Annotated in this window: 93 protein-coding genes and 3 pseudogenes (2 of these 96 running past the window's edge); 65 read left to right on the top strand and 31 right to left on the bottom strand. The window is 58.2% G+C overall.

From position 1 onward, the window contains the following. The 6 genes from Thiofri_RS17935 to Thiofri_RS17910 form a co-directional block, all read left to right on the top strand. Window positions 1-750, top strand: the end of a protein-coding gene (locus Thiofri_RS17935; RefSeq protein ID WP_009147511.1) for a LuxR C-terminal-related transcriptional regulator. 924 nt of this gene lie to the left of the window's left edge; only the last 750 of its 1674 coding nucleotides appear in the window; its start codon lies beyond the left edge, outside the window; it ends in the stop codon at window positions 748-750. 52 nt (window positions 751-802) lie between these two features. Beyond that, a complete protein-coding gene (locus Thiofri_RS17930; protein WP_009147512.1) occupies window positions 803-4708 on the top strand; it encodes a peptidase domain-containing ABC transporter in 3906 nt (1301 codons plus the stop codon). Continuing rightward, a complete protein-coding gene (locus tag Thiofri_RS17925; RefSeq protein ID WP_009147513.1) occupies window positions 4708-6072 on the top strand; it encodes an HlyD family type I secretion periplasmic adaptor subunit in 1365 nt (454 codons plus the stop codon). The genes Thiofri_RS17930 and Thiofri_RS17925 overlap by 1 nt, the downstream gene beginning before the upstream one ends. A gap of 108 nt (window positions 6073-6180) precedes the next feature. Then, window positions 6181-10821, top strand: coding sequence for a hypothetical protein (locus Thiofri_RS17920; protein ID WP_190275773.1), 4641 nt, complete (start codon window positions 6181-6183; stop codon window positions 10819-10821). Window positions 10822-11050: 229 nt separating this feature from the next. Continuing rightward, window positions 11051-12832 (top strand): O-linked N-acetylglucosamine transferase, SPINDLY family protein, encoded by a 1782-nt coding sequence (locus Thiofri_RS17915; protein ID WP_009147515.1) that lies wholly within the window; start codon window positions 11051-11053, stop codon window positions 12830-12832. A gap of 69 nt (window positions 12833-12901) precedes the next feature. Continuing rightward, window positions 12902-13141 carry a hypothetical protein gene (locus Thiofri_RS17910; RefSeq protein WP_009147516.1) on the top strand — a complete coding sequence of 80 codons (240 nt, stop codon included), beginning with the start codon at window positions 12902-12904 and terminating at the stop codon, window positions 13139-13141. A gap of 96 nt (window positions 13142-13237) precedes the next feature. Here Thiofri_RS17910 and Thiofri_RS17905 read toward each other — a convergent pair whose 3' ends face one another. Next, the gene (locus Thiofri_RS17905) at window positions 13238-13903 is read right to left on the bottom strand and encodes a VPLPA-CTERM sorting domain-containing protein (protein ID WP_009147517.1); all 666 of its coding nucleotides are present in this window, start codon (window positions 13901-13903) and stop codon (window positions 13238-13240) included. Between the two features lie 230 nt (window positions 13904-14133). Then, complete coding sequence (locus Thiofri_RS17900) at window positions 14134-14823, bottom strand: hypothetical protein (protein WP_009147518.1); 690 nt, start codon at window positions 14821-14823, stop codon at window positions 14134-14136. A gap of 863 nt (window positions 14824-15686) precedes the next feature. On the opposite strand from Thiofri_RS17900, the gene Thiofri_RS17895 reads away from it, so the two are divergent. The 16 genes from Thiofri_RS17895 to Thiofri_RS17820 all read left to right on the top strand — a co-directional run bounded on the left by Thiofri_RS17895 (window position 15687) and on the right by Thiofri_RS17820 (window position 36993). Further along, complete coding sequence (locus tag Thiofri_RS17895) at window positions 15687-16706, top strand: pyridoxal-phosphate-dependent aminotransferase family protein (RefSeq protein WP_040854698.1); 1020 nt, start codon at window positions 15687-15689, stop codon at window positions 16704-16706. 21 nt (window positions 16707-16727) lie between these two features. Then, window positions 16728-17468, top strand: a complete 741-nt coding sequence (locus Thiofri_RS17890; RefSeq protein ID WP_009147520.1) for a phosphocholine cytidylyltransferase family protein — start codon at window positions 16728-16730, stop codon at window positions 17466-17468. A 152-nt stretch (window positions 17469-17620) separates the two neighbouring features. Next, the gene (locus Thiofri_RS17885; protein WP_190275774.1) at window positions 17621-18709 is read left to right on the top strand and encodes a hypothetical protein; all 1089 of its coding nucleotides are present in this window, start codon (window positions 17621-17623) and stop codon (window positions 18707-18709) included. Between the two features lie 3 nt (window positions 18710-18712). Then, a complete protein-coding gene (locus Thiofri_RS17880; protein ID WP_009147522.1) occupies window positions 18713-21871 on the top strand; it encodes a Mur ligase family protein in 3159 nt (1052 codons plus the stop codon). 7 nt (window positions 21872-21878) lie between these two features. Further along, window positions 21879-24689 (top strand): leucine-rich repeat domain-containing protein, encoded by a 2811-nt coding sequence (locus tag Thiofri_RS17875; RefSeq protein WP_009147523.1) that lies wholly within the window; start codon window positions 21879-21881, stop codon window positions 24687-24689. A gap of 383 nt (window positions 24690-25072) precedes the next feature. Beyond that, the gene (locus tag Thiofri_RS17870) at window positions 25073-26068 is read left to right on the top strand and encodes an Rpn family recombination-promoting nuclease/putative transposase (RefSeq protein ID WP_009147524.1); all 996 of its coding nucleotides are present in this window, start codon (window positions 25073-25075) and stop codon (window positions 26066-26068) included. 171 nt (window positions 26069-26239) lie between these two features. Continuing rightward, on the top strand, window positions 26240-26458 hold the full coding sequence (locus Thiofri_RS17865) for a DUF2887 domain-containing protein (RefSeq protein WP_009147525.1): 219 nt from the start codon (window positions 26240-26242) through the stop codon (window positions 26456-26458). Window positions 26459-26908: 450 nt separating this feature from the next. Further along, a complete protein-coding gene (locus Thiofri_RS17860) occupies window positions 26909-27466 on the top strand; it encodes a polysaccharide biosynthesis/export family protein (RefSeq protein WP_143741800.1) in 558 nt (185 codons plus the stop codon). 235 nt (window positions 27467-27701) lie between these two features. Beyond that, entirely contained in the window at window positions 27702-28409 is a 708-nt protein-coding gene (locus Thiofri_RS17855) for a hypothetical protein (protein WP_040854707.1), read from the top strand. Between the two features lie 647 nt (window positions 28410-29056). Then, on the top strand, window positions 29057-30331 hold the full coding sequence (ltrA, locus tag Thiofri_RS17850; protein ID WP_009147486.1) for a group II intron reverse transcriptase/maturase: 1275 nt from the start codon (window positions 29057-29059) through the stop codon (window positions 30329-30331). A 121-nt stretch (window positions 30332-30452) separates the two neighbouring features. Further along, window positions 30453-30908 carry a hypothetical protein gene (locus Thiofri_RS17845; RefSeq protein WP_040854709.1) on the top strand — a complete coding sequence of 152 codons (456 nt, stop codon included), beginning with the start codon at window positions 30453-30455 and terminating at the stop codon, window positions 30906-30908. Between the two features lie 157 nt (window positions 30909-31065). Further along, window positions 31066-32844, top strand: coding sequence for a Wzz/FepE/Etk N-terminal domain-containing protein (locus Thiofri_RS17840; RefSeq protein ID WP_009147527.1), 1779 nt, complete (start codon window positions 31066-31068; stop codon window positions 32842-32844). An 8-nt stretch (window positions 32845-32852) separates the two neighbouring features. After that, window positions 32853-33692 carry a CpsD/CapB family tyrosine-protein kinase gene (locus tag Thiofri_RS17835; RefSeq protein ID WP_009147528.1) on the top strand — a complete coding sequence of 280 codons (840 nt, stop codon included), beginning with the start codon at window positions 32853-32855 and terminating at the stop codon, window positions 33690-33692. Between the two features lie 57 nt (window positions 33693-33749). Then, entirely contained in the window at window positions 33750-34565 is an 816-nt protein-coding gene (locus Thiofri_RS17830; RefSeq protein ID WP_009147529.1) for an ExeA family protein, read from the top strand. Window positions 34566-34965: 400 nt separating this feature from the next. Beyond that, window positions 34966-35622, top strand: coding sequence for a hypothetical protein (locus Thiofri_RS17825; protein WP_009147531.1), 657 nt, complete (start codon window positions 34966-34968; stop codon window positions 35620-35622). Window positions 35623-35694: 72 nt separating this feature from the next. Then, complete coding sequence (locus tag Thiofri_RS17820) at window positions 35695-36993, top strand: TIGR03790 family protein (RefSeq protein ID WP_009147532.1); 1299 nt, start codon at window positions 35695-35697, stop codon at window positions 36991-36993. A 104-nt stretch (window positions 36994-37097) separates the two neighbouring features. Here the strand turns inward: Thiofri_RS17820 and Thiofri_RS17815 are convergent, their stop codons facing one another. After that, on the bottom strand, window positions 37098-39518 hold the full coding sequence (locus Thiofri_RS17815; RefSeq protein ID WP_009147533.1) for a tetratricopeptide repeat protein: 2421 nt from the start codon (window positions 39516-39518) through the stop codon (window positions 37098-37100). A gap of 434 nt (window positions 39519-39952) precedes the next feature. On the opposite strand from Thiofri_RS17815, the gene Thiofri_RS17810 reads away from it, so the two are divergent. Next, window positions 39953-41377 carry an undecaprenyl-phosphate glucose phosphotransferase gene (locus Thiofri_RS17810; RefSeq protein WP_009147534.1) on the top strand — a complete coding sequence of 475 codons (1425 nt, stop codon included), beginning with the start codon at window positions 39953-39955 and terminating at the stop codon, window positions 41375-41377. Window positions 41378-41606: 229 nt separating this feature from the next. On the opposite strand, the gene Thiofri_RS17805 is transcribed toward Thiofri_RS17810, so the two are convergent. Then, window positions 41607-42182, bottom strand: coding sequence for a hypothetical protein (locus tag Thiofri_RS17805; RefSeq protein ID WP_009147535.1), 576 nt, complete (start codon window positions 42180-42182; stop codon window positions 41607-41609). A 232-nt stretch (window positions 42183-42414) separates the two neighbouring features. On the opposite strand from Thiofri_RS17805, the gene Thiofri_RS17800 reads away from it, so the two are divergent. The 3 genes and pseudogenes from Thiofri_RS17800 (at window position 42415) to Thiofri_RS17790 (ending at window position 45372) form a co-directional block, all read left to right on the top strand. Beyond that, entirely contained in the window at window positions 42415-42726 is a 312-nt protein-coding gene (locus Thiofri_RS17800; protein ID WP_009147536.1) for a Uma2 family endonuclease, read from the top strand. Between the two features lie 189 nt (window positions 42727-42915). Beyond that, a pseudogene (locus tag Thiofri_RS17795) lies at window positions 42916-43734 on the top strand (GDP-mannose 4,6-dehydratase). 567 nt (window positions 43735-44301) lie between these two features. Then, window positions 44302-45372, top strand: coding sequence for an IS110 family RNA-guided transposase (locus Thiofri_RS17790; RefSeq protein WP_009147537.1), 1071 nt, complete (start codon window positions 44302-44304; stop codon window positions 45370-45372). A 329-nt stretch (window positions 45373-45701) separates the two neighbouring features. Here the strand turns inward: Thiofri_RS17790 and Thiofri_RS24870 are convergent, their stop codons facing one another. Further along, a complete protein-coding gene (locus tag Thiofri_RS24870) occupies window positions 45702-45848 on the bottom strand; it encodes a hypothetical protein (protein WP_407702949.1) in 147 nt (48 codons plus the stop codon). 421 nt (window positions 45849-46269) lie between these two features. Between Thiofri_RS24870 and Thiofri_RS17785 the strand changes: the two genes are divergently transcribed. The 24 genes and pseudogenes from Thiofri_RS17785 (at window position 46270) to Thiofri_RS17680 (ending at window position 68513) form a co-directional block, all read left to right on the top strand. Continuing rightward, window positions 46270-47241, top strand: a complete 972-nt coding sequence (locus Thiofri_RS17785) for a sulfotransferase family protein (protein WP_009147538.1) — start codon at window positions 46270-46272, stop codon at window positions 47239-47241. A gap of 30 nt (window positions 47242-47271) precedes the next feature. After that, window positions 47272-48078 carry a sulfotransferase domain-containing protein gene (locus tag Thiofri_RS17780; RefSeq protein ID WP_009147539.1) on the top strand — a complete coding sequence of 269 codons (807 nt, stop codon included), beginning with the start codon at window positions 47272-47274 and terminating at the stop codon, window positions 48076-48078. Window position 48079: 1 nt separating this feature from the next. Beyond that, window positions 48080-49498 carry an O-antigen ligase family protein gene (locus tag Thiofri_RS17775; protein WP_009147540.1) on the top strand — a complete coding sequence of 473 codons (1419 nt, stop codon included), beginning with the start codon at window positions 48080-48082 and terminating at the stop codon, window positions 49496-49498. Then, window positions 49473-50411 carry a glycosyltransferase family 2 protein gene (locus tag Thiofri_RS17770; protein ID WP_323705519.1) on the top strand — a complete coding sequence of 313 codons (939 nt, stop codon included), beginning with the start codon at window positions 49473-49475 and terminating at the stop codon, window positions 50409-50411. Before Thiofri_RS17775 ends, Thiofri_RS17770 begins: the two co-directional genes overlap by 26 nt. A gap of 35 nt (window positions 50412-50446) precedes the next feature. Beyond that, window positions 50447-51235 carry a polysaccharide deacetylase family protein gene (locus Thiofri_RS17765; RefSeq protein ID WP_009147542.1) on the top strand — a complete coding sequence of 263 codons (789 nt, stop codon included), beginning with the start codon at window positions 50447-50449 and terminating at the stop codon, window positions 51233-51235. Window position 51236: 1 nt separating this feature from the next. After that, window positions 51237-52424, top strand: a complete 1188-nt coding sequence (locus Thiofri_RS17760; protein ID WP_009147543.1) for a glycosyltransferase — start codon at window positions 51237-51239, stop codon at window positions 52422-52424. Beyond that, the gene (locus Thiofri_RS17755; protein WP_009147544.1) at window positions 52424-53833 is read left to right on the top strand and encodes a phenylacetate--CoA ligase family protein; all 1410 of its coding nucleotides are present in this window, start codon (window positions 52424-52426) and stop codon (window positions 53831-53833) included. The genes Thiofri_RS17760 and Thiofri_RS17755 overlap by 1 nt, the downstream gene beginning before the upstream one ends. A 488-nt stretch (window positions 53834-54321) precedes the next feature. Beyond that, window positions 54322-55866, top strand: coding sequence for a hypothetical protein (locus Thiofri_RS17750; protein WP_009147545.1), 1545 nt, complete (start codon window positions 54322-54324; stop codon window positions 55864-55866). A gap of 382 nt (window positions 55867-56248) precedes the next feature. Continuing rightward, window positions 56249-56443, top strand: a complete 195-nt coding sequence (locus Thiofri_RS24865) for a transposase family protein (protein WP_190275776.1) — start codon at window positions 56249-56251, stop codon at window positions 56441-56443. A 59-nt stretch (window positions 56444-56502) separates the two neighbouring features. Then, entirely contained in the window at window positions 56503-56649 is a 147-nt protein-coding gene (locus tag Thiofri_RS17745; protein WP_190275777.1) for a hypothetical protein, read from the top strand. Between the two features lie 2 nt (window positions 56650-56651). Continuing rightward, entirely contained in the window at window positions 56652-56957 is a 306-nt protein-coding gene (locus Thiofri_RS17740; protein ID WP_009147546.1) for a hypothetical protein, read from the top strand. Window positions 56958-57241: 284 nt separating this feature from the next. Continuing rightward, window positions 57242-58588 (top strand): lipopolysaccharide biosynthesis protein, encoded by a 1347-nt coding sequence (locus Thiofri_RS17735; protein ID WP_083848415.1) that lies wholly within the window; start codon window positions 57242-57244, stop codon window positions 58586-58588. 19 nt (window positions 58589-58607) lie between these two features. Then, window positions 58608-59444 carry a sulfotransferase domain-containing protein gene (locus Thiofri_RS17730; RefSeq protein ID WP_009147548.1) on the top strand — a complete coding sequence of 279 codons (837 nt, stop codon included), beginning with the start codon at window positions 58608-58610 and terminating at the stop codon, window positions 59442-59444. Window positions 59445-59459: 15 nt separating this feature from the next. After that, on the top strand, window positions 59460-59654 hold the full coding sequence (locus tag Thiofri_RS17725) for a hypothetical protein (protein ID WP_009147549.1): 195 nt from the start codon (window positions 59460-59462) through the stop codon (window positions 59652-59654). A gap of 164 nt (window positions 59655-59818) precedes the next feature. Continuing rightward, window positions 59819-60361, top strand: a pseudogene (locus Thiofri_RS24860) (transposase); the annotation flags it as partial. Window positions 60362-60420: 59 nt separating this feature from the next. Continuing rightward, window positions 60421-60570: pseudogene (locus Thiofri_RS24855) on the top strand (IS4 family transposase); the annotation flags it as partial. A gap of 30 nt (window positions 60571-60600) precedes the next feature. Continuing rightward, the gene (locus tag Thiofri_RS17715; protein WP_040854739.1) at window positions 60601-60912 is read left to right on the top strand and encodes a hypothetical protein; all 312 of its coding nucleotides are present in this window, start codon (window positions 60601-60603) and stop codon (window positions 60910-60912) included. Window positions 60913-61032: 120 nt separating this feature from the next. After that, complete coding sequence (locus Thiofri_RS17710; protein ID WP_009147551.1) at window positions 61033-62907, top strand: heparinase II/III family protein; 1875 nt, start codon at window positions 61033-61035, stop codon at window positions 62905-62907. A gap of 45 nt (window positions 62908-62952) precedes the next feature. Then, a complete protein-coding gene (locus tag Thiofri_RS17705) occupies window positions 62953-64266 on the top strand; it encodes a nucleotide sugar dehydrogenase (RefSeq protein WP_009147552.1) in 1314 nt (437 codons plus the stop codon). Window positions 64267-64304: 38 nt separating this feature from the next. Further along, window positions 64305-65522, top strand: a complete 1218-nt coding sequence (locus Thiofri_RS17700) for a glycosyltransferase family 4 protein (RefSeq protein ID WP_009147553.1) — start codon at window positions 64305-64307, stop codon at window positions 65520-65522. A gap of 58 nt (window positions 65523-65580) precedes the next feature. Next, window positions 65581-67149 carry a VPLPA-CTERM-specific exosortase XrtD gene (gene xrtD / locus Thiofri_RS17695; RefSeq protein ID WP_009147554.1) on the top strand — a complete coding sequence of 523 codons (1569 nt, stop codon included), beginning with the start codon at window positions 65581-65583 and terminating at the stop codon, window positions 67147-67149. Between the two features lie 119 nt (window positions 67150-67268). Beyond that, complete coding sequence (locus Thiofri_RS17690; protein WP_009147555.1) at window positions 67269-67556, top strand: type II toxin-antitoxin system TacA family antitoxin; 288 nt, start codon at window positions 67269-67271, stop codon at window positions 67554-67556. 2 nt (window positions 67557-67558) lie between these two features. Then, window positions 67559-68053 (top strand): GNAT family N-acetyltransferase, encoded by a 495-nt coding sequence (locus Thiofri_RS17685; protein WP_223296680.1) that lies wholly within the window; start codon window positions 67559-67561, stop codon window positions 68051-68053. A 148-nt stretch (window positions 68054-68201) separates the two neighbouring features. Next, window positions 68202-68513, top strand: a complete 312-nt coding sequence (locus tag Thiofri_RS17680) for an exosortase C-terminal domain/associated protein EpsI (protein ID WP_223296681.1) — start codon at window positions 68202-68204, stop codon at window positions 68511-68513. A gap of 55 nt (window positions 68514-68568) precedes the next feature. Here Thiofri_RS17680 and Thiofri_RS17675 read toward each other — a convergent pair whose 3' ends face one another. The 5 genes from Thiofri_RS17675 to Thiofri_RS17655 all read right to left on the bottom strand — a co-directional run bounded on the left by Thiofri_RS17675 (window position 68569) and on the right by Thiofri_RS17655 (window position 73787). Then, window positions 68569-69999, bottom strand: coding sequence for a hypothetical protein (locus Thiofri_RS17675; protein ID WP_143741803.1), 1431 nt, complete (start codon window positions 69997-69999; stop codon window positions 68569-68571). Window positions 70000-70661: 662 nt separating this feature from the next. Next, a complete protein-coding gene (locus Thiofri_RS17670) occupies window positions 70662-71801 on the bottom strand; it encodes a Fic family protein (RefSeq protein WP_009147559.1) in 1140 nt (379 codons plus the stop codon). Window positions 71802-72036: 235 nt separating this feature from the next. Continuing rightward, window positions 72037-72384, bottom strand: a complete 348-nt coding sequence (locus Thiofri_RS17665; RefSeq protein ID WP_009147560.1) for a NifB/NifX family molybdenum-iron cluster-binding protein — start codon at window positions 72382-72384, stop codon at window positions 72037-72039. Beyond that, a complete protein-coding gene (locus tag Thiofri_RS17660; RefSeq protein WP_009147561.1) occupies window positions 72384-72809 on the bottom strand; it encodes a DUF6858 family protein in 426 nt (141 codons plus the stop codon). Before Thiofri_RS17660 ends, Thiofri_RS17665 begins: the two co-directional genes overlap by 1 nt. Window positions 72810-73079: 270 nt before the next feature. Continuing rightward, a complete protein-coding gene (locus tag Thiofri_RS17655; RefSeq protein WP_040854750.1) occupies window positions 73080-73787 on the bottom strand; it encodes a Crp/Fnr family transcriptional regulator in 708 nt (235 codons plus the stop codon). Between the two features lie 280 nt (window positions 73788-74067). Here Thiofri_RS17655 and Thiofri_RS17650 point away from each other — a divergent pair, with 280 nt between their 5' ends. The 5 genes from Thiofri_RS17650 to Thiofri_RS17630 all read left to right on the top strand — a co-directional run bounded on the left by Thiofri_RS17650 (window position 74068) and on the right by Thiofri_RS17630 (window position 79836). Further along, window positions 74068-75984 (top strand): ATP-binding cassette domain-containing protein, encoded by a 1917-nt coding sequence (locus Thiofri_RS17650; protein ID WP_009147563.1) that lies wholly within the window; start codon window positions 74068-74070, stop codon window positions 75982-75984. Window positions 75985-76041: 57 nt separating this feature from the next. Further along, window positions 76042-76923 (top strand): hypothetical protein, encoded by an 882-nt coding sequence (locus Thiofri_RS17645; protein ID WP_009147564.1) that lies wholly within the window; start codon window positions 76042-76044, stop codon window positions 76921-76923. Between the two features lie 11 nt (window positions 76924-76934). Then, entirely contained in the window at window positions 76935-78005 is a 1071-nt protein-coding gene (metA, locus tag Thiofri_RS17640; protein ID WP_009147565.1) for a homoserine O-succinyltransferase MetA, read from the top strand. Window positions 78006-78516: 511 nt separating this feature from the next. Then, window positions 78517-78771: a hypothetical protein gene (locus tag Thiofri_RS17635; protein ID WP_009147566.1), complete on the top strand. Its 255-nt coding sequence runs from the start codon at window positions 78517-78519 to the stop codon at window positions 78769-78771. Window positions 78772-79152: 381 nt separating this feature from the next. After that, window positions 79153-79836, top strand: coding sequence for a PilZ domain-containing protein (locus Thiofri_RS17630; RefSeq protein WP_009147567.1), 684 nt, complete (start codon window positions 79153-79155; stop codon window positions 79834-79836). Between the two features lie 92 nt (window positions 79837-79928). Here Thiofri_RS17630 and Thiofri_RS17625 read toward each other — a convergent pair whose 3' ends face one another. From Thiofri_RS17625 to Thiofri_RS17610, 4 genes are all read right to left on the bottom strand, one after another. Then, the gene (locus Thiofri_RS17625) at window positions 79929-81170 is read right to left on the bottom strand and encodes an HD-GYP domain-containing protein (protein WP_009147568.1); all 1242 of its coding nucleotides are present in this window, start codon (window positions 81168-81170) and stop codon (window positions 79929-79931) included. A gap of 292 nt (window positions 81171-81462) precedes the next feature. Continuing rightward, window positions 81463-83394, bottom strand: a complete 1932-nt coding sequence (locus Thiofri_RS17620; protein WP_143741804.1) for a hypothetical protein — start codon at window positions 83392-83394, stop codon at window positions 81463-81465. A 143-nt stretch (window positions 83395-83537) separates the two neighbouring features. After that, a complete protein-coding gene (gene clpB / locus Thiofri_RS17615; protein ID WP_009147570.1) occupies window positions 83538-86141 on the bottom strand; it encodes an ATP-dependent chaperone ClpB in 2604 nt (867 codons plus the stop codon). Between the two features lie 108 nt (window positions 86142-86249). After that, window positions 86250-87359 (bottom strand): EAL domain-containing protein, encoded by a 1110-nt coding sequence (locus Thiofri_RS17610; RefSeq protein ID WP_009147571.1) that lies wholly within the window; start codon window positions 87357-87359, stop codon window positions 86250-86252. Between the two features lie 305 nt (window positions 87360-87664). Between Thiofri_RS17610 and Thiofri_RS17605 the strand changes: the two genes are divergently transcribed. After that, on the top strand, window positions 87665-88228 hold the full coding sequence (locus Thiofri_RS17605) for an FHA domain-containing protein (protein ID WP_009147572.1): 564 nt from the start codon (window positions 87665-87667) through the stop codon (window positions 88226-88228). 50 nt (window positions 88229-88278) lie between these two features. On the opposite strand, the gene purD is transcribed toward Thiofri_RS17605, so the two are convergent. The 12 genes from purD to cutA form a co-directional block, all read right to left on the bottom strand. Further along, window positions 88279-89580: a phosphoribosylamine--glycine ligase gene (gene purD, locus Thiofri_RS17600; RefSeq protein WP_009147573.1), complete on the bottom strand. Its 1302-nt coding sequence runs from the start codon at window positions 89578-89580 to the stop codon at window positions 88279-88281. A gap of 109 nt (window positions 89581-89689) precedes the next feature. Next, window positions 89690-90487: an acyl-ACP--UDP-N-acetylglucosamine O-acyltransferase gene (gene lpxA, locus Thiofri_RS17595; protein WP_009147574.1), complete on the bottom strand. Its 798-nt coding sequence runs from the start codon at window positions 90485-90487 to the stop codon at window positions 89690-89692. A 48-nt stretch (window positions 90488-90535) separates the two neighbouring features. Beyond that, window positions 90536-92134, bottom strand: a complete 1599-nt coding sequence (gene purH / locus Thiofri_RS17590; protein WP_009147575.1) for a bifunctional phosphoribosylaminoimidazolecarboxamide formyltransferase/IMP cyclohydrolase — start codon at window positions 92132-92134, stop codon at window positions 90536-90538. Between the two features lie 102 nt (window positions 92135-92236). Beyond that, window positions 92237-92590 (bottom strand): helix-turn-helix domain-containing protein, encoded by a 354-nt coding sequence (locus Thiofri_RS17585; RefSeq protein WP_009147576.1) that lies wholly within the window; start codon window positions 92588-92590, stop codon window positions 92237-92239. Continuing rightward, complete coding sequence (gene dusB / locus Thiofri_RS17580; protein ID WP_009147577.1) at window positions 92587-93645, bottom strand: tRNA dihydrouridine synthase DusB; 1059 nt, start codon at window positions 93643-93645, stop codon at window positions 92587-92589. Before dusB ends, Thiofri_RS17585 begins: the two co-directional genes overlap by 4 nt. Window positions 93646-93821: 176 nt before the next feature. Then, entirely contained in the window at window positions 93822-94772 is a 951-nt protein-coding gene (gene prmA / locus Thiofri_RS17575) for a 50S ribosomal protein L11 methyltransferase (RefSeq protein WP_009147578.1), read from the bottom strand. 39 nt (window positions 94773-94811) lie between these two features. Beyond that, the gene (accC, locus tag Thiofri_RS17570) at window positions 94812-96152 is read right to left on the bottom strand and encodes an acetyl-CoA carboxylase biotin carboxylase subunit (RefSeq protein WP_009147579.1); all 1341 of its coding nucleotides are present in this window, start codon (window positions 96150-96152) and stop codon (window positions 94812-94814) included. After that, complete coding sequence (accB, locus tag Thiofri_RS17565) at window positions 96149-96610, bottom strand: acetyl-CoA carboxylase biotin carboxyl carrier protein (protein ID WP_009147580.1); 462 nt, start codon at window positions 96608-96610, stop codon at window positions 96149-96151. The genes accC and accB overlap by 4 nt, the downstream gene beginning before the upstream one ends. A gap of 169 nt (window positions 96611-96779) precedes the next feature. Further along, entirely contained in the window at window positions 96780-97253 is a 474-nt protein-coding gene (gene aroQ, locus Thiofri_RS17560) for a type II 3-dehydroquinate dehydratase (RefSeq protein ID WP_009147581.1), read from the bottom strand. A 185-nt stretch (window positions 97254-97438) separates the two neighbouring features. Further along, the gene (locus Thiofri_RS17555; protein WP_009147582.1) at window positions 97439-98068 is read right to left on the bottom strand and encodes a TlpA family protein disulfide reductase; all 630 of its coding nucleotides are present in this window, start codon (window positions 98066-98068) and stop codon (window positions 97439-97441) included. A gap of 10 nt (window positions 98069-98078) precedes the next feature. Next, window positions 98079-100487 (bottom strand): protein-disulfide reductase DsbD, encoded by a 2409-nt coding sequence (gene dsbD / locus Thiofri_RS17550; RefSeq protein WP_009147583.1) that lies wholly within the window; start codon window positions 100485-100487, stop codon window positions 98079-98081. Continuing rightward, on the bottom strand, window positions 100469-100795 hold the full coding sequence (cutA, locus tag Thiofri_RS17545; RefSeq protein WP_009147584.1) for a divalent-cation tolerance protein CutA: 327 nt from the start codon (window positions 100793-100795) through the stop codon (window positions 100469-100471). Before cutA ends, dsbD begins: the two co-directional genes overlap by 19 nt. Window positions 100796-101000: 205 nt before the next feature. On the opposite strand from cutA, the gene Thiofri_RS17540 reads away from it, so the two are divergent. Then, window positions 101001-101423 carry an FxsA family protein gene (locus Thiofri_RS17540; protein ID WP_009147585.1) on the top strand — a complete coding sequence of 141 codons (423 nt, stop codon included), beginning with the start codon at window positions 101001-101003 and terminating at the stop codon, window positions 101421-101423. Here Thiofri_RS17540 and Thiofri_RS17535 read toward each other — a convergent pair. Then, window positions 101402-102562, bottom strand: a complete 1161-nt coding sequence (locus tag Thiofri_RS17535) for a glycosyltransferase (RefSeq protein ID WP_009147586.1) — start codon at window positions 102560-102562, stop codon at window positions 101402-101404. The genes Thiofri_RS17540 and Thiofri_RS17535 overlap by 22 nt on opposite strands. Before the next feature lie 7 nt (window positions 102563-102569). Beyond that, on the bottom strand, window positions 102570-104144 hold the full coding sequence (locus tag Thiofri_RS17530; RefSeq protein WP_009147587.1) for a Do family serine endopeptidase: 1575 nt from the start codon (window positions 104142-104144) through the stop codon (window positions 102570-102572). Between the two features lie 144 nt (window positions 104145-104288). Between Thiofri_RS17530 and Thiofri_RS17525 the strand changes: the two genes are divergently transcribed. After that, a complete protein-coding gene (locus tag Thiofri_RS17525) occupies window positions 104289-104477 on the top strand; it encodes a hypothetical protein (protein ID WP_009147588.1) in 189 nt (62 codons plus the stop codon). 213 nt (window positions 104478-104690) lie between these two features. Continuing rightward, a complete protein-coding gene (locus Thiofri_RS17520; protein WP_190275778.1) occupies window positions 104691-105860 on the top strand; it encodes a L,D-transpeptidase in 1170 nt (389 codons plus the stop codon). Here the strand turns inward: Thiofri_RS17520 and uvrB are convergent. Continuing rightward, window positions 105835-107850: an excinuclease ABC subunit UvrB gene (gene uvrB, locus Thiofri_RS17515; protein ID WP_009147590.1), complete on the bottom strand. Its 2016-nt coding sequence runs from the start codon at window positions 107848-107850 to the stop codon at window positions 105835-105837. The two genes, Thiofri_RS17520 and uvrB, sit on opposite strands and share 26 nt — an antisense overlap. Window positions 107851-108036: 186 nt before the next feature. Here uvrB and Thiofri_RS17510 point away from each other — a divergent pair, with 186 nt between their 5' ends. From Thiofri_RS17510 to Thiofri_RS17485, 6 genes are all read left to right on the top strand, one after another. Then, the gene (locus Thiofri_RS17510; protein WP_323705512.1) at window positions 108037-108162 is read left to right on the top strand and encodes a hypothetical protein; all 126 of its coding nucleotides are present in this window, start codon (window positions 108037-108039) and stop codon (window positions 108160-108162) included. 5 nt (window positions 108163-108167) lie between these two features. After that, window positions 108168-109412 carry a Bcr/CflA family multidrug efflux MFS transporter gene (locus Thiofri_RS17505; RefSeq protein WP_009147591.1) on the top strand — a complete coding sequence of 415 codons (1245 nt, stop codon included), beginning with the start codon at window positions 108168-108170 and terminating at the stop codon, window positions 109410-109412. 164 nt (window positions 109413-109576) lie between these two features. After that, window positions 109577-111091, top strand: coding sequence for a rhomboid family intramembrane serine protease (locus Thiofri_RS17500; RefSeq protein ID WP_323705511.1), 1515 nt, complete (start codon window positions 109577-109579; stop codon window positions 111089-111091). 183 nt (window positions 111092-111274) lie between these two features. Further along, window positions 111275-111688 carry a hypothetical protein gene (locus Thiofri_RS17495; RefSeq protein ID WP_009147593.1) on the top strand — a complete coding sequence of 138 codons (414 nt, stop codon included), beginning with the start codon at window positions 111275-111277 and terminating at the stop codon, window positions 111686-111688. A 230-nt stretch (window positions 111689-111918) separates the two neighbouring features. Beyond that, window positions 111919-112536: a gluconate 2-dehydrogenase subunit 3 family protein gene (locus Thiofri_RS17490; protein WP_009147594.1), complete on the top strand. Its 618-nt coding sequence runs from the start codon at window positions 111919-111921 to the stop codon at window positions 112534-112536. Next, window positions 112533-114233 carry a GMC family oxidoreductase gene (locus Thiofri_RS17485; protein WP_009147595.1) on the top strand — a complete coding sequence of 567 codons (1701 nt, stop codon included), beginning with the start codon at window positions 112533-112535 and terminating at the stop codon, window positions 114231-114233. The genes Thiofri_RS17490 and Thiofri_RS17485 overlap by 4 nt, the downstream gene beginning before the upstream one ends. Before the next feature lie 78 nt (window positions 114234-114311). On the opposite strand, the gene Thiofri_RS17480 is transcribed toward Thiofri_RS17485, so the two are convergent. Both Thiofri_RS17480 and Thiofri_RS17475 read right to left on the bottom strand, forming a co-directional pair. Further along, on the bottom strand, window positions 114312-115097 hold the full coding sequence (locus Thiofri_RS17480) for a cold shock and DUF1294 domain-containing protein (RefSeq protein WP_009147596.1): 786 nt from the start codon (window positions 115095-115097) through the stop codon (window positions 114312-114314). Between the two features lie 165 nt (window positions 115098-115262). Continuing rightward, window positions 115263-115343, bottom strand: the final stretch of a protein-coding gene (locus tag Thiofri_RS17475) for a TMEM43 family protein (RefSeq protein WP_009147597.1). 1380 nt of this gene lie beyond the right edge of the window; 81 of the gene's 1461 nt are visible here — the last part of the coding sequence; the start codon falls outside the window, past its right edge; the stop codon is at window positions 115263-115265.

Here is a 115343-nt window from a genome sequence, read left to right as displayed (position 1 = left end):
CTGGTCGCCCGCGCCCGGATGCAGGGGCGCCTTACCCGGTATTTGCGGCTGATGCCCGCTGCGCCCGCAGCAGGTTTCTGGGATGCCGATACCGGCAGGCCGGTCTCAGTCGAAGATGCCATTCAGGCCCTGGATGCCCCCCCGGGACCGGGGCTAAATATCTTGGTGATCGACGACATTGACCTGCTTGACTCGCAGGAAGCGCGACAAGACTTGATGGATCGATTGCAGCCCGCCTTGGCCCAAGGCTGTCTGGTAATCCTTACAGCGCGTACCCAAATTCTCAAAGATGCCGAGTCCATCAGGGTGCAAGGCATCGACTCGGATGATCTGGAAGGGTTCTTGTTATCATGCAGACCGCACCTGGGTGGGGATGAAAACAACACGGCCTCTCGCGCAGAGAATCAGGATCATACTGTCTTGCTGGAGCTTACCGAGGGGCTTCCGCTATTCTTGCTGGAGCTGAGTAAAAACTCTCATCACAGCATCACATTACCGGTGTTGCTCGCCATTGCCACCGAGCTGGACCAGCATCCCCTGGACTGGCGAGTATTGCGAATTTTGGTGCAATCGACCGAAGAGCCGACGCCGAGCCGCATTCAGAGCCTCACTGGCCTGCCGCTAACGGATGTTGATCAGAGCGTGCGAGTGGCGGTTGACGCGGGTCTACTGCATCTTGCAGGAACCGATCAACTTATCCGCTTCTCAAAGCCTCTTATGCAGCGAGGGATTGCTTCGATCTTGATCTGATCGCACGCGGCCAGCTTGGCGGATTATTTAAGGACTTAACAAGGAAGCAACTATGAACGGGACGACTTCTGTCGCAGAAAGCCTCCCCCCAGAGCCGCGCCAGTCGAAGGCGGGCCAGGGCAAAGCGAGCCAGGGCAAAGCGAACCAGCCGACGCCGCTGAAAATGGTGCTGCAGAATCCGGAGTTACGTCGCGTTCTGCCCGGCCTGGCGGTCAGTTCATTCCTCTCCAATTTGCTTGCCCTGGCCTTGCCCCTGGCTATTTTGCAGATTCTCGATCGCGTCATCGTCAATCATGCGTTCTCCACGCTGGCCTTTCTCACCATTGGCCTGATTGCCGCCATAGTGCTGGAGCAAACACTTCGGCTCGCCAATGGCGTCATTACCGGTTGGTTGACCGCGCGTCGGGAGCACCAGCTCACCATGAGCCTGGCCGACCATTTATGTCGCGTGCCCCTGCGGGTCTATCAACGCGAAGAGCCTAGCGCCTATGCCGAAAAACTCCGCAACGCCAATCGTGTCGCCCGTTTTTATTCCGGCGAGGCGGTTCTGGGGCTGCTGGACTTACCCTTCGTTGCGATCTTTCTGCTGCTGATCGGCTTCATTGGTGGCCCCGTTGTTGGTGTTCCACTCGCGATCATTGTTGTTTTCCTGATCGTCATGGCCCGCTATGGCCACGATGGCAGCCGCTTGAGCGAGGGCCGCGATGGACAGGAAGAACGCCGTTCCGGCTTTTTGTTCGAGGTGTTCACTGGTATCCATTCCGTCAAAGCCATGATGATGGAGGATCTGATGCTGCGCCGTTATGAGCGTTTGCAGCGATCTTCTTCCGAAGCTGGTGAGAAGTCCGCCGAACTCTCCAACCGCCTCGACCGCGTCGGCCACTACCTCTCGCAGCTCATGGTGGTTGGTGTGATTTTTGTCGGTTCTCTGTTCGTGATTCGCGGCCAGATGACGCCGGGAGGGCTTGCCGCCTGCCTGATTTTGTCAGTGCGGCTCATGCGCCCGCTGCGTCGCAGCTTGAACGTTCGCAATCAGATCGACGACTTTGAACGCGCCAATGCGCGACTTCAGTCGCTGTTTGACCTGCCGGCGACAGAAGAACGTGGCAAGCCGTCGCTTCCGCCGATCAGCCAGGGAATCGAGCTGCGGGATGTGCAAGTCCTTTTTCGCGAGACCCGGTTATTCGAGGGTGTCAATCTATCGCTGCCCAAGGGCGCCTTTATCGCCATCCAAAGCGACAGTGGATCTGGCAAGTCCACACTGCTCAACCTGATGAGTGGTGCTGAGCAGCCGGATGGCGGAGACGTGCTGGTCGACGGTCGTCCGCTCTCGGACTATGCCGCCAGCTCGGTGCCCGAGCACATTGCTTTGCTGCCGCAGGCAGGGGCTGTGGTCGCGGGGACCATCCTCGAAAACCTGACCATGTTCGATGATCAGCTAAACGAGCGGGCGCTTGCCATCGCGCACGAGTTGGGCCTCGAGCATTTCGTTGCCAGCATGAAATTCGGCTACGAGACCCGGCTTGGTGAGACGGCCAATGAGATGCTGTCTGGCGGAACCCTTCAGTTGATCAGTATCGTTCGGGCGCTGGTGCGCGAGCCGGAGGTCATCCTGTTTGATGAAGCAAACGGCTTTCTTGACATGGAGACCGACCAGACCGTCCGGCGTTATCTCGAGAAGTGCCGACGCCAGCGCACGGTTGTGATGGTCACCCAGCGTCCCTCCTATCTGGCGCTGGCCGACAAGATTTATCACTTCGAGAATGGCGCACTCGTTGAAGGCGCTTTACAGCAGGCGCTGGCGCCAGAGACCATCGCGCCGGCCCTGCAAAGGCCGGAGTCGGTATCCGACTCCGCCGTTATCGTCGCTGATCGTTTCAGTGAGCCAAACGACCTGTCGCGCTGCCTACTGCCCTTGCTCGGCGCGCTGGGGTGGCATGGGCGCCAGCGTGAGCTTTCAGAGGCACTTCCGCATTTCGATCAACGGCTCGATCTATCAGGTTTCTTTGCCGTGTTGGTGGAGCTGGGGTATTGGCCCGCCGCCATAGGGAAACTCAGGCAGGTTCCTGATGACCGGCTCTTGCCGTGCCTCTTGTTACCCGAGAAATCGGCCGGGTGCGTTATCCTGGGGCGGGAACCGGATGGGCGCCTGCGGTTACTCAACGGCGACACCGGCACCGAGACCTTGGTCGATGAAATCCGCCAGCCCGCAGAGTACTATTCCTTCGCGGCCGAGCAAGAAAAGGCAGCCGAGCAGCCTGGAGACAAACAATGGGTTGCGCAGATTACAAAACGTTTCAGGCATCATCGCCGGATCATCCTGTTTGCCACCATTGTGGCGACGGTTCTGAGTCTGTCGCCACCCTTGTTTGTGCGCGCCACTTGGGATTTCGTCATCCCGGCGCGAGATTTTTCGGTTGCTGTCAACCTTGTCGTTGGCGTGTTGATCGCTATCCTGCTCGGCTGGATCGTCAGTTTGACCAGAGGGCGTCTGCTCGCCTACATCGGCGGGCGAGCCGACTACATCCTCGGCGTTAATCTGACCAAGCGGCTCCTCTGCCTGCCTTCGGCCGCTCTGGACAAGATTCCGGTGGCCCGGCAGGTCCGGCGTGTGCGCGGACTTGGCCGCTTGCGCCAGTATTTTGTTGGCCCGATGGCACGCTTGGTATTCGACCTGCCGGCCACGCTGATTATTGTGCTGGCTCTGGTGGTCATCAATCCCTGGATGAGCATCGTGTTGCTGGTTTCGGTGATCGCTTTCGCGCTGGCGGGCTGGCTGAGCGTCAGCAAGAGCCGGGACCTTCTGACCAGGACATCAAGACAGACTGGCATGCGCGCGGAATTTCTCGATGAGGTACTCGGCTCTATGCGGGTCATCCGTCGCGCCGGCGCCCAGAATCTGTGGCTACAGCGTCTGCGGGAAACGAGTGGCAGTGGCGCCTTTTCGGGCGCTCAGGAGAACCGCTTCAATCATTACATTCGCACTCTCGGCCAGATCATCGCCAGCTTGACTGGCCTCTCGGCGCTGGTGGCCTCCGCAGTGCTAGCGGTCAGAGGTGATATTACTAACGGCACGCTCATTGCCACCCAAATCCTGATTTGGCGCACCACCGGTCCCCTGCAGAACGTCTTTGTCTCAGCCACTGCTTCGGTGCGCGTCAAGGAAAACGTGCGCCAGCTAGAGAACTTGATGCGGCTGCCGACCGAGGACGAGCGCGGCGTGCGACAAACCCTGCGACCAGAAAGCCCCGGCGGTCTCACGGTCTCGCGGGTGTCCTTCCGCTATTCCAATGATGCCGATCCCTCCTTGCTTGGGGTGGATTTCCAGATCAAGCCGCACCAATTTGTCGCGCTTTCAGGGGCAAGCGGCTCGGGCAAATCCACCATTCTGAAAATGTTCTTAGGGATGTATACCCCGCAGGCGGGCAGTATCCTGATTGACGACATTGATATTCGCCAACTCACTGTCGCCGACCTGCGCGGTCGCATCAGCTATATGCCGCAGAACTGCGATATTTTCTACGGCAGCATCTTCCAGAACCTGATGCTGGTCCATCCTGGGGCGACGCGCGCAGAAGTCTACTGGGCCGCAGAGATGGCTGGACTCATGTCTGATGCGGATGGCTTTCCAGAAGGGCTGCAAACCCGCATTTCCGGTACTCAAATCAGTCAGATATCTGGCGGTTTCCGCCAGCGCCTGTCGCTGGCGCGCGCGATGCTCAAGCCCGCCTCCATAGTCCTGATGGACGAGCCCGGCAACGGCATGGATCAAAACGGCGAAGCCGCACTGCTGCGTTGTCTGCAATGGCTGCGTGGACGGTCAACCCTGGTCGTCGCGACGATGCGGCCCAGTCACCTGAAACTCGCCGATGTCGTTGTCACCATGCGCACAGGGCGCGTCGAGTCCATCGGTTCTTATAAAACGCAAGTTGCCGGTAGCAAGGCAGGAAAAGGTTGATGAACAAAGGGACAGACATTGCAAAAAAACAGGCAGCCTCCGACAAAGCCCAGCGCAGCGGACGGGAACGTCGGCTGCTGTCGGAAACCGTAAGGATCGAGGAAGAACTGGTCCCCGAGTTCTTCCGCCCGGTGCTCTACGTCATCTCGGCCGTGGTGGTCGTCTTTCTGCTCTGGGCTGGAACCACTCATTTGAGCGAGGTCGCCATCGCTCCCGGTCGTATCATCCCAGCGGGAAAAATCAAGACCGTTCAGCACCTCGACGGGGGTGTCGTGGATTCCATCAACGTCGAGGAGCGCCAGCGCGTCAAGGCGGGGGAGGTTCTGTTGCAAATTGACGGCTCCCAAGCTGAGGCGGATATGTTGCAGATGCGCGCGCGCCTCGTCGCGCTTCGCCTCAAGGCTGAACGGCTGCAAGCCTTTATGAATCAAACCGAACCGGATTTCTCTGCCTATGCCGAAAGCTACCCAGGCTTGGTTGCCGATCAGCGGGCTATCTTCCTCAACCAGACCGCGACGCGCGATTCCACCCTGGAGATTCTCAAGCGCCAGGTTGAACAACGCGAGCGGCGTATCGACCAACTCAAAGACGCGCTCGCTACCGCCAAGGAGCACCAGAAACTGACCGGTGAACTCGTCGCCATGCGCGAGGATCTCGGCAATCGCAAGCTCGTCGATCGAACGACCGTGCTCGAGACCCGCCGCGCGCAGGTTACCGCCATTGGAGAGGTTGCCCGCCTGACCGAGGAAATCGATCTGGTCCTGCAAGAACTGGCGGAAACCGAGACCCGTCTGCTCGATACCGCAAATCAACTCAAGCGCGATGCCGCAAGCGAGCTTGGCAACGTGCGCGCGGAAATCGCGGAAGTGCAGGAAACCCTTCAGCGCCTTGATGCCCGAGTCGAGCGCCTCGACGTAGTTGCTCCGATCCACGGAAACGTTCTTGAGCTCAAGGTCCAGACCATCGGCCAGGTGATTCAGCCCGGCGAGATCCTGATGCAAATCGTCCCCGATGATGTCCCCCTCGAAGCCGAAGTGCGCATCCAGCCGCGCGACATCGGCTACGTCAAGCCTGGTCTGGATGTCAACCTCCGTGTGAGTGCCTACGATTTCTCCCGCTACGGCTTCGCGCACGGCGCGCTCAAGCGTGTCTCAGCATCAAGCGTCGTGGCCGAAGATGGTCAGTCTTACTTTCTCGGCTGGGTCACCCTCGATAAGCCCTACGTTGGCGAAGACCCCGAGAAAAACCCTTTGCGGGTCGGTATGGCCGTTGACGGTGAGATTATTACCGGAAAGAAGACGCTGCTTGGCTATCTTGCTAAACCTGTTGTCAACGGAATGTCTCGTGCGTTCAGAGAGCGGTAAGATTCAAGGGCGGGTCCAGCCCGCTTATAACCTTCGGCCAGCTAGTCAGGGGTGACAGGGCACCCTATCCTTACTAGCAGTTAGGAATCTTTTCAAGGCAGGGCAGTCATGGCCGAGCAAACCAATTCCCAAGCGGATCAAACACCCGAAAATCCAGCTAGCGGTAATGATCGCGTTACCTTGGATCAATTGACCGTATTGCAGGATGTTTCGGACTACGAGTCCGACAACCCTGAGGAATTGGCTGCTCCCCCAGAACGCGCCCAGGGCGAGGGCAACGAAAACGTCGTCGTCGGCAAACGCGAGGATCAAAACTCCGACTCCGAGGATCTAGGCGAGTTCGCGACCGACACAGAAGTCCCGCCGACAGAATCCAGCGGCGATGTCTCTCCAGATCCTGACCCCACGACCTCCGCTGGTGAACAAGATCCTGCCCCCCCTGTTGGCTTTCCCATTCCAGCAGGCGGCGTCGGCTTCCCATCCGGTTCCCCGGATGCCCCAGAGGAGCCAGAACCGCTCGACTTCCCGGTCGTAGATCCAATCGGTGGCGGAGAAGACGACGGTGCAGAGCCAACTGACGCCGTAGACTCTGATACCGACACCGACACCGACACGGATACCGACACGGATACCGATACCGATACCGATACGGACACCGATACCGATACGGATACCGACACGGATACCGATACCGATACGGATACCGACACGGATACCGATACCGATACGGATACCGATACGGACACCGATACCGATACGGATACGGATACGGATACGGATACCGATACCGACACCGATACCGACACGGACACCGATACCGATACCGATACGGATACCGATACCGATACCGATACCGATACCGATACGGACACCGATACGGACACCGATACCGACACGGATACGGATACGGATACCGACACCGACACGGATACCGACACGGATACCGATACCGACACGGACACCGATACCGATACCGACACCGATACCGACACCGATACCGACACGGATACCGACACGGATACCGACACGGATACCGACACGGATACCGATACCGACACGGACACCGATACGGACACCGATACGGATACGGACACCGATACCGATACGGATACCGATACCGACACGGACACCGACACGGATACGGATACGGATACCGACACCGACACGGATACCGACACGGACACCGATACCGACACGGATACCGACACGGATACCGACACGGATACCGACACGGATACGGATACGGATACCGACACCGACACGGATACCGACACGGATACCGACACGGATACCGACACCGACACGGACACCGATACCGATACCGACACGGATACGGATACGGATACCGATACCGATACCGACTCGGACACTGATACGGATACCGACACGGATACGGATACCGATACGGACACCGACACGGATACCGATACCGATACCGATACCGATACCGATACCGATACCGACACGGATACAGATACCGACACGGATACAGACACCGACACGGATACCGATACGGATACGGATACGGATACTGATACCGACACGGATACCGACACCGATACCGACACGGATACGGATACGGATACGGATACGGATACGGATACAGACACCGACACGGATACGGATACGGACACCGATACGGATACCGACACGGATACCGACACGGATACGGATACCGATACGGACACGGATACCGACACCGATACCGATACCGACTCGGATACGGATACCGATACGGATACTGACACCGACACGGATACAGATACGGATACCGATACGGATACCGATACGGATACCGATACCGATACCGATACTGATACGGATACCGACACGGATACCGATACGGATACCGATACGGATACCGATACGGATACCGACTCGGATACCGACACGGATACGGATACCGATACCGACTCGGACACTGATACGGATACCGACACGGATACGGATACCGATACGGATACCGATACGGACACCGACACGGATACCGATACGGACACCGACACGGATACCGATACCGATACCGATACCGATACCGACACGGATACCGACACGGATACCGATACGGATACCGATACGGATACCGATACCGACACGGATACAGATACGGATACAGACACCGACACGGATACCGATACCGATACCGACACGGATACCGATACCGACACGGATACAGATACCGACACGGATACAGATACGGATACAGACACCGACACGGATACCGATACGGATACGGATACGGATACGGACACGGATACTGATACCGACACGGATACCGACACCGATACCGACTCGGATACGGATACCGACACCGATACGGACACGGATACTGATACCGACACGGATACGGACACGGATACTGATACCGACACGGATACCGATACGGACACCGATACCGATACGGATACGGATACCGACTCGGACACGGATACGGATACGGATACCGACACGGATACGGATACGGATACCGATACGGATACCGATACCGACTCGGATACGGATACCGATACGGATACGGACACCGATACGGATACCGATACCGATACCGATACCGACTCGGATACGGATACCGATACGGATACCGATACCGATACGGATACCGATACGGATACCGATACGGATACCGACACGGATACCGACACGGATACCGATACGGATACCGACACGGATACCGACACGGATACCGACACGGATACCGATACCGATACCGATACCGATACCGATACCGATACCGATACCGATACCGATACCGATACCGATACCGATACCGATACCGATACGGACACCGATTCGGACAGCGATACCGATACGGACACCGACACCGACACGGATACGGATACGGATACGGATACGGATACGGATACGGATACCGATACGGACACCGACACCGATTCGGACTCCGACACCGATTCGGACAGCGATACCGATACGGACACCGACACCGACACGGATACGGATACCGATACCGACACGGACAGCGACTCGGACAGCGACTCCGATGACGATACCGGAGAACCCCCAATCGCGGATCCAGTTAGCACCACTGCGGACTTGGGCAGTCCGGACGAATTACCAGATGGCGTGGTGTTCTATAAGGAGATCAAAGTCGGCGGGGGAGTAGACGACGAAGAGGAAGGTAAACAAGCGCCGACAGTCGATGAAGATCGAGCGACAATGGGCGGTGAAGACATCGACGAGGATGGAAACGTTGGTACTACTGAGGAGAACCTCGTTTTTAATCTGACAAACTTGCCGAGTTACGGGAGTTTGTACCGAATGGAGGACGGCACTGCCACTAAGATCGGAAGCACCGATGATCCGCAAGCAGAATTCGACACGACAAGCGAATTTTACTGGGCGGTTACAAAGCAAGAACTCAGCGACCTTGACGACCAAGGCTTCGAGGATGCTGGTTTTGTAACGCAAACCATTGGTGGCGCAGGAGCAGTCCGTTCTGATTGGGAGCAACATGGAGCAGAAATACACGCCTACGACATGGATGGCGTGAAGATCGATGATTTCACGTTTGACGGAGATGGAATGGGCGTCGGTGGAGACGCTGATCACGACCAAGTGCCAAACCAATTGGCCTACCGCGGCGGTAATTCAGAAGAACTAATTATCGATTTCGATAAACCATCGACAGAAGCCAACATAACCGTCAGCCGCTTGGTCGAGAAGGGAGAAATTGGCCAAGTCGAGGCGTATTTGGATGGCGTCTCGGTCGGCTCATGGACCTTCAGTGATAACAGCGGCCTAACACTGGATGGCCAGGATGTTGATTATGTAATCGATACCAGCGAGGGTGTTGGTAGCGGAAGTGGTCAGTTTACATTGGAGGGTGTGGTCTTCGACCAACTACGGTTCACGGCGACGGAGTATGCTGACGGCGAACCAGGTAATGGAGGTACCGATAGCAGCGACTATTACGTCCAAGAGATCGAATTCAAGGAATTGCCTGACGCGTTATACACATACGAGACAACCGACGAGCAAGGTAACGTCAGTCCGGATGTCGAGGTTGTGATTGACATGCATACGGATACCCCCGTCCCTTCGGGCCAAACTGATAATTCCGATACGGATACCGACACGGATACCGACACGGATACCGACACGGATACCGATACGGACGACGATTTAAACCACGGTATCTCGAACGTGCGGTACTATGCCGAGAATGATTCTGGAGAGTCCAAGATCGTCAAGGTTGATAACTGGACAGGTGATATAAAAACTTCCCAAGCTGCAGATGACCTGGCAGGTTTTGCGGAACATGTTGCCGGGGAGCAGTTTGGCGGTTCTTGGACAGTTGTCGGTTACACCATCAAGGGTGGTCAGGATTACACAACAGTTGGCGACGTGCCTGATGGGGTGGATACTGATGCGCATGATGTATCGGACGTTGGGATTAACTACCCTGGCGAGTATGACACTCACAACGTCAACGCTGATGATAACCTACAAGGTAGCGCGGGGATTGACAAATTTGTTGTGGATCAGGGCTTCTCGGGTCATGCGACAGTTGACGGCGGAGATGGGGATGATCTTACGGATCATGACATCATTGAGATGTCTCGCGATGATTGGACTTTGGCAGTTGATGGAGACGCGCAGACCTATAATCCCGAGGATGTCGATGGTCTAGATTTAGACGGAAAAACAGGCGTTATCACCCTTGATGATGATAGTGACATCAGTTTCGAGGATATCGAGGCAATCGAATGGGATGGAGGCGATGAGGTCTAATGCGCTAGCTCGTCTGATTGGTTCGCCAAGATTGACTTTTTGGGCACTGCGTCCACGCATGACCGTGCGGAGACTAAACCTGGCCACCCGTGACGTAACTGGTCTTTTCACGCCGGTGGTTTTCAATGCCACGAAGAAGTCAAAACCTGCTCTGGAACAAGGCTGTTTTGCTCATATCTGATGCGGGCTCGGGAAGGTTCCTTGGTGTCTCGCGGAATTGGCGGGTCGAATGACTGTCAATCCCGCGAGTTTCGCGCGGGAGACGCAGCCGAAGGCGCTTGACCCCGTTGCCGATGCCCTGAGCTTTTTGTTGTCGGCTGGCCAGTTGTCCTCGGGCTCCATGAGCCCAAGGGTTCTGAGCGTCCTCGATCAGTTGCGCGGTCAAGCGTCATCGGTCGCGGGTGCGCGGGGAGTGGTGACCGGCCTGCTCTCCTTAACCGGTAAAGAGGGTAGCGCGACGCCAAGAGAGATCCTCGCGACCTTGGCGCAAGCGGGGGATGGGTCGGCCAATCAACAGGGGCGGGTTTCCTCTGCGCCAAATACCCCAAGCGCGGCCGTTCTTTGGGGCCATTTCGGGCTCGCCCTATTCGACGAAGATCGGCTGGACGATGCAATCTGGGCATTGCGGCAGAGCCTGGATTGTCAGACGGAAGACGCGCGGATCTGGCGGGTTCTCGGCAATGCGCTCAGACTGCGGGGCGAGATTGACGAGGCCATCAGTGTCTACCAAGCGTTGTTGTCGCGCCGGCCCGACCAAGCAACCCACCGCCGCCTCCTGCTGGCGATGAACTCAAGCGCTAGCCTTTCTCCCGAGGAGGTCGCCGAAGAACACCGGCGCTGGGCCGACTTGTACGCGGCTCCCGCCGAGAATGCGGCGGCTAACCCGCGAGCAGCGAACCCCGACAAGTCGCCGCTTACTGTCGGCTATGTGTCGCCTGACTTTCGATCGCACCCGGTTGCCTATTTTTTTCTCCCCGTGGTGGAAGGGCACCGGCGCGATCACGTGCGGGTCGTTGCCTATGCAACAACCAAGGCGAGCGATAGCGTGCGCAGACGAATTCGCGCCGCCGCCGACCAATGGCGCGAGGTGGCAGGCTGGTCGCGGGACCGGCTCCTGCGGCAAATTCGCGCGGACGGCGTGGATATCTTGGTGGACTTGGCTGGCCATTTCACCGGAAATCGTTTGGATGTCTTCGCCTGCCGGGCGGCGCCGGTGCAAGTGACATATCTTGGGTATCCCAACACCACCGGCCTGCGCGCCATGGATTACCGATTGGTCGACCCCGTCAGCGATCCTCCGGGGCGAGCGGATGCCCTGGCCACCGAAGAGCTTATTCGTCTGGCGCCCGGGTTTCTTGCTTTCGAGCCACCATCGGACGCCCCGGCGGTAGCCGAAAGCCCGGCCGTGGCGCGTGGTTATATCACCTTCGGGTCATTCAACCGGATCGCCAAACTGTCCCCTCCGACCATCGAGACCTGGGCGGCCTTGCTGGAATCCGTGGCAAACGCGCGTCTGCTGCTGAAAAGCAACGGATTGACCACCGAAGGGAGTCGGGAGCGCTTGCGCATGGCGTTCTCGAACGCGGGCCTGCACGATCTCAGCCGACTGGATCTGCGCAACTATGTACCCTCACGGCGCGCCCATCTAGCGCTTTACGGGGAGCTGGACATCGCGCTCGACCCCTTCCCATACAATGGCACCACCACCACCTGCCAGGCGCTGTGGATGGGCGTGCCCGTGGTTGCCCTTGAGGGCGCTGCCCATGTATCCCGAATGGGCATGAGCTTGCTACAGCAAGTTGGACTGTCAGCCCATATCGCCAAGGATCGGGAAGCGTACGTGCGCATCGCCGCCAATCTTGCTAGCCAGGTCGAGCAGCTTAACGCCTTGCGACATTGTCTGCGCCCAATGATGGCATCCTCGCCCTTGCTTGATCACGTGGGCTTTGTCCGGCAACTTGAACATGCCTATCGCACACTTTGGCGGCGCGCCTGTGGGAGCCGTTCTTGATAGGGTTGATTTGGGGTTTTCGCAGGCGCCAGATGGTAGTTTGTTGGTGTATAAAGCGCTACGCACGGAATGGATGTGGGGCGCATCCAAGAAGAAACCTTCGCGGTGAGAATGCTTGGCGCTGAAGTCAAGCGCGGTATTTTACAGACCCTCTATACCGAGCGCCTCTTTAGAGACGATTGCAAGGCGCCGAGTCAAAGCGTCACCTCAAGGTTGGAGCACGCCTTCGCTAAATCGGTGGGAAGCCGCTATTTCGTCGCCGTCAATTCCTTGGTTGATCAGGTACGTTTTCAATCCGAATTTGCGTAGAGAACTGGTTGTTTAAAAAAATGAATGGGCATTTTTCGCCCAAACAAAAACGGCCCCAATTGGGGCCGTGGATTGTGCCTGTAGGAAGGAGACGGCTCAGGCGTTACGACGGCGGCGATAACCAACAAACCCCAGGCCGGCCAAAGCGGACGCAAACAGCGGCAGCGCGGCGGGAATTGGGACAGCCGATACTTGAACGGCGGCCAGCGCGGCATCGCCGATACCGCTTGTGTCATTTCCGTCTAGGTAACTGAAAACCAAGCGATCAATGCCGTTGAAAGCGGTTGTTCCGCTGAAATACCCGGTTCCAGCGGCTTCGAAGACATTTCCGGTAAATGTCTCGCTGTGGAGCTGATTCTCCCCTTTGAAGGCTGTCACCAAAATGCTCTCGGCACCACCGGTTTTCTTGAATAAGTCAAGAAAGTCGATTCGTGACACATTGACAGAGGAGTTGAAGGTGATCGTAAGTTGTTCAGTGTCTCCGATCTCGTCGTCTTGGATTCCGATTCCGTCCCATGCATCAGAGCTATCATGGGCGTACAGATCGCTACTTACGTCATCGGACGTGCCATCGAAAGGGGTGAAATTGAGACTTCCGCCATCGGCAGTGAGTTTTCCTGAAATTTCGCCAACATCGAAAGTGGGGGAGCTTTTTGAAATCCACCCGGTGCTATCCGTGAAATCCAGCAGTGCGGCATGCGCCGCACCAACGGCGGAAATACTCAGGAAGGCTGCGGTGATCGCTGTTTGGAAGCTTTTCATCTTGCACCTCGATTTTCTCGGCACCCTTGGGCGCTTCGCTTAATCTTAATGGCTAGGGTAGGCAGCAGCACCAAGGTTGGCGGTGCTTCACATAACGTATTTAGCTAGCGCGAGCGGGCTTGGTGCAACGGCGTCACTGAGTCAACTGCGCTGTTTTTGTTGCTTGCGCAACGCGAAACGGCCCCAGTTGGGGCCGTTTCGCTCGCGCGCTTCTAGGAACTCATCGGAAATCAAGCTTTGCGGCGTCGGAAGCCGACGAAGCCAAGGCCGGCGAGGGCCGACATAAACAGAGGTAAAGCGGCGGGGATGGGGACGGCGGTCAACTTGACATCATCAATGAAACCACCAAGGGTGTCATCATCCCCGAGCGCAAAGAATGTTAGGTTGAGGGTGTCTGCGCTGTCGAGGGTGAACGTTTGTGTGATGAGTTGCCAGCCTTCGCTGACGGTTCCGGATATAGTCCACTGATCCTGGAGTAACGTATCGTTGCCGAAAATATAGCCGTAATCGATTCTGTTTGTTTCGGCATTCTCCGTGCGGCCGGTATATTGGAACGACAGCTTGTACGTCCCCCCAGTGACATTTATATCATCAGACTTCATGCCCGAATTAGCTGAATCATTGTGTGCGTCTAGTTCGGCCAAGCTGTCGCCATTAGGAGCTTTTGGGGTGTAGTAGGGGCTGTCAACACTTGGATATGGCTGCCCTGTCTGAATCTCGATTGCAGCGCCTTCCCCAACGGCGGTCCAGCCACGAATGCGTTCGTAGGTGTCCCAGGTTCCGTTGCCGTTCCCGTGTGACCAACTCCCATCGGCGTTGTCGCCAATTTCGAAACTTCCGTTGGTGACAAGGTTGGCTGACGCGACGGACATGGCTCCGCAAGCCGCTAGGCCGGCGATTAGTGGAAAGAACATTTTCATAGGGAATTCTCCAGACCTTGTAGAGATGCGGTTAACCTTAAAGAAAACCTTGGTTATCCTCAAGCGGCGAACACTTGGCTTGGCTTTCGGGTTTGGTGACAGGATTTGTGATCGATAAATTTTTGTGATCGAGTAAGGGGTTTCCAGCGACTGAGGCGGGGAAGCCTCGATAGATCCCACTACGCGCCACTTAATTCTTAGAATAGTGACTGGGCTCACAAATTTCAACACCGCTCGTCGGATCGTGGCGGGACGGGGTCCAGGTATGCGTGCCTGGTTATGGTGGCATCGAGCGGAAACGGCGGGATGGTTTGGCGATTGCTCCCGGCTCGTGTGATCGTGCCAGGCTCCGGTGCCATCGCGCCAGGCGCGAAATAGCTACAGAAAACACCGGTGTGGTTCGCGGGAAATACTCTCACCACCTACAGTGGCCATGCCTGTTTTGGCAGAATATGTTACCGGGTGTCAGGCAAATCCTGTCAGTTTTGCCTCTGCGGGTGACTTGATCAGGATAGTCGCGGGTGCATGTTTGTGGTGTTTAGCAGGCATCGCTCGCGAAAGTAAAGTGCCAGGTCTTACCTGGTTCAGCAGCCCAAGGAGCGCGAATTCTGGTGAGGGTTCCGCCGAGAGCCTGAAAATCGCGTGCGAATTTGCTCCCCTGTGCTATCTTGAAGGATGAACAATCCTGGACTGCGAGAGATGTCCTTGTTCGAGGGTGCGCGGTATGGCCGCCGATCAAGCCGGAAGTCGGCGCGCCAGCCTGCTTGGGCGCGACCGGCGCTGGTTTCCGTGCGTTTTTGGGCATTTAATGGGTTTCACCTCTCATGCGGCCGCAATGGCTTTTCACGCCGGGTCCTGTCCCGATGTCCGAGGATACGCGACAAATCCTCGGTGCCCAAACGCCCTATTTTCGCACACCAGAATTCTCACAGGTTGTGCTCGAGTGCGAGCGTCTGCTGGTGGCGCTGGTGGGAGCGCCAAGCGGCAGTCGCGCCGTTTTCCTGACCGCTTCCGGCACGGCGGCGATGGAAGCCGGGGTGATCAACTTGCTGGGCTCCACGGACAGCGCCCTGGTGGTCAACGGCGGCAGTTTTGGGCAGCGTTTTTGCGATATTTGCCGTTGTCACGGCATCCCCCATCGTGAACTGCGACTAAGCGGTTCCGACCCTGTCCCCTATCCGGGGACCGGCGCGCGGGCACTCTTGCTCAATGGCCATGAAACCAGCACGGGCCGGTGCTACGATCTTGACGAAAGCGGAGCCTATTGCCGGCGTCACGGGATGCTGCATCTTGTCGATGCGATCAGTCTGTTCGTCACGGATGAGTTAAACATGGCGTCACAGGCTATCGACGTGCTCGTTCTTAGTTCGCATAAGGGGTTGGCCTTGGCGCCTGGGCTCGCGATGGTGGTGCTTGCACCCACCGCGCTTGCCGTGCTTAAGGAGCGGGTTCCCAGCTTCTATCTCGATTTTCACCCCTATCTAAACGACGGTATTCGCGGTCAGACACCCTTCACGCCCGCGGTGGGGATTCTGCTTGCCCTGCTGCAGCGCCTGCGGCAGATCCATGCCGAAGGTGTCAGCGTCCATATCGACAAGGCACGGGCGCTTGCGGCGCACTTTCGCGCCGGCATCAGGGGGCTTCCCTTGCGCCTCCATGCCAGCCCCGCCCCCAATGCGATGACGGCCTTGGAGCGCACCGACGGCGGCGACGCCCGCGATTTGGTGGTCGCGCTCAAGCAGCGTCATGGTCTGGTGCTAACGCCCAATGGGGGCGCATTGGCTGCGCGAGTTTTTCGTGTCTCCCACATGGGCGAGCAGCGGCATGACCGGCTCGCGGCCTTGCTCGTCGCGCTCCATGCCTATTTCAATAATCCTCGCTAGCCAGTGCGCGGAGGTTGTGCGATGAAAGCGTTGTTGATGGCCGCTGGTGTTGGCAATCGCATCAGCCGTCACCTGCATGGTCAACCCAAGTGCTGCGTGGAAGTTGGCGGCACGCCCTTGATTCGCTACACCTTCGATCTGCTGGCTAGGAAAGGCATTCGCGATATCGCTTTGGTCACGGGGTATCAAGAGCGTCACATTCTACAGGCCCTGGAGGGTATGGCTTTCCGCCGCTATTTCAACCCCTTTTTTCGTGTGACCAATTCCATTGCCTCGGTGTGGATGGCACGGGAGTTCCTGGCTAGCGAAACGGATTTGGTGATCATGAACGCCGATGTCTTTGTCGAAGACAGCGTTGTCGATACCTTATTGACCGAACAGCGATCACCCGTGGTCATTGCCGATAGTAGCCGAATTCAGGATGCCGATTACCGGCTGTCATGGAGTGACGGATTGCTGCGACGTTACGGCAAGGAGCTGACTGACGAGGAAACCACCGGGGAATATGTTGGCATTTGCACCTTGAACCGGCGGTATGTCGGTGTTTTCAAGCAAATGATGATTGAATGGATCAACCAGGAGGACTACAACTGCTGGTGGGAGGATGTGATCTATCGCACAGTTGAGTCCGGCGCCAAAGTGCATATCCAGGACATTGCCGGTCAGTTCTGGGCCGAGGTGGACTATATCGAGGATTATCAGCGCATCACGGACTTTGTTGCGGGAAACGGAACGGTGAGCGCACCGCCTCATTCATGTTGAAAGGCGGCGCGGTTCAGCTGCTATGTCCGTTGTTACTGTGTTGCGGTACGGTCAGCGAGGGCGGGCAGGCGGTCGAGGACATGGGTAGCCCTTTCGCGCAACGCTATCCTCGGGGCGAGGATATCTATGCGCGCAATATCTGGGATATGCAAGTGCATGCCGGGCGCATCTATCTCGGCGCGGGCAATAGCAGCAATCGCGGCCCTGCGGCCAACGCGGGCCGTGTGCCGATCATCGCCTATGATCCCGCGTTGGCGACTTTCGTCACCGAAGGCGAGGTCGCGGAGGAGCAGATTGACCTGTACCGGGTTCTTGATGGCCAACTCTATATCCCGGGTCATGATGCCACGCAAAATTGGGATTGGGGCAACTTCTATCGGCGCGGAGACAAGGGCGAGTGGAAGAAATATCGCACGATTCCCGGCGCGCTTCATGTTTACGACATCGTCCTGCATGGCAAGCGACTCCATGCGGCTCTGGGAATCCGCGGCGCGGCGGCGGTTGCGTCCTCCGAAAATGGCGGGAGTGACTGGAGCATCCAGGCATTGGGTCGCGGAAGGGTGTATGCCCTGCTTTCGATTGGCGGCGAACTCTTTGCCATTAAAACCTTCAGGCAAACCCGGATTCCCCGTCCGGGGATAGCGCGACTTATGCCCGGGAATGGCTTTCAGCCCGTTTTTGGATACACCAAGGAACGCGTCTTTCCACGAACGGATTTCACCGATAACCAGGCGCGCATGACGCGCTTGACTCCTGTCGGTGACGATGTCCTTTACTTGGGGGCTGATGTTCACAACGATCATCAAATCCAGCCCTTTGGGCTTTATCTCGCCATCCTGCGCGAGGGGCAACTGGATTTTGTCCGCATCGGATTGCCCGAGGAACTGACGCCTCGGGATCTGCTGCTTCGTGGCGACCAGGTGTATCTTCTCGCGAGTGCCACCAAGGGATCTGTGACACGAAATCAGGTGTTGGCCGTTGAAATTGATCAACTGTCGAAGGAAAAACGGCCGAAGATTTTGGGGTTACTGACATCGCTCTACTCCCCGACCGAGGATGCAGGTCATCCATGGCGGCGGATTTTGGTGTTCGACTACCCCACATTCGCGCGCTCGTTCGAGGAAATGAACGGGGATTTTTATTTCGGCATGGGCATGGAAATCGTCGATGAAAACAACTGGCGGCGAGATGAGTTGCAGGCCGAGACAGGACGGATCCTGCGGGTACAACCGGGAAAATGACACATGTCGAGCATCAAGGCACTGAAGCAATTTGATCGATCCCAGCTTTGGCGGTTATTTGTCGATGGACGCTTCCACAAAAAATATGGTGGCTGGGTCGGCTACGAAGCCGGCGAACGCGGGTCGGTGCGGGCGTGGCTCAGTGCCTTTGCCTACATGCTCGATCACTTCGATCTGTCATCCGGTTTGAAAGGGACCTATTTGCGGGAATTGCACAAGCGTGCCATGCTCGGCGTGCAAACCACCAACATCAAATCCAGTCCCGGCGATATTCGCTATCTGAATTCAGGCATCCCGTTCTTCGCCTCCTCAACCACCTACGAGCATCTCGTCGAGGTGTTCGCCATGCGCCGTGGCGATGGCACCGCCATGTTCAATAACCGCCGTTTCGCCAAACCGGCCGACGAGTTAAGCCTTGATGACGTCTGGGCGGCACTGCTCAAGGAGGGGCGACTCAACTACCGCAACTGGTATCCCAACCTTGATCTTCGCCAGCAGGAGGCGATCAACGGGCGGCACTCCCTGCAAGAATTCTACAGCGCCAAGCATAGCGTCCAAATGCTGATGGTGGCGAAAATGGAGGAGATTCTCGCGCGCTACAATCGCGACATTCGGCGTGCCAGGAACGACGAGGAAAAACTGGCGACGATTGCCCTGGTTCCGCGCGAACTCGAGTTGCTTCACCCGTTCCCGGATGGTAATTCACGCACTTTTAGTTGCGTTACCCTGACCCATCTGCTGCTTTGGCATGGTTTCAGCCCGACCTTGCTGGAAAATCCGAATCTCGACAATGAAGTCTCCCACGCCCAATGGGTTGGAGAGGTCAAGAAAGGCATGGCGCGATTCAAGGCATTATCCGCTAATCCGGACATGCGGGTATTTGATTTCTCGATCCAAGACATGGCATCCGGTGATCGCAAGCGTTTCCTGGAGATGGCATCCGAGGTGAACCGCTGTCTCGACAATCATCGCGAGATTTATCTGACCCCAGAGCGTTTGGCGGATTTCACCTCGGGGCGGTGGTTGATGGATTCCTGTGACCCAAATCTGCGGTTCACAGGTGTTGGAACCTATGGCACCCATCGCCCGGGAAACCTCTATTTCGCCTTGGCTCTTGGAGATTGGAGGACGGACAAAAAAGACCCCAGATGTGAATTGGCCGCAATCTTGTCAAAAGGCATGCGCGCACTGGTCATCGACGACATGCGTTATGCAACCGGATGGCCGGTGCCGGTCCTCCTGGTCGATGACATAACCGCTGCATTCAAGAACTGCGCCATACAGGTACGCCAGCAGAAAAACCCCACGACCGTTCTGGTGACGGGGACAGAAGGAAAAACTGGCGCCAAGGTACAGTTTCATCATCTGTTGAGCAAGCAAGTGCAAACCCATGCCGTTCTCAACAGCGCCAATACGGAAGTTCCGGTTCTTCGTTCCCTGATTGAGTTGAGCGAGGAGGATAAGGTCGAAATTAACGAAGTCTCCGTTGGCAGCGACGAAGCCTTGCGCGTCGAGCGCGCGCGCATGGTGAATCCGGACTTGTGCTTCATTACCAATGTCGGGCCCAACCACATGGACATGCACAAGACGCTCGACAATATCTTTATCGCGAAATCCTCCGTGGTTGAAGGCTTGCGCGACGGAGGAAAATGTATTGTCAATGCCGATATTCATCATTTTCCCAAGCTGATCGCGCAGATTGATCGGCGCCGACCGGGAACGCCGATTCTCACCTATGGAACCAGTGAGTTGAACAATGGCGTGCTGCTCACTCAGACGTTTGTTCCCGAGCGATTTGGATGGAATGTCAGGGCACGGATCAATGGTGAGGAACTGAGCTATTTTCTTCCGTTGTTCCAGCAGCACGCCCCTCTTGGCAGCGTGGGCATTTTGCTCGCGATTCAATACTTGGGCCATGACATACAGCGTGCCGCGCGCGACTACGCGGGCCTGATACCTTTTGAAACAATGGGGCGTATCCTTGAGTTTCCCAAGCGCTCGGGCAAGGTTTTGTTTTATGATCAAAGCCGACGCGGCGCCATCAAGGGCATGCGATCCGCCTTTGCGGATATGAAAAACTTTCGAATCGATGGCCGTATCGTGGCATTGGTGGGCGGGATTTCCACCAAGAAAGATTCCGACTGGACGCGTGAAGCCCATACCGAGCTGGCGCAACTGATCAACGATAGCCGCATTGCCCGGCTCTACACGACCGGCAATTACATGGACTACGTCACCGAACGACTCAAAGATCCGTCCATCTTTGTCAGGCATTGCGATGACCTGGATGCGCTCGCGCAAAATCTGTTCAATGAAGTGCGAGGCGGCGATCTGCTCTTCATCATTGGCAATGCCTATTTGTATCTCGGGCGCGTCTCCGAGCGTTTACTTGCGCTTAAAGACGAAAGCCGCTTTGACCCAGCCATTGTTGATCAGTCGCTGAGCCAGGAGACGTTTGAATTCTACCAAGGTCTGGTGACACAGGCCGAGGTTGATCGTGGTTTGAGCCTGGAGCAGGCGTTGTACCAGACGGGCCTACCCGAGCATTCGTTTGCGGCTTTTCAAGCGCTCTACCCAACATTTGAACAAGCTTGTGGATTTATGCTCTTTGATTTCTTCGCCCAGATTGACAAGGCATTAACGAACCAATGGAGTTTGGTCAATGTCAATGAAGCAATGAAAACAGGCGGTTTTGAGAGCTACGTTTATTCCAAAGATTATTGCTCACGTTGGTTTGCAAACTTTACAAAACAAAGTAATTTAAAAAAGAAACAGTTGTTTGGCAGTTTTTACGACTATGGCAACGAAGCCTACTTATTGCATATCGAGGTCGCGACAACGAATTTACATCTGGGTTTCGTCAGCTGGCGGCAGAATGATGAGAATGAAGAAGCTGGTCGTACCCTTGTGAGAATGACGGCAGCTGAGCGAAGTAGTGCCGCTCAAAGATTCACTGCACTAACGGACTTAACTTTTCGATTCTTGCCGCGTGACTGGGGGCTAGGTTGGATCTCTTACGATTGTGGAGCCTGGATTGACCCAATCAATACAAAAAATTTCTGCAGACTACGTGATCCCTTGAATAATGACTTTTATACTCAAACATTGGAGCCATTATTAAAAAAATTGGTAGCGACCGTGGCGAATAAACCTTCTTCTTGAGGTGTCAATGCCGATTAACACTAAAGCTGATGGCAAAGCGCCGCTGCTAGAACTCATCGAGAAAAATAGCAATGAATACTGCATCGAGCCAACAAAAAAGGATGCGTATGATCGTATAGTGACGTATGGATGTTGGCGGTTCTTTTTCGCGCTCAGAGGACAATACGCTCCGCTGGACGTAACTGACACAGCAGGGCGTGGCATCCCCGATTATGTCGCACGTATTCTACTGAAATTTGAGACTGCGCGGATCCTCTTAACCGAGAGTTTTAATCTGCGTGACCCGCTGCAGGAAGGCTTTTTTCATCGCCAAGGCGCGAAGTTTATTGATATTGCAATTGATGATATTCCCAAGAAGTATGGTATCGCATCTGGAATAGTGCGTGACGATGTCCATGAAGTATTGGAGGGTACGGTCTATCAGGGGAAGTCACTGAGAATTGTTGTCCATCGTAATTTGATCTCGAAAACCGCAACTCCAATTCATGAACTTTTTCATTTGTTCCAGTATGGCTATGCGCATTTCAATAACCCATGGTTCATGGAAGGGCTTGCGCGATGGGCTCAAAGCATTGTGCAGGATGGAACCGGTCAAACCGAGGAGCTGCCGCAGGATATTGAAGCCTTGGATGTGCTGCTAAACCGCAAGCATGACGCTGAATTTTTCTGGAATCGCCTGGTCGAATTATGCGATCCACAGCCAGCGTTTGATATACCGGAGGTGCTGGCTGAAAGTTCAGAACTCCCCAATAATAACAAATGCGGAGCGCGTTACGTGCGGTTATTGCTGGAAGCATGCGAAGGTGCCTGCAAAAAAATGGAGCAGCAACTCTGGCGAAAGGATATGGTCGCTTCGCATTACTGGTCGCGGGAGGCGACGCGTTCCCCAACCAATAACCAATTTATTTTTGCAGCCATTCTAGCGAGTGCGCAGCAGTCGGTTACTCAACCGTCGCGCGCGCTTGAAAACTTTCTCGCTTTGATTCGGGTGCAAGCTTACGCTAGAGAAATGGCTTATACCGCTTGGAATGTTCAAGCATTTCTGCGGGTTCTTCAGCGATTGGATGCCAGCTTGGTCAAAGAGACAAATGGGGTACTGCATTCGTCCTATTTTGACCCAATAACAGGAACGCTGTCAGTTAAAGCACTACGGGTTTCCGGTATTAAGAAAGATGATGTGCGACATTTCGGCGTTCTGCGGCGCTTCATTGGAGAACTTCGGCTGGAGTCCTGTCCAGAATTGGTAACACTGAGTGGTTTTGAAAATCTTGAGCTAATTGAGGGAGGGATAATTTTCAGTCGATTGGACATAGCATCTTTGAAGGGCTTCAATTGTTTACGCACAGTTGGCAGACTGGAGATTTCAAATTTGCCACAACTTAAGCACGTGAGCGGACTGAACCAGTTGGAGAATGCAGGGACTGCATTGCAGTTGCTGAACCTACCGACATTAAGTACGGTTTCTGGGTTTGGGATGCTGGCCGCAGCAGAATCAATTGAGATTCACAATACGGCGCTCACCAAGGCAGATTTTCTACGAACCCTATTCGGCAACAACCAAGACTTTGGTGGGGCGGTCAAGATCACTCGTAATCACCTGACCAACGTCACTTTCATGCAGGGAGTCCGCTGTGTTGCATCGTCGTTGTTTCTGCACCAAAACCGACTGGATCAACTCGACGGGCTTCAGGCGCTAACTCAGGTTGGCGGCAGCCTGTCTCTTTCTGCCAACCGACTCAGCTCACTAAAGGAGTTGAGCAGCCTTGAGCGCGTGGGCGGAGTTCTCGCGTTGTCTTACAACCGCTTAACCACGCTTCAAGGACTCGAAAACCTCCGGTCCCTTAAAACCAAGCAATGGGGGGATCAGTATTTTACGATTAAGCTGTACGGCAATTCTGAGTTAAATGACATCAGCGCTTTAAAGAACGTGCTGACCGATGGTCACTATCTTGTCATGCAGTGCGATGCGCATCTGCAATATAGATTCAAGCCGAGCCCCGATTCTGATTTTCACCGCAACATTTTGGAATTGCGCGATTTCAAGAACCATTCAGTTTTACCAACCTTTCAGTTTGTTAAGAAACCTTCACATGATTATACGCTATTCGGTCGGTCAACACACAATAAGCTGCTGACTTCGCTCTTCGATTTCGAGATTGCGGATGCTAAGATACTTGTTCTTTCATTTTCCGGGGCTTATGGCAATTTGGGTGGGCTTTTTTATAACAAGTTCCCGCTGCTTATCGAAACTGTCGATACCCATAAGATCTTTATTATGGATCCTGAGAACAGTTGGTACCACAAAGGAATTCGCCCCTTCACCTGCGACATGGAAAGCAATATTCACTTTCTACGCTCCTTGATCACATCGAAGCCCTATAAGAAGGTGATTTGCATGGGCACCTCAATGGGAGCCTATATGTCATTGCTTCTGGGCTGTTTGCTGGAAGGGCTCGTTCACGAGGTGCTGGCTTTTTCGCCGCAAGTTTTTCTCGATGAGACAAATCGAAAGCACCATCGGGAGCAGCGGTGGCATACCCTAATGCGGCAGCTTCCCCATGGTATCAATCCTGAATTCTTGGACCTTGGACGTTTGTTCGAACATCACCAAAACAATTCGACCCGATTCATCATCCACTATAGCAGCGCATTACCGCCGGATAATGCTCATGTACAACGTCTTCCCAAACAATCAAACATCCGGCTCGTTCCTTACAACGAGCCGGATCATTACATTACTGTGATGCTACACAAGCAAAATCGGCTCAATCCCATCATACTAGAATCACTAATAGGGGATGGCAACTCCGCAAAGTGATGGTAACAAGCTAGGAGAAAAGGGGGCTGGTTCGGATATTTTCTCGCCGAAATGACAAATGTTTAATCTTAAACTGCGTCGCAATAGGAGAATGTAGTTTTTTCGAACCTGGCGCCGTCAAAATACGTATCTTGAACGGGATGCGGTTTAATCTTCCCAGTACGGCAGCAGCTTGGCAAAAATGCAGGCTATATGCTGAATGGTTTCGATGCGAAACCATTGTACTTTTGGGGCCAGGCTCGAATTCTTTTTTCCGGCGGTGTTTATGGGGCCAGGGTGAAATTGTTTTGCAGGCAACACAGAATGATGAGGCATCTCTAAGGCCGCTTCCGCCCGGCGGTCCAATGGCTCATCCGCGAACCAACAAGTGTTAACCAGCGAATATGGCCAGCACACCCACACCGCATGATTGCTTTTTCCGCGAGAACTTCGTGCGACCGGTCATCGCGCGTGACTTCCTGGCGCAGACGCTGCCGCCGGCGTTGCTCGCTGATCTTGATCTGGAGCGGCTGGTCATCTCGCCCGACACCTTTGTGACCGAGGCGCTGCGCAAGATCTACTCGGACCTGATTTACCAAATTCCCTATCGCCGCAGTACCTTGTCGGTTTACCTGTTGTTTGAGCACAAAAGTCAACCAGAGCATTGGGTGTTGCTGCAACTGTTGCGCTACATTGTTGCCAGCGGCGAGCTGTATCGCGACCAGAACCCCAAGGCCAGGCACCTGCCGCCCATCTACCCATTGGTGCTTTATCACGGCCAGAAACAATGGCGCGCCCCTGCGTACTTCCATGACCTCATCGACCCGCTGCCTGAGTCGATCAAGCCCTATGTGCCGCAATTTGGCTATGCGCTGCATGATATCTCAGCCAGAAGCACCACGGAAATCAGGGGCGGGGTGTTGTCCCGGCTGATTCAACTGGCGCTGCGCCATATTTACAGTGATCAGCCCGAGGAGCGCTTGCGGGAACTGCTGGCGCTGATCGCCAAAATCAGGCGCGATACCACCGCGCTGGACATCCTCGAATCCTTGCTGCGTTACTATGTCCAAGGCACCGGCCGCCTCGACGAGCATCAGGCGCGCAGCCTGATTGAACAGACCTTTCCCGGAGAACCGCTGATGGAAACCTTCATTGACCGATACATTGCCCAAGGCGAACTGCGTGGCGAGCAGCGTGGGGAGCAGCGTGGCGAACAGCGTGGCGAACAGCGCGGCGAACAGCGAGGTCAGGCGCGGTCGCTGCTGCGACTGATCGAGCGCAAATTCGGCCCGCCCAGTGAGCCTATCCTTGCCCAGATCACGGAAGCCGATTCGGACACGCTACTCATCTGGTTTGATCGTGCCATCGATGCGCGCAGTATCGACGAGGTGCTGCATTGAGTAGCCAGCGTGTTTGAACTTTTGGGACCAGGCCGAATTCGCTTTTCCGGCCACCTCAAGAAGGCGCTCCGAGGCGCAAAAGGCACCGGCTAAGCCCTCCCGTCCGCGCCAGAGAATCGCCTAAACTGCCCGAATGACCGCCGAGACCGAAACGCCCAACTCCGGTCGCCGATGAAGACCGATCACCCCATCTACCTGTTTCTGCGCAGTGGCCCCGAAGCCTTTCGGGTGCTCAGCGGCGGGATGGAACTGCAAGGCCCCTATAACGCCTGCTCGTTGACCATCAAAGACATCGAACGCCGGCTCGATGGGTTGGTTGAACCCGACGGTCATGACGGGCCGACCTATGTGGTCGAATTCCAAGCCCAGCGCTCAGCCAAGGCGCGGTAAAATCTGAGCGGCAAACTTTGGCGCTGCGGGGAAGAACACCCGGAGCGGGACGTGTTTGGCATCGCGATCTTCCTCCATGCCGCCGACATTCCCAAGCACCCCAGATGGGTGGATGAGAGCGGCTCACCGATTCGCTGTGTCGCCTTGAATTTATGGCGCTAGGAAATGAGTGAGCGGTGCTTTGTGATAACTCGCTGTATACGCAGAGACCTTGCGCGACGCTCATCGCCTTCTCAAAGGCGGATTTTTGGTTAATAATGCTTTGTGTAAGCACCAGGGCTGTGATTAAGCGGCGGAGTGCTGCGCAAGCTAAACTTTAAATGTCCCAAAGCCCAGGCCAAGTTCGCGCTTTTCAAGGGGCCACAGATAGCAGGGAGTGACACTATGCGGAGACTTCAGTTCTGTTTATGGGGGCCAGGGGCGACTTGGCTCGGGTTAGGTCTGTGCGGGATGGCGATCCTCTTGGCTTCCCCGGCTGCGATGGCTGAGGATGTGGCCGATCCGGAAGCAAACACGTTCGAGTCCTCGGGTTACGGTCTCCACCCGGGCGACATCATTCTCATCTCGATTTGGGGCGAGGAAGGGCTGGATCGGCCAGTGCTGGTTGGCCCGGACGGGCGGATTTCCTTTCCGCTGGTGGGTAACCTCAAAGCTGGTGGGCGCACTGTCGAGGAGCTCACTGGCATTATCGCCAAGCGCGTCTCCCGATATGTTCCCAATCCCTTGGTGACCGTCAGTCTGCAAGACATTCCGGGCAATCGCATTTATGTCCTCGGGCGGGTCAATAAGCCAGGGGATTTCATGATCGGCCGCGACGTGCAGGTGATGCAGGCGTTGGCCATGGCAGGCGGTCTGACGCCCTTCGCGGATCGGAAAGACATTAAGGTGCTGCGCACCGTCGATGGAAAGCAGGTGCAGATTCCTTTCAATTACAAGGAAGTCGAGCGCGGGAAAAACCTTCAGCAAAATATTCCGCTGCAGGCGGGTGACGTCGTCGTCGTCCCCTAGACGGCCCTGACCGAAGGACTCGCGTGCGGGTTTTTTCGGAAAATATTTTGGCAAAAATTTCAATTTCTCATATTCTTGGAGGTGTAAACTAATATTTAGTTGAAAAAAAGGGTTGATAGCGTTGTCAAATAAGACTGTAGTGCATTTGCGTCTTAGGCTCGGGGAGCTGGTTGGGGGCCGAAGTGTTTGGTTCTGGCGACCAAACCGGTTCGGGCTTCTGGTTATTGCCACGCTGTTGTCGTTATCAGCATCCGCGCAGGACTGGTATCTGCAGCCGAAGGCCAGCGTCGACAGTTTCTACGACGATAATGTGCGACTGACAACCATTGACGCGCAAAGCTCTGTTGGCGCGGTCGCCCGCGCCGAGGTCAAACTGGGCCGGCGCACCGAGGCCGGCGAGGTCGCGATCAACGGCGGAGTCAGCTCTCACCGCTACGACGCGGTTTCAGAGCTGAACAATACCGACGGTTTTCTCGGGTTGAGTTCGGCTTATCAACTCGAGCGCAGCCGCTTCGGCCTGAGTACCCTGATCGAATACGACTCCACCCTTACCAGTGAGGTGGAAACCTCGGGCTACGTGCAAACGAACAAACGCCGCACACGTCTATTTGTCGCCCCGTCTTGGAGTTACTCGCTCAGCAACCGTGCCAGTCTTGGGGTCGGCGCCAGCTATACAGATGTTTCTTACCAGGATGTCGGTCAGATTCCCCTGTATAATTATCGCATGACCGGCGGCAGCCTTGAGGGGATCTATCTCTGGAGCGAACGCGCGCAGCTGATCTCCCGCTTGGCCTACGACCACTATGAGGCCGATGGGTTAGGGACGAGTTCCGATACTATCGGTTTGCTGACCGGCGGCGCTTTCGCGATTTCCGAGCGTATGTCGTTAGTGCGCCAAGCGAAGCTTGGCGCTTCTTGCCGGGTGAAAGTCCCGGTCGGGTAAGGGCTAGCCACCCACCCGTATCGCGTGTTGCGCCTCTGGCGGATAGCGACGCACTGGTCAGGAGACTGGTGCTATCGTGAACAAAAGAGGTGAAGCGTACATAGAGAAACTTGTAGGCCAGAGGGGTGTACGCACCACCCTGAAGCGATTTCAGCCTCGTTAAAAGCATTAAAGCAGACGGCGACAGGGTTAACGACCTGGAAGCCAACACAGAGGACTCAATAGAACGACGATGGGCAAGATATTGTGGCACTGCCGGGAAACCAGGCAGCAAACAGAGAAAACAAACGTTGCCCTAAGGTCGTTCACGGCGAGAGTCCCGAGGGTCTGTCGGGGTCCGAGCGCCTGGCATGCAAGCACAGAAGCGTCGAGAACTTGGGAGACCCCATCAGCTCCCGGCGGGAGAGGTAAGGCATGCGGTTATTGAGACACACAGGGGGAAACCCCGAAACGGAATTAGACCGAAGCCTAGAGCCGACCGACCGGGGAAGCGCAACTGACCGAGAAGGAAGGTTCGCCGGAAGCGGATGGGGAGTCAGACCGACTCATAGTACTCCGAGCGCGGGAGAGCCGCGTACATGGGAAAGGGGTCGGCGAAGTGATGCAGCCAACAAAGGACACTTCACCCAGACACGACGGGCTGGACCATGAAGCAAACCTCCCTGTTGGGAATAGCGAAAAAGGCGGCATCGGACAAGGCCCATCGATTCCGCAACCTCTTTGGCCTGCTCAACGTCAGCTATCTTCTGGCCTGTTGGCGGCTGATTAACAAAGGTGCGGCCAGCGGTGTCGACCGACTGGATGCCCGCGCCTATGAAGCCAACCTTCAGGACAATGTAGAAGCACTGGCGGCGGCGGTCAAAGGGGGATGGTATCGGGCCAAGCTGGTACTGAGAAGATACATCCCCAAGCTCAACGGAAAGTTGAGGCCATTGGGGATTCCGGCCATCGCGGACAAAGTGCTCCAGATGGGGGTTACCAAGATACTGGAAGAGATTTATGAGCAGGACTTTCTGGACTGTAGCTATGGTTACCGACCTCGGGTTGGTGCCCTGGATGCAGTGCGAGACCTGAGCGCCGAGCTGCGAAGCGGGCGTTATCACTTCCTGGTCGAGGCGGATATTCGCGCATTCTTTGATCGAATCGATCACGATACACTGATCGAACTGTTGCAGCGACGGATAGACGATGAACCCTTTTTGCGGCTGATTCGCAAGTGGTTAAAGGCCGGCGTTTTGGAGCCAGATGGCGCGGTTCAGCATCCCAAGACAGGCTCGCCCCAGGGCGGGATCATCTCCCCGATGCTTGCGAATATCTATCTCCACTACGCGCTAGATGAGTGGTTTGAGAACACGGTCAAGACACATTGCAAAGGGAAAGCGTACCTCTGTCGGTATGCCGACGATTTTGTGTGCGCGTTTGAATGTGAGTTCGACGCCCAGCGCTTTTATCGGGTGCTTGGGTTGCGGATGGAGCGGTTCGGGCTGGAAGTCGCGCAAGAGAAAACGCAGTTGCTGCGGTTCTCGCGTCAGGACTGGACGCGTAACGGCACCTTTGAGTTTCTCGGATTCGAGTTTCGCTGGGGACGAGGGCGTTGGGGAAAACCCGCGCTCAAACGGCGCACGGCACGGAAGAAATACCGCGCCTCCCTGGCCAGTTTTCGAGACTGGTGTCGGGCACACTGCCGGATGCACAAGGACAAGTTCTTCGCGGCTCTCAATGCGAAGCTGCGCGGGTACTACAATTACTACGGTATCCGAGGCAACTCCGACAGCCTGGGTGACTTTTTCTACCATGTCACACGCATGCTCTACCGGGAGCTGAATCGCCGCAGTCAGCGGCGCAGTTACAACTGGAAGGGCTTTGCCGAACTGATCAAGGTGTTCAAGCTTGAGCGACCACGAATCTGCCACAGCTTCTGAGTATTCTGCAATGTTGCCGCGTGCGAAGCGAATCATTTCGAGGAGCCCGGTGCGGTAGTTCCGCACGCCGGGATCTGTACGGGGGCGGCCGGGTAACTGGCCGTCCTACCGTGATGAGGCGTTGGTTGGCCCGCGCTTCGCCAGGTATGAAACGCCGAGCCCGCTCGGCGGCACGGAAAGTCAGGACAGCACCGGGCTCCTGATTGACCTTTCAGTCGAGAAGCGCTTCAACGTCGGTAAACTGGAGCTTTCGGGCTCCCAGGCGCTCCTGCCGAGTAGCAGCGGCGATCTGGTGAACACCACATCTGCCGGTTTGGCGCTGGATTATCCGATCAGCGCGCGTTGGTCACTGCTGCTTGATACCAATGCCTACCGCAATCGTAATCCCGGCGGCGAGCAAGATGGCAATAACCGCGACTACGTATCGGTCCAACCGGGCTTGCGCCATCAGCTCGGGGAATGGTTGCAGCTTGACCTTAGCTACCGGTTACGTTATCAGAAATATACGGAAAGACAAGAGGATGCCCTTTCCAACGCCGTCTTTCTCAACCTGGGCTACACCCCGCCGGTGCACTGAATGGATCGCCTGAAGGGCTCGGCTTTCCTGATGGACCCATCGAGCCGCTAGTTCTGTGTCTATGTTCGCCGCCAGTGAAGGGAAGTCTGCCGTTGCTTCGGCAACCCCTGCTGCATTTCAGGTTTTGGATGCGCCCGGATCGCCGACCCCCCATCTTATGGAAGAGCAGCTTCTCAGCCTTGACGACTATATCGCGATCCTCAAGCGCCGCAAGTGGCAGCTCATCATCCCTGCGGTGCTGCTGTCCATTGTCGGTATGATCACCGCAGTCGTGCTCCCGCCGACCTACCGTTCGACCGCCACCATTCTGATCGAACAGCAAGAGATCCCCGACGAACTGGTTCGCTCGACCGTCACCAGCTATGCCGCCCAGCGCGTGCAGACCATCAGCCAGCGGGTGATGACCACCGAGAATCTGGGCAAAATCATCGAGAGCTATCAACTTTATCCCGAGCTGATGCAGCGCTATGGATTGGTTTCTGCCGTCGAGCAGATGCGTGAAGATATTGAGCTTGAGATGATCAGTGCCGATGTCATCGATCCACGCAGTGGCCGCCCAAGCGAGGCAACCATCGCCTTCTCGCTGTCTTTCGAGAGCGAATCACCCACTGTGGCGCAGCGCGTCGCCAATGACATTACCTCGCTTTTTCTCAGCGAGAATTTGAAAGACCGCCAGGAATCCGCCAAAGAGACGACGGCCTTCCTTCAAAAAGAACTGGCCAAGCTAACCGATAAGCTTTCGTTGCTTGAGGCGCGACTCGCTCAATTCAAAGAAGAACACGGCCAGAGCCTGCCGGAGCTCAAATCGCTGAACATGCAACTCATCCAGCGCAGTGAAGATCAACTGCGCGATACCGAACAGTCGATTCGCACCTTAGTGGAGCGAAAAATTTACCTGGAGGGACAACTCGCGCAGATCGATCCATACAGCGAGCTTTTCTCTGCCGATGGCAGGCGTGTACTTGGGCCGGCGGATCGGCTCAAGGCGCTCGAGGCGGAGTATGCGACGGTGGCCGCGCGTTATTCCAGTCAGCATCCCGAGCGCATGCGCATCGAACGGGAGATCGCCACGCTTCGCCAGCAAGTCGGGCAATCCGCGAATGCCAGAGCGGAGCTGGAGCGGTCCTTGAAAGAGCAGCAGGAGGAGTTGGCGGGCCTGCGCGAGCGCTACTCGACCGAGCATCCCGACGTGAAAGCGCAGACGGGCGCCATCGCGATTACCCAACGGCAGCTCGCGCAAGCAAGGCAGGGTGGTTCGGCGAACTCTCCCGGGGTGATCGACGCTGACAATCCCGCCTACATTCAACTCCAAGCCCAATTGCAAGCGGCCGTCGTAGAGCTGGCTTCGCTTCAGGAATCTCGCGAGGAGATCCGCAGCAAGCTTGCCGATTTGGAAGAGCGCATCGCCAAGGGCCCAAGAATCGAGCTTGAATACCAGGCCCTGACGCGCGACCATGAAAACGCCATGTCGAGTTATAGCGAGGTCAAGCAACGTCTGGTGGCGGCCGAACTCGGCGAGGCCATGGAGGCCGAGCGCAAAGGGGAGCGTTTCTCCCTCATCGAACCACCGCGACTGCCTGAGCAGCCGGCGAAGCCAAACCGGCTGGCGATCGCCTTCCTTGGGCTGGTGCTTGCATTTGGCGGCGGCGTCGGTAATCTCGCGCTCCAGGAGGCGTTGGATAAGAGCGTGCACAACGCCCGCGATGTGGAGCTGATCACCATGGGGCCGCCCTTGGCCGTGATCCCTTTCATCGAGACCGAAGCCGACGTCCATCGGCGCACCAGGCGGAGACTGATCGCCGTTCTCGGCAGCATTCTGGGTGTGGTACTAGCAACAGCCGCTGTCCATCAATTCGTGATGCCGCTCGATGTGCTCTGGATCAAAGTCCTTGATCGAGCTGGCCTGTTGCATACCGAAACACCGAACCCGAGCTGATATCGATCATGGAGCGGATCAAGCAAGCATTAGAGCGCGCTCGGGCTGAGCGCGCGGCGGCGCAATTGGCTGACGTCCCTGTACTGTCGACGCAGAAAGTGATTGCGCAAGAACAGGAGACCAAGCCCGCCGGTCCCGGCGTGCAAGTGTCCTATACAGAAACGCGCAGCTTGAGCCTTGACCCGGAACAGCTTCGCGCAAAGCGCGTGTTGCTCAACGAGGTCCGCAGCCCCATTGTGGATGCTTACAATGTTTTGCGCACGCGCATCTTGCAGCGGCTTCGCGCCAACGCATGGAACGCCGTCGCCATCACCAGCCCGCGACCTGGTTGTGGCAAGACGCTCACATCCATCAACCTCGCCATTAGCCTCGCCCGGGAGGTGAATCAAACCGTACTCCTTGTCGATCTCGACTTGCGCCGCCCATCGGTGATTCGCTACTTCACCGACGCCGACTTGCCCGGAGTCAGCGACTACCTGCTCGAACAGCGCGAACTCGCCGAGATCCTCGTCAATCCTGGTATCGAGCGTCTCGTGTTATTGCCAGGGCACAGCTCCTTCACCAACTCCTCCGAGATGCTCTCCACGCCGCGAATGGTCCGTCTCGTCACCGAACTCAAGACCCGCTATCCTGATCGCATCGTCCTGTTTGATATGCCACCCCTGCTGGCCGGAGACGATGTCTTGGCCTTCTCCCCCTACATTGATGCCATCATGCTCGTGGTCGAGGCTGGTGGGACAACCCGCGATGACCTCAGGCGCGCATGGAATTTACTCGGTGGCAAACGCATTCTTGGCGTGGTGCTAAACAAGGCGGACGGCGACTCGTCCGGCGACGGGTATTATTAGCGGCAATGCCCATGAGCCGGAATGCTAAACAGCGCAGCGATGTCTTAGGCGCCCACCATGTATGAGAATTTCTACGGATTCAAGGAAAAGCCCTTCTCCCTGCTGCCCGATCCGAGCTTTCTGTTTCCAGGTCGCCAGTACAGCAGGGCCTTCGCCTTGTTGGGGTACGCGGTGGTCAGCAATGCGGGGCTTGCGGTCATCACGGGGGAGGTTGGCTGCGGCAAAACAACGCTCATTCGCCAAATGCTCAACCAGCTGACTCAGCGCGCCACTGTCGGCCTCATCACCAACACCGCCAACATGCGGGAACACTTGCTCAAGCGAGTGATGCTCGCCTTTCGCCAGGAATACCGGGACATGGGGCCCGTCGAGCTGCACGAGGCCCTGGAGGACTTTCTGATCGGCGAGTATGCCCGCGGTCAACACACAATTCTGATTGTGGACGAGGCGCAAAATCTCTCCATCGAGACACTCGAGGAGCTGCGCCTTTTTTCCAACATCAACGCGGACAAAGACCAGGTGCTGCAACTTCTGCTGGTCGGCCAACCCGGGCTCAAGCAAAAACTGGAGCACCCGGACTTGCAGCAATTGGCACAGCGTGTGGTTGTGAGTTTTCATCTCAGCCCGCTGAGAGACCGAGAAACCCCCATCTATATCCGTTACCGCGTCAGACACGCGGGAGGAAACCCGGATTTGTTTACCGATGCCGCTGCGGCAATGGTTCACGCGCACTCCGGTGGTGTTCCGCGTCTGATCAACGTCCTCTGCGACATGGCCTTGGTCTACGGCTACAGGGACAGCGCGAAACGGATCGATACCCCCCACGTCGAGGCCGTGATTAATGATCGCACCGGCCGGGAGCCGCCAGGATAGCAAGGGTGATGCCACGTCAGTGTCCCGGTTTTTATCTGACGACTGCTGTCGAGGCCGGGGGCGCTATCCGACGAGCGGCATTGAACATGTGACCTTCATCACTATAATTAAGAGAAATGCGCCGTTTAGTACAGTGTCAGCAGAAACCGCTAATCTGATCGTCTTCTCAGCCGCAGGCGTGAGTCACTGATGGGGCAGCGGAAACAACGTTTCAACCTGCCACGGCACTTCAGAGCCTTTGTTTTTCGATCAAAAATTCGGCAGCCGGGGGTTCAATGAGACCATTCATAAAGTCCATCGAAGCTGAGCCGACCTCAATATCGGTTTTTCTTGGGCTGCTTCAGCCGCACCAAAAGAGCGCTGGCGCAAAGTGCGGTCGCACGGATTGGGAGACCCAACTATGAAAAAAGCTCTTAAATTTTTTGGCGGCGCGGCACTTTTTGCGGCATCGATACCTGCTTTCGCGGCCTTTGTGCTGAATACAAACGGCTCGGCGACGCAAAACTTTGGTAGCGTAAATAATGGAGCCCTAACTGTGTCCGGCGGCTCAGGTGATTCGGCCATCGGTTCACATTCCTACAGTGGTGGCTGGGTGGGCGCTGACGTCTCTTGGACCGGCGCAGGCACGACCGCCTTTACGGTCGAATTTCTCGGGGAAAATGCCGGTTGGAACAACGAATTCGAGTTTGCGATCGGTAATTCGATATTCACAAACAACTCAACGGATACCGGCACGACGGTAACCACCTCGTTAAACAGTGGGGAATTTGGCTTTAAATTCCTTGCTAACGGCGGAAGCCAAGTTACAGTGACGAATTTCACAAACCTTTCGAATTTTGACAGAAGACCCGCTCCGATTTTCTTTTCCGCCACAGAAGACAACGGTTCATTACTTGTACTTTGGCTTGATGATAGCGGCGCGGGGCCTGACACTGACTTCAATGACATGGGCGTGAGGATCACCGCGAGTGCGGTGCCCATCCCTGCCGCGCTCCCCTTATTCATGTCTGCCCTGGCCGGCCTCGGCTTTGCTGGCTACCGCCGCCGGAAAGCCTGAGTCGTCGTCTTCCAGCACGCTTAATCCGCGGCCCCAATCGGGGCCGTTTTCGTTTGCGAGACAATTGTCCCTTTGACCCACGACCACGTCTTCCCGAATCCCACCCGGTGGTCCATTCAGCGAGCCTTGCGCCTCGCGCTGACGGCCCTGCTCATAACCGCCACCAATATTGCACAAGCGGCGGAGCCGCCGCGAATCAGCCTGCCATCTCAGGCGCTGACCCCGAACCAGCTCGGGCTCGTCATCAATGAACTCGACCCTCTCAGCCGCCATGTCGGGGATTACTATGCGGCGCGGCGCGGAATACCCGAGGCTAACCTGATTCGCGTTAAAATCCCGCCCGGCCCGGTTCTGGATGCGGACACCTTTGGCGAGATTTATCAACAGGTCCAACAACAAACGCCAGAGCAGGTTCAAGCCTACGCTCTGACCTGGACCGAGCCCTACCGCGTCGAATGTATGTCCATCACCACCGCCTTCGCCGCTGGCTTTGATCGCGCGTTTTGCGCCAAGGGCTGCAAGCTCACCCGCCCGAACCCCTACTTCGCCACCAATAGCCGGGCGCCCAAGGATGACTATGGCTGGCGACCCACCATGGCGCTAGCGGGGGAGAACTTCGATGACATCAAGCGACTGGTCGAGCGTGGTATCGCCTCCGACGCGACCCGACCAACGGGGACGGGTTACTTGGTCAGCACCGATGATGTGGCCCGCAACGTGCGGGCGCGGCAATATGGGCGCATGATCGACAGTCTTGGCGGCATCGTGCGGCTGCGCCAGGTGGAGGCCAATGCCATTCGCTATCGCCCGGATGTGTTGTTTTATTTCACCGGCCTGGCCCGGGTGCCGGACATCGATACCAATACCTATCGGCCAGGGGCCATCGCGGATCACCTCACCTCCGCCGGCGGCGTGCTGACTGGCAGCCGCCAGATGAGCGCCCTGCGCTGGCTGGAGGCGGGGGCCACCGCGAGTTACGGCGCCGTCGCGGAGCCTTGCAACTTCCCGGCCAAGTTTCCCAGCCCAGCGGTGTTGATCGCCAATTACCTCCAGGGCGCGACCGCCATCGAGGCCTATTGGAAAAGCGTGGCCATGCCCGGCCAGGGCATTTTCATCGGCGAGCCGCTGGCGCGGCCCTACGGCGGCTATCGCATTGACCACCAGAGGGCCGAGAACGCCTCCGAGGCCGATCACTGGGACCTCACCACCCACGCACTCTATCCCGGGCGCTATCGACTCGAAAGCGCGCTCCAGCCGCTGGGACCTTACGCGGAGCGCGCCACCTTCATGAAAAAGGGCGCCGCGCCCTTGGTGCTGAAGCTCCCGGCGGACGATGCGCTTTTCTACCGGATTGTGCCGGCAGCACCCTGAGAATTCCGCCTGGCAAGCGGACCGAAATGCCTCGCCGCTTGCGCGGACGGCGATTACCGTGAAACAACAGGCTTCATCCTCCGGGTTGGCCCTGACCACGGGCGTTAGATCTGCTCCAGCGTGGCGCGCGCTTCTTCAATGCCAGGAAAGCGGCTGCCATCAGCAAGGGCGCGCTCAAGGGCGGCTCGTGCCTCATCGTCGCGCCCAAGGGCGAGGTAGGTCATGCCGAGGTGGTATTCCAGCTCCGGGAAGGGTTCGCCAAGCGACGTTGCCTGCTTAAGCGTCGCGAGCGCGGCTTGGTGGTCGCCGCTTTTGTAGTAGGCCCAGCCGAGCGTATCCAGCAGCACGGGCTGCTCGGAATCCTCGAAGCGCTTGGCAAGCTCTAGCGCGCGCGCGGCTCCCGCCTCGTCGAGATTGGGCTGCATCAGCAGCACCATTGCAAGATTGTTGGCGACCACATCGGCGTTCGGCGCCTTGTCGAGCACCTCTTGATACACAGCAATGGCATCGCCGCCGGATTGCTGAATCAGGTTGCCGAGATTGTAGAGCAGGAAGGCATTGCGCTCGGTCGCGTCGGCGCCCTGCTCGAGCGTGGCGGTGGCCGCGTCGAGATCGCCGCCGCGTTCCTGCACGCGCGCAAGCCCGAGATAGCCCGTGGGCGATTGTGGATGGCGCTGGATAATGTCCCGGTAGGTGGCGGCGGCCGCCTCGTCCTGCCCGCGCGCGGCCTGAATTTGCCCCAGTAGCTCGGCGGCGGCAATGCTGGTCGGCAGGTCGGTCGCCAGCGCCTTGGCTGTCGCCTCGGCCGCCTCTGGCTGCTCGAGCGCCATCTGCACCCGCGCCAACGCCAGGCGCGGTTCCGGCGCCTTGGGCGCGATTGCCAAGGCCTGGTCCAACTCGGCCTTGGCGCCTTCCAGATCCCCCTGCTCTTGCAGACTGAGTGCGTGCAAATAGTGCCCTAGCGGGTGGTCGGGGCGCTGCTCGAGCAGCATCGCCGCGGTGTCGCCGAGCGCGCGCCAATCCCGCTTGCTGAGCTGAATCCGCGCCAGGGCACTCTGCGCCTCGATGCTGTCGGGCACCTTCGCGAGCAGGTCATCCAGGGTCATTTTCGCCCCTTCGAGATCGCCGCTATTGGCCTGTAGCTCGGCCAGCTGAAAGTAGGGCCGCGGCTCATCCGGGGCGGCGGCGATGAGATTGCGCAGGGCCTCTTGCGCCAGCGCGAGCTCATTCTTGGCCAGATGCACTTGGGCCAACAAGCGCATGGCGGGAAGGGATTCCGGGCGATTGCGCAAGATGGTGCGGGTATCGGCCAAGGCCTGGGCGGTGTCGCCCCGATCCAGCGCGATGGCGCCGCGCACCAACAAGGCTTGCTCGTGCTGGCTTTCTTCCGCGAGCACCTCCTCGGCCAGCGCTAGGGCCTCGTCGATGCGCCCCTCGGCCACCGCGAGTGTCGCCAGGCGGGCGCGGGCGGTCAGCCCGGCGGCGTTCAGCCTCGCCCGCTCGGCCACGTCCTCGTAGGCTTGCCGCGCCCCTTGGATATCATCCTGTTGCGCGCGCAACTCGGCCAGCGCGAGGCCAAGGTCGAATTCATCGGGGTACTCGGCAATCATCTCGCGCAACGCCTCGCTGGCGGCGTCCGCCGAGCGCACTTCCGCCAGATAACGCGCCAAGGCGATCTTGGGCGCGCTGTCATCGGGAATCAGCGTGATCGCCTCGCGCAGCACCGCCTCGCCCTTGTCTGGCTGCTCGTGCTGGGCCAGGTAGCCCGCGAGGCGCACCCGGTGGGAGAGCACCTCGGGCTCGCTCGCGACGATTCGCTCCAGTACCGCGGTCGCCCGCGCGACATCGCCCTGCGCCTCATAGACGCCGCCAAGCATGAGCTGGACTTCCAGGTCATCCGGGTAAGCGGCGAGCGCCCGCTCGAGCAGCGCGATCGCGGCCGCCGGGTCATCCTGCGCGAGCCGAAGTTGCGCCAGCAGCGCCAATGCCTCGCGTTGCTCGGGATTGATCGCCAGCGCGGCCTCTACATCCTGAACCGCCGCGCCCAAGTCTCCTTGCCGCCGCGCCACGGCGCCGCGCAGCATTAGCGCCTCGGCGTTCTCAGCATCCAAGGCAAGCACAGTCTCGGCTTCCGCCAGCGCGTCCTCGGAGCGATTGGCCGCCAGCAACAGCAGGCCCTTGCGGACCCGCGCCTCGGCCAGGTTGGGATCGATCTCCACCGCGCGCGAGTAGCTGCCGAAGGCCTTGCGCCACTCGCCAAGTCCCTCTTGGACGCGGCCCAGCATGTACCAAGAGCGCGCGTTCTTGGGCTCGACTTGCAGGGCGTTCTTGAACTCCAGTTGCGCCTTCTCGAGATTGCCTTCCTCGAACAGCGCCATGCCCCGCTCAACATAGCGCGCACTGGTCTCCTCGGCGCTGCAAGCGGAGAGCGCGGCGACGATCAACAACGCCGACACAGCGGCGGCTAGGGTGGCGAGCACTGACGGAGTGCGCAGCGAGTGGCCAGTTTTTATCTTTGCTTTCATTTCAAGCGATTCCATGGATGCATTCAGAGGGTGCGCGTTCAGCCGCGCCGAATCAGGTGGGCGGATCAGCCCCCCGGCCCGGATGGTTAGGAACTCTCCGTGCGAGTGTGGATTCAGTCCTCAAGAATGACGAAAAATCCCGGTACTGTCCAGCAGTCCCATCCCCTGCGAAAGCCATGTCGATGGTTAGCGGTTTTTCGCGCTTTAGGCTTTATCCGACCTTGACGCCAGGTTTTATTTTTTTCAAGATTCGTGCTAATTTCCCTTAACATTCTCGCAGCGACTCGGAACCCAAAGGAATGGCGAACTTCAATGATGCTCGCGTCAACAGCTTCCATTGGCCAGCGGTTTGAGTGGCACGCGCTTTGCCCCGGCAGTGAGGTCTTAGCTCTAGCGTTGGATTCCGCCCTACGAACCCAGATTAGTTTTTTGCCATGACCGCCCCGCAACCCCCGATACTCGGCGGAGATACGCGGGGCGATTTCCCCACCAACACGCTGTTTTTCTGGCTGGCCGACGCGAGCATCATCATGCTCTCGCTCGTCGTTCTCGCGGCCCTCCTCAACGCGAGCTGGGACATCCACTACTGGATGGCCGCCTTGCTTGGCGGTTTGATTTTTGCCATCTACGCGCAACCCGCGGGAGCCATTGGCACCCGACGGGGGCAACCCGCCGACAGCTTCATTTGGCCCATCACCACTGCCTGGGGAGCGACTGCGGCGACGCTTACCGCTGTCGCCTTTATCACCCAAACCTCCAATGAGTTCTCACGCCTTGTTACCCTTTGCTGGTTTCTCGCGGTACCTTTGCTTCTGTTTGCCTGGCGCTACGCCGGAATTCATTTTTCCAAGAAGCTTTACGAGTCTGGCCGGAATATCAAGCAGGCCGCGATTGCCGGGTCCATCGACGAATCCGCCGAGTTGATTCGCGTCATCGAGGACAACCCCGATCTCGGCCTGCGCCTGGTGGGCATTTACGATGATCGCAACCTAAATCGAGACAGCGAGAAGGAAACGCGCGAGGATCTCTTTCGTGGCAACTTCAAGGCATTGATTGGGTCTGCCCGAACGGGAGTTGTCGATCTTGTGTATATCACCCTACCGCTCAAGGCGGAGAAAAGGATATCCGATCTGATCCGCGACCTTTCCGATACCACCGCTTCCATCCACTATGTCCCCAACCGAATGACCTTCGACCTGCTCCACTCGCGGTGGATTTACCTCGGCCCGCTTCCTACCCTAAGCATCCGCGAGACGCCCTTTTATGGCGCCGATGGCTGGCTCAAGTCCCTTGAGGACCTTGTTCTGGCGCTGATCGCTCTGGTGCTAATTGCCCTGCCCATGGCCGTGATCGCGATCGCGGTCAAACTCGATTCCCCTGGTCCGATATTCTTCCGGCAAAAGCGCTATGGCCGCGATGGCCGTGTCATCCCGGTGCTGAAATTTCGTACCATGCGGGTGTGCGAAGACGGCGCGCAGGTCACCCAAGCCACCAAGGGCGATTCGCGCGTCACCAACCTCGGGCGATTTCTCCGCCGCTACTCGCTTGACGAGCTGCCCCAGTTCCTCAATGTGCTGCGCGGGGACATGTCCATCGTCGGGCCCCGGCCGCACGCCGTAGCTCACAACGAAGCGTATCGCCGGCTCATCCCCGGCTACATGCTGAGACACAAAGTCAAGCCTGGCATCACCGGTTGGGCGCAGGTCAACGGGCTGCGCGGTGAAACAGAAACCACCGAGAAAATGCGCAGGCGGGTGGAGTACGACATGGACTACATCCGCAACTGGTCCCTGTGGCTCGATCTAAAGATCATCGCACTGACCGCGATCCGCGTGTTAGCCGACGCGGATGCCTACTAATCGAGGCTCCCTCATTTGGCGCCGAGGGCCCCCGCGCGAAATCAGCGTTCACCCAAGCCCCAGCGCCTCTGCGGGGCTAGCATCGATCAATGTCCGTGTCAGAGCGTGTCACCGCTTCCCATGGAGGACAAGCTCGCGCAGTGCCTTTCGGCTGCCGAACCTATCCTCTATCCTGGGTGGCCATGTTCAAAAAGGCCGCATCGCTTACATGCCCACCGAGCCCCAATACTCACCAAGCGCGCGGGAGAAATTCCGCCGCGTTGAGAATGCAGGCCGAATCGCCCGTCGCCCGGATGCTAAACAGCCCGCGATTTTCCACCATGGCTTCCGCTCCCGCATCGGCACTCAGCCACGCCATCGCTCCGTAGATGCGGTTCCCAGCATAGCGTGGTAGCCATGTTTTTAGCTGATCGAGCTTGCGCATAAAGTCTTTCACATCCTCCGGGCGCAAAGTGGTCTTGACTTCCACCACCACCATCTCCGCACCGTTGTGCGCGAGGATATCAAATTCGTAGTTTCCCCCGTCTGGCCGTTTGCCTTTCAGTCGGGTCGTGGTGTCGGCGATGGGAATGCCGCGCTGGGTTAGGATTTTCACCAGATCGCCCTCCACCAGCGATTCCATCAACAGGCCCCATTGACTGGTGAACAGCTTTTCGAGCTGGTTCAGCTTGCGGTCCGTCTCCTGAAATTTCCGATCGGTCTCCTGTGATTGCTCTTTCAGCAGCCGGCCAGTCTCCTGAAACTTCCGATCTGTCTCCTGAAACAAGCGCCAAACGTCATCGAGCGAGGGCTGTGCGGCAGACATCGTGGCCTCCATATTTGATTGTTTGACAGGAGTATAGCGCTTGCCTCGGCTCCCGTGAGAAACCTCAGTCCCCGCAATCCCAGGACAGCGAGGGAGTGCGTATCCTCGCGTCAAACAGGCTCGAGCCGTGCAAAGCCGACGGCGGCTGAACCGACTCCGGTGATTGCGACTATACTTTATGAGGATACGGCAATAGACCAAAGCCACAACCCCTCGCTCGGAAACCCGATAAATGCAATGGTCCGACGTGATCAGCGACCCAAGCCTAGGCAATCTCCCCTATAATATTGAGCTAGATGCCCGAGGGAAAATTTTGATGAGCCCGGCATCCAACCGTCACGCCATCCAGCAGGCGCGCCTTGTCCGTCTGCTGGTAGAATGGCTTGATACTGGTGAAATCGCATCAGAATGCTCCATTGGCACGCACCAAGGTGTCAAAGTCACCGATGTCGCCTGGATGTCCACGGCATTCCTCGGGCGTCACGGCGATACCACACCCTACCCACAAGCCCCTGAACTGTGCATTGAGATCCTTTCCCCGTAATCGGCGATATGGCTCGGATTTTAGAAGCGTGATGCCGACCAATCTCTATGGTCCGGGGGATAATTTCCACCCGCGCGCGCGTCCCGCTCGAAGACGGGCTCGCCCAGACCTATGCACGGTTTGTCGAACACCAAGACAGCCTGCGCGCCTAACGCACTACGATTGAAGAAAGCCTGCGACAACACGCCCATGAAGACAGCTCTCATCAGCGGCATCACCGGCCAGGACGGCGCCTACTCTGGCGGAATTTCTGCTCGAGAAGGACTACATGATGCACGGCATCAAGCGGCGCAGCTCGCTGTTCAACACCGACCGCATCGACCACCTGTATCAGGACCCGCATCAAGTGGACCGGCGCTTCGTGCTGCACCATGGCGACATGACCGACAGCTCGAGCCTGATCCGCATCATGCAGCAGGTGCGACCGGATGAAATCTATAACCTAGCCGCGCAAAGCTCCTGCAACGGCATTACAACCATAAAAGCACCATCCGCGGCGAGACCTTCGTCACCCGCAAGATCACCCGCGGGCTCGCGCGCATTAAGCTCGGCCTACAGGAGCGGATTTACCTCGGCAACATGGACGCCAAGCGCGACTGGGGTCACGCCAAGGACTATGTGCGCATGCAGTGGATGATGCTGCAACAGGAGCAGCCCGAGGATTTCGTCATCGCTACCGGCAAGCAGTACTCGGTGCGCGAATTTGTTGAAAGCGCCGCGCGCGAGATCGGCATCGATATCCGGTGGGAAGGGGAGGGCGTCAAGGAGAAAGGCCACGACCAAACAACCGACGCCTGTCTGGTGGAGGTCGACCCGCGCTACTTCCGCCCGGCCGAGGTCGAGACCCTGCTCGGCGACCCGAGCAAGGCCAAGGAGAAACTTGGTTGGGAGCCAGAGATCAGCTTCGCCAACTTGGTGGCCGAGATGATGCGCGAGGATTTGAAAGAAGCAGAACGCGATGCCCTCTGCAGTCGTGAAGGCTATGCTGTCTATCGCCATAATGAATAGCGAAAAACCGGTGATTGACGTCCCGTTGTTTTTTTGACCAATCCTTATTGAGATAATGAGTTGCCGGAACTGACGCTCGGGCATGATCGCTTCTGGAGCGCATCAGCCAGGCCGGGCAGCTCGAAGAGCTTGCTGACAGATCTGTCGCATGCCCTGGCAGCAACGCTGGCTGGCCGTCTTGCGCGCCGCAGGTGATCCCCAATCCTGTCTATCGGCTGAAGGCGAAAGCACCCCTTGTGCGTTATAACTGGAGACAGCGACGTGTAACGGGCGACCGGCGCACCCGCGCCGATAACCTCATCTAGCGCCTGCGCAGGGGAAAGAACTGGTTCTCTATCGACTTCCTTTTGAATTCCAATCCACCATCGGAGGCGGAAATCAGAGAAAAAAATGACACATTGTTTATATGGTCCGGCTTCGATTTCATGCTGATCGGTTGCGGTTGTCACTCCAAAAAACTTATTTGAACATAATGGGATGGTCCGCCCCGCTCCTAAAACGACCCGGAAGCGGGCAAAATAGGCGATGGAAAACCCACCTATCGTCTAGCAAGAACGGAGCAGACCCATGAAGAAGTTTAGCAAACAACCCGTCGCCACCATCGGTATCGATTTGGCCAAAAACAGCGTTCACGTCTTTGGCGTCGACGCCCAAGGCGAGGTCGTTTTCAGCCGCAAGCTGGCGCGCCATGCCTTGAGTGCCTTCATCGCCCAGCAGCCGCCATGTCGCGTGGCCATGGAAGCTTGCGGTAGCGCCCATCACTGGGCGCGCACCTTCCGGGGCTTCGGCCATGAGGTGGTGCTGATCGCGCCGCAACATGTGAAGCCCTTTGTGAAGACGAACAAGAACGACGCCGCCGATGCTGAGGCGATCTGCGAAGCCGCCCGACGTCCCCGGCAGCGGTTTGTGCCGATCAAGAGCGTGGAGCAGCAAGACATCCAAGCGATTCATCGCATGCGCTCCCAGGTGATCGCCCAGCGTACCGCCTTAGTCAATCAGGCGCGTGGGTTGTTGGCCGAATATGGCATCGTCATGCCGCAGGGACGAGCGGCGGCCATGCGTCGGCTGCCTGAGATTCTGGAAGACGCCGACAATGGACTGAGCGAGCGCTTTCGCGCCGAGCTCCATGGATTGCTCGAGGAACTGCGTCACCTCGATGGACGCGTGGCCCATTACGATGCCCACATCAAAACTGTCGCCGACACCAGCGAGCCGGCCCAGCTGTTGATGAGCATTCCCGGTATCGGCCCGCTGGTGGCCACCGCCTTGCTCGCCACCCTGGGCGATCAGTGGGAGCTGTTTAACAATGGCCGGGCGCTGGCGACCTGGCTTGGGCTGGTGCCACGACAGCACTCCACCGGCGGGAAAGCGCGCTTGCTTGGCATCAGCAAGCGTGGCGATGTCTATCTGCGCCAGCTGCTGATCCATGGCGCTCGCGCGATGATGCGTTGGGTTGAGAAAAAGGAGGACGCTTTCAGTCACTGGGCGCGCGATCTCAAGCAGCGCCGTCATGCCAACGTCGCCATTGTCGCGATGGCCAATAAGCTCGCGCGCATCGCTTGGGCGGTGATGACCACCGGCAAGCGCTTCGATCCCGCGCGCGGGGCGCTCGCGAAGCCGGCCGCCGTAAAGGCCTAACGCCGCGCCGGCCACGAACAATCATCTTTAACCAGCCCTTGAACGGGCGATAACCGAGTTCCACACCACGAGTTGCGAAGAGTGAATTTCACTGTGATGGCATGAAAGGGACGACCGCCTCGCCGAAAACCTGGAAGGGTCCAAAGCCAACGTACGTTGAGACTGAGAACCTGATTGAGGACGGTGAGGTACGCGCATTCCATTAGGGCACGGGATCGACTTCGACGATGATCCTTCAACGATGCCGGATATATGGCTGCAACGTTTCCTTCTGCTGATCAGCGATTTTCCTCTTGCATCGCGGGGCGGACCATATATGGACCCTTTAATTATTCTGGCGATCGACACGCGACACTAATGCGCCCCTTGGCGGGTAAGAAAGGCTCGACATCCTCGACGCGCACGTCTGCAAAGGCGCACTGTCGCGCGCTGAAGTCAGTGAAAAAGCGCTGAACATGCCACTGGTAATTCGCCACCGTTGCTGTCGACAACCCGCGTCCGTGTTGCAAATCCTCAACGAAAGCATCGAAGAGAGGGGCAAACGGCTGTGGCGTCGATTCTGGTTCCGGGATGCACAGACGGCCCAAGTAGCTGAGCCATGCAATGGCGGGCTGCCGGAACAGTATCTGCGACCATCGAATCGTATGCGCACGATGACGGCTTCAGGCTGGACGAAGGTGAATAGGTATTTTTGTACAGACCTCCGAGGTCGAGTCTCTAAAAATACTCTATCTTGTTAAGTTTATTAGATAATTCAGAAAGTTGAGCAGTTGGTTGATAGATTGCACCGCATAAGCAGCTGATTTGCTTTAAGTGGTGCACGAGGAACCCCCGGTGATTTGGGGTCCAAGTATCCAAAATAGCGGCCTCATTCCGGTCGATTTTGGGAGGTCTGATGTGACGAAACCGGTTTTCATATTCTCGCTACCGAGATCGGGCTCGACGCTGGCGCAGCGCATATTGACGCGTTCGTCGGCGGTGGCGTCGGCGTCCGAGCCGTGGCTACTGCTGCCCTTTCTCTACACGCTAAGGGAGCGAGGGCAGTTTTCCGAATACTGGCATGGCCGGACAGTCGAGGCAGTCCAGGATTTTTGCGAAATTTTGCCGGGCGGTGAAGCGGCCTATCGCGTCGAGTTGGCCGGGTTTGTTCGTCGGCTCTATGGCCGGGCGGCGGGGAAGGAGGCGATCTACTTCCTGGACAAGACGCCCCGCTACCATCTGGTGGCCGAGGAGATCGTGGAGATGTTTGCGGACGGAAAGTTCATTTTCCTGTGGCGTCACCCGTTGGCGGTGGCCGCGTCAATTATGGAGACCTGGGGCGGCGGGCGTTGGAAGCTGCACGCCTACAAGATAGATCTCTATACCGGTCTGGAGAATTTGGTCGATTGCTATGAGCTTCATGCCAACCGCGCCCTCTCGATACGCTACGAGGATATGGTTTCCGAGCCGGAGGCGACCTTTAGGTCGATCATGGAATATCTTGAGCTGCCGTTCGAAGAGGAAATGGTTGACAGCTTTCCGGAAGTGAAGCTTAGTGGCCGCATGGGCGATCCGACCGGTACTCGGCAATATTTTGCGCTGAGCGATGAGCCTCTGAGTAAATGGAAAAAAGGATTCTGCAATCCGGTCCGCAAGCAGTGGGCACGTTCTTACCTGCGCTGGCTCGGTACGGAGCGGTTGAGCACCATGGGCTATGACCACGATAGCATCATGGCGGAGCTGGATGCGATTCCGCAACAGATGAAGAATCTGGGCTGGGATGTACTGCTGCGAACGTACGGAATCGTGTACTGCCTGTTCGAGCCAGCGATTGTCGCCTACAAGCTGCGAACCGCAAAACGCTGGTTTCGTGTGCATTCGCACCGGTGAGACATTGGGACGAAACAGGACGAGAGTTGCATGAAGGTAATGGCGAACTCGATACCCAAAGGTGGAACGCATCTGCTATTTAGGCTCATTTCGTTGGCTGGGTTCGAGGAAAACCCGTTTTGGATCGGTGCCGATCTCATTCGTGGAAGATTCGAGCTACTGCGACGTGTGACGCGCGGTGGTTTTGCGCGGGAGCGGATCACCATCGGGAGCGAGGTGCCGGTCGAGATCGGCGTCAACTGGCTACGCCGCAGGCTCGACAAGTTGCCGGACGGCGCTGTGTTCGGCGCGCACTGCCTTTATTCCCAGCCGATCCGCCGGCTGCTGGCGGCCAGTGATGTCTCTGTGGTCTGCATGCTGCGGGATCCGCGTTCGATTGCGGTGTCGCACCTAGATTACATTAAGCGAACTCCGCGTCATTTCTTTCACCCATTTTTCATGGCGCTGGGGGATGACAATGAACGCCTGAAGATGTCCATCCTCGGTGGCCAGCTTGGGCCGTATACACTGCGCTCGCTGGCGGATCGCTACCGCGAGTACCTTGACTGGAAAGAGTCCGGCAGTGCGCTGATGGTGCGGTTCGAGGACCTGGTCGGAGAAAAGGGCGGCGGCTGCGCGGACCGGCAGCGCATTGCGATCAAGGAGACGCTGGGGTTTCTGGGGCACGGTGAGGACGCGGCACTCGCCGCGCACGTCCAGGCGAGCATCTTCGGTTCGACCAGCACCTTTCGCAAGGGGCGGATCGACAGCTGGCGCAGCGAACTGCCGCCGCAGCACCTGGCGATGCTGAATGACAGCCTTGGCCCATTACTGCCGGAAATGGGATACGAGGAATAGCATGAGTAAGTTTCTGCTGAACAGGAGAAATATCGATGTGCCGCCGATAATCGGAGGAGTTCTAGTGGGGCTGGCCGTGGTGCTGGCAGGCATAGGTGTTGTGATCAAGCCAGCCATGATCGTGGCTGGAATGCTGGTAGGCATTGTCTTTCTATTGTTTCCTGCTTCACTGCTTTGGGGGTTCTTTTTTTATCAATGGACGATGTATTTGCCGCACATCGGAGACAAGGTCGAGGCATACAAGCTCTCAGTAGGTTCGGTAAATGTAACACCGAACGATCTGTTCTTTGCCATGTTTGCCCTGTTGATCGGGCTGGGGATGTTGACCAGGCCGATTGCCTTCCGGCGCGCCCTGAATAACACGCTCGGCAAATTGGTGGCGGTTTTTTCCCTTTATCAGTTAGGTCAGATGCTGTGGTGTGCTTTTACAGGCGTGCCGATCGATACCGTGGTGCGCGAGGGCGTGAAATACCTGGTATGCATCTACATGTTCTATATCTTTTTGTATTTCGATCGTGCTCGGCTGGCGAAATTCGCCCGCTTTGCCTACATCCTGGTGCTGGTTCTGCCTCTGTTCCAGGTTTATATGCTGGCAAGCGGCGCAGTCTGGTATACCAGTTCGGGCACCGAGCGCACTTTCTTTATCGGTGCCAACATTCTCTACATGCTGGTGATCATCTATCATCTGGTCGGTTTCCGGTTCAATGCAATGAATATGTTGGTGATCGCCTATATGATCGCGGGCATGGTAATGACCCAGTACCGCTCGGCCTTCGTGGCCCTGCTGTTGGTATTGTTCTACGCGCTGGTTATCCTATTGCGGCGTGGCGCGGTCAGCCGGGTGGTGCTTGGGTCCATCGGCATGCTGATGCTGACAACGGTGTCGATAACCGTCGTGAGTTTCGTCAAGCCGGATTATCTGGGGCAGGTGGTGACCCGCTACTCCGATACCTTCAATACCGAAGATCTTAATGTTTCGCGGCGCGAAATCATGTGGAAGATATCCTTCGAGACCTTCCTGAAGAACCCGGTGCTCGGAGTAGGGGTGGCTCGTCCCATCGATATCGTGGCGGCGGTTCAGGAAGACAATGAAGGCATGCAGTGGTCCCCGCATAATTTTGTCATGCGCCTGCTGGCGAAGGAGGGCGCAATAGGTGCGGGGCTGGCCCTGCTAATCCGGGGAGTGCTGTTCAGGGGGGGGGTTAGCAAGAGGCTCCGTAATGCTGTGGGCGATGCAGACAAGCACCGCTTTTTGCTGACGATGATCATGCTGTTCGTTATCGATCTGATGAATGCCACTTTCACATATTTCCGGACGTCTTTCGTATTCTGGATGCTGGCCGGTGTCTACCTCATTGGTCTGGCGACGGCTGCTGAACAACAGCGAAAACCCAATGCAACCAGCGATGTTGGTGGGTAAATTTCACAAGAATTCTCTCCCGGGCAAGACCATGAAGCTATTTATCGCAATTCCTGTATTCAACCGACTGGAGCAGACCAGGGAATGCGTCGAGTCACTGGAACGCTCGGCTTTTCGGGATTTTGAGATTGTCATCTGCGATGACGGGTCTACCGATGGCACCGGTGAGTATTTGGCCGAACATCATCCTGATGTGAAGGTACTGCGAGGCGACGGGCAGCTGTGGTGGACTGGCGGCATCAACCGCTGCCTGGAATATATCCTGCCCCTGGCGGCTGATGAAGACTTGGTGCTCACCCTTAATAACGATGTCGTGGTTGGTCCTGAATTCCTTGACCGCATGATTGAGGCGCACCATGCGCGGCCCAGGGCGCTGATCGGTTCTATGGTCGTGTTCAAGGATGATCCCGGGCGGATTGAGACCGCCGAGTCGGTGCATAACTGGACCACGGCGAAAAAAGGTTACGCCAACAGGTTCGGCGAGCCGGTTACAGACCGTCATCACGGGCTAACGTCCGTGCCGAAGCTGTGCGGTAAGGGAGTGCTGATACCGGTAACGGTGTTCCGGAATATCGGGGTCTACGACCGCCATGCATTTCCGCATTATGCAGCGGACGAGGATTTTTCCATGCGCGCCGCCAATGCGGGTTACGAGGTGCTGCTGAACTTCGATGGCCGGGTGCTAAGTGATTACAAGGCTACCGGGATCGGGACCCGCCACACGCGGCCGGTGCTGGGCGAGTTCTTCAGGTCGCTGTTTTCCAGGCGCTCGCCGAACAATCTGATCATCAAGTGGCGCTTGACGTTCAGGCATTGTCCGAGACTCTTGATCCCACAGCACCTGTTGCTGGATTTGGCCAGGACCGCGGGCGGTTTCTTAAAACGTTACATTCAATATCATCTGCAACACTAAGGCCTGCCAGCTGCGACTCGTCGGGAGACATGCATATGTCAGCTGTGAAGATTTTTTTGAGAAACGATGATGTAAACAACCTGGATGCGGAACTCCTAGAGTTCTGGCGAATTGTTTGCGAAAACCGGGCCTGTGCGGACATGGCGGTGGAGCCTGCCAACGTGGTGGCGGAGACCGTGAGCTGGCTGCGCGAACTGAAGCAGAACCATCCCGATCAGATCTCGATCATCACCCATGGCTACGACCATGTCGACAAGGTCCCTGGTATGGGCGAGTTCGGTGGGCGCACCTACGAGGATCAGATAAAAGATGTCCGCGCGGGCCGCGAACTCATGGACAAAAACTTCGGGGACGATTTTTTTGCCGCGTTTACCTGTCCGCGCGGAGGACATAACCAGGCGACCATCCGCTGTATGGATGAAACCGGTTACAAGGTCTTTTCCTCTTATCACAACGTATACGCTAAGAACAAGATTCTCTACGGTGTCGGCCACCTGCTTCGCCGCACCCACCTGCTGGGTAAGCGGGTGTCCCACCACATGCAGCGCATACCTGGCTCGGGCCTAATGGATATTTCCATGAGCATGAGCCTGATCAAGCGCTATTTCTCGGATGACGACTGCGAGTTTCCGACGCTTGATTACCTGAAGGAGCGGCTGGACAGGATCCGTGCGACCGGCCAGACAGTTATCGGCGTGACCGTTCATCACCGTTACCACCGCCGTCCCGAGCATATGCAGCTGATTGCCGATGCGCTCAGAATGTTTCGTGACGAGGGCTGCGAGTTTTCCACCTTGGAAAGGCTATACAAAGAGCTGACCTGACATGATGCAGGGAAAAAATATACTGTTTTTCGGCGGGAGCGACTGGTGGTATCACAATCCATCATCGGGGATTCAGTTGCTGCGGGAGATGGTCGCCAGTGGTAATCAGGCGCTTTACGTGAACTCCGTGCCGTTGCGGATGCCGAAACCGGGCAAGAGCGGGAGCTGGTGCAGGTATAGAAACAAGTTCAAGAGTTATGCCAAGTTTCTGAAGCAGGCGGAAGACAACATCTGGGTGCTGACGCCCATCACCATACCCGGATTTGGTCATCAGCAGATACAGTATATTAATGAACGCTTGTTGCTTTGGCAGATCCGCTTTGCTATGAGAACAATCGGCTGGAAAGGCAAGAAGCCCGTGGTGATCTCCTCAACCCCGGCTGCGGCGCTGGTGTTGCCTGTCTTAAAGAGCAAGGTCAGGGTGATCGTATATTACCTGTGCGACAAGTTCGATAAATTTCGTGATATCGCTGGCAGTAACCTGATCTCCCCGATGGATAGCATGATGGTGTCGACCGCCGACTTGTTGGTCTGCGTGTCAAAAGAGATTCAGGCGGCTTATATTAACGATAACCCTCGTTGCTATTATGTCCCACATGGCAGTAATTTCGAGCTTTTCCACACGGCTGTTACTGATGAACTGCCGCTGCCTGAGGATATGCGCGATATCCGCAAACCGGTCATTGGCTACTTCGGAAGCGTTACCGAGTCGAATGACAAGGATATTCTTGAAGCGATTCTTAAAAAGCACCCGGAATGGAATGTGGTCCTGATCGGTCAGGTAGTGTCTGATTATTCGCGGCTCGAGCAGTATCCGAATATGCACTTCCTGGGCAAGAAGGAACTCGGGGAGATACCTGCCTACGGAAAGCATTTCGATGTATGCATCATGAACTGGGTGATGAACGAATGGATGCAATATTGTAATCCGGTCAAGGCTAAGGAGTACCTGGCCATGGGCAAGCCGGTGGTTTCGGTGCCGATTCCCGAGGTTGTTAATACAATGGGCGATGTGGTTGCGATCGCGGCCACGCCGGATGAATTTGTCGACAAGTTGGAACAGGAACTGGCGAACAATTCGCCGGAGCGAGAACGCCAGAGGGTCGAGAAGGTCAGAGGGGATACCTGGTATTTCCGGGCCGATGAGATTTCCGGACTGATAGAGAGCTTTATCGGTGGGGGGCGTTAGTGGAAGACGGACTTTACAGGTTTCTCGGGTTGTACAAGAAGTCGCCGCCCTGGGTAAAGCAGACGGTCGGGGCCTGCTATGGCATGCTACCTTACCGGGTTCGCTATGGCAGGAACTTCGATGTTTACCGCAGACTTGCAGCTAGCGCCCGTGGCTGGAATCGGGAGGAGCATGATGAATACCAGTTCCGCAAGCTGAAGCAGCTACTGGAGCATGCCTATAGCCATGCGTCTTTCTATCGCGAAACATACCGGGCTGCGGGTGTCTCCCCGGACGATTTCCGGTCGCTTGCTGATTTGCAAAAATTCCCCCCCCTTACCCGCGAACAGATCAAGAATCACCAGACCGATATGCTGGCCGACAACCTGTCGGAGGACGAGCGGTTGTACACATCAACTAGTGGTTCGAGCGGCGTCCCGCTCGAACTCTACCACCATAAGGATGTAACCCGGCCCAAGGAGCGCGCCTTTCTGCATGACCTTTTCCGCGATTTCGGCTTCCGCAAGGGTGATCGAGTCGTTGTGTTGCGAGGCGAGGTGATCGATGGAGACCGTCCCTGGTATTACGATCCAGTGGACTGCAACTTGATCCTGTCCTCCTACCGGCTGTCCGACGCGACTGTGGTGGCCTCCTGCGAGCGGATCAGGAGACTGAAGCCGGCGGCGATCCGGGGTTATCCCTTTATGGTTTTCAAACTGGTCCAGTTGATGATCCAGCATCGGATTGAGCCGTTCCGACTGAAATGCGTGATACTGGAATCAGAAAACATCTATGAGGATCACCGCCGTACTATCCAGGAGTTTCTCGGCTGTCCTGTATGCCATTACTACGGGCATACGGAACGCCTGGTGTTCGGCGGTAACTGCCGGTTATGCGATGAATATCATATCCATCCAGAATACGGACATATCGAAGTGATTCGAGAGGATGGCAGCCCGGCCGCCGAGGGCGAGGAAGGCGAGATAATCGCCACGGGGTTTGACAATCTCGTCATGCCGTTGATCCGCTACCGAACCCGGGATTTCGCCGTGCGCGGGGCCCACGGTTGTGAATGCGGGCGTAACTTTCTGATGTTGAGAAAGATCATGGGCCGCGCCGAGGAATTTGTGTTGCTTGCCAATGGCGAGCGCGTGCCCTTCCATAACCTGCTCGCAGGCATCCATGGCCGTACCTGGGGGCTGGTTTACAAGCTGCAGTGTGTGCAGAATGCGCCGGGAAGCCTGCATGTCAATGTTATGCCTGCAAACGGGGTCAGTGGCGAGCAAGCTGTGGCGGGCTTTGTGACCGAGATTCGCAAGCGCATGGATGGTAAGTTCCTGGCGCTCATTGGCCAGGTGGTGACTGATATCCCGGTGACACGCTCCGGAAAGACCAAACTGTTTATCCAGCAAGTCGAGGCCGCTGGCTGATGGGCGACTTAAACTTAGTTTTCGGCGGTGATGTCATGCTTGTGGAAAGTCCGGGGCGACAGCTTAAGGCGGGCGGCGGTCTTTATGCGCCCGAACTTGCATTAGCCCTGGGTGAGGCCGATCTCTTTTTTGCCAATCTGGAGTTGCCGTTCAGCGATAATTGTCTGAAGTCACGGAAGCTCACAGTCCAGTGCCGACAGTCCCATTGTTGAGCGGGTGCGTTGGAGTGACCTCGCCCCCGAAGCTTGACGGGGGAACTGCTTGAGCGCAGTATTGTCATTAGCCGTAGACTTGGCTGGAGGAGGCAGGCTCTCGTCCAGGTGCCTTGTACAAGGAAGTCGCCCCAATTCTATGACTAAATTTTCAATTGTGACTAATTTGTAGTGGCTCTATTTTAAGGGTTGTACGATTTGATAACCTGCGTGTTTGCGGGCGCTTCCGTTGTGAAACGTATGAAAGAGCTAACATTTGAGAGTGGAGATTATATAATGAGCATCTCATCAAGATTCTTATCTCAGAGCGCTGCATTCATTACCTTTTGTGGGTTACTAGGTTCCCAGTCGCTGCTTGGCGCTGATCAACTTTCGTTACGGGGGGGCGATGAAGTCGCAATACCGGTAAATAAAAACAAGTTTGGTGTGAACGGTGAAATTCTGTGGGCATCTAGCCACTTCCGCAATAACGAGGTTGCGAACACTATAGAGTCGAGCGCGATAAAGTTTATCAGATTTCCTGGCGGAAATTTGGGAAATTACTATTTAGCAGAAACTGGACTGTTTGGATGCAATAAGCCCTTGGGTGCAGACATTCAGGAATCCATAGATAAATATAATAACTCCGCAAAAATTAATTCCCCTGCGGAAAACGATCAAGATGAATATTCTTTGTCAGACTTCCTGGCGGTCGTCGAAAATTCAAGGTTGTCATACAGCTACGTCCTCAATATCGCATGTGAGGAAGAGCAAAAGACGCTTGATCTGCTTCGTCGCCTGAAAGCAGAACGATCGTCGCCAGCGTTGATTGAACTCGGGAACGAACTTTATTATGACAGATGGAAGTTTTTGGTCCCAGATGCGAAAGCTTATTCTGAAATCGTCGCAGAGATCGCGCCTAAAATTAGGGCTGAGTTACCGGACACGAAAATAGGGCTTCTAGTATCAGCATTAAACTTCAATGCAAACAGTTTACCGAACGCAGACGGCACACCACCTGATTGGTGGTCCACCGATGACACGGCATTCGATAACTTTGCTGCGGATTTTGAATTGGCCGACGGGCTTGTTGTGCATTGGTATAGCCAGGCGCAAACAGGCTGGGACGGTACTGACCTGATGTCCCACCAGACGGCATTTGAACGATCTTTCGATTATTTTCAAGCACGTTTCAAACTAGCGGTTAATTATCTGACTGCACTAGGTGACGAGAAAAAAGATATTTGGGTAACGGAGTGGGGGGTTTCGGGAACCAAGATAGAGTCAAATTTTGAGCAAAGCAGTTTTGCTGCGCTTTTTGCATCTGCAGGTCTTTTAAACATGTTGCTTGAGCCTTCTATAGGCTATGCAAATTATCACAGCCTTCTGTGGATGACGGATGACGTCAAGAGTTTTTATGCAGCGGACGCATTTCAGACCATATTTGGGCTTCTTGGAGAGGCTTCAGGGGTTAAGGAAGGCGTGTCCGCGAATGTAATGCCTCTTGAAGCAGTGATTACCACAGGTGCTGAGGCTGATTCAGAAAGCCATCGCGTTTTGGCTGCAACATTTATTAAGGCAGCTTCCGAAAATCATGACGTGGTAGTTTTAAATGGTGATGCGACTCCATATTCACTGGCATCTTATGATTTTACTGATTCGAAGCCTCGAACTATTGTAAGGCAGCGCACCGTTTTAGTGATTGGATCTGGGGTCAGAGTTGTCGATGAAACGCCAAAATCTTTATCAGATGTCGAGATTGCGCCATACTCCTTAACATTACTAGAGTTAAAAAACGAAAACTCACTATCCAGCCCGAGTAGTCTGAGACTAGTCAATTAGGAGCTCTTGTTAGGAAACGCTCATGGGTCTCCTACGTCTTCTATGGGCTCCAGCTTGACAGCCGATGCGCCCGGCATCACCTCCCCGCAGATAATAGTATCTACCTTGTAACAGGTTTTTGGGGACAATGTGGGCGCGACGCCCAGCGGAGCGGGGCTCGTGCCGGCCCGCAGCACGCGTCCGCCTATCCACAGAATTATGAGGCATGATGACGGAAACGACGTCGCTTTTCTCTGCTGCCGTTGGCTTGTCCGCGACCTAGGACCGCGCGCCGATAATGTCCTGGATAATCTGATCGACCCAAAGTGTCAATAAATCAGTAGGTTTGCTGGCCTTGGTTATCTGGATCAAATCCGGTGCGAGGTACTATTCGGTAAGGGGTGTGCCCATCGACCCCGCCACGGGGCACTTGGAGCTTGGCTATCGGCGTGGGGCGCGCTTTGCCTGCCCGCACTGCGAGGCCGAGCGCCAACCGGTGCATGCTACCGAGACTCGACAGTGGCGCCATCTGTACTTTTTTACCGTACGAAGCTTACTTGCAGGCCAAGCTGCTGCGGATACGTTCCGAGGGTCGTAGCGAGACCACGCGGGTTCCGGGGTCGTGGGCACGCGCGAACAGTTGTCTACTCCAATCTGATGGATGCGTTGATCGTCACCTTTGCCAAGGCGATGCCTCTTCATCACGGCCTCAGTGATGCTTCCTCCAGGGACCGCAACAAACGCACCCTGGGCAGCACCCTGATCACACGCATGAAGTTCAATCTGGTGGGGGGGCTCGCGTAGCCATGCCCATGGTCAAGACGCAGGAGTTTGCCAGCGTGCTGGGCGATGAGCGCATCACCTTGTTTAGTTCCTCCCAGGAGTGTCGGTTGATCACCTTTCGCACGCGCCAGAACCGACGCTTGGAGTTTTTTACCCATGATATCCGTCTTTTGGCTGGCGTTATCCCGTTTCTCTTTGTCCGCAGATTGAATGAGGAAAAATGCATTGACACCTGGAAAATGATTTTGCCCATGTCAATGCGTGGGGCAAAAGCCTGGTGGTTATCGATAATCAAGTCTCATTGCCAATTATCACCCATGTGCTCGTAACGCTCTTGCTGCACCGCCAGTTCGGTGCCGGGGGCGCGCGTGATCACAAGGCAATGCGCACAGGACCAGCTTCAGCGCAAAGCCACCGGTGCACCCGATGGCAGCGGGCGTCCGGCCTGGACGGCCCCGCCGTTTCGCTATACATCTAAGATTAGCCGTCAGGTGCTGAGGTTATTCAAACATTCCTTTCTCTCTCCGGCGTCTCCTGCGCTTTATGAGGATAAATTGCAGAGATTATTAAATGCGTACCTGTGCAAAGGAACCGGACACCGTTGATTAATACTATGTCTCTAAAATCTAGATTATTAAAAGGAGGTGTATGGGCATTAATCGGAAAGATGCTCGCAATGCTTTCGGGGATGGTCGTGCATGGCGCACTGGCCCGACTGTTGACACCCGAAGAATACGGTAACTATCTGCTGATCTTAAGTCTGGCGCTATTTCTGGGTCTGTTGGGTCAAGTTGGCCTGAAACAGGCTGTGCTGAGATGGGTTGCAGATTATTCATCCAAAAAACAATATCACTGTATTAACCGTGTAATAGCCTTCGCGGGCAAGATAGTTTTCATCGCATCACTTGTGCTTGCTTTACTGTGGGTGTTTTTAATCGATGATGTCGTGACGCATTTGTTTTTTTCCTCCCTGTCCGAAGTAGATTTGTCTGTCGTGATGCCCGTATGGATCGCGCTGATGGCTTTCCGATTGGTGATTATCGAGATTTATCGTGGTTTAGGTGATATTTTCAAAGCGACGTTATTTGATAGTGTTTTCACAAATGTCGTATTGATGGCTGCCTTGGTAATCCTAATGATACTATATTCGTCGCTGACCCTAGCATTCATTCTGTTTCTGGTATTGGGTGTCTACGCGATAAATTTTTTGGTATCCGCCGTGCTCCTTCCTGTTCCATTGTCAACGTCTGGACAGGGTTCTGATTCGGTGGATGTCGATCACGACGATAAGCCTTCGCTGATGTCAGCAGCCATGGTTCTATATGTGACCGACCTGTCTGTCTTTGCTTTAGCCCAATCAATGATATGGCTGGTCGGGAATCTCATGGGATCCGAGAATGTTGCGTTGTTTGCGGCAGCTCAGAAGCTGGTCAACTTGGTAGCTATGCCACTTCTGATTGTGAACTTGGTGATACCCCCATTCATTAGTGAGTTAAAAGCGACGGGAGATCATGAGCGGACGGAAAAAATCGTCAGAGGGATTTCCTCTTTGGTGGGTTTGCCAGCTTTAATCGTTCTGACAGTGTTTGTTTTTTTCGGTGATCTGGCTATGACGATTGTATACGGAAAGGAATATGCTTCGGCATCGTCTGTTCTGCTAATGCTTTCTATCGGGGCGTTGGCGAATGTTTTAACAGGCTCATGCGGTAAGATTTTATTGATGTATGGCTATCATAACATATTGATGAAAATTACCTTTTCCAGTGGTTTGATCAGCGTGCTATTCGGGGTAGTTTTGATCCAGTATTTCGGAATACTTGGCGCTGCGATAGCTGCGTCACTCGCAAAGTTGATTCATAACTTGTTGTCATTGTTCTACGCTCATAAATACTGTGGGATATGGACTCACGTTTCCGTCTTGCATTTTATGTTTGCCTATAAATCATTGAGGAGGCTCTAAGGGAATTCGTGTCAAGATAATGAACAAATCAATGCCGGTTCTTATCAATTCTCTGCCGAAATCAGGTACGAATTTAGTTGCGAAGTGTCTTGATATAATCGGTTATTCTCCTGTGACCGAGTCTACAACCAATAAGATATTTTCGCTTTCTTCGAGCGCGGTATTGCAGAAATCTATAGCCGCTAAGCTTAGGAGAGTCCTTTGGGGTGCTCGCTTGCAGCAAGGTTACCTTGTAGGTCTAGATTCTCCTGTTGAAATGTCACGGAAGGTTGTCCAGAACAGGTTGCTTTCAATGTCCGGTACCACATATTGCACTGGTCATTTGGGTTATACTGATGACATTCTCAATCTTTGCCTGGATAACGGTATCAGGCCTATTGTCGTGATTAGAGATCCAAGGGCAGTCATCGCGTCTCTCGTGCCATTCGTCATGCGTAGAGAGAGGCATATTCTCTATAAATACTATACTTCGATTGCTGAAGAAGACAGGTATAGAGCAGCATTGAAAGGGGTCCATCGTCTGAATTTAAACTACCAGTCGATGAGTGTTCGCTGTAATGCAATTCAAGGTTGGGTTTTTCATGAGGATGTGTTGCTTGTGAAGTTTGAAGATCTAATTGGGTCGAAAGGTGGTGGTAACGATAGTGATCAAATCAAAACTATCTCTGATATTTGTGCTCATATTGGCATAACACTAGATTCTTTTGATTCTGTTGCAGATAAGCTTTTTGGTGAAGGTAAGCATACATTCAGAAAAGGCAGGATTGATTCCTGGAAAAGTGAAATACCACCTCGAGTCATAGAAGAGATAGAATCTGATCTAAGTGATACGCTTTTGGCCTGGGGCTATAGGTAGGCGCGAGACGGAGAGATGGTCATCGACGAGGCTATCCGTAACGATCCCGAAGCGATTCTCAAGCGGTTTGATTCCGAGGATCGGCGCCGGGGGCTTGGTGCCAATGTCGTTGACTTAAGCGCCATCGCGCTGATTTTGCTAAAATTATCGCCTCGATTCCCTATTTTCAACCAATGGAGTACAACCAATGAAGCGCCACACACAAATTGAGCTAAAGCCAGCTGAAGTTGCGCATACAAAGTGTATTCCAAAATGTGTACACTGGGATTAATGGTTCACTTTCCAGCGCCGATTTTGTCGCGGAGCACCGCCTGAAAGCGGGCGCCTTCACCCGCCAACGCGATCTTCCCTTCGAACGCTTGGTGGCCTTCCTGATGAAACCCCGCGCGCGGAGCACCGAGACCGAACTGGCGAGTTTTTTCGCCGCGATTGAGGGCGAAGCCGTGGCCTCGGAGGTGCCGACGCGCTCGGCGGTGAGTAAGGCGCGCAAGGGGCTGGCCGCGTCGGTGTTCGAGGCGCTCAACCGCCAGGCCGTGGCGGGGTTTTTCTCTGGTTTCGGTCGCCCAACCTGGCATGGGTTCCGCTTGCGGGCGGTGGATGGGACGACCTTTCGCCTGCCCGATGGCGAGGACATTGAACGGTTTTTTGGGGCTCAGTCTAGCGGACCGGTGCTGGCCCGCGGTTCGCTGCTCTATGACCTGGATCTGGAGATGGTTCTGGACTTCGCCGTGGCGGCCTACTGTGTCAGTGAACTTGAGCTGGCGGTCGATCATCTCAAGGCGACCGCGCCGGGGGATTTGGTCATTTATGATCGCGGGTATCCGGCGCTTTGGCTGTTTGCTTTGCACCGGACCTTGGGGGTCGACTGCGTGATGCGCTTGGCGCGCAAACAGTTCAAGGAAGCCGAGCCGTTTTGGCACAGTGATGCGCCCAGTGCGCTGATCACCTTGCATCCCTCCGCGCAACAAGCGCGCGCGTGCCGCGACCAGGGGGCCGAACCCGATCGGTACTGGAGGAGACGCGGCTGCCGGCACGGTTGTTCAAAGACCTCTACCACCGGCGTTGGGGAGTGGAAGAAGGGGGCTATAAGGTCACCAAGGTGCGCGCGGAGATGGAGAATCTCTCCGGGCGCACGTCGCTGGCGGTGCGCCAGGACATGCATGCGAAGGTGCTGGCGATGAATCTGGCGGCCATGCTGCGCGCGGTGGCCCAGTTGGTGGCAAAGCGCCTGTACGAGACACGCCGGTTTGACTACAAGGTGCGCATGACCAGCGCCTTGTCCCACCTGAGCGATCAGTTGTTTGATCTCCTCTACGCCTCACCAAGCGGCTGCGCGGAGCTGATCACACGGATCATCCAACGCTTGTCACAAACCACTGAGCAAGTGCGCCCGGGGCGGAGTTTCCCGCGCCACACTCCCGGGCAGCGCAAGGCGGGATACCATATCCCGTACAAGCGGGTCGTCTAAAGTTGACGGCATTGGGCTTGGTGCAGCCACCATCGAAGCCTGGCTGGCCAAACTGCGCCGCGATCACTGAAGGGGCCTTTCCCGTCTTGATGGGTTGGCGCCTTTCATAGAGCATACAAAATGAACAATTTCTTTTGGAAACTCCATCGCCTGCGCGCCATGAGTCCACCCGAGATCGCCCATCGGGTGGTGGAAAAGGTTAGGAAATCGACCGCACGGGGCACCCTGGAGGGCTGGGAGCGCTATGCCAATCCTGGCCCCGTGCCTATGCTGCCCGGCCCCTGGGACAGCCTAGCGCGCGCTGTGCCGGAGCACGATTTAAACGCCAGAACCACCGCGCTGCTGGCGGGTGAATTCACCGCCCTCGGTCAAACCTGGCCGCCACGAGCGCCCGGATGCCTGTTCCCTGCGGAGCTGTGGCGACTGGATCCGGTGACCGGTGCCTCCTGGCCCGGGGCCGATGCGTATTGCTTCGATATTCCCTATCGCCATGAGCGCCGCTTGGGCGACATCAAATACGTCTGGGAAATCAACCGGCTCCAGTTTCTCCAAACCCTGGCGGCGCAGGTGGCGCGCACCGGAGATCCCCAGGCCCTGGCGGCCATCGAACAGGCCATTGCGAGTTGGTATGAGGCCAATCCGCCCTTTCGCGGGCTGGGCTGGAATTCTGGCATTGAGCTGGCGCTGCGCGCCATTACGCTGCTGATCACGGCGAGCTTGTGCGGGTCGCATCTCTCCGAGCCGACGGTGGCGCGGCTGCGCGCGCTGCTGCGCGCCCATGCGCTGTGGCTGGGGCGCTATCCGTCGCGTTTTTCCTCGGCGAATAATCATCGCATCGCCGAGGCAGCCGGGGAATTTCTGATCGCCCTCGCGCTGCCAGAGTGGCCGCAGGCGGCCACTCTGGAAGCACGCCATCGCCGGGTATTGGCACGCGAGGCCGAGCGTCAGTTCCATGCCGATGGCGTACCGGCGGAACAGTCGCCCACCTATGGCGCCTTCAGTGCCGAGTTGCTGTGGTGCGCGCAAGCGTCGGCGAGCGCTGCTGGGCGCCCCCTGCCGGCCGTCGTCGATGCGCGCCTGGCCGCTTTCGCCGAGTTCATCGCCTGGCTGCAGGATGCCGAGGGCCAAGTACCGGCAATCGGTGATGACGATGAAGGTCGGGTGCTGTGGCTGGATGCCGCCGAGCCGTCTTATCCGGTCAGCGTTTGCCGGCGCTTCGCCCTGCCAGCGGCTACGTCGCCAACAGGTCTTCATACCTTTACCGAGGGCGGCTACACCGTTGTTCGCGAGCAACGCGCCGGGCATAGGCTGGCGTTGCTCTTCGATCACGGGCCCCTGGGTTATTTGACCATCGCCGCCCATGGCCATGCTGATGCGCTGGCGATTCTTGTCACGCTCGATGGCAAGCCGCTGTTCGTTGATCCGGGCACCTATTTGTATCATTCCGGTGGCGCCTGGCGGGATTGGTTTCGCGGTACCCGTGCGCACAACACGGTTAATGTCGACGGTGTGGATCAGAGTCGCATCAGCGGGCCGTTCAACTGGTCGCACAAGGCGCGCGCGAGGCTGGAGTCCGCACGCGACGGAGCCGATTGGTCGATCACTGCTGCCCATGACGGCTATCGCAAGCCCTTTGGCGTTCTCCACCGCCGCACCCTGTCCGCGACCGATCAGGGCTTTGCCATTCATGATCGACTGGAGGGCGGCCTGATCGCGCCAGCGCGGCGGGCGGAAATCGTGTTTCAACTGGCGATGGACTGCGAGGCGCGCAGCGTTGGGGACGCGATCCTGATCAGGCGCGCCGGGCGTGACATTGCCACAGTGGCCTTTGATACGCCTGGCGATCTCTGTTTAGCGCAGGGCGGAGAGCTCGGCGAGGGTGGAGGCTGGATTTCCCCTCGTTTTGGTATAAAACTGCCGGCCACGCGCATTTCCTGGGTTGGTCGCATTCCCCAACAAGGCGTGACTTCTGCGATCAATTTGCTAGACACTTAATTTGCATTCGGCTCTCTTGCTTCGACTATCCTTGGGAAGTCATTCATGAATATTGATATTTTTGGACTCGGCTATGTCGGCGCTGTGTCGGCGGGCTGCCTGGCACACGATGGGCATCGAGTGATTGGCGTCGATCCTTCCGCGACCAAGGTCGAGCTGATTAACGCGGGTCAAACGCCGGTCATTGAGGCGGAGATCGGAACACTGATTCAGGAATCGGTTGAGAAGGGGCAGCTTAGCGCGACCATGGATTTCGCGTCAGCCATCGAGCAGACAGATGTCTCAATTGTCTGTGTCGGGACACCGAGCCAACTGAACGGCAGCTTGGATCTCTCGCATGTGCGGACGGTGTGTGAGCAGATTGGCGAGTCCTTGCGCCGGAAGGATGGTTTTCATGCCGTGGTGATTCGCAGCACCATTTTGCCTGGGACCATACGCCAGATTGTGATTCCGACGCTAGAGGAATATTCCGGCAAACGCGCGGGTGAGGACTTTGGTATTTGCCACAATCCGGAGTTTCTTCGCGAAGGCACCGCTGTAAAGGATTTTTATCAGCCGCCAAAAACGGTGATCGGCGAGCTGGATACGCGCAGCGGCGATATCCTGGCGGAACTCTACGGGCATCTCCCGGGGCCTTTGATTCGCACCGATATTGAAACGGCGGAGATGGTGAAATATACGGACAATGTCTGGCACGCCCTGAAGGTGGGTTTCGCCAACGAGATTGGCAACATCTGCAAGGCGTTGGAGATTGATGGGCATCGGTTGATGGACATTTTTTGTCAGGATACTAAGCTGAATCTTTCTCCCTATTACATGAAGCCGGGGTTTGCCTTCGGCGGCTCCTGTTTGCCGAAGGATGTGCGCGCCTTGACCTACAAGGCACGTAGCATGGATATTCCGGTGCCCATCCTGGATGCGATTCTGCCGAGCAATGCGCTGCAGGTGAAGAAAGCGTTTGACATGGTGGTGGCCAAGGGCCGTAAGAAGGTTGGCATCCTGGGTTTTTCCTTTAAGGCGGGGACCGATGATCTGCGCGAGAGTCCGGTGGTGGAGCTGATCGAGCGCTTGCTGGGCAAGGGCTATGAGCTGAAAATCTACGACAAGAATGTGAATCTCGCGAGTTTGGTTGGCGCGAATCGTGACTATATCCTTAATCGCATTCCGCATATTGCGCGCTTGATGGTGAAGGACCTCTCCGACATTCTTGCGCATGGCGAGGTGTTGATTGTCGGAAATGGCTCGGCGGAGTTTCAAGGGGTGCTCGGTCAACTCAAGCCGGATCAGGTGGTTGTGGATCTGGTGCGGATCAGCGATGGCCGCAGCGATGTGGCCTCCTATGACGGTATCTGCTGGTAAAAGCTGGCGCCTTATGGGCGTTGTCTCGGAGACGTAAGATGCGCGAGGAACCGAAGCAGCGTCAGCGGCGCGTTTTGATGATCGTTGAGAATCTGCCATCGCCTTTTGATCGGCGTGTTTGGCAAGAGGCCACCACCCTGCAGCGCGCGGGCTATCAGGTTGCCATTATTTGTCCGATTGGCGAGGGTTATGAGCAACGCGAGGAGCGGATTGATGGGGTGTGGATTTATCGCCATGCGCTGCCGCTCGAGGCCGATGGGGCGCTAGGGTATGCGCTGGAGTATGGGAGCGCGCTCTTTTGGGAATTTTATCTCAGTCTCAAGGTGCTTTTTCGTCACGGCTTTGATGTGATCCATGCCTGCAATCCGCCGGATACCATTTTTCTGATTGGCGGGTTCTTTAAGCTTTTCGGCAAGCGGTTTCTGTTCGATCATCACGATATCAACCCGGAGTTGTACGAAGCGAAGTTTAACCGGCGTGACGTTTTTTATCGTCTGATGCTATTGTTGGAGCGCTGGACTTTTCGCACCGCCGATGTCTCGATCGCGACCAACGAATCCTATCGAGAGATCGCCATTTCGCGCGGCGGCATGAATCCAGAGCGGGTCTTCGTGGTGCGCAGCGGGCCGGATGTGTCACGGCTGAAGCGGTTGCCACCCGTGCCGTCTTGGAAGAATGGGCGGCGTTATTTGGTGGGCTATGTGGGTGTCATCGGCAAACAGGAGGGCATTGATCATCTGTTGCGCGCGGTGCGGCATTTGGTGGCGGATCTCGGCCGGGAGGATGTGCATTTTGTGATTGTAGGCGGCGGGACTGAATTGGATTCGCTCAAGGCCATGGCGGGGGAGCTTGACGTTGGTTCCTTTGTGACGTTCACGGGGCGGGTGCCCGACAAAACATTGCTGGAAGCCTTGAACACAGCGGATATCTGCGTGAATCCGGATATAGCCAACGCGATGAATGACAAGTCGACCATGAATAAAATCATGGAGTATATGGCGCTTGGCAAACCGATAGTTCAGTACGATCTGACCGAGGGGCGACGTTCGGCACTGGATGCCTCTTGGTATGCGAAACCGAATGATATCGAGGATTTTGCATTAAAAATCCGCCAACTGCTGGATGATCCGCATGCGCGGGAGCGGATGGGGGCCTTTGGCATGGCGCGCATCGAAAACGAACTCGCATGGGACTATGAAGCCCCAAAACTCCTGGCGTCCTATGATTGTGTTTTCGAGACCAAGGCGCCGACCTAATGGCTGAGTCGTCATCCGCGTTTCGATTGAATCCTGATCATACGTTAGAGGACCAAGCATGAAGAACGCGCGCTTTTTACCACATTTTGCGATTGCCCTCGGGGCTGCCCTGCTGGCAATCGCGATCCTCTACTGGCCAGGCATCGCCGAACTGCTGCGCGACTGGAGCTCCCGCGAAGAATACAGCCACGGCTATTTCATCCCCCTGGTCAGCCTTATGCTGGTTTGGCAACAATGGCCAACGCTGGCACAGCTGCGCTTTTCTGGCTCTTGGAACGGCCTGGGCCTGGTTATCGTGGCGCTCTTGTTGCTGCTGATCGGCCAGCTGAGCACCATTTACCTGGTGGTGCATGTCTCACTGATTCTGCTGCTAACCGGGCTGGTGTGGGCGTTTACTGGGCTAGGGGCGATGCGCATCCTCTGGGTGCCGCTGATCTACCTGGTGTTCATGATCCCCTTTCCGCCGTTTTTGCATAACCAGATGTCGCTGGGCTTGCAGTTGCTGTCCTCCGAGATCGGCGTTTGGTTTATCCGGCTGTTCGGCATCTCGGTGTTCCTTGAGGGCAATGTGATCGACCTGGGCAGTTATCAGTTGCAGGTGGTGGATGCGTGCAGCGGCCTGCGCTATCTGTTCCCATTGATGAGCTTTGGGTTTTTGATTGCTTACTTCTTCAGGGCGCCTTGGTGGCAGCGGGTGATCGTCTTTGCTTCAACCGTGCCTATTACGGTGGCGATGAACAGTTTCCGAATCGGGGTGACGGGGCTGCTGGTGGAGTATTTTGGCATCGGCGCCGCCGAGGGCTTTCTGCACGATTTTGAGGGCTGGATTATCTTTATGGCGTGCACGGCGCTGTTGTTGGCGGAGGTGTGGCTGTTCGTGCGCTTCAGCGGGCATTTCCGGGAGAGTCGGTCTTTTGGCGCGGCGCTAGCGCTGGACTGGCCGGAGCCGTTGCCGGCGGGTTTTGTGCCGTCCGAGCGCTCGGTGCCTAAACCCTTCTGGGCGGCCGTGGCGCTGTTGGCGCTGACGGCTGCGACCATGCCTTTTCTGCAGGCGCGTCCGGTGGAGTCGTTGGCGCGGGAATCGCTGACGGTGTTTCCCGAGGAAATTGGCCAGTGGGAGGGGACTCCGGAGATCTTGCAGGACAACATCCTCAAGAGCCTGGATCTGACCGATTATTTTATCGGGGATTTCATCGGTGGCGGTGATCGGCGGGTGAATTTTTACGCCGCCTTCTATGATTCTCAAGGGGCTGGGGAATCGGCCCATTCGCCGCGCTCGTGCATCCCGGGCGGCGGTTGGAGAATCGAGGACTTGCAGCGGATCAGCCTGGATGGCTTGTTCGTGACGGGGCAGCCGTTGCGGGTCAACCGGCTAAAGATTCAGCGCGGTGAGGATAAGCAGCTGGTGTATTATTGGTTCCAGCAGCGCGGTCGGGTGCTGACGAATGAATATGCGGTGAAGTGGTTCCTGTTCTGGGATGCGCTGACGCGAAATCGCACCGATGGGGCGCTGGTGCGGCTGACAACGGTGATTCAGCCGTGGGAAGACTGGGCCGATGGCGATCGGCGGTTGCGTGAGTTTGCGGCTTTGGCGGTGCCCGAGTTGGGGCGGTTTATTCCGGACTGATTGGAGAGGCATTTCACGCGACCATTAAAGTCGCGAGAGCCGAGAGTCTTTCGTTGGTGGACGGGCGTTTGCCGATTGTACTAACATGTCGTCAATTGTTTGCTTTTGGGACTCTTGACATGCCCTCTGTCATCGCATCGGCCCGATCTTCCCGTCTTGGCTTGCGCGCCACCCCCGCACAGGAGGCCGTGCTGCGGCGCGCCGCTGAAGTCGCCCACAAGTCGCTGACCGACTTCATTCTTGACGCAGCCTACCAGGCGGCGGAGCAAACCCTGCTCGATCAACGCCTCTTCATGGTTTCGGGCAACCAGTACCAGGCACTCTTGGACATGTTGGATCGGCCCGAGACGGACAATCAACGATTGGCGGATCTGCTTTCACGCCGTCCGGTGTGGGCCGATACTTGAGTTTGTCGGCGCCTCAGCCGTTGGGTGTGGCGCATCGGCTGGAGGCGTTTGATTGCGGGCAGCCCGCCCTCACGACATGGCTGCGCCAATATGCGCGCCAGGCCCAAGGGAGCGGATCGGCGAGAACCTTTGTCGCTTGCGATCAAGATCGGGTGGCTGGCTACTATAGCCTGACTGTCGGCCAGATTGACACGCTGGAAGCTCCCGAGCGGATTCGTCGTGGTATGGGGCAGTACCCAATTCCCTTGATCATTTTGGCGAGGCTCGCCGTGGATTTGGATTATCAGAAGCGGGGTTTGGGTTATAGCCTGCTGCAAGACGCTATCATTCGTACAATTGCTGTCGCTGAACATGCTGGGATTCGGGCGCTGCTGACACACCCCATCAATGCTCGGGCCGATGCTTTTTATCGCCGGTTCGGTTTCGAGCCAACGCCATTGCAACACCGACAACTCATTTTGCTCCTCAAGGACGCGCGCCGGCTTGTCCGGCCCTAGCGCCTTTGACAGTGCTCGCGACCATGACAGGATTCAGCGGTGTGACAGCGCCGCGCGCTTTTGCTCGGTGTCGCGCTGGTCCTCAAGGTTAACCGCGATTCCCGCGACACCAGGTCACTGAATGACAACGGCATGATGATACCTGGTGGTGCATGTCTCGCTGATTCTGCTGCTAACCGTGCTGGTGTGGACGTTTCCGGCAGAATCGGTCCTTTGGCGCGGCGAAGATAAGCAGCTGGTGTATTTTTGGTTCCAGCAGCGCGGCCGGGTGCTGACTAATGAATATGCCGTGAAGTGGTTCTTGTTCTGGGACGCGCTAACCCGCAATCGCACCGATGGGGCGTTGGTGCGGCTGACCACGGCGGTTCAGCCTTGGGAGGATTGGCAAGACGGCGACCGGCGGTTGCGGGAGTTTGCGGCGCTGGCGGTGCCGGAGTTAGGGCGGTTCATTCCCGATTGAATAGCCGGCAAGCGGGCGGTTTGGTTGCGGTGTGTTGCGGGGGCCGTCCTGATGACTAGTTTGGCCAATGTGGCAGCAGCTTGGCATAAAAGCAGGCGACATGCTGAATGGTGTCGATGCGGAACCACTGCCGGGTGTATTTGAAGCGGATGCCGCCAAGTGCCAGGCTGGGGTTGGGGGCGGAGTAGATGGCGTCTTCGGTGTTGACCAGGTGCATGACCGACCAGGCGGCGAGTTGGATGGCAATCCAGAGGTGACGCGCGAGTGCGTCCTCGCCAATTTTGACGGCGAGTTCGTAGGCGCCGAGCAATCCTTCGCAGCGGGCGCCGTCGGAGTATGGGTAGTCGCCGAATTGGTAGTAAAAGGCGCCGGCGTAGTCGGGGTAGGGTGCGTCTTTTACAGTGTAGAGCCGGTCGACCATTTTGCGCGCGTCGGCAAAGACGAACTCGGCGTAAGAGGCATTGCGCATCTGCGGGAAGTCCCACAGCTCCATGATGCCCATCATCAGCCAGGAGTCGGACGGGACGGCTGTGTATTCCTCGGCGCGCTCGCGCGGGCGGATGACAAGCAGGTAATGGAGTGCCTTGCGCAGTCCGCTGAAGAACGGCTCGCGGTCTTTCGGCGCGGCGAGGTGCAGGTATTTGGCTAGACCACAGACGGCTTCTCCCGGGTAATAAAACGAGAAGTACTGATGGTTGTCTGCGGGCGTGACGGGGCGGTCGAGGTAGATGTTGTAGTAGATGAACTCGCCGGTCTCGGTAATCTGGTGCAGCAGGTGCCAGGCGAGCTGATGAATCCAGCCTTGGTATCGGGTGTCGCCTGTGAGTAGTTGGTATTCGCTGGCGAGATAGAGGGCGATGCCGGTCCCGCCGAGCTTGGCCTTTTTCTCGCTGAAGATAAAGGCGCCGGTTTTGCCTTCGTATTCGGCAAACCGGGTGCTGGCGACCAGGTAGTCGAGCGCGCGCACGATATTCGGCAGGGTGTCGCCGGTCTTGTTGGCTTTCTCGTGATAGATACAGGTCAGACCGCCGCCGGCGTGTCTGAGGATGTTGTAGAAGGGATTTTTGTCCGGGTCGCGTTTGGGGTGCTCGTGGTCGCGGCGCGAGTCGCGGGCGGCATCGTAGTAGTAAAGAAAGCGCCCGTCCGGCTGTTGGGTGTGCTTGATGTGCTTAATCGCCAGTTGCAACGCATGCTCGACCTTGTCCTTGGTCAGCGGCCCGACCAGCGGATAGCCGCGATACAGGCGCAGCCAGTGCTCGCCTGAGTGGCAGGACACATAACTTTCGGTCCGGAAGCGCAGAAACTTGGTGCGGCGCAGGTGCTCCTCGCTGTGCGACAGGCGAAGATAATCGCGCAGTTGCCCCATGCCCATGATGGAGCGCACATAGGCGTCTCCGGGCAGAAAAATCTGGGCTTTGCCTTGATTGTCTTTGAACAGTAAGCCGTCCAGGCCAATCTCGAAATGCCGGTCGCCGCTTTGGGCCATGCCGACGCGGTATATATCGACAGGGCGGGGTGGTTTGATCGTGAAGTCTATTTGCAGCCGGAATTCAGAATCTGCTAATAAAGGCAGTCGGGGGTGATTCAGAAGCCGGCTGAAAACGTTTGAAAATAACGGTGGGCCGATGTTTGTCGCGCTGCGGCTGACGAGAATCCGGCTGTGGCCGGGGGCATAGAGCACCAAGGTGAGTTGGCGATAGCGCTTGGGAAAGTTGGAGCTAGCAAACAGCGAATCTACGTCCGCCAGCGATGAAAATTCGCCAGCTTGACGGATGTTTGCTACCAGGTTCCTGAGCAGGTCTCTATCACCATCGCTGGGCTGATAGTGCGGCATCCGTTCCTCAGGAGCCTGAAACTGTGATTCGTCAAGTTCCAATTGTTTCGCGCTCATGCAGATTGGTGGGCGTACAACCGGATGTCCCCGCGAGCCATCCAACGCATTGTTTATCAATCAGTCGCTAGCGGGACGGTGAAGCAGGATACCAAGAAAAAGTTCCGACGGTCGTGGTTGTTCCCCGTGAGGGCGGTGGTTTTTTGGTTGGTGCTGATCAGGCGTCGGCCGATGGCGCGGGTGCCAGTATTGGGCCTCACTATCTTCCAGTGGACCGATGAATAGTCTTGACTATTTTCCATTCAATAATAGGACACTCATGTGATATCGGCGATTGTTATCGGTCGCACCGGCTGTATTGGTACCTTAAGGTGGTAACGGGTTGATTTGCGCTCACCAGTTCGGCTCAACACATCCAGGGCGACGAGATCAGCCAGATCGCGTGTCGCCGTGGCGGTCGTGGCACCTGTTATGCGGCGATAGTTTCCCGCACTGAGTCCCCCAGTGAACCCATCGGGGCCGGCGGCAAAAAGGCGGAGCACGGCTTTTTCCTGGCGTGGATTCAACTGACCTTGCACGCGATCAAACAGCCGCGTTTTCGCGATGGTGAATTCAACCAGCGCGAGGCTCCGCCGTTGCGCTTCAATCACCTTTGCGGCAAACCATAACAGCCAGTCGGTGATTTCCAGGCTTCGGCTGGCGGCTTCAAGCGCGGCGTAATAGGCCTTCCTGTGCGTCAACAGTGTGCTGGCAAGCGGAACCAGCGCTGGTTCGGAGGTTCCGGATGAGAGAATCTTCTCGGCGATGGCCCGGCCGATACGACCGTTGCCGTCCTCAAATGGATGGATGCTCTCGAACCACAGGTGCGCAATGCCGGCGCGCGTGACCGGTTGGAGATAGGCTCCGCCCACCTCCGTGTTCCGGAGCCACGCGAGAAAGCGCTCCATCTCCATGGGAACCCGGTCCGAAGGCGGTGCTTCAAAATGCACTCTTGGCGCATAGACGGCTCCCGAAACGATGCGCATCGGATCAGGGTGGGTGCGGTATGGGCCGATGGTTCCCAGATCGCGCCGGCCATTCATCAGCATGCGGTGCCAGTCACAAAGGCAAGCTTGATCGAGTGGATCAGCGAGGGAGCGATACAAGGAGCCCATCATCTCGGCGATGCCGGCCTCTGCGGCGCCCGACTTGCGCTGATCGCTTGCAAGACCGAATTGTCGGCGTATCGATGATTGGACGCTGTCCCGGTCGAGCACTTCGCCTTCGATCGCCGATGTGTCTACGGCGTCGCTGCTTAGAACATCGACAACGAGCGCATCACGGCCCTCCGGGCTGAGGTGTCGAGATGCGCCGATCATTATCCCTGCGCCCTCGGCAAAGAGCCTTTCAGCCCGGAGCAGTTTGTCCTGCGTCCAAGCAAAGTTTGGCCAATCCGCGTGCTGCCAGTTCCAAGCCATGATCGAAAACCGTGCTGTTTATCGATCATTATAGCGCGCGTCATGAGCGATAGCCGGACTTGGGCTACGCCGGCCAATGCGGCAGCATCTTGCAGTGTTTCTTAAAAGTCTGGGGCTGTGGACGTTGGCGGCTTCGCAGCTAGCGTCGAATGGAATTGGCAAGGCGGATTTATGCAGATTGTCAATTGAATTGCCAATTTGCATAGAAACTGCTCGCTTCCCTCGCTGGCGCGATTTAGTGCTCGTGTGGCGCGGCGGCTGGGAGGGGTTGGCCTGCGGCCAGTGCGCTTAGCGCTTTGTCGATCTCGGTCTCGCTGGTTTGGATGACGGTAATGCCCTGGGTGGCCATGCGTTCGATGAAGCGCTCGCCAGCGCCGCCGGTTAGTAGGTGGGTGAGGCCCTGTTCGAATAGCGGGTGTTCCGGTCCTCTGGTGTCGTGCAGGCTTTCGCCTTTGGGCAGGTCAAGGCGATCGCGCTCTGTGATGGTGCCGTCGGGGCTGATGTCGAACAGGATGAAGCGGCGGCTTTTCCCCGCATGGCTGGTGATGGTGCGGAAGTTCTGACTGCTGACGGCGATACGCATTAGGCGGCCTGCTGGGGGTTGGGGTTGTCGGAGTCGGCGCGGCGGAGTCCTTCGGCCCAGTCTTCCATGGCGGTGTTGGCGATTGGCATGGGGGTTTCCATAAAGCTGATCATGAAGCCTCGGGTGGTTTCGGCTACGCCGATGGAGCGTGGGCGCACGGCCAGGACCTCGGGGCAGGGCAGGGCGAGGCCGAAGCAGAAGATGACGTTCTTGGCGGCCAGGATGTCGCTGTCGACCTGGCCTTCTGGCAGGCGGCAGGTATGGGCGTAGTGATCGAAAACGGCGATGAAATGCGCGCAGCGGTGCGCCTCGATGCGCTCGTGCAGGTAGTCGCAGATGGCGTCGACAGAGTCGAAGTCGGTCTCGTCGCGGCCGATTTCCATCACGAAGAGCGGATATTTTTCGAATAGTAATTGGTGTTTCATCGCCTGTGTGCGTCCTGCGCCCGGGAGAGCGCTGTGGCAGCCCGTGGCTTTCTGAGTGGTTTTAACAATGGTGTTCAGACGTGTGGCACGCCGCCGATAGGCACCAGCAGATTGCCGACGATTGGGGAGGCGGTGGTCATGGGGTGGTCCCTGGTCAGCGGGGGGGGCGTTAACGCTGAGTGGCAATCTCGCGCATGGGGCGTTCGGCGCAGATTAGCGCTCGGCGCGAAGGGCCGCATTGAAAAGGCGCAATGCTCGCCGCTGGGCGGATCAATCCTCGGCAATGCGGCGCAGATTGGCGATGTCGAGCAGGAAGTTGTTGATGCGCGACTCGACGATCAGGCTCTCGCGCTTGAAGGCGGCGATGGTGCGGCTGGCGGTCTCGGTGGTGATGCCGAGCATGGCGCCCATGTCCTCGCGGCTGAACAACTGGCACTCGCTCGATTCGCGATCACGCACCAGACGCAGCAGCAGGCGGGCGACGCGTTGCCGGGCGGAGCCGGTGGAGAGTTCTGTCAGCCAGGCATCGGCCTCGTTCAGGGCATGCTGCCAGCGCGCCATGAGTTCGCGATGCAGGCTGGGGTTGTCTTGCGAGAGCTTCTGCACGGTGCGGGTCGGGAAGCGGCAGAGTTCGGTCGGTTGCAGCGCGATGGCGTCGTGCTGGTAGCCCTCGCCCAGCAGCGCCTCCAGACCGAGTACATCGGTGGCGCGCACGATGCGCACGATGCGCTGGCTGCCGTCGGCCAGATACTGTACCAGTTTGAGCGCGCCCGAGCGCACGGTGAACATGAATTCGCCCTGATCGCCGGTCTGGTACAGGGTGGTGCCGGGTTTAATGCTGGATTGTTCGATCGGCTCGTGAATGGTCTCGAAGTCTGTTTCTTGCAATCCGGCAAAGAGCACCGACTCCCGCAGGGCGCAGCTGCGGCAGTCGGCCTCTCCGGCCCAGGCTTCGTGAAAGGTGATGGGCTTGCTCATGCGGGTCACGGCCCCTGTATTGGTGTTGGATAATGGTGCCATCGCTCATGGCGCCTTGCCATCCCGGAGGATGTGTTACTTGGTTTTGTGGTCAGCCGAGGCTGGCAATGCGTCCTGTCATTGCAATTTGGTGGTTGCTGGCTCGCCGGCCGGGTGCTTGGGCAGAAGTGTAACGGATTTTGCCGCTGCTGTTGTCAGGCATGGGTGTCATCCTGCGCTATCATGGTGGATTGTCGCGAAGGCGCGGAACCCGCCACCCAAAAAGCTCTGACTGACGCCCATGCCCATTTTATCCCTGCGCGCCCTGTCCCTGGCCTATGGCGCCGAGCCACTGCTCGATGGCGTCGATCTCGATATCGAGACCGGCGAGCGGGTGTGTCTGCTCGGGCGCAATGGCGCCGGAAAATCCACCCTGATGCGCATCATCGCGGGCGAGATTCAGGCCGATAGCGGCGAGATGCGTCTCGGCCCCGGACAGCGGGTCGCGCGTTTGGCGCAGGAGGCACCGCCCGGTGGCGAGGAAAATGTGCTGGAGGTGGTCGCCGCCGGCTTGGGTGATCTGGGGGCTCTGGCCGGGGAATACCATCGCTTAAGCCAGCGGGTCGGTCAGGGCGCCAGCGCGGGCGAGTTGGAGCGCCTGGCGGTGGTGCAACAGCGACTGGAAGCCGAGGGCGGCTGGGAGCTGGAACAGCGCGCCGAGCGGGTCATCACCCGCCTGGGGCTGGATGCCGAGGCACGCTACGCGTCTCTGTCCGGCGGCTGGCGACGGCGGGTGCTGCTGGCCCAGGCACTGGTGCGCGAGCCGGATCTGCTGCTGCTCGACGAGCCTACCAACCATCTGGACATCGAGGCCATCGAGTGGCTGGAAGATTTTTTGCTGAGCTATCGCGGCGCGCTGCTGTTCATCACCCATGACCGGCGCTTTCTCAGACGGCTGGCGACGCGCATTCTGGAACTCGACCGCGGTCGGCTGACTGACTGGCCAGGCGACTATGCCAATTATCTGCGCCGGCGCGAGGAGCGCTGGCATGCCGAGGACTTGGAGCGCGCGCGTTTTGACAAAAAACTCGCCGCCGAGGAGGTCTGGATTCGCCAAGGCGTGCAGGCGCGGCGTACCCGCAACGAGGGACGGGTGCGTGCACTGGAAGCCCTGCGCCAAGAGCGCCAGCAAAGACGCGAGCGCGGCGGTCAGGCGCGTCTGCGCATCGACAGCGGAGAGCGCAGCGGACGGCTGGTGGTCGAGACCCAGGACTTAAGCTTCGCCTTCGGGGATCGACCCATCGTCACTGGGCTGGATACCACGATTTTGCGCGGCGACCGGGTTGGTCTGATCGGGCCCAACGGTGTCGGCAAAACCACCCTGCTGAAGCTGCTGCTCGGCGAGCTGGAACCCGATAGCGGACAGATTCGTCGCGGCACCCGGCTGCAGGTGGCCTATTTCGATCAACTGCGCGCGCAGCTCGACCCCAATCTGAGTGTTTGCGACAACCTCGCCGGCGGGCGTGAGCGTATCGAGATCGCCGGCAGCAGCCAGCATGTGCTGGGCTATCTGAAGGATTTTCTGTTCGAGCCCGAGCGCGCGCGCCAACCGGTCGGCGCCCTGTCCGGTGGAGAGCGCAACCGCCTGCTGTTGGCCAAGCTGTTCACCCTGCCGGCCAATCTCTTGGTGCTCGACGAACCCACCAACGACCTGGACGCCGAGACGCTGGAGCTGCTCGAAGAGCGCCTATACGCCTTCGACGGCACCCTGCTGATCGTCAGTCACGACCGCGAGCTGCTGGATAATCTGGTCACCTCCAGTCTGGTGTTCGAGGCCCCAGGGCGGGTGGTCGAGTCCGTCGGCGGCTATCAGGACTGGCTGCGCCAGCGCCCGGCGTCGGCAGCGCCCGCCAGTGCGCAATCAGCGGACAAGCCCCCGGTCGCGCCCAAAGCGCCAGCCAAGCGCGCGCCGACCAAGCTCGGCTACAAGGACCAGCGCGAACTCGACGCCCTGCCGGCCCAGATCGAGGCACTGGAGCAGGAACAGCAGGCGCTGGAACAACAGCTCGCCGATCCGGTCCTCTATCAGCTTGGCGATGCCCAGACCCGCGTCGCCGAGGCCAGCGCGCGCATGGATGCGGTCGGCCAGGAACTGGCCCAATGTTACGAACGCTGGGTGCTGCTGGAAGAAAAACAGGCCGCCTGCAACCCGGACTGACCACGGACTTCCAAACACTGACTCGCAAACACTGACTATTGCCCCAGGACTTTCGACGTGAAATTTACCCCCGACTCTTTTCTCCAATGGCCCAACCGGCGGGTGACCCTGCTCGGCATGTCTGGCGTTGGCAAGACCTATCTCTCCGCCCTGTTGCGCCGCAATGACTGGTTTCACTACTCAGGCGACTACCGCATCGGCACCCGTTATCTCGACGAACCTATTCTGGACCTGATTAAAAGCCAGGCCATGCAGGTGCCCTTTTTGCGCGATCTGCTGCGGCGCGACTGGATTGCGATTAAGAACAACATCAAGATCTCTGATCTGGGGCCGGTGTTGAGCTTTGTCGGCCAGCTTGGCGATCCGGAAAAAGGCGGTATGGGCCTGAAGGAATTCACCCGCCGCCAAGCGCTTTATCGTGAGGCCGAGATTCAGGCCATGCGCGATGTGCCGAGCTTTATCGACAAGGCGGAGGAAATCTACGGCTATCAGCACTTTGTCAACGATGTCGGCGGCAGCCTGTGCGAACTCGAGGAGCCCGAGATCATCGAGCTGCTGGCGCGCCATACGCTGATTCTCTACATCCAGGTGCCGCAGGAGGACGAAATTAAACTCATTGAGCGCGCCCAGGCTGATCCCAAGCCGTTGTACTTTCGCCCGGATTTTCTGCTCTCGGCGGTCAAGGACTACCTTGCCGAGCATGGTCTCGACTATGTCGCCGACATCGCCCCCAACGACTTCACCCGCTGGGTCTTCCCACGGCTGTTCCACTCGCGGGTGCCGCGCTACGAGGCCATCGCCCGGCCCCATGGCTACACCGTGACGTCTAAGGAGGTCGCGCAAGTGCGCGACGAGCCAGACTTCATCGAGCTGCTCGCCACCGCCATCGCCCGCAAGCCGGTCCAGCCCGATGCCGACCCCGATCCACTCGACAACTGAGGTGCCCGCCTATGCCCCTGGTTGCCCATAACGACCTGCCAGCTTTTGCCCGCCTGCGCGAAGAAGGCCAGAACATTCTGCCAGCCGAGCACGCGGTGGCGCAGGACATTCGCGAGCTGCACATCGGCCTGCTCAACATGATGCCGGACGCCGCCCTGCGCGCGACCGAGCGCCAATTCCTGCGCCTGATTGGCCAGAGCAATCAGATCGCTCAGTTCTATGTGCATCCTTTCACCCTCGATGGACTCAAGCGCTCTGCTGATGCGTCGGCGTACATCGAACGCTACTACGAGCCTTTCAGTCAGCTGAAAGCCGAGGGCCTCGACGGCCTGATCGTCACCGGTGCCAATGTCACCGGGCCCAATCTGGCCGATGAGCCTTTTTGGGGACCACTGATTGAAGTCATGGATTGGGCCAGTGAACATGTCACCTCCACCCTCTGCTCCTGCCTGGCGACCCATGCGGTGATGCAGTTCCGCCACAACCAGCGCCGTCAGCGCCTGCCGGAGAAATGCTGGGGTGTCTATGCCCATCGGGTGGTCGAGCGCGCCCACCCGTTGGTCAGCTCGGTGAATACCCTGTTTGATGTGCCGCACTCCCGCTTTAATGAGATCAGCCGTGCCCAGTTCGATGCGGCCGGCTGTCGGGTGCTGGTCGAAAGCCCGGAGGCCGGGGTGCATCTGGCAGTGAGCGAAGACGGCTTTCGGCTGGTGATGTTCCAAGGCCATCCGGAATACGACCTCATCTCCCTGCTTAAGGAATACAAGCGCGAGGTGGGGCGCTACATCAGCGGTGCGCGCAAGGACTATCCGCCCTTCCCGGAGCATTTCTTTAACCTCAAGGCCAAAGCCATCCTGCGCGAGCATCGCGATCTGGTTGATCGTTATCTGGACCGTGGTCGCTCTCCGCCTGAGTTCCCCGAGGCGCGCATTGCCGCCGGACTCGATAATACCTGGCACGACAGTGCTGAGGGCGTGGTGGGCAACTGGATGGGGCTGATCTATCGGGTGACACACAACGACAGATGCATCCCCTTCATGGACAGCGTGGACCCTAGCGATCCGCTCAAGCTGGTGAGCTGATCATCGCCCCGTATGCGGCAGGTTGGGTGCCTCACCTGGGTTGCTAGTGTCTGCGCAGGTGAGTAGTCGCATTTTTTCAAAAGTTGTGCCCTTTTTGCGACAGGCATCAGGCTTTTTCCTGGACAGCTATCGGGTGCCATACTGACTGCGATTTTCTTCGCAGTTTGAGCTTTTTCCCTGTTGTCAAGGTCGGTGGTCCGGTCTAAACTTAAGCCATGAGATCGCGATGTTACCTCGATGCAACATTGTCGGTTTCGCCACTTGGGGCTTGCCCGATTGGGGTCTTCCCTAGGTTGCTAACTGGGTTCGATGGAGACAGTCTGACGTTTTGGTTGCCTGTGTCCGTTTCAGGTCGTGCACTGGGCTAGTGTCGGGGTACCGTTTCAGGTTTGCCCGTCAGCTTTGGAGCTAAGGCCAGAAATCAGCACCAAATCATCGCCGTAACGCAACCCAGGCAAAGCCCCGAGTGCCAATCACGCTTTTGCCACTGACCGAATTCGAGAGACCAACAATGTACGACGAACAAAACGAAGTGGTCCGCTATAAGTGGGACCAACCCTCAGGCTCCGGCTTTCGCCTGCGTTACGACGCGGTCGACCCTGAGCACTGCTACCATGTTGAGGACTGTGACAACCACGTCGTGATGGACGAGTGGGGCTGTTCCGATCTCGACGAAGCACTGGACGTGCTAAACCAACATTTCGACATCGACGTCAGCGAAGAACGCGACCGCGTTTCCGCTTGGTTGCCTGCGGGTTTGCGCTAAAGTTATTCCCTCAAGTTCTTTGGGTAGATAACCCTTGATGCCGTGCATGGATGCACGGCCTTCACACCAGCTGGCGTAAGCCTGAGGGTGGCAAGTATTACCGGCAGGCGCGACTGAGTTCCAGTCGCGCCCCCCCCCTTATATCTCTCTCCTTCCTCCCCGGCCGCGCTACTCCAAGATCGATCACGGCGCTTCATCTCTAGCGCTACGCCGAGTGCAGAAAAATCACTCTGGACGGGTCCGGTCAGGCAACGGCCTTTTCGGTCGCTCTTGTCTATTTCCTGCCGGGTTAATTCTATGGCCGGCCGACATGGACGTGCGCTATGTGTTGAATCCCTGCTATGATCCCGAGCAGATAAAAAAACCACATTGGGTGCAGGTATGAGTGCTGGTGCTCAGCATAATCGTCTGGCGAGGCTCGAAAGCGCGTCTGGCTCTGAAAAGGGTGATCAGGATTTTTCTGTCTCTTGCGGTATTCGCTCGACGATTCAGATTTCAAACGATTCGGAACGTGTGATGGGCCGCATCGTCGGCGTGAGCGAAGGTGAGGTTGTCATGGTGCGGGTGGCGCCGAGCGATATCTTCAAAGATATCCGCGACAACTGGCCTGATGTGATCATGCGCTTCGCTGCTGAAGGCAACGTTTATGGGTTCAAGTCGCCAATTTTGGGCACCCTGGAGAACCCGTCGATCGTCTTCGTCAAATGGCCGGAGGATGTGAAATCAGTCAAGCTGCGAGTTCACGAACGAGTCCCTTGTTTCTTGAACGCGGGTTTGATCTGCAATGAGTTGCGTCGCGAGGTGGTCATCACGGATCTGTCCTCGGGCGGTTGTCGCATCGCCTTCAGTAAAGGCGGGGATGCAGCCGAGCTCGGAGTCGGGCTTGAGCGCGAGATCTCGCTGGATATCTCAACCGCAACCGCAGGCAGTCAGACGGTGCCGGGGAGGATCAAGAGCATGACGAAAGAAAAGAGCCCGAAATGCGGCGTGATGTTTGAGAGCCTGGATCAGAACCAACAGTTGGTGATCGATCAGCTCATGGATGACATCAAGGCCATTTGGTAAAGCAAAGGCGCCAGCCCTGCGTTTTTATACCAAAAGACTACCGCTGTGACTTGTTGGCGTGACTTGTTGGTTTGGCGGTGCCTGTTGTCGGCTTAGCCGGTATGTCCGGACATACCAGACCAGAGTTCGATGAGATCCGGGAAATCCCACTCGGCAGGATCCTCGCGGGATTGGATGCTGTCGTTGCAATGAGCTTGCGACAGATCGATGATCTTGGGCGCAATGCGGGCACGGGATTTGGTTGAGTAGAACGCCTTTATTTTGGGTTTGAGCAGGGATGCCTGAGACTGCTCTATGACCACGCCCAGTTTTCCGGAGGCGAGCCTCACCAGGGAGCCAACTGGATAAATCCCCAGGCTCTTGACAAAGGCTTGGAACACGCGCGGATCAAAATGCCCATCAGCCCACTCGGCCATCTTGCGAATGGACTCGGCTGGGTCCCAGCCGCTTTTATAGGGCCGGTTGGAGGTGATGGCATCATAGACATCGCAGACGGCGCCCATTTTTGCAAACAGGCTAATCTTCTTATCGGTCAGCTTGTCCGGGTAACCGGAGCCGTTTGTTTTTTCATGGTGGTGGAGACAAACATCTAGCGTGATAGCGTCGATGGACTCGGCCGCTTTCAGCAGCATGCGATGACCTTCAACCGGGTGGCTTTTCATGATGGCGAATTCTTCGTCGGTCAGCTTGCCCGGTTTGTTGAGCACTTCCAGCGGCATTTTAGCCTTGCCGAGATCGTGAAGCAGACCAGCCATGCCTGCGAGGCGGACTTGCTTATCGTTCAGGCCCATTTGTCGACCAAGGGCCATCATCAGTGCGCAGACGGCGACCGAGTGCATATAGGTGTAGTCGTCTGCGGTTTTCAGACGCGCCAGGCTCAGCAATGCCGCGCTGTTGCGGTTAACCGATTCAGATATTTCCTCGACCAGAACCCGAACCTGAGCGGCATCCACTGCTTTTCCCATGCGGACGTCAGAGAACATTTCTGTGACAGCTTTTTTTGAACGCTCGCAGATCTTCGCAGCCCGGTTCAATTCTTCGCTAATGGGTGTGGATTCCTTCTCGCCAGTTTTGAAAGCCGCCTGCTGGATGCTCCGCTCGACCTTGGCTTTGTTCTCGGCCTCGTTGACTGCTTCCACTCCGTCTGGGACGTCCAAGCCCTTGCTGGTATCGATCCAGACTTCTCGGATGCTGCTGGTGCGCAGGGTCTGGATGTCTGTGTCGTCAGTCAGCAGAAAGCTGGAGCGCCAGAAAGGGTGCTCCATCCAGGAACCGCAGAGTTCCTTGAGAAACATTCCTGCGGTTAGTTGATCAACATGAATCTTTTTGAGCATAGCGGGAAGCTCAAGCTGGTGCGATAGTGGCGCGACTGCCCCTTGAGAGGCCCCTTCGCTCTGGCGCTAATATTTGATGATTGGCATCCTGTCACGAAGTGGCAATATATCAGAGATTCACCAATCTAATTTAAGAGCTTTTTGGATGTGAGCAGCTATTGTTTTTATTGTGTTTGCCCGGATAGCAGCCATGGCGGGACTACCCGCCATCATTAGCGCGGTGGGCATGTCATGATTGGAACATCCAGGTGGGCCCAGGCGGCCCAGGATGCGGGCTGGGGGCTTGCGGCGGTTAGAGGTTGTCGTTGCCCATCAGGACGCGCTCTTTGCGATCAGCGGTGGTCGCGACAATGCGCAAGGTTTGGGAGATTGTCTGCCAGTCAGCATCGGCGGGGATTCGGGTGCGGAAGATACCAGCGGCTTTGCCAAGGAAACGTCCGAGTTCCCAGGCGCCTTCATCGGTGGCGGCGTTGTCTTTGAGTAGCTGCGTGGTCGTGTCGACAGACAAGGCATCGTCCTCCGACAGGTAGCCTACGGACCAGATGTCGCGCATTGCGAGCCCGCCAACGGGTTTGGGGTCTGGCGCAAGAAAGGTGAGTTGGGTGCGGCTGTTGTCGACGGGCTGAATCAGCCAGATGGTGCCGCTTTCGTTGATCTTGTAGGTAATGCCGGCGGCATCAAGTTGTTGCTGCAAATTGACGGCTTTGTCTTGATGGGGAGCGTTGGCGACGACCGGCTGAATCTCAGGACGGGTTTCTTGGCTCGGCTTTGGAGGTGTTGCAGCGACGGTTGGCTCAGGGGCTGGAATTGTTGTTGGCTTTGGAGCTGCTGCAGCGACGGGTGGCTGCTCTGGGCTCGGGAGCGCGGGTGCTTCCTGGGTGTCAGCCGGTCGCGGTGTCGCGGCGGGTGCCTGGTCTGTGATTTGAGGCGCGACTTCCTGCTCGGGAACCCGTTCTTTAGCTGGTGCTGAGTCTGGTGTCGCTTCGTTCGCTTGATCCCTGCGCACTGCCAGCATCAGATTATCAGCGCGGGCTGAGGCGTGGTAGCCGAGCGGGAAGGGCAGGTCATGGACGCGATCAGCGGTGGCGAAGGCGTTTCTGAGCGCGTTGTTCTGGCGGTAGAGACCGTCGGTAAAGACGGAGATCGGGTCGCGGTATTGGCCAAAGAAGGTTTGGTTCCAGTCCTCCTCGGGGAAGAAACGCAGCGGCATGCCGGAGTCTTCTTGCAGGCTCAGCAGTGCGCGATCCCGAAACAGGGTGCAGGCGTTCTCAAAACCTTGGTGATGGCAGAGATAGCTTGCTGCTTTCATGTAGAGATTCGATGGCGGCAATCCGGTGATGTAGGCGGCAAGGCCGGGAGTGCTGGCCAGGCCCTGATTGCTGAGGTCTCCGCGCCAGTACCAGATGTAGCGCATGCGTGAACTGCGTGCGTCGTAAAAGGCGATGCGCGCGCCGCTGGCGTCCTGTGGTTGGGCCTGGTAAGGCATGCCGGTTTCATCGAGGCGCAGATAGGTGATGTCCTGGATGCTATGTCCGCGATGGACGATGAAGTAACTCAGCAATGGGACTGTGCCATTGTGGCGAAAGTCCTCGCGCATGGCCTTGGTGCGGAAAAAGGTCAGGCGCAAGAGATCCTCGGTGGAGCGAATAACGCCATTGTAATAAGCACTGTTGAGGCGCTCGCGCCCGGGGATTTCACCGAGCGGCTCAAGGCCGAACATGTAAATGTTGGTGGCCTGCGGGAAGAATAGATCGGCATAGAGAAAATCGGCCCCGGCGAAGGGGTAGAGCAGGTCGCGGCCCTGGTGGGTCTCGGGCGGAAGCCATTGGTCGCGGAAGGCTTCGACCTTTTCATGCTGTTGTGTATCGTAGCGCTGCCAGGTTTGTTGAATCCGCTGGTGATAATTTTGCCAGGCGGCAGAGTCCATTAGATCGGCGTAGCGGGATTGCTCGCTTACCCTGAGTCCAGCCAGGATGCGCACCAGATCGTTGAGCGGGTTCGAGGGGATGTTGTCTCCGGCGGTGTCGTTGCCATTGGCCTCGGCGGTCTCCCTTGCCGTGATGCTGGCGAGTGTGCCTGAGGCTGCGGGCGGGACTGCTGTGGTAGCAGCGCGGGCGCCGGGCACATCATGCGGGGGTGGCTGATTCTGCGCGAGGGAGGCGCCCGCGAGGCATGGCATCAGCAAGACAAAGGTAATCTGTCTGAGAAATCTGTAGCTGAACAAGGTCATTCTCTGGGGGGCTGAAGTTGAAATGGATATTACCGGAGAAGAAGAGCCATCGCTTGGAATTGGCTCGGGGTGAGAGCCCGCGAAGCTAGGAAGAAGCAGCGAACAAGTATCGCGTGTTCTTCCTGACCCCATGGATTTTAGCCCACCAATTCCCCGTCGACGACCGAATCAAAGCGAAGCTGCCCGTCCTCGAGAGTGATGTCGATCAGGTCGTCGGGCTTGAACTGACCGGCGAGAATTTGCTGCGCCAGCGGATTTTCAATCTGGGTGCGAATGGCGCGCTTGAGTGGTCGGGCGCCATAGACGGGATCGAAGCCGGCCTCACCGAGATGGTCAAGCGCCGCGTCGCTGATTTGCATGCCAATCTCGCGACTGGCCAGGCGTGCGCGCAGATATTCCAGCTGAATCCGCGCGATGGCGCGAATTTGCTCCTGTCCCAGCGGATGAAAGACCACGATCTCATCGAGTCGGTTGATGAACTCGGGCCGGAAGGCGTGGCGCAGAATCTCCATCACCGCGTCTTTCATTTCGCCATAGTTGGCCTCGCCAGCCTTCTGCTGGATGATATCCGAGCCCAGATTGGAAGTCATCACAATGGCCGAGTTGCGAAAATCCACCGTGCGGCCCTGGCCATCGGTCAGGCGGCCATCGTCGAGCACCTGCAAGAGCACGTTGAAAACATCCGGGTGGGCTTTTTCGATCTCATCGAGCAGAATCAGACTATAAGGTCGCCGCCGCACCGCTTCGGTCAGATAACCGCCTTCCTCGTAGCCGACATAGCCGGGGGGGGCGCCGATCAGGCGTGCGACCGAGTGCTTCTCCATGAACTCGGACATGTCAATGCGCACCAGGGATTCTTCGGTGTCAAACAAAAATTGCGCCAACGCCTTGCACAGTTCGGTCTTGCCTACACCCGTGGGGCCTAAGAACAGGAAAGACCCGATCGGTCGGTTAGGATCAGACAGCCCGGCGCGGGAGCGGCGAATGGCATCGCTGACCGCGCTGACGGCTTCCTGCTGACCGACCACGCGTCGGGCTAAGGCTTCTTCCATGCGCAGCAGCTTCTCGCGCTCGCCCTCGAGCATCTTGGACACCGGGATGTTGGTCCATTTGGACACGATGTCGGCGATTTCTTCTTCCGTGACCTTGTTGCGCAGTAGCTTGTTGCCGCTCTGATCCGTATCTGAGGCGGAGGCGGTGGTCAGGCGCTTTTCCAGCTCCGGGATGCGGCCGTATTGCAGCTCCGACATGCGGGTGAGGTCGCCGGCGCGGCGGGCAGTTTCCATTTCCACCCGGGCGCGGTCGAGTTCTTCTTTGATGTGCGCGGTGCCCTGCACGGCAGCTTTCTCGGACTGCCAGATTTCGTTCAGGTCCGAGAACTCGCGCTCCAGGCGGGTGATTTCGCCCTGAAGATCGTCCAGTCGCTTTTTCGATGCCTCGTCGGATTCTTTTTTCAGCGCCTCGCGCTCAATCTTCAGTTGAATCAAGCGCCGGTCGAGCTTGTCCATCTCCTCCGGCATGGAGTCAATCTCCATGCGGATATGCGAAGCCGCCTCGTCGATCAGGTCGATGGCCTTGTCAGGGAGCTGGCGGTCAGCGATGTAGCGGTGCGACAGCGTGGCCGCAGCGATGATGGCCGGGTCGGTGATCTCGACCGCGTGATGGACCTCGTAGCGCTCCTTTAGCCCACGCAGGATGGCGATGGTGTCCTCAACGCTCGGCTCCACAACCAGCACTTTCTGGAAGCGACGCTCAAGTGCGGCGTCTTTCTCGACATACTTGCGGTATTCATCGAGCGTGGTCGCGCCGATGCAGTGCAGCTCACCGCGTGCGAGGGCGGGTTTCAGCATATTGCCGGCATCCATGGCGCCCTCGGCCTTGCCGGCGCCGACCATGGTGTGCAGCTCATCAATGAACAGAATAATGTTGCCTTCCTGGCGCGCAACATCAGTGAGCACCGCTTTCAGGCGTTCCTCGAACTCGCCACGGAATTTGGCCCCGGCGATGAGTGCCGCCATGTCGAGCGACAGCAGGCGCTTGGTTTTGAGCCCCTCGGGCACCTCGCCATTGACGATGCGCTGCGCTAGCCCCTCGACAATGGCAGTCTTGCCAACACCGGGCTCGCCGATCAGTACCGGGTTGTTCTTGGTGCGCCGCGCGAGCACCTGAATGGTCCGGCGGATTTCATCATCGCGCCCGACCACCGGGTCGAGCTTGCCTTGCTCGGCGCGCTCGGTCAGATCAATGCTGTATTTCTCGAGCGCCTGGCGCTGTTCCTCGGCATTCGGATCTTCGACCTTCTGCCCGCCGCGCATGTTATCGATGGCGCGCTCGATGGCACTCTTGGTGGCCCCAGCCTCGCGCAGGGTCGATCCTAGTTCGCCTTTGTCTTCAATCGAAGCCAGCACGAACAGCTCCGAGCTGATGTACTGATCATTGCGTGCCTGGGCAAATTTGTCGGTGACATTGAGCATCCGGCTCAGGCCGTTGGAAATGCTCACATCCCCGCCGGCACCCGACACCTGGGGCAGACGCTCAAGCGCCTCGCCCAGACCTGAGCGCAGGCGGTTGACATTCACATCCGCCTGGGCAAGCAGATGCCGCACACTGCCGCCATCCTGGTCAAGCAGGGCGATCATCAGGTGGATGGGTTCAATAAACTGATGGTCGCGACCAACGGCAAGACTCTGCGCGTCGGCAAGTGCCATCTGAAACTTGCTGGTCAGCTTGTCCATTCGCATGAGGGTTCTCCGGTAATCATTAAGGTTATTCCGGAATTAGGGCGGATGGGTGGATTCTTCAAGCAAGAAGAACCGGTGCATGACTCGGGCTCGCGTTGAGGGGGATGTTCAACTAGCCGGCATTCTGGCGCTGGTGTCGATGTCCGGGCTCGGCTTGCCAAAGTAATAGCCTTGATAATACTGCACGCCAAGGTCGTGCAGAACCTGAAATTCCGCTGCGGTTTCCACCCCCTCGGCGAGGGTTGCGATTCCCATGTCGAGCAGGAAGCGCTGGAACATATCGAGCATCTGCCGCTTGGCTTCGGGTGCGCTGTCGATGTCGCGCACTAAGGCGATATCGAATTTGACATAGTCGGGTGGGACTTCGGTCAGTTCGATCAGCCGCGCCTGGCCGGCGCCAAAGTCATCGTAGGCGAGGCCCACGTTCATCGCCTGTAGGTCATCGCGAATGCGTCGGATCAGTGCTGGTTTGGTTACTGCGGCCTCGTGCATCTCAAACACAAGTCTGAGTGCTGGAAAGTGTGTGCGGATGCTCTCGACGCAGCGCAGCAGGCGCTCCGGATCGGCAAGCTCGCGTGGGTGGATGTTGAAGAAAAAAAGCCCGTTGGGATGCTGGCGATGGGCAATCTCCAGGCCTTTTTGGCGAAACATTTCGCTGAGATGCACTTCCTGTTCCAGGCTTTCGGCAATCTGAAACAGTGGCAAGGGTGCGGTGGGTAGATCCTCCGTGGCGCCGCGTCCAAGCATCTCGTGTGCGAAGGGGTTTCCATTGGCGTCGACAATGGGCTGAAAGGCCGCGGTGACGGCGCCCTTGAGCAACAGTATCTGAAATTCGCGCGCCCCGCGTGGCAGGTTCGCCGGCAGGGAGCCAACGCGCACATTGGTGCGGTCGAACAGGTGTTCGTTGTCCGGAGCTTTCTCGATCAGACGGTATTCCTGGTCGGCAAAGTGAATCACGTCACCCGCGAGCAGAGCCTGCTCTTTGTCGATGCGCTGGTGGTTGATGAAAGAGCCATTGGTCGAGCCAAGGTCGCGCAGCAGCAGCTGGTCCTCGGCCATGTCGAGTTCGGCATGGCGGCGGGAGACTTCGGTGCTGTCGAGCGTCAGCTCGCATTGCTGATGGCGGCCGACCTGGAAGGGGAACTGATACAGATGCACGCGTCTCAGGCGCTTGGATTCGCCGACATAACCTTCGAGGTACCAGCTGCTTCTGGACATAACGTTACCTGCTTAGCGTGAATCGAGCGTGATGGTTGCTCTGAAGACCATGTTTCCTGCCACCTCAGGTGGTTAAATCCGGGTGATTCAGGGTGACGCGGATGGTCCCGACCACCCCTGACCATCAAGCGTCTGCTGCACGGCAGGGCCGCGTCACCGGTTGTCAGTTGGTTCTGCTACTATCTTTGACTGTCGGAGCGTCTGAGCGCAAGCGCGAAGGTTGCTCAGGACCTGGCGTGCTGAGGACTATTGGCGCATCAATAAGATATCCTAGAATCGCAGACCAGTCGCGATGGAGAACGAATTTGACCGGAGTCATTGAAGCCCTGTTGACGCCCTCTGGTCGGGTCAATCTGACATCTCTGGCGCGTTTTGCAAAGTCCTGCGATAGCAGGGATTTTACCCGTTTCATTAAGCGTCCGGTGCTGGCGGGCTCGTCGGTGCGGGAGGGGATGGTGGTGGATCCGCAGGACAAAAAAGCGCGCGACCCGAATGCCACGCTGGTGTGTCAGATGACCGCGTCTTCTGGTGAGGCATCCTTATCCGATGTGCTCAAGCATGCCGTCTACCCTCTGATCAAGGCCCCGGATGCCATTCGGGCCGAGAACATTTTCGCGATTGGGCGCATCAGTGGGAATGATCTGGTGATTCCTGACTTGGCCATTTCCAAGAAGCACGCACTGATTGAGATTCGCGCGCAAGGGTATTTCATGCGCGATTGCGGCTCCAAGAATGGCACCCGGCTCAATGGCGAGCCGCTCGGCGAGCAGTTCAAGGAGCTTCACGACGGTTGGCTGCTGGCTTTCGGGCGCTATGAATTCAGCTTTCTGGAGCCAAGATCGCTCTATCGGCGTTTGGTGGGCGACTGAGCCGGGCTTGTTGCATGTCCCCATCAGGCCCCGCGGATTTTGAGCGAGCGTTAGCGCCCAAGCGCGCGATGGCCGATATCGCGGCGGTAGAATCCGCCATGAAACTGGATGCGCGCGACACCAGCATAGGCAAGCTCCTGAGCTTTGGCGATATCAGGGCCAAGCGCGGTGACGCAGAGCACGCGCCCGCCGCTGGTGAGGGTTTTTCCCTTTTGCACTCGGGTGCCGGCATGGAAGACCTTGCACTCGGCGGTATCCGCAGTTTCCAGTCCCTGAATCTCGTCGCCCTTGCGTGGCGAATCAGGATAGCCCGCAGCGGCCATCACCACGCCCAGAGCGACGCGCGGGTCCCAGGCGAGTTGGTTCTCGTCTAGGTGTCCGTCGCAGGCATCCAGGCAGAGCTGCACCAGATCGCTTTGCAGGCGCATTAAAAGCGGCTGGGCCTCGGGGTCGCCCAAGCGGCAGTTGAATTCCAGCACCCGAGGCACGCCATCCTCGCCGATCATTAGCCCGGCGTATAAAAAGCCCCGGTAATACAAGCCCTCGACCGCCAGGCCGCGCACGCTCGGGCGCATCACCTCGGCCATGATGCGCTCGTGCAACTCGGCGGTGACCACTGGGGCGGGGGAGTAGGCACCCATGCCGCCGGTGTTGGGGCCGCGATCACCGTCATCGCGCGCCTTGTGGTCCTGGGAGCTGGCCAGCGGCACAATGGTTTCGCCATCGACCAGGGCGATGAAGCTGGCCTCCTCACCGGTGAGAAACTCCTCAATCACCACCCGCTGACCGGCGGCGCCGAACTGGCCGTCGCTGAGCATGGCCTGAACGGTCGCGCGCGCGCTGTCCAGAGTCTCGGCGATCACCACACCTTTGCCGGCGGCGAGTCCGTCGGCTTTGATGACCAAGGGAAAGGGTGAACGACTGCCTGCGCCATTGGCGATGGCCTCCAGGTATTTAAACGCACTCGCCTGATCACTAAAGCTTTGGTAGTTGGCCGTCGGGATGTTATGGCGGGCGAGAAAGTCTTTGGTGAACTGCTTTGAACCTTCGAGCTGTGCCGCCGCCGCCGTGGGGCCGAAACAGCGCAGCCCGGCCGCCGCGAAGGCATCGACCACGCCGGCCACCAGAGGTGCTTCCGGGCCGACGATGGTCAGCTCGACGCCATGGTCGCGCGCAAAGGTGATCAGACGCGGGATGTCCTCGGCGTCGATGTCGACATTCTCGATGCCGGGCTCGCGCGCTGTGCCGCCATTGCCGGGTGCGACCCAGACCTGATCGGCTAGGGGCGATTGCCGGACTTTCCAGGCGAGGGCATGTTCGCGCCCGCCGCCGCCGATGATGAGCAGATTCATGGTGTTTCGGGAATCGTGGGTAGTGAAGACTGACTAGGGGTTGGTGGAAACCTGCAAGCTGGTGCTCAGAGTGAGTCACCAGCCCGGAGGACGAAGCGGTTGCTTCAGGTTAGGGTTTTCGCTCTCCGCCGAAGGCGGCGATGCCGCGGCCTGAGTCGCCAGCGCGGATGAAAGCGAGGATGCGCTCGGTTTCCGCGCCTGGATAGGCGGCTGCGGCCTCCTCCATGGCCTGGCTCAAGCGCAGGCCGGAGCGGAACAGCAGCCGATACACCGCCTTGATGTGCCCGCGCGCCTTGGAGTCGAAACCAGCCCGGCGCAGGCCGACGGTATTGAGCCCAAGAATCCGCGCGCGCTGCCCGTTGGCCAGTGCGAAAGGCGGGATGTCCTGTGCAACGCCGGTGATGCCGCCGATCATGCACAGGTCGCCGATGCGGCAAAACTGATGCACAGCAACATGGCCGGCGAGAAAGTTACCATCGCCCAAGGAGACATGACCGGCAAGGGTGGCGGTGTTGGCCAGGGTGTTGTGGTTGCCAACCAGGCAGTCATGGCCGATGTGCGAGAAGGCCATCAGATAGTTGTGATCGCCAATGCGGGTGCCGGCATCGGTCTTGATGCCACGACTGATATTGACGCACTCCTTGAAATGGTTATGCGCGCCTATGATGAGTGGCTTTGAGTGCTCCGGCCTGAAGCCGATATCCTGCGGCTCCGTGCCCAGGGTGGCGCCGTGGCAGACGCGATTGCCGGGGCCGAGTTGGGCCGCACCGGAAATGAGCACATGGCTGTCGATCACGCAGCCCTCGCCGAGCTGCACGCCGGCCTCGATGATGGAATAGGGACCGATGGTGACGCTCGGGTGAATCTCCGCGTCGGCGGCGATAATGGCAGTGGGGTGGATGCTCATGGCCGGCGATGGTGCGATTCAGCCGAGGCGAGTCAATGTGTTATGCGATCAATGGCGGAAATGCCGAGTGCCGGTGAAGATCATCGCGATGCCATGCTCATCAGCGGCGGCTATGACTTCCTGGTCCCGCATCGAGCCGCCGGGTTGAATCACCGCCGTGATGCCGACTTCTGCGGCCTGATCGAGCCCATCGCGGAAAGGAAAGAACGCATCTGAGGCCATGACCGCGCCCTTAACCGCGAGCCCTGCCTGCTCGGCCTTGATGGCCGCAATGCGTGCCGAGTTCACCCGGCTCATCTGGCCGGCACCGACGCCAATGGTCATGCGCGCGCGCGCGTAGACAATGGCGTTGGATTTGACGAACTTTGCCACCCGCCAGCTAAACAGCAGATCAGCCATTTCCGCCTGAGTGGGCGCGCGGGCGCTCACCTGGCGCAGTTCGGCGGCGATGAGCCGATCAGTGCTCTGCACAAGCAGCCCGCCGGTCACGCGCTTGAAGTCAAGGGTGGTGGTGGGGCCGGCGACCGTCCAGTCGCCGCAGCTTAGCAGGCGCAGATTTTTTTTGGTCTTGGCCGCTTCCAGTGCCTCAGGGCTGATTTTGGGGGCGATCATCACCTCGACAAATTGGCGCTCGACCACAGCGCTCACAGTGGCGGCGTCCAACTCCTGATTGAACGCGATAATGCCGCCAAAGGCCGATTCCGGGTCGGTGCTGAAGGCGCGATCATAGGCTTTCAGCAGGCTCTCGCCCTCGGCCACGCCGCAGGGGTTGGCGTGCTTGACGATCACGCAGGTGGGGACATCGTTGAATTGCTTGACGCATTCGAGTGCCGCGTCGGTGTCGGCGATGTTGTTGTACGACAACTCCTTGCCCTGGTGCTGGCGGGCGCTGGCGATGCTGCCGTCCTGGATCCTGGGCTCGACATAAAAGGCCGCCTGCTGATGCGGATTCTCGCCATAACGCAGGGCTTGCTGGCGGCGCACCTGAAAGCTCAGGGTGCGCGCGAAGGGGTGTTCCTGTTTGTCATCGGGTTTGTCATCGGGCGAGGCGCTTGCCAGTTCCAGCCGGCGGCCCAACTCATTGGCGATGGCCGCGTCATAACGGGCAGTGTGCTCGAAGGCGCGTGTCGCGAGATCGAAGCGCAGCGCCGCACTGATGCTGCCCTGATGCGCCTCAAGCTCGGCGGTCAGGCGCGGATAATCGCCCGGCTCAACCAGCACTGCGACTGCGGCATGATTCTTCGCTGCCGCGCGGATCAGGGTTGGCCCGCCGATGTCGATTTGTTCAATCGCCTCCTCAAGCGGGCAGTTGGGATCGGCGGTTGTCTGCTCGAAGGGATAGAGATTGACCACCACCAGATCGATGGGGTCGATGCCATGGGCTTGCATTACCGCCTCATCCTGACCGCGGCGCCCGAGAATGCCGCCGTGAATTTTCGGGTGCAGGGTCTTGACGCGCCCGTCCATCATTTCGGGAAAGCCGGTGTGCTCGGCGACCTCGGTGACTTTGAGGCCCGCTTTGCGTAACAGCGCAGCCGTGCCTCCAGTGGAAAGGATCTCGACCCCGTGGTGGGCGAGGGCGGCGGCGAGTTCCGGTAGGCCGGATTTGTCGGAGACACTGATCAGGGCGCGGCGAATGGGTTGCATGGGGTCAGCTGGGGCGTGGTGGTGCAATGATTCAGGATTGCTGGTTAGGTGAGGGGCTATTTAGGAGCTGCTGCTTAGGCGATGCTACTTAGGCGTTGCTACTTAGGCGTTGCTGGGGTCGTTGGCCGACATCAACCCATACTGCGAGACCTTCTTGCGCAGCGTTCCCCGGCTGACGCCAAGGATGCGGGCGGCAAGCGTCTGATTGCCACTGGCGTGATGGAGAACACTCTCGATCAGTGGTCGCTCGACCTCATCGAGGACGAACCGATACAGGTTGTCTATCTGATGATCGCCCATGCGTGCAAGATAGGATTGCAAGGCCGTGCGCACGCAATCGTGCAGGGGGATGCCGTTGTCTTCTGCCGACTGGCTGATGGGGAAGGATGGGCGATGCTGGCAACGGACATTTTGGCAGGCATCTGGCTCGGCAATTAAAGCCGCGTCGATCCTCATGTGTCAGTCTCCCCTGTCATCAGATTGGCAAAATAACTTTGCACCAAGCGGTGCTGGATTGCGGCTGATGTGGCCATTAAAAGTGCCCCGCTGGCCTGCTTAAAGCCGGGCAGATCCTGGCAGTACCAGATGATGTGCTTGCGCGCAACGCGCAGACCGCGCGCTTCACCATAGAAATCATGGAGGGCTGCCAGATGGGAAAGCAGAATGTCGCGGATTTGGTCCGGATTGCGTTCCGGATTTACTGCTGGGTCAGGTGGCCCGGTCTGCTCGCCGGTGGCCAGAAAGCGCTCGATGCGAGCAAAAATCCATGGCTTTCCCAAGGCTGCGCGACCAATCATAACAGCATCTGCACCGGTCTGTTCAAGCACTTTATGTGCTGTTTCTGCCGTGTCGATGTCGCCATTAGCAACAAGGGGAATGGTGATCTGCTCGCGCAGCGCTGACAAGCTGTTATGCTCAGCTTGGCCGTTGTAACCACAAGCGCGCGTACGTCCATGCACTGTTAACATGGCGATTCCGGAGTTTTGTGCAATTTGTGCAATTTGCGCGAGATTCTTTTCTTGTGGTGACCAGCCGGTGCGCGTTTTGACGCTGACAGGAACATTCACCGCCCGCACGACTTGCTCCATGATGCGTGCGACCAGGGGCTCGTCGCGTAGCAGTGCGGAACCGGCTGCCTGGCGGCAGACCTTTTTCGCTGGACAACCAAGGTTGATGTCGATCAGGTCCGCGCCCTGATCGACGGCATGGCGGGCAAAGTCGGCCATGTCCTCGGGGTTAGCACCGGCGATTTGTACCGCGAAGGGACGTGGCTCGCCTTGATGGTCCAGGCGCTCAGCGCTGGTGCGGGTGTGGCGCAGCGCCGGGTTGGCGCTCAGCATCTCGGAGAAGGCAAGCCCGGCACCGAATTCTCGACACAGGCGGCGGAAGGGCCGGTCGGTAATGCTGGCCATGGGCGCGAGGAATACTCGCGAGGGGAGTTCGAGTGAGCCGATTCGCAGCGGCAATTTCAGCCGATTGGCAACGCTGGACATGGGGACGGATTCCGGCATGTTGTTCTCGGCATGTTGTTCTCGGCAGGGTCGGCTTGGATGGGCGGGGATGAACTCGGGTCTGGGCTGGGTTTGATTTTAGAGCTAGCGGCCGACGCGCGCTGGGTGCTGCATCACAAAGCACTGCACCGCACGTCCGCGCTTGCTGTCGCGCTGCGTATTGATACGGGAACCCTTCAAGCTGTCTGGGCGCTATGTCCGCTCAGCAGGGCCCACTGGTCGCGCAGGATAGGCTCAGACAAGACGAGATGTGCGCCATAGGCCGCGCACACCGCCGGAACCTGGGGGTCGAGAATGCCGGAGAGTGCCACCTGGGCTCCGGGCGCGCAGAGCCGGCTCAGCTGGGGGGCGAGCTCGATCAGGATGCCGGCGAGAATGTTGGCCACCAGCACATCCGCTTGCGGCCTGGGGCGGGTTTTAGCGGCAAAGTCCTCGGGGCTGTGACAGCTCAGGCGCGCGGCCACGCCATTGTTGGCGGCATTAGCCGCAGTAGCGATCAGGGCCTGTGGGTCATGGTCAATGGCAATGGCATGGGCCGCGCCAAGCTTGAGCGCGGCAATGGCCAGAATGCCGGAGCCGCAGCCGTAGTCGATCAGCGTCTTGCCGGTCAGATCCAGACCGTCCAGCCATTCCAGGCACAGGGCGGTGGTGGGGTGCGAGCCGGTGCCGAAGGCGAGCCCCGGATCGAGCGCGAGAATGACGTCATCGGGTTGGATGCCAGCGGCGGCATCGGTCGCGGGATCCTGATCGCACGGGCAAACCCACAGCCGGCGCCCGAAGCGACGCGGTTGCCAGTGCGCGAGCCAGGCGCGCTCCCAGACCTGATCGGCAAGGGGCTCCAGGTGCGGGGGTGCGGCCAGTGCGTCCTGCAATTGGGCGGCGCATTGCTGCGCGCGCTCGCCTGCCTCGGGCGTGTCTTCAAAGAGCGCGGTGAGTCGCACCAACGCCCATAGCGGCATGGCGCCCGGTGCGGGTTCGAGCAGGCTCAGGTCGGTTTGGGTGGGCGTCTGGCCGCAATCCTCGGGATCATCCAGGGTCACCGCCAGGGCGCCGGCATTCTCAAGCACGGCTTCGATCAGCGGAACCTGCTCGCGGGCGCTGATCAGGGCGAGTTGCAACCAGGGCATGATGGATTCAGGGAGCTGGCGGTTTGGGGCGCTTGTGGCTCAAAGCCCGAGCTTTTTCTCCAGATAATGAATATTGGCGCCGCCGGCCTGGAAGGCGGCGTCTTTCATGATCTGGCGATGCAGCGGGATGTTGGTTTGAATGCCCTCGATCACTGTCTCGCGCAGCGCGTTGTTCATGCGCGCGATGGCGCAGTCGCGATTCTCGCCATGGGCGATCAGTTTGCCGATCATGGAGTCGTAGTAGGGCGGCACCACGTAGCCTGAGTAAATATGGGTATCCATGCGAATGCCGGGGCCACCGGGGGCGTGAAAGTCCTCAATGCGCCCAGGGCTAGGCATGAAGGTCTCCGGATGCTCGGCATTGATGCGGCACTCGATGGCATGACCGCGCAGTTCGATGTCGTCCTGCTTGAATTGCAGTGGCTCGCCGGAAGCGACCAGGATCTGCGCTTTGACGATATCAATGCCAGTCACCATCTCGGTGACTGGATGTTCGACCTGAACGCGGGTGTTCATTTCGATGAAATAGAACTCGCCGTCCTGATACAAAAACTCGAAGGTGCCAAGGCCGCGATAGCCAATGCGCACGCAGGCCTCGGCGCAGCGATCACCAATGCGCTGGCGCTGTTCGGCGGTGATGCCGGGTGCCGGGGCTTCTTCGACCACCTTTTGGTGACGGCGCTGCATGGAGCAGTCGCGCTCGCCCAAGTGAACAGCATGGCCGTGGTTGTCGGCCAGCATCTGGAACTCGACGTGGCGCGGGTTCTCGAGGTACTTCTCCATGTAGACCACGTCGTTGCCGAAGGCTGCCCCGGCCTCGGCCTTGGTCAGGGAGACGGCATTGAGCAGCGCGGCATCCGAATGCACCACACGCATGCCGCGCCCACCGCCGCCGCCAGCGGCCTTGATGATGACCGGATAGCCGATGTTATGGGCTAGCTCCAGCAGCCGATTGGGGTCGTCGCCGAGTGGGCCGTCGGAGCCCGGCACGCAGGGTACCCCAGCGGCTTGCATCGCCTTGATGGCCGAGACCTTATCGCCCATCAGGCGGATCGTTTCTGGCTTGGGGCCGATAAACACAAAGCCGCTGCGCTCGACGCGTTCGGCAAAGTCGGCGTTCTCGGACAGAAAACCATAGCCGGGGTGAATGGCGACAGTATCTGTCACCTCAGCTGCGCTGATAATGGACGGGATATGCAGATAGCTGTCGCGCGACGGGGCCGGGCCGATGCAGACGGATTCATCGGCGAGCAGGACGTGTTTAAGATCGCGGTCGGCATCGGAATGCACCGCCACGGTTTTAATGCCAAGCTCGCGACAGGCGCGCTGAATGCGCAGCGCAATCTCGCCGCGGTTGGCGATAAGGACCTTCTCGATCATGTGATGATAAAGAGTGGCTGGTTGTATTCCACGGGCTGGCCATTTTCGACCAGGATGCGCTTGACGCGACCGGCGATGTCCGCCTCAATCTGGTTGAGGATTTTCATCGCCTCGATGATGCACAGGGTATCGCCAAGCTTGACCTCGGAGCCTTCCTCGACAAAGGGCTTGGTGCCGGGGGAGGGCGAGCGATAAAAAGTGCCGACCATGGGCGAGCGCACCAGGGTGCCGTCTTCGATTTCGCTTTCGGCGGCGGGCGTCTCCGCAGTTGCAGGTATGGGTGCTGGCGGGCTGCTCGGGGCAGCGGGAGGCGGCGCACCTGCGGGCATGAAGAAACTTGGCGCGGCATGGCCCTGACGGCTGATGCGCACTGACTCTTCGCCCTCGTGAATCTCGATTTCAGCGACGTTCGATTCTTCGAGTAACTCGATAAGCTTTTTGACCTTACGGATGTCCATGCGGCTTGGGTCTCTCGATGGGCTGGCTCAGTAGTTTTTAGTAGTTCTAAGTCGTTCTAACCTTCATGGTCCCGATCACCCAGGGTAATGAATCCGTCTGATTCACAGTAATCGGGGGCTGATCAGGGCAGCTTTGGTGCTCGGTCAGGCATTTGGTCGTTCTAGGTGGTCATTGCGCGGCCGGGGCAGATGGCTGGCTGCCGCCAGAGGCTAAGCGATGCATCGCGGCGGTCAGTGCCAACTCATAGCCATGGGCGCCCAGGCCGCTGATCACGCCGGCGGCAATGTCAGAAAAATAGGAATGCGCCCGGAAGGCTTCACGCGCATGAATGTTGGACAAGTGCACCTCAATAAAGGGCAAGCCGACGGCCAGAATGGCATCTCGCAGCGCGACGCTGGTATGGGTGAAAGCCGCCGGATTAAAAATCATAAAGGCCACATCATCGGCTGGTGCTCGGTGGATGTGCTCGATCAATGCATGCTCGGCATTGCTCTGCGCGAACAGTAAAGCCACTCCGGCCTGTTGGGCTGCGTCGCGCAGGCGCTGCTCGATCTGCGCAAGTGTAATCTGGCCATAGGTCCCAGGCTCGCGCTGGCCGAGCAGGTTCAGGTTGGGGCCGTTCAGGCAGAGAATGGCCGACATAGGCTGTGCTGAGTTCCTTGACCGGTGAACCGGCCGATCAGTGCGAGAAATCTGAGCCTACACGCCGGTAACTGTGCCTAACGGGCGGCAACGGTCGCAAAAATAGCCGTTTGACTCGAATGTGACAAGGGTAAAGGAAAGTGCGCCGATTTACAAAAATCCGCGCCGGGCGGTGCCCTTGCATGTTACAGCCCTGCCGCTGCTGCCCCCGGAAGGGTTGTGCCGGAATCCGTTGTACCAGAATCGGCGGCCTGCTCGGCTGTGTCTGGCAGCAGGGCGCTGACTTCAGTCCGTAATTGGTCTTCGCCCAGCAACCCTGGTTGAGCGAAAACCGCCCGGCCACGGTGATCGAAAAGCACAGTGAAGGGCAGGGCCTGGGTGCGATTGCCAAAGCGGGCGGCAAGCGCTATCTCCGGCTGACCGCCGAGCAGCACCTGGTAATTGAGCGTGCGTGCGTTGAGGAAGGCTTGGACGTCCTCGGGCGTGTCGATGGCGATGCTCACCACTTGCAGCAAGCCTGGTCCATAGCGGTCTTGCAGGCGCTCAAGCGGACCGATCTGCGCCAGACAGGGGGTGCACCAGCTTGCCCAGAAGTGCATCACCACCACTTTACCAGCCCAATTGTGGCTGCTGACCAAGCGACCGTCGGGAGTGGACAGACGCAGATCCGGGAGCACCTCGGTGCCTGATCGGTCGCGCTGGCTGCCGAAGGTGAGATCCGGATGGTCGTCGATCCAGTGCTGACCGAAGAGCGCCACGCTGATACTGAGTGTGCCGGCCAGTAGGGTGACGAACAGGACTTTCAATACACTCATAACCGCGCACTCATGGCTGGATCTCCTGCAGATGGGCGGCGAACTCCTCCGGCGGCACGAAGCCGACCAAGCGGAAACCGCGCAGCTCTGTGCCCGAGGTATCAAAAAACAGCATGGCCGGCGGACCGGGAATGCCGAAGCGCTCCTGCATCAGTGCCCTGTCCTCGGCATCGTTGGCGGTGACATCGGCCTGGAGCAGGATGAAATCCGCCATGGCGCTTTGGACCGCGGGTTCGGGGAAGGTGTAGCGCTCCATTTCTTTGCAGGATACGCACCAGTCGGCGTAGAAGTCGAGCATCACAGGCTGGCCCTGGGTGGCTGCGGCTGCGAGCTCACGTTCGAGATCGGTAACCGTCTTGATGCGCTTGAATTCGGCATGGGCGCTGCTCTGCGCGCCACCGGCAGGCATTAGCCCGCGCAGTGGTTGCAGGGTATCGCGCCCGCCGGCGGCGGCGCCGACCAGCATCAGGGCGCCATAGACCATTAGCGCAACGCCCAGGCCTTTCCATAGCTTGCGCCAGCCGCTGGCCTGGGCGGGCAGGGGCTCGAGCGCCCCTAGATAAACCGCCGAGGCAATCAGCAGCAGCCCCCAGAACAGCAGCGCAATGGCCACCGGTAGAATGCGCTCAAGCAGCAGCACCGCCACCGCCAGTAGCAGCACGCCAAAGACCGCCTTGACCGCATCCATCCAGGCGCCCGCGCGCGGTAGCAGCTTGCCGGCCGAGGTGCCGATCAGCAGCAGGGGTGCGCCCATGCCGAGCCCGAGTCCGAGCAGGGCGAAAAAGCCGAGTACTGCATCGCCGGTCTTGCCGATGAAGATCAGCGCACCCATCAGCGGCGGGGCGACACAGGGGCCGACGATCAGCGCCGAGAGGGCGCCCATGATGGCCGCGCCGATCAGAGTGCCGCCCTGTTGTTGGTTACTGAGTTCGGTCAGCCGGGTTTGCAGGCTGCTTGGCAGTTGCAGCTCGTAGAAGCCGAACATGGACAGCGCCAGGGCGACGAAAATGCCGGCAAAAAGCGTCAGTATCCAAGGATTTTGGAACGCGGCCTGCAAGTTGGCGCCAAAGAGTCCGGCGATCACGCCGACGATGGCGTAGGTCAGCGCCATCGCCAGCACATAGGCTAGGGACAGCATGAACGCCTGTCGGGTGGTGATGCCCTGACCCTGTCCGGCGATGATGCCGGAGAGAATGGGAATCATCGGGAAGACGCAGGGGGTAAAGGCCAGCAACAGCCCCAGACCGAAGAACAGCGCCAAAGCGCCGAAGATGCCGGCTTTCGCGAGCCGTGCGGCAATTTGGTCCTGCTCGGATACTCGCGCCTCGCCTGCTGTGGGTTCAGCGGCTGCAACCTGCTGAGTGGCAGCCAGGGTTTGCGCGTCGACCAGTCTATCGGTTGGCGGCAGGGCCAGGGTGACGGTTTTGGTCACCGGCGGATAGCAGATGCCGCGTTCGGCACAGCCCTGGAAGGTCGCGATGAGTTCAATCTCGGCTGCTTCGACGCGAGAGCGCAGCAGCGGAATTTCGCCCGTCACCAGGCCATGGTAGATGGCGACATCGCCGATGCTGCCATCCGGGCGCACGGTGTTGGCTTTGATCTCGGCCTCTGGCAGCTTCAGCTTGCCAAGTTGCACGCCCGCAGCTTCGGCCCGCTCAGGGGACAGCCTAAGCGCGATCATGTCGCGGTACATGAAGGTCTCGGGTGCGATAGTCCAGCGCAGCTCGAGCAGGTTGGGCGACTTGATGTCGGCGGAAAAAACGAAGGCTTCTGCGGCAGGAAGAATGTCGTCGTCAAGCCCTAAGCTTTGGCGAGTGCTGGTGCCGAGTGCCGCGCGCAGATTTGAGGCAGCGACTTTATTGGCGTCCGGGCTGGTCGCCGGACTGACAGTCGGACTCATGACCGGACTCATCGCCGGCAGGGCGACTTCGAGCGCGACCTCTTGTGGCGGATAGCAGAAGCCGGCATCGGCGCAGCCCTGGAAGCGGGCGAGCAGGGTCAGGGGGGCAGCGGTGTTCTCGCCGCGCTCAACGGGAATCCGCACTTCAAGCTGATCCCGATAGATGTCGACCTGGCCAAAGAACTGATCCTGCCTGACCTCAGCCGGCGGCAGCTGCGGCTGACCCAGCGTGACTCCGGGTGTCTCGGTGCGAAAACGCAGTTTGTTCTGGTAGAGGTAATACCCGGGTGCGATCTGCCAGCGCACGACTAGTTCATTCGCGCTCAGGGCCGCGACCTCGGGCTGGAAGGCCTGCTCAACGGGCAGGAAGTCCGCTCGCGCCGGCCCGCCCAGCAGGCAGATCAGCCCCGCGAGCAGCAGCCAGGGACTCAGCCAGCCTGGTGGCGCTGATCTGCGCGCGGGCAGTGCTGATTTGCTCTGGTGCGACTGTGGGTGGGTTTTCACGAGCTTTGGGTGCATGTGTCAATCCATTTCAAATACTGATCCGATCCCGCGATAACAGGCACGACAATGAACTCGGGTACCTCGTAGGGGTGTTCCTTAAGGATGCGTGATTCGAGTTCGCGCAGGCGCGCCTGCGTGGTTTTGATCATCATCAGCACCTCGGCATCCTGGCACAGTTGTCCGTCCCAGCGGTAGCAGGATTTCGCGCCGGGCAGCAGTGATACGCAGGCGGCCAGGCCCTCGTTGACTAGCATGGCGGCGAGACGCTCGGCGCAGTCGCTGTCGGGACAGGTGCAGTAGGCAATGCAGGGCGGCGTTGACATCGGGCGGACTCCCTCGGGCGGCTTGATGAATCTGGGTGCCTGAGCCGGTTATTTTAGACCAAAGCATCGCCGCTGCGCGGGCGCGGGGATTGCACTTGCCGGCTGCCCGGTCTAAGGTCGCCGATCAGTGATCGCTGCTCGGATCCATCTTGGTTCTGGTGGCGATAATTTCTTTCTTCAATCCACTGCCTTGCGAGTTCCTATTGTGCTTTGGTTTCTGTTGATTTTTGTCGGTACGCCGCTGATTGAGTTGTATTTTCTGCTCAAGGTCGGCACCATCATCGGGGCGTTGCCGACCATTCTGCTGTCGATTTTCACCGCAGCCCTTGGCGGGTATCTGGTGCGCGAGCAGGGCCTGTCGGTGCTGATGCGGGTGCGCAGCATGGTCGACCGGGGCGAGGTGCCTGCGTTCGAGATGCTCGATGGTGCCATTTTGCTGCTGTGCGGTTTCTCGCTGCTGTTGCCGGGTTTTGTCACTGACGCCCTGGGCTTTCTGCTGTTGATTCCAGCGCTGCGCCATGCCTTGATCCGCCGCTACCTTGCCGTGCAGCCAGCTGCCGGGGATGTAGAGATCAGAACCAGCCGGCGCGAATACATCGATGCGGACTATCGTCGCGAGGATGATTGAGCGATCTGTCCCAGCAGGTCCAGATAGCGACAGGCGCTGCGCTCGGCCTGGTATTCGCTGACCGCAGCGCGCAGGGTGTCGGCGGGCAAGGGGGCATCCAGCGTCGCCGCCATGGCGGTGGCGAGCGCCTCGGCATCGCCCACCGGCACCAGAGAGCCGAAACGTCCTCGCTGAAGAATTTCGGCCGGACCGCTCGGGCAGTCGGTCGCAACCGCTGGCGTGCCTAGGGCCAGGGCTTCGGTCAGCACATTGGGCGAGCCCTCCCAGGCCGATGACAGGGCGAACAGGCTGGCGCGCGCCATAAAGGGGTAGGGATTGGCGACAAACCCCGGAAGACTGACCGCGTCGTTCAGCCCGCGTTCGGCCACCAGTTGCTCCAGTCCCGGGCGGTTCCCGCCCTCGCCGAGGATGATCAGTCGGCACTCACGCTGCTGGTGTAGCTGGGCAAAGGCGCGGATCAGGGTCGGGAAGTCTTTTTGTCGCTGTAGGCGCCCGACGGCCAGGATTACCGGTGGTTGGATGCGGTCGTTGTCGTCGCGCTCTAGCCAGGGATGATGACAGGGCGCGCGTGCGCGGGCGGCGAGCATCGATGTGATGACCGGGTTGCGCACCACATGGATGCGCTTGGCGGGCACGCCGCTAATGGTTGCGACATCATCGGCAACGCCTGCCGAAACTGCGACGATGGCCTCGAGATGCGGGTAGAGCCAGCGGATGAGGCTGTATCTCAACCAGCGCTCCGGTGGCGAGCGCCCGGCCATGGCGGTGGACAGATGGGTGCCGAGGCGCAGTGCAATGGGGGTCTTTACCCTTGCCAGTGCGCGCGCGATCACCGCGCTGCGCCCGGCGCGGTCCTTGGCCACCAGCAGGGCGGCAGGTTGTGCCTGGCGCAAATAGCGGGCGAGGGCCGGAATGGCGAGTTGGCTGTGGCGCCCGGCGAGTCGAATTTGACGGATGCCGGGCGGCAGTTCTCGCAGATAGGCCGAGTCCGCGCGCAGTAGCAGCAGGTCGATTGCCACCCCCTGGCTGTCGAGGGCTGACAGCAGGTTGACCAGCATGCGCTCGACGCCACCGCTGCCCGAGAAGGATGCAAGCAGGGCAATGGTGTCGAGGCGCGCGTTCCGGGCAGGCTCGCTCATCAATGGGTCAGCCTTGGAAAGGAACCGGCACAAAGCGCTGCTGGCCGTCCTGTTCCAGGCGCAGCAGCACCGAGGGCCGGCCCTGAGAGGCGGCGGCACGAATCATGCTGATAGCCTGTTCCGGGGTGCTGACTGGTTGCTGGCCCACCATCGAAATCACCGCGCCAGCGCGAATGCCGGCCCGGGCGGCCGGGCTGTTGGGCTCGACGTCGGTCACTAGCACGCCCGCAGTGCCGGGGCTCAGGTTGAGCTCGCGCCGTGTCTCGGGCGTGATGGGAGCCAGGTAAACACCCAGGCGCGCCTGATCGCCGTCGTTGGTCAGCCCTGAGTCAGCGAGCTGGGGCTCGGTCGGCATCTGGCCGATGGTAACCGGTAGTGTCAGTCCCTGGCCGCCGCGTATCAGCGCAATTTGCACCTGGGAGCCGGCATCCAGGCTGGCGATCAGGCGCGTCAGGTCCCGGTAGTCCTGCATGACTTGACCGTCAACGCGCAGGATGATGTCCCCATCGCGCAGACCTGCGGCGGCGGCCGGTCCCTCGGGCAGAACCTCGGTCACCAGCACGCCCTGGCGCTCAGACAGGCCAAGGCTTGAGGCGACCTCATCAGTCACCGGCTGAATTTGCACGCCCAGCCAGCCGCGGTCCACGCGCCCCTTGGTGCGCAGTTCGGTCACAATATCTGCCACCGTCTCGGCCGGGATGGCAAAGCCGATACCGATATTGCCGCCGCTCGGTGAGAAGATGGCGGTATTGACACCAATCACCCGGCCGCTGGCGTCGAACAGCGGACCGCCCGAATTGCCGCGGTTGATGGGTGCGTCGATTTGCAGATAATCATCATAGGGGCCGGAGTTGATGTCGCGCCCGCGCGCCGAAATGATGCCGGCGCTGACCGAGCCGCCAAGCCCGAAGGGATTGCCCACTGCCAGCACCCAGTCGCCGACCCTGGCGCCCTCGGCACTGCCGAGCTGCACGGCGGTGAGGGGCGCTGGTGCGTCGATCTTGATCAGTGCCAGGTCGGTTTTTGGGTCGCGACCGAGCAGCTGCGCCGGGTATTCGTCGCCGTTGTTCAAGGTCACCCGAATGCGGTCGGCGCCTTGGACCACATGGTTATTGGTGACAATCAAGCCGGCCGGGTCGATGATGAAGCCCGAGCCTTCGCCCTCGCGCGGCTTGGAGAAATCGGGCTCAGCATGAAAGCGGCGGAAGAACTCCGACAGTGGTGAGTCTTCTGGCAGCCCGGGCGGCAGAATGGAGGGGCCGGACTGCCCGGCTTGGACTGACTGCTCCACATTGATATTCACCACGGCATCCACCACCCGTTCGACGATATTGGCAAAACTTGGTAGCGCCATGGTTGCTGACCCTGGCACAGTGGTACGCATGACGGCCTCGGGTTGAGGCGCGGCGTTCAGATGTCCCGGGATGCTGGCGGCGAGAATGGCCAGGCCGAGCCCGAACAGCACAGCCACTGCCTGGTAGATGACCTGATGGTTGACGGCCTCGCGCTTGGCGGGAGGCTGATGCTTCGCCAGTCGCTCGGGCGCGCCAGCCTTTGAAAGGGTCTGATGCATGGTGTTCATCGCGATTTCCGTCGGTTGGGTGAATTCGTCGTGACAGTGTCATAATGGCAGCCTTGCCGCGTTTTTTCTCCCGCATTACCGATTATTCATGTTCCTGGTTCGCGCGTTCCAACAAAACTCCCGGGCCAGTGAGAGGTCATACTGATGGCAGAGCTGGAACAGATCGAAATGTCGCGCTATCGCGACGAGCTGGCGCACGATTTGCGCCATCTGGTCAAAAAATATTGTCGTATCATGGCCTGGGAGGTCCCAGAGCTGGACGAAAAACGCGCCAACCAACTCATCATCGACGCCATGCGCGGTGCGCTGAAGAATATCGATCAGAATTCTTGAGCTGCGGGAGACGGTTTAGCGCAAGGGTGTTGCGAGTTTGCCCAGCCTGGCAGCGCAGATGATGAAACCCTGGAAATTTTGTTTTGATTTCGCGGGATTAAAGGGTTAACGTGCGGCCTCGCTGGCGTTCGGTGGTGGTTTCGGGCCCTTGTTGCGGTGATCGCAATTGTGGCGATTCCGGTTAGTGTGATCGGATTTGGGATGATGAAACAAATGAACAAATTACCTGCCATGGCTGCCTTGAAGTTGCGCTCTGACGCATTGAATCCAAGAGCTTGGCTCATTAACGCGATGCATATCGGCCTGCTTGGTGCGCTGCTCAGCGGCTGTACTCAAAGTTTGCCGGAGCGCCCTGACAAAGAGGCGCCCGAGGCCGAGGCGACTGAGACTGCTGCGGCTGCCGAGGCGGAGGCGGACAAGCCAGCAGACGAGCCACTGCCCTGGCCGCCAGCCAATGGCGATATTCCGCAGCCACAGGAGGCAGCGGCGGTGGGCAAGATGTTTGAGTGGCGCGGTGGTGGGCGGCGCGTCAGTCGCATTGTGATCGACACCGATACCCAGCAGGCGCGGTTTTTCGCCGGCGAAGACTTGGTCGGCTGGAGCAACGTGGCCACGGGTGTCTCCAGTCATCGCACCCCAACGGGGGAGTTTTCGATTCTCGAAAAAGTGTCGGACAAGCGCTCCAATCTTTACGGGCGCATCTATGATAGCGAGGGCAAGCTGGTCAAGCGCAATGCGAAGGCAGGGCGCGATGCCGTTCCCGCAGGTGGGCGCTTTGTCGGTGCCCGGATGCCCCATTTTCTGCGTATGACCTACGATGGCGTTGGCATGCATGCGGGGCCAATTCCCAGGCCCGGGAGTCCAGCGTCCCATGGCTGCATTCGCATGCCGGCTCAACTGGCCGATGCGCTTTTTGACCATGTCGATGAGGGAGCCCGGGTGACCGTGATCGGCTCTCAGGGGCCGAGTTACGGAAATTATGCCGAGCGTGTGAAAGCGCGCCAGGGCGAGGCTCGCGCACGGCGCGCGGCGGCAAAGGCAAGTCAGGAAGGCGAGCCGCTCGACGGGCTTGACGCTGAGATCGCAGCATTGCGCGGGGAGGAATTTCCGCCAAAGGCCAGCAGCAGCGGTAGCGAGCCTGAAGGCGGCGATAGCCCTGCCGCGCGCCCGAGTGCGACTGAGACCGACAGCGCCAGTGACGCCAATGCATCGGGCGACGCCAATGCATCATCGAGTGACGCCACTGTATCGGGCGACGCCAATGCATCGAGTGACGCTAGCGCCTCGGGTGCCGCCGAGCAAAGCGGCTCGGGCAGTGACGCCAGCGCATCGCCAGCGTCACAGGCGGCAGGCTCGGTCAAGCCGCCAATGCCAGCGACTTAAGCGCCTTGAGCTGATCGCGCACCGCCGCCGCCTGCTCAAATTCCAGCTCGCGGGCGTGGCGGACCATTTGTTTTTCCAGGGTTTTGATCTTTTTGCTGAGTTGCGCCGGGGTTAAGTGCTCCACGGGGCTGGCATCCGCGTCGTCGCGTTTGCCGCGCCGGCTGGGTGCAGGCGCTCCCGGCACTCTGGCACCTTCAAGCACCTCGGCCACCGCCTTGCGGATGGTCTGGGGCGTGATGCCGTGCTCCTCATTGTGCTCGACCTGTTTGGCGCGGCGGCGCTCGGTCTCTTCAATTGCGCGCTGCATCGACTGGGTGACTTTGTCGGCATAGAGAATGGCCTTACCCTGAGCGTTGCGCGCGGCGCGGCCGATGGTCTGGATGAGCGACCCGGTCGAGCGCAGAAAGCCCTCTTTGTCGGCATCCAGAATCGCAACTAGCGACACCTCGGGCATGTCGAGGCCCTCGCGCAGCAGGTTGATGCCGACCAGTACGTCGAATTCGCCCAGGCGCAGATCGCGGATAATTTCTACCCGCTCGACGGTGTCGATGTCCGAGTGCAGATAGCGCACCTTCACGTCGTGATCGGACAGATAATCCGTCAGATCCTCGGCCATGCGCTTGGTTAGCGTGGTGGCCAGAACCCGCTCGTTGGCGGCGACGCGCAGATGAATTTCAGATAGCAGATCATCGACCTGACTCAGTGCCGGGCGGACTTCCACTTCAGGATCAACCAGCCCGGTCGGGCGCACGACTTGCTCAATCACTGCGCCCGACTGTTCGATCTCATAGTCGCGCGGGGTGGCCGAGACATAAATGGTCTGCGGCTGGCGCGCCTGGAATTCCTCGAACCTTAACGGGCGGTTATCGAGCGCCGAGGGCAGCCGGAAGCCATACTCGACCAGATTCTCCTTGCGCGAGCGATCCCCCCGGTACATGCCACCGAGCTGAGGCACCGTGACATGGCTCTCGTCGACCACCACCATGGCGTTGGTGGGCAGATAGTCAAACAACGTCGGCGGCGGCTCGCCGGGACCGCGCCCGGAGAGATAGCGCGAGTAGTTCTCGATGCCGGAGCAATAGCCGACCTCCTGCATCATTTCCAGATCATGAATGGTGCGCTGCTCCAGGCGCTGGGCCTCGATCAGCTTGTTGTTGTCGCGCAGCCAGTTCAGGCGCTGGCGCAGCTCGACCTTGATTTGCTCGATGGCGTTGAGCACGACCTCGCGCGGGGTGGCATAGTGGGTCTTCGGGAACACCGTGAAGCGTGGAACCTTGCGTTGCACTTCGCCGGTTAGCGGATCAAACAGGGACAACTCTTCGATTTCGTCATCGAAGAGCGCCACCCGCAGCGCCTCGTCCTCGGACTCCGCCGGGTAGATGTCGATGATGTCGCCGCGCACCCGGTAGCTGCCGCGAGACAGCTCGATCTCGTTGCGGCGGTATTGCAGCGCGGCGAGCTGGCGCAAAATGGCGCGCTGATCGACCAGATCGCCGCGCGAGAGATGCAACACCATGCGCAAATAGGCCTGCGGATCGCCTAGTCCATAAATCGACGATACCGTCGCGACGATGATGACATCGGGTCGCTCGAGCAGCGCCTTGGTGGCGGACAGGCGCATCTGCTCGATATGCTCGTTGATCGAGGCGTCTTTCTCGATATAGGTATCGGTCGCCGGCACATAGGCTTCCGGCTGATAGTAGTCGTAGTAAGAGACGAAATATTCCACCGCGTTGTGCGGGAAGAAGTCCTTCATCTCCCCGTAGAGTTGAGCGGCGAGCGTCTTGTTGGGCGCCAGAATCAAAGCCGGGCGCTGCAGCTCGGCAATCACATTGGCGATGCTGAAGGTCTTGCCCGAGCCAGTCACGCCGAGCAGCGTCATGCCGGCCTCGCCGTCGGTCAGCCCCTCAACTAGCGCGCGAATCGCAGCTGGTTGATCGCCGGCAGGCTGGAAGGCGCATTCGAGCTGGAAGGCTCTAGTCTGTGTCATGGTGCGGAATCTTGGCGCATCCAAAGGCGTGTGGTGGGGCTATGAGGCTCATTCTATTACCCTGTGTCATGATGATATACCGAAACCCTTTGCGATTTTGGCTCGTTCTGGGTCGGATGACGGCCACGGGGCGCTGTGAATCCATCCATGGAGGCGCGGCGAACGCTTGACTGGACATTCCGCCTGATGGCCAAGCAACCCACCACCACTTGCGATCCCGCGTATCCTCGCGGCATTGGTCGAGCGGGAAGCGCCAAGCCGCTCGCCAAGTCCACCCTAACGCTCATGGTCATGGCCAACCCGGAAGATTAAGCCTGTTGATTCACGGTAAAGGAGACAGACTGATTCGCCGCGCACACCTACACCCTAGCCTGCTGATTACCCTCGGGGCGCTGGCCGCCCTGACGCCCTTCGCGATCGATCTCTACCTGCCCAGTTTGCCAACGCTTGCGCGCGATCTGGGCAGCGACATCTGGCTTGCGCAGTTCAGCGTCACCCTGTATCTGGGGTTTTTCGCCAGCGCTCAGCTGCTGCTCGGGCCCTTGTCGGATGTGCGCGGGCGCCGACCGCTGATCGGCGGCGGGCTAGCGCTTTTCGCCCTCGGCGTCCTGGGCTGCGCGCTGGCCCCGTCGATGACCTGGCTGCTGGTGAGCCGGAGTTTACAAGCAGTCGGCGGCGCGGCCATTGCCGTGACCATCCCGGCATTGGTGCGTGATCGCTTTGCGCATGACGATTATGCGCGGGTGATGACGCTGGTGATGCTGGTCATGGGGCTGGCACCATTGATCGCTCCGAGCCTTGGCAGTCTGGTGCTGTTGGTCGGTTCCTGGCGCTGGGTGTTTGCCACCCTGCTAGGTATCACTCTGGTCACGGCACTGCTGTTTTTGCGTGTGGTGCCGGAAACCCTGCTACCGGCGCGGCGCCAGCTAAGGTTCTCGGATCCGCTGCGTCAATATGGGCGCATCCTGCGCCATCGCCGCGCGCTGGCCTATCTGGGCACGGCCTCGGCGAGCTTTGCCGGACTTATGGGCTTTGTCGTCGGCTCGCCCTACGTCTACATCGAGCTCCACGGCATCTCGCCGCAGGTCTTCGGCCCGCTGTTCGGAGCCAATGTGGCAGCAGCGTTGGTGGTGTCCGTGCTAAACGCGCGACTGATTCCGCGCTTTGGTGCCGAGCGGCTGCTGCAGATCGGGCTTGGCGTGCAGGCGCTCGCCGCGCTCTTGATGCTGGTGCTGACTCAGGTACCCAACCCGAGCCTGTGGCTGATCGCACCCCTAACGGGAGCCTATCTGGGCATGACGGCGCTGGTAATGGGCAATGCCATGGCCGGGTTTATGGCTGACTTTCCCGATCTGGCCGGCACCGCCTCAGCCTTCGGCGGCGCGGTCCGCTTCGGTGCAGGGGCGCTCAGCGGTTCGCTGATCAGCCTCCTGCACGATGGCAGCGCGACGCCGTTACTCGTCGGCATGGGCCTGAGCGGCCTGCTGAGCGGCAGTTGCTATCTTATGGGTACGCGATTTTCGTCTCCCCGAATAGCCGCCTCAGTGAGCGATTCGGAATAGGACAGCTTGGCCTTGGGAGCTATCGATAAGTCGATACTATTGATTGGACGGTATGTCGAAACCCTTTGAGGTTTTGCGTCGTTCTGGGCCGGGTGACGGTCACTGGGGCGCCGTGAATATATCCCTATAGGCGTCCCGGCGGCATCCATGCCGCCGAGATCCCCGTGGTCGTCACCCGACCCAAAACAGAAAGCCCGTTTGCGATTCGTATATCGGAAAACTCAACAATGTTTCTTCCATATAGCACGGCGTTGCAGTTGGGGAAAATACCCTGGGTGACACTCGCGGTGGTCGTTCTTTGTACCCTCATCTATTGGAAGCAAGATCAGAACGAGAAACGAATCAGCTATTCGGTCCATAATTATTGCAGAAGCAATCAGGAACTTTTGCGCTCCGATTTTTTGAAGGAGAATGACGAGTCGGCAATTCTAACTTGCCAGAAGTGGCTTCCACTCATCCATTCGCGTCCGAACCCGGAGGCCTTCTACAATCAATTGCTAGATTCTCCCGATCCCTTGGAGGGCGTGAGTCGGGCAAGATTTGTCGATAACCTGAAGCGTCTTTATCAGCACTTTCTCCAATCCGGGCCTCCGTGGAGCCTGGATGGGGCTTTGATGTATGACCCCTTGGGTTGGAACCCATTCAGGGTGCTTACGTCATCGCTCGCACATGCGGATTGGCAGCATCTGATCGGTAACATGATCTTCTTCATCGCTTTCGCTCCCGCATTGGAATTGCTGGTGGGAGGGAAACTTCGTTACATCGCCATCTTGTTCGCAACAGCCGTTACCGCTGATTGCGCTTACTCTGTCACTGTTCTGCTCGGCGCCGAACCCTTGCCTGCGCTCGGGTTCTCAGGTGTCGTGACGGGCATGATCGGTCTTTCAGCCTTTCTGATGCCGAAGGCTCGCATCAAGACGCTTTTCTGGGTGGGGTTCCCAGTTGGTCATTCTTACATCCCGGCTTGGATTCTTGCGGTGTGGTTTATCGGCTTGGATACTTGGCGTGTCATTTCATCCGCTGATGTCGGTAATGTTCTTGTCATTGCCCACGTTGCCGGTGGATTCACCGGCTATTTAATCGGCGTTTACTTTTTGAAAGAACAACGCGCAATCAACCAAGAAGACCTGGACGAAGAGTTGTGGCGTCAGCAGTGGAGGCGCCGAGACAGGTTTGGAGGGTTCAGTTCATATCGCAAGCGACCGGAAACCTATCAAAACGAGGAGCGGTTGCATCAGGCAAAGCGGGATTACCAGTCCTTTATCGACCGTCTTTTTCAGGCCGTGCGGGTGCGGCGAAATAGCGAGGCGGTGCTGATTCTGCTTGAATATTTCGACCTCTACGCGAGAAATCCCGAAGCCTATGAAGACATATTTCAAGAGATGAAGGATTATGGGAACTATCGTGCCGTGCACTGTGCCGGACGATTGGTGATTTCCCTTTACCTGCGCCAGGGTAAGATCGCCGCTGCCTTTCGCGTCCTGGAGGAGTGCCTGCAAATGTCTGAACATTTTGCCCTCGGCAGCGTCGAGGAGGCAGCCTCACTGTTTCGGTACGCGCAGACCTGTGCTCAACATGAGGTTGCAAAGCAGATTCTAAGGAACGCGCAAGGCAAATATGGTGCAAGCCATGGCGCAATTCTGCGCAGAATGGCGCGCCAATCAAGCACAACAGCTTGAATCAGTCGAGCTGTTTTCGAATCGCGTGAATTTTTGTCAGAATGATAAAGACCCCAGATGCCAGCGGCGGGGACGCAAATGTTCTTGCGGCACTCCTGCTGACCGCGAGAGTGCGTTCTCGTGCGCCTTCGCGATCGGCAGATTTCAACGGGTAAATTACCCACACACAAGCGGAATCCCTGTATGACTCGTCGTTTTTTCAGCTTGCTGATGCTAGCGCTGCTGGCAACCACATTGAGCACATGTACTGGGCCTGCGGCCAAGAAGGCGTCAAAACAGGCCGGCGCGACTGAGAACAGGATCGCACGGTGCGAGACTAGAAGTTGTTTTCTGGGGTTGCTGGAGTATGGCGGGCAAATATTGCTTGCCAAGGAGCAACCAGATGGCACCTTTGAAGAGGTCTATCAGGTTCGGCGCAAGAAGGGCTCGACCCTGCGTTCCTTTACCCATGGCATCCTCTCCGTTGCGACTCTGGGAATTTGGAACTTGGTGGGCAGCCCGATCGAAGGCTTTATGTCGTCGAGTGATTTTATCGTGTTTCGGGTGACCTATGACCCGCAAGGACAACCGATCAAGGTCGAAATTCAGGGCGGCTGAGAGAAATCCGGCATTCTTTGCAATACGGCGTTGCTATGCCGAAACCCTTTGAGATTTCGGCTCGTTCTGGGCCGGGTGACGGCCACGGGGGGCGCCGTAAATCCATCCATGGAGGCTTCCCGGCGGCGTCCTGCCGCCGAGACCCCCGTGGCCGCCGCCCGACCCAAAACCGAAAACCCGTTTGCGATTGGTATATCTGGCCACTTCCTTTCAGCCAATTGGGCACAAGCATGATTCGCCGTGACGGACAGAAACAGAGTGCAGGCCCTGGCATCGCGCGCCCGTTGTTCTGCGACTGGCATCGGGAGTTACTTGACCGCCGCGCCTTTCTTGCCCGCTGCGCTGGGGTCACGGTCGCCGGGCTTTTTGCGCCGGCCCTTGCAGCCACCTCTGATGCAACCATGCCGCTGAGCGAAGCCGAGCGCCTGGCGCTCATCGACGCAGTGCAGCTGCATCTGTTCCCGTCCGAACCCGCCGCTCCAGGCGCGCGGGAAATCAATGCGCTTAACTATCTGCGCTTTGTGCTGGCCGATGCCAGGACCGATGCGGATGAGCCGGCGTTTATTCTCAACGGCGCCGGCTGGCTGGAGGATCTGAGCCGACAGCGCACCGGGCAGTCTTTTCTCAACCTCGACAGCGATGCGCGCGAGTCCCTGCTGCGCGAGACCGCCGCGAGCGATGTCGGTGAGAACTGGCTTTCCACGCTGCTGCTCTATCTCATGGAAGCCCTGCTGACCGATCCGGCCTATGGCGGCAACCCGAATGGCATCGGCTGGCGTTGGCTCGAACATGTCCCCGGCTATCCGCGCCCGGATGCCGAGACCATCTACCCGAGGCTGCCCTTGTGAGCGACACCGACTGCGATGTCTGCATCATCGGCAGCGGTGCTGGCGGTGCGCCCGTGGCCTGGCGTTTGGCGCAGGCAGGTCTTTCGGTGCTCGTGTTGGAGAAAGGCCCTTGGCTTGCAGACCAACATTTTCGCAAGGATGAGCTGGCCTGCTGTCGGCGTCCGGTCTATACCCCAGAGAAGCGTCTCGAGCCTCATGTAGTCGAAGACCGCAATGCGGATGGCGACTGGACCGCGACGCCGACTTCAGAGTCCGGCTGGGACTTCTGGAACGGTAATCTGGTTGGTGGCTCGAGCAACCTGATGAGTGGTTTTTTTCATCGGCTCAAGCCGGTGGATTTCCGTCAGCTCGAAGCATTTGGCCCCATTGATGGCGCCAACCGCGTCGATTGGCCAATCGGCTATGACGACCTAGAACCTTACTATGATCAGGTCGAACAGCTGGTCGGCATCTCCGGGGCCATAGCGAAGCACCCCAACATCGAACCGCGTTCAAGCGCTGATTTTCCCTATCCGCCAACGCTCGAACATCCAGTGTCGGCCTGGATCGGCCAAGCCTGCGAAAACCTCGGCTATCACGCCCTGCGCGTGCCGCGCGCCATCCTGTCGCGCCCGGCTTTGAGGCGGCGTTCCTGCGAGTATTCCGGTTACTGCGGCAGCTTTGGTTGTTCAAGCGGCGCCAAGGGTGGTGCGCGCGCGGCCTGGCTGGCACCGGCACTGGCCACAGGGCGCTGCGCCATTCGCTCCCATGCGCAAGTGCTGCGGTTGATTAGCGATGCGCGCGGCAAGGTAATCGCGGCGGAATACGCAGATGCCGAGGGCCAGCGCCGACAGGTCACCGCCAAGCGCTTCGTGGTGGCCTGCCAGGCGGTAGAGACCAGTCGGCTGCTGCTCAATTCCACCGGGCCGAAGTTTCCCCAGGGTCTGGCCAACAACTCCGGTCAAGTGGGCCGCAATCTGCTGTTCTCCGCCGGCGGTTCGGGCTCCGGTGACTTGGAATACGATGCCCTTGGCCCGGAACGCGCGGCGGCTCTGAAGACCATGGGACCCTTCGTGAACCGTGCGCTCGATGACTGGTATGTCATCAAGGATCAGTCCTTCGCCGCCGGGCCGCACAAGGGCGGGATTGTGGAGTTCATGCTCGCGCATCCCAACCCTACCGGCCTGGCCAATCGGGCCAAGTGGCGCGATGGTGAACTCCTCTGGGGCCTGCCGCTCAAGCGTCGGCTGGAGCAGTGGTTTCGTGCGGATCGGACCCTGCGCTTTGAGGTCTTCTGCGACTGGCTGCCCAACGACGATTGTTTTGTCAGCCTCGACCCCTCGGTGAAAGACCGCTGGGGTCAGCCGGTCGCGCGCATCCGCATCGGCCATCATGCGCAGGATTTGAAAGTCGGGCGCTATCTGGCCGACAAGGCCGAGCGGGTATTAAACGAACTGGGAGCCGCGCGGGTGCGTTCAAGCATCAGCGGCTCCCCGCCGCCCAATCTGATGGCCGGTGGCTGCCGCTTTGGCACCGACCCCAAGACCTCGGTGCTGGATGCTGACTGCCGCGCCCATGAGGTCGAAAATCTTTATGTCACCGACGGCAGCTTCATGCCCACCGGTGGCAGCGTGCCCTATACCTGGACTATCTATGCGAATGCGCTGCGGGTGGCGGAGCGGATGCTGGGGGAAAAGCCGACCGGTCGCAGCTCATGAATGCAGGGATGACGACCGCAATGCGAGGAGTGATTTCAGAGGAGTGCGGACTGAGTGAAGACTAGCTCTGAAAAGGACCTAATTTGACCAGGATATCTCCGCCGTTGATTTGAGTACACTGATTAGCATTTCTGGTGCGATCAGCCAAGTCGCCCAGAATGCGACATGGAGACAGACGATTAGCCAGTAGGTGATTTGGTAGCTCGTCTTCACCGTCTTGTGGCGCATGCTCTTTTGGGCGAGATAGGCGCCTGGCCATCCGCCCAGGGCTTCCAGTAAGTGCAGCGAACTCTCGGGGATTCGCCAGGTATTGCGAATCGCGCTGAGCTTGTCACGTGCATAAGCGAAGAATGCGATCAGACTCATCAAGGGATAAGCGATCAGAGGGATCGGCGTTACCGGGATCATGATGACAGCGCCCGTGAGGCAAAAGAGGGCGAGAAAACCGACGAAAACGCTCTGCGCATTGATCGGGATGGCCCTTAAGCTCTGGTCGCGTCGTCGGCTGTCTGTTCTCGTTGAGCGATGCTCTGCGTTTTCCTCGCGAGGTCGAGATCCGAGCCTATTGCGGCGCGCGTGCTGCGGTGGATGCTCGATCTGCTGCTCGACCATGGTCTTGTTGACGGAGCCTGGCTTTCCAGCAGCAGGCACGGCCTTCAAAGCGCGCATGCCGCGTCCCTTGGGATCCTCGGTCAGGCTGAAGATCACATCGGTTCCGACGCTCAGCGGACGTCCGTTGGGCAATGCGGTGACATGAACGAAAACATCCTTAGAGCCGTCGCGAGGTCTGATGAAGCCGAATCCTTTTCCCTGTTCCCAGCGGATGATGGTTCCTTCGCGTAGCGCGCCCCGGTCGGTTTTCATGTCCGTTCCGTGCTCCTTAAATCAAGATTTGGTTCTCTCGATTTTACCAAACACTGTGGTTAAAATAAACACTGCGGTATAACCATGGCGGAACGCAAATCCGGTCTTTAGCAGATAGCGCCGTGCTTCGATCCGTCAGACTCAGCGCCCGTTCAGGTGCTTTTTTTAAGCAGTATGCGCCGCTTTTGTGGTTGCCAGTTGCAGGACTTGTTGTGTCAGGCGCGCGATGCGCTTTTGATCGTAACC

The sequence above is a fragment of the Thiorhodovibrio frisius genome, assembly GCF_033954835.1.
Lineage (GTDB): Bacteria > Pseudomonadota > Gammaproteobacteria > Chromatiales > Chromatiaceae > Thiorhodovibrio > Thiorhodovibrio frisius.
Note: the sequence above shows the minus strand (reverse complement) of the source record. Positions and strands in the feature narration are given on the sequence as shown.

What these genes read in the sequence shown, in the direction of transcription:
- Thiofri_RS17730 (WP_009147548.1), top strand. Translation starts at nt 58,608, where the DNA reads ATGAACAAATCAATGCCGGTTCTTATCAATTCTCTGCCGAAATCAGGT.
- Thiofri_RS17675 (WP_143741803.1), bottom strand. Translation starts at nt 69,999, where the DNA reads ATGGCCCAAAGCGGCGACCGGCATTTCGAGATTGGCCTGGACGGCTTA.
- Thiofri_RS17535 (WP_009147586.1), bottom strand. Translation starts at nt 102,562, where the DNA reads ATGAGCGAGCCTGCCCGGAACGCGCGCCTCGACACCATTGCCCTGCTT.
- Thiofri_RS17895 (WP_040854698.1), top strand. Translation starts at nt 15,687, where the DNA reads ATGTCCGAGGATACGCGACAAATCCTCGGTGCCCAAACGCCCTATTTT.
- Thiofri_RS17660 (WP_009147561.1), bottom strand. Translation starts at nt 72,809, where the DNA reads ATGAAACACCAATTACTATTCGAAAAATATCCGCTCTTCGTGATGGAA.
- Thiofri_RS17830 (WP_009147529.1), top strand. Translation starts at nt 33,750, where the DNA reads ATGTATGAGAATTTCTACGGATTCAAGGAAAAGCCCTTCTCCCTGCTG.
- Thiofri_RS17805 (WP_009147535.1), bottom strand. Translation starts at nt 42,182, where the DNA reads ATGTCTGCCGCACAGCCCTCGCTCGATGACGTTTGGCGCTTGTTTCAG.
- Thiofri_RS17740 (WP_009147546.1), top strand. Translation starts at nt 56,652, where the DNA reads ATGCCCATGGTCAAGACGCAGGAGTTTGCCAGCGTGCTGGGCGATGAG.
- metA (WP_009147565.1), top strand. Translation starts at nt 76,935, where the DNA reads ATGCCCCTGGTTGCCCATAACGACCTGCCAGCTTTTGCCCGCCTGCGC.
- Thiofri_RS17880 (WP_009147522.1), top strand. Translation starts at nt 18,713, where the DNA reads ATGTCGAGCATCAAGGCACTGAAGCAATTTGATCGATCCCAGCTTTGG.
- Thiofri_RS17810 (WP_009147534.1), top strand. Translation starts at nt 39,953, where the DNA reads ATGACCGCCCCGCAACCCCCGATACTCGGCGGAGATACGCGGGGCGAT.
- dsbD (WP_009147583.1), bottom strand. Translation starts at nt 100,487, where the DNA reads ATGCACCCAAAGCTCGTGAAAACCCACCCACAGTCGCACCAGAGCAAA.
- accC (WP_009147579.1), bottom strand. Translation starts at nt 96,152, where the DNA reads ATGATCGAGAAGGTCCTTATCGCCAACCGCGGCGAGATTGCGCTGCGC.
- Thiofri_RS17900 (WP_009147518.1), bottom strand. Translation starts at nt 14,823, where the DNA reads ATGAAAATGTTCTTTCCACTAATCGCCGGCCTAGCGGCTTGCGGAGCC.
- Thiofri_RS17705 (WP_009147552.1), top strand. Translation starts at nt 62,953, where the DNA reads ATGAATATTGATATTTTTGGACTCGGCTATGTCGGCGCTGTGTCGGCG.
- Thiofri_RS17835 (WP_009147528.1), top strand. Translation starts at nt 32,853, where the DNA reads ATGGAGCGGATCAAGCAAGCATTAGAGCGCGCTCGGGCTGAGCGCGCG.
- Thiofri_RS17630 (WP_009147567.1), top strand. Translation starts at nt 79,153, where the DNA reads ATGAGTGCTGGTGCTCAGCATAATCGTCTGGCGAGGCTCGAAAGCGCG.
- Thiofri_RS17665 (WP_009147560.1), bottom strand. Translation starts at nt 72,384, where the DNA reads ATGCGTATCGCCGTCAGCAGTCAGAACTTCCGCACCATCACCAGCCAT.
- Thiofri_RS17510 (WP_323705512.1), top strand. Translation starts at nt 108,037, where the DNA reads ATGGCCAAGCAACCCACCACCACTTGCGATCCCGCGTATCCTCGCGGC.
- Thiofri_RS17710 (WP_009147551.1), top strand. Translation starts at nt 61,033, where the DNA reads ATGAACAATTTCTTTTGGAAACTCCATCGCCTGCGCGCCATGAGTCCA.
- Thiofri_RS17635 (WP_009147566.1), top strand. Translation starts at nt 78,517, where the DNA reads ATGTACGACGAACAAAACGAAGTGGTCCGCTATAAGTGGGACCAACCC.
- Thiofri_RS17585 (WP_009147576.1), bottom strand. Translation starts at nt 92,590, where the DNA reads ATGAGGATCGACGCGGCTTTAATTGCCGAGCCAGATGCCTGCCAAAAT.
- lpxA (WP_009147574.1), bottom strand. Translation starts at nt 90,487, where the DNA reads ATGAGCATCCACCCCACTGCCATTATCGCCGCCGACGCGGAGATTCAC.
- Thiofri_RS17915 (WP_009147515.1), top strand. Translation starts at nt 11,051, where the DNA reads ATGACTGTCAATCCCGCGAGTTTCGCGCGGGAGACGCAGCCGAAGGCG.
- Thiofri_RS17625 (WP_009147568.1), bottom strand. Translation starts at nt 81,170, where the DNA reads ATGCTCAAAAAGATTCATGTTGATCAACTAACCGCAGGAATGTTTCTC.
- Thiofri_RS17765 (WP_009147542.1), top strand. Translation starts at nt 50,447, where the DNA reads ATGTCAGCTGTGAAGATTTTTTTGAGAAACGATGATGTAAACAACCTG.
- Thiofri_RS17745 (WP_190275777.1), top strand. Translation starts at nt 56,503, where the DNA reads ATGGATGCGTTGATCGTCACCTTTGCCAAGGCGATGCCTCTTCATCAC.
- Thiofri_RS17815 (WP_009147533.1), bottom strand. Translation starts at nt 39,518, where the DNA reads ATGAAAGCAAAGATAAAAACTGGCCACTCGCTGCGCACTCCGTCAGTG.
- uvrB (WP_009147590.1), bottom strand. Translation starts at nt 107,850, where the DNA reads ATGACACAGACTAGAGCCTTCCAGCTCGAATGCGCCTTCCAGCCTGCC.
- Thiofri_RS17760 (WP_009147543.1), top strand. Translation starts at nt 51,237, where the DNA reads ATGATGCAGGGAAAAAATATACTGTTTTTCGGCGGGAGCGACTGGTGG.
- Thiofri_RS17775 (WP_009147540.1), top strand. Translation starts at nt 48,080, where the DNA reads ATGAGTAAGTTTCTGCTGAACAGGAGAAATATCGATGTGCCGCCGATA.
- clpB (WP_009147570.1), bottom strand. Translation starts at nt 86,141, where the DNA reads ATGCGAATGGACAAGCTGACCAGCAAGTTTCAGATGGCACTTGCCGAC.
- Thiofri_RS17870 (WP_009147524.1), top strand. Translation starts at nt 25,073, where the DNA reads ATGGCCAGCACACCCACACCGCATGATTGCTTTTTCCGCGAGAACTTC.
- cutA (WP_009147584.1), bottom strand. Translation starts at nt 100,795, where the DNA reads ATGTCAACGCCGCCCTGCATTGCCTACTGCACCTGTCCCGACAGCGAC.
- Thiofri_RS17650 (WP_009147563.1), top strand. Translation starts at nt 74,068, where the DNA reads ATGCCCATTTTATCCCTGCGCGCCCTGTCCCTGGCCTATGGCGCCGAG.
- Thiofri_RS17930 (WP_009147512.1), top strand. Translation starts at nt 803, where the DNA reads ATGAACGGGACGACTTCTGTCGCAGAAAGCCTCCCCCCAGAGCCGCGC.
- Thiofri_RS17790 (WP_009147537.1), top strand. Translation starts at nt 44,302, where the DNA reads ATGAAGAAGTTTAGCAAACAACCCGTCGCCACCATCGGTATCGATTTG.
- prmA (WP_009147578.1), bottom strand. Translation starts at nt 94,772, where the DNA reads ATGCCCTGGTTGCAACTCGCCCTGATCAGCGCCCGCGAGCAGGTTCCG.
- Thiofri_RS17525 (WP_009147588.1), top strand. Translation starts at nt 104,289, where the DNA reads ATGGCAGAGCTGGAACAGATCGAAATGTCGCGCTATCGCGACGAGCTG.
- Thiofri_RS17925 (WP_009147513.1), top strand. Translation starts at nt 4,708, where the DNA reads ATGAACAAAGGGACAGACATTGCAAAAAAACAGGCAGCCTCCGACAAA.
- Thiofri_RS17735 (WP_083848415.1), top strand. Translation starts at nt 57,242, where the DNA reads ATGTCTCTAAAATCTAGATTATTAAAAGGAGGTGTATGGGCATTAATC.
- accB (WP_009147580.1), bottom strand. Translation starts at nt 96,610, where the DNA reads ATGGACATCCGTAAGGTCAAAAAGCTTATCGAGTTACTCGAAGAATCG.
- Thiofri_RS17610 (WP_009147571.1), bottom strand. Translation starts at nt 87,359, where the DNA reads ATGTCCAGAAGCAGCTGGTACCTCGAAGGTTATGTCGGCGAATCCAAG.
- Thiofri_RS17700 (WP_009147553.1), top strand. Translation starts at nt 64,305, where the DNA reads ATGCGCGAGGAACCGAAGCAGCGTCAGCGGCGCGTTTTGATGATCGTT.
- Thiofri_RS17875 (WP_009147523.1), top strand. Translation starts at nt 21,879, where the DNA reads ATGCCGATTAACACTAAAGCTGATGGCAAAGCGCCGCTGCTAGAACTC.
- Thiofri_RS17670 (WP_009147559.1), bottom strand. Translation starts at nt 71,801, where the DNA reads ATGGCTTGGAACTGGCAGCACGCGGATTGGCCAAACTTTGCTTGGACG.
- Thiofri_RS17910 (WP_009147516.1), top strand. Translation starts at nt 12,902, where the DNA reads ATGGATGTGGGGCGCATCCAAGAAGAAACCTTCGCGGTGAGAATGCTT.
- Thiofri_RS17480 (WP_009147596.1), bottom strand. Translation starts at nt 115,097, where the DNA reads ATGAAAACCGACCGGGGCGCGCTACGCGAAGGAACCATCATCCGCTGG.
- Thiofri_RS17780 (WP_009147539.1), top strand. Translation starts at nt 47,272, where the DNA reads ATGAAGGTAATGGCGAACTCGATACCCAAAGGTGGAACGCATCTGCTA.
- Thiofri_RS17495 (WP_009147593.1), top strand. Translation starts at nt 111,275, where the DNA reads ATGACTCGTCGTTTTTTCAGCTTGCTGATGCTAGCGCTGCTGGCAACC.
- Thiofri_RS17920 (WP_190275773.1), top strand. Translation starts at nt 6,181, where the DNA reads ATGGCCGAGCAAACCAATTCCCAAGCGGATCAAACACCCGAAAATCCA.
- Thiofri_RS17770 (WP_323705519.1), top strand. Translation starts at nt 49,473, where the DNA reads ATGCAACCAGCGATGTTGGTGGGTAAATTTCACAAGAATTCTCTCCCG.
- Thiofri_RS17690 (WP_009147555.1), top strand. Translation starts at nt 67,269, where the DNA reads ATGCCCTCTGTCATCGCATCGGCCCGATCTTCCCGTCTTGGCTTGCGC.
- Thiofri_RS17715 (WP_040854739.1), top strand. Translation starts at nt 60,601, where the DNA reads ATGCATGCGAAGGTGCTGGCGATGAATCTGGCGGCCATGCTGCGCGCG.
- Thiofri_RS17800 (WP_009147536.1), top strand. Translation starts at nt 42,415, where the DNA reads ATGCAATGGTCCGACGTGATCAGCGACCCAAGCCTAGGCAATCTCCCC.
- Thiofri_RS17530 (WP_009147587.1), bottom strand. Translation starts at nt 104,144, where the DNA reads ATGAACACCATGCATCAGACCCTTTCAAAGGCTGGCGCGCCCGAGCGA.
- Thiofri_RS17865 (WP_009147525.1), top strand. Translation starts at nt 26,240, where the DNA reads ATGAAGACCGATCACCCCATCTACCTGTTTCTGCGCAGTGGCCCCGAA.
- Thiofri_RS17750 (WP_009147545.1), top strand. Translation starts at nt 54,322, where the DNA reads ATGAGCATCTCATCAAGATTCTTATCTCAGAGCGCTGCATTCATTACC.
- Thiofri_RS17490 (WP_009147594.1), top strand. Translation starts at nt 111,919, where the DNA reads ATGATTCGCCGTGACGGACAGAAACAGAGTGCAGGCCCTGGCATCGCG.
- Thiofri_RS17520 (WP_190275778.1), top strand. Translation starts at nt 104,691, where the DNA reads ATGAACAAATTACCTGCCATGGCTGCCTTGAAGTTGCGCTCTGACGCA.
- Thiofri_RS17905 (WP_009147517.1), bottom strand. Translation starts at nt 13,903, where the DNA reads ATGAAAAGCTTCCAAACAGCGATCACCGCAGCCTTCCTGAGTATTTCC.
- dusB (WP_009147577.1), bottom strand. Translation starts at nt 93,645, where the DNA reads ATGCCGGAATCCGTCCCCATGTCCAGCGTTGCCAATCGGCTGAAATTG.
- purD (WP_009147573.1), bottom strand. Translation starts at nt 89,580, where the DNA reads ATGAATCTGCTCATCATCGGCGGCGGCGGGCGCGAACATGCCCTCGCC.
- Thiofri_RS17840 (WP_009147527.1), top strand. Translation starts at nt 31,066, where the DNA reads ATGGAAGAGCAGCTTCTCAGCCTTGACGACTATATCGCGATCCTCAAG.
- aroQ (WP_009147581.1), bottom strand. Translation starts at nt 97,253, where the DNA reads ATGTCGGCCATTCTCTGCCTGAACGGCCCCAACCTGAACCTGCTCGGC.
- purH (WP_009147575.1), bottom strand. Translation starts at nt 92,134, where the DNA reads ATGCAACCCATTCGCCGCGCCCTGATCAGTGTCTCCGACAAATCCGGC.
- Thiofri_RS17825 (WP_009147531.1), top strand. Translation starts at nt 34,966, where the DNA reads ATGAAAAAAGCTCTTAAATTTTTTGGCGGCGCGGCACTTTTTGCGGCA.
- Thiofri_RS17860 (WP_143741800.1), top strand. Translation starts at nt 26,909, where the DNA reads ATGGCGATCCTCTTGGCTTCCCCGGCTGCGATGGCTGAGGATGTGGCC.
- Thiofri_RS17725 (WP_009147549.1), top strand. Translation starts at nt 59,460, where the DNA reads ATGGTCATCGACGAGGCTATCCGTAACGATCCCGAAGCGATTCTCAAG.
- xrtD (WP_009147554.1), top strand. Translation starts at nt 65,581, where the DNA reads ATGAAGAACGCGCGCTTTTTACCACATTTTGCGATTGCCCTCGGGGCT.
- ltrA (WP_009147486.1), top strand. Translation starts at nt 29,057, where the DNA reads ATGAAGCAAACCTCCCTGTTGGGAATAGCGAAAAAGGCGGCATCGGAC.
- Thiofri_RS17655 (WP_040854750.1), bottom strand. Translation starts at nt 73,787, where the DNA reads ATGAGCAAGCCCATCACCTTTCACGAAGCCTGGGCCGGAGAGGCCGAC.
- Thiofri_RS17890 (WP_009147520.1), top strand. Translation starts at nt 16,728, where the DNA reads ATGAAAGCGTTGTTGATGGCCGCTGGTGTTGGCAATCGCATCAGCCGT.
- Thiofri_RS17555 (WP_009147582.1), bottom strand. Translation starts at nt 98,068, where the DNA reads ATGAGTGTATTGAAAGTCCTGTTCGTCACCCTACTGGCCGGCACACTC.